This is a genomic window from Streptococcus peroris ATCC 700780, assembly GCF_000187585.1.
Taxonomy (GTDB): Bacteria; Bacillota; Bacilli; order Lactobacillales; family Streptococcaceae; genus Streptococcus; species Streptococcus peroris.
The window spans coordinates 1,010,088-1,125,430 of sequence record NZ_GL732463.1 but is presented as its reverse complement, the minus strand read 5'-3'; the positions used below and the strand labels follow the sequence as shown (position 1 = coordinate 1,125,430).

General features: G+C 39.3%; 110 protein-coding genes, 2 tRNA genes, 1 other RNA gene, 3 pseudogenes and 1 other annotated feature (1 of these 117 only partly in view). Of the genes and pseudogenes, 85 read left to right on the top strand and 31 right to left on the bottom strand.

Annotated features, from left to right (window positions below):
• The 10 genes from pnp to dtd all read left to right on the top strand — a co-directional run.
• Positions 1-406, top strand: the final stretch of a protein-coding gene (pnp, locus tag HMPREF9180_RS07530) for a polyribonucleotide nucleotidyltransferase (protein ID WP_025168726.1). It extends 1,799 nt beyond the left edge of the window; only the last 406 of its 2,205 coding nucleotides appear in the window; its start codon lies off the left edge, out of view; it ends in the stop codon at positions 404-406.
• A gap of 14 nt (positions 407-420) precedes the next feature.
• Complete coding sequence (gene cysE / locus HMPREF9180_RS07525) at positions 421-1,038, top strand: serine O-acetyltransferase (protein WP_006145928.1); 618 nt, start codon at positions 421-423, stop codon at positions 1,036-1,038.
• Positions 1,039-1,050: 12 nt separating this feature from the next.
• Positions 1,051-1,917: a GNAT family N-acetyltransferase gene (locus HMPREF9180_RS07520; RefSeq protein WP_006145927.1), complete on the top strand. Its 867-nt coding sequence runs from the start codon at positions 1,051-1,053 to the stop codon at positions 1,915-1,917.
• Between the two features lie 4 nt (positions 1,918-1,921).
• Positions 1,922-2,686 (top strand): nucleoside phosphorylase, encoded by a 765-nt coding sequence (locus HMPREF9180_RS07515; protein ID WP_006145926.1) that lies wholly within the window; start codon positions 1,922-1,924, stop codon positions 2,684-2,686.
• 41 nt (positions 2,687-2,727) lie between these two features.
• A complete protein-coding gene (gene cysS / locus HMPREF9180_RS07510; protein ID WP_006145925.1) occupies positions 2,728-4,071 on the top strand; it encodes a cysteine--tRNA ligase in 1,344 nt (447 codons plus the stop codon).
• On the top strand, positions 4,064-4,450 hold the full coding sequence (locus tag HMPREF9180_RS07505; protein WP_006145924.1) for a Mini-ribonuclease 3: 387 nt from the start codon (positions 4,064-4,066) through the stop codon (positions 4,448-4,450). Before cysS ends, HMPREF9180_RS07505 begins: the two co-directional genes overlap by 8 nt.
• A gap of 3 nt (positions 4,451-4,453) precedes the next feature.
• Positions 4,454-5,323 carry a helix-turn-helix domain-containing protein gene (locus tag HMPREF9180_RS07500; protein WP_006145923.1) on the top strand — a complete coding sequence of 290 codons (870 nt, stop codon included), beginning with the start codon at positions 4,454-4,456 and terminating at the stop codon, positions 5,321-5,323.
• 112 nt (positions 5,324-5,435) lie between these two features.
• Positions 5,436-6,566 (top strand): ABC transporter ATP-binding protein, encoded by a 1,131-nt coding sequence (locus HMPREF9180_RS07495; protein WP_006145922.1) that lies wholly within the window; start codon positions 5,436-5,438, stop codon positions 6,564-6,566.
• A gap of 142 nt (positions 6,567-6,708) precedes the next feature.
• Positions 6,709-8,925, top strand: a complete 2,217-nt coding sequence (locus HMPREF9180_RS07490) for a RelA/SpoT family protein (protein WP_006145921.1) — start codon at positions 6,709-6,711, stop codon at positions 8,923-8,925.
• A 30-nt stretch (positions 8,926-8,955) separates the two neighbouring features.
• A complete protein-coding gene (dtd, locus tag HMPREF9180_RS07485; protein ID WP_006145920.1) occupies positions 8,956-9,399 on the top strand; it encodes a D-aminoacyl-tRNA deacylase in 444 nt (147 codons plus the stop codon).
• A 117-nt stretch (positions 9,400-9,516) separates the two neighbouring features.
• On the opposite strand, the gene HMPREF9180_RS07480 is transcribed toward dtd, so the two are convergent.
• The 6 genes from HMPREF9180_RS07480 to HMPREF9180_RS07455 all read right to left on the bottom strand — a co-directional run bounded on the left by HMPREF9180_RS07480 (position 9,517) and on the right by HMPREF9180_RS07455 (position 14,234).
• Positions 9,517-10,218, bottom strand: coding sequence for a nicotinamide mononucleotide transporter (locus HMPREF9180_RS07480; protein WP_006145919.1), 702 nt, complete (start codon positions 10,216-10,218; stop codon positions 9,517-9,519).
• Between the two features lie 138 nt (positions 10,219-10,356).
• Positions 10,357-11,007 carry a metal-dependent transcriptional regulator gene (locus HMPREF9180_RS07475; RefSeq protein WP_006145918.1) on the bottom strand — a complete coding sequence of 217 codons (651 nt, stop codon included), beginning with the start codon at positions 11,005-11,007 and terminating at the stop codon, positions 10,357-10,359.
• Between the two features lie 81 nt (positions 11,008-11,088).
• Positions 11,089-11,583 (bottom strand): thiol peroxidase, encoded by a 495-nt coding sequence (tpx, locus tag HMPREF9180_RS07470; protein ID WP_006145917.1) that lies wholly within the window; start codon positions 11,581-11,583, stop codon positions 11,089-11,091.
• A 122-nt stretch (positions 11,584-11,705) separates the two neighbouring features.
• Positions 11,706-12,635 (bottom strand): metal ABC transporter substrate-binding protein, encoded by a 930-nt coding sequence (locus HMPREF9180_RS07465; RefSeq protein ID WP_006145916.1) that lies wholly within the window; start codon positions 12,633-12,635, stop codon positions 11,706-11,708.
• 31 nt (positions 12,636-12,666) lie between these two features.
• On the bottom strand, positions 12,667-13,515 hold the full coding sequence (locus tag HMPREF9180_RS07460) for a metal ABC transporter permease (protein WP_006145915.1): 849 nt from the start codon (positions 13,513-13,515) through the stop codon (positions 12,667-12,669).
• Entirely contained in the window at positions 13,512-14,234 is a 723-nt protein-coding gene (locus tag HMPREF9180_RS07455) for a metal ABC transporter ATP-binding protein (RefSeq protein WP_006145914.1), read from the bottom strand. Before HMPREF9180_RS07455 ends, HMPREF9180_RS07460 begins: the two co-directional genes overlap by 4 nt.
• Before the next feature lie 179 nt (positions 14,235-14,413).
• Here HMPREF9180_RS07455 and HMPREF9180_RS07450 point away from each other — a divergent pair, with 179 nt between their 5' ends.
• Entirely contained in the window at positions 14,414-16,306 is a 1,893-nt protein-coding gene (locus HMPREF9180_RS07450; RefSeq protein ID WP_006145913.1) for a M13 family metallopeptidase, read from the top strand.
• Positions 16,307-16,344: 38 nt separating this feature from the next.
• On the opposite strand, the gene HMPREF9180_RS07445 is transcribed toward HMPREF9180_RS07450, so the two are convergent.
• Both HMPREF9180_RS07445 and HMPREF9180_RS07440 read right to left on the bottom strand, forming a co-directional pair.
• Complete coding sequence (locus HMPREF9180_RS07445; RefSeq protein ID WP_006145912.1) at positions 16,345-16,974, bottom strand: MBL fold metallo-hydrolase; 630 nt, start codon at positions 16,972-16,974, stop codon at positions 16,345-16,347.
• A 106-nt stretch (positions 16,975-17,080) separates the two neighbouring features.
• Positions 17,081-18,157, bottom strand: a complete 1,077-nt coding sequence (locus HMPREF9180_RS07440; protein WP_025168725.1) for a DUF2974 domain-containing protein — start codon at positions 18,155-18,157, stop codon at positions 17,081-17,083.
• A gap of 95 nt (positions 18,158-18,252) precedes the next feature.
• Here HMPREF9180_RS07440 and HMPREF9180_RS07435 point away from each other — a divergent pair, with 95 nt between their 5' ends.
• The 3 genes from HMPREF9180_RS07435 to HMPREF9180_RS07425 all read left to right on the top strand — a co-directional run bounded on the left by HMPREF9180_RS07435 (position 18,253) and on the right by HMPREF9180_RS07425 (position 21,257).
• Positions 18,253-18,930, top strand: a complete 678-nt coding sequence (locus HMPREF9180_RS07435) for a response regulator transcription factor (protein ID WP_006145910.1) — start codon at positions 18,253-18,255, stop codon at positions 18,928-18,930.
• On the top strand, positions 18,923-19,897 hold the full coding sequence (locus HMPREF9180_RS07430; protein WP_006145909.1) for a sensor histidine kinase: 975 nt from the start codon (positions 18,923-18,925) through the stop codon (positions 19,895-19,897). Before HMPREF9180_RS07435 ends, HMPREF9180_RS07430 begins: the two co-directional genes overlap by 8 nt.
• A 310-nt stretch (positions 19,898-20,207) precedes the next feature.
• Entirely contained in the window at positions 20,208-21,257 is a 1,050-nt protein-coding gene (locus HMPREF9180_RS07425; protein WP_006145907.1) for a TIGR00341 family protein, read from the top strand.
• Positions 21,258-21,616: 359 nt separating this feature from the next.
• Here HMPREF9180_RS07425 and thrS read toward each other — a convergent pair whose 3' ends face one another.
• The 3 genes and pseudogenes from thrS to HMPREF9180_RS10535 form a co-directional block, all read right to left on the bottom strand.
• Positions 21,617-23,560, bottom strand: coding sequence for a threonine--tRNA ligase (gene thrS / locus HMPREF9180_RS07420; RefSeq protein ID WP_006145906.1), 1,944 nt, complete (start codon positions 23,558-23,560; stop codon positions 21,617-21,619).
• Between the two features lie 87 nt (positions 23,561-23,647).
• Positions 23,648-24,040: a hypothetical protein gene (locus HMPREF9180_RS07415; RefSeq protein WP_425274380.1), complete on the bottom strand. Its 393-nt coding sequence runs from the start codon at positions 24,038-24,040 to the stop codon at positions 23,648-23,650.
• Positions 24,041-24,072: 32 nt separating this feature from the next.
• Positions 24,073-24,197 (bottom strand): annotated as a pseudogene (locus HMPREF9180_RS10535) (AAA family ATPase); the annotation flags it as partial.
• 349 nt (positions 24,198-24,546) lie between these two features.
• Here HMPREF9180_RS10535 and rpsO point away from each other — a divergent pair.
• The 10 genes and pseudogenes from rpsO to HMPREF9180_RS10460 all read left to right on the top strand — a co-directional run bounded on the left by rpsO (position 24,547) and on the right by HMPREF9180_RS10460 (position 34,460).
• Positions 24,547-24,816 carry a 30S ribosomal protein S15 gene (gene rpsO / locus HMPREF9180_RS07410; RefSeq protein WP_001018251.1) on the top strand — a complete coding sequence of 90 codons (270 nt, stop codon included), beginning with the start codon at positions 24,547-24,549 and terminating at the stop codon, positions 24,814-24,816.
• A gap of 429 nt (positions 24,817-25,245) precedes the next feature.
• Positions 25,246-26,292, top strand: a complete 1,047-nt coding sequence (locus HMPREF9180_RS07405) for a FecCD family ABC transporter permease (RefSeq protein ID WP_006145903.1) — start codon at positions 25,246-25,248, stop codon at positions 26,290-26,292.
• Between the two features lies 1 nt (position 26,293).
• A complete protein-coding gene (locus HMPREF9180_RS07400) occupies positions 26,294-27,049 on the top strand; it encodes an ABC transporter ATP-binding protein (RefSeq protein WP_006145902.1) in 756 nt (251 codons plus the stop codon).
• 18 nt (positions 27,050-27,067) lie between these two features.
• Positions 27,068-28,078 (top strand): ABC transporter substrate-binding protein, encoded by a 1,011-nt coding sequence (locus HMPREF9180_RS07395; protein WP_006145901.1) that lies wholly within the window; start codon positions 27,068-27,070, stop codon positions 28,076-28,078.
• A complete protein-coding gene (locus HMPREF9180_RS07390; protein WP_006145900.1) occupies positions 28,059-28,754 on the top strand; it encodes an alpha/beta hydrolase-fold protein in 696 nt (231 codons plus the stop codon). The genes HMPREF9180_RS07395 and HMPREF9180_RS07390 overlap by 20 nt, the downstream gene beginning before the upstream one ends.
• A gap of 150 nt (positions 28,755-28,904) precedes the next feature.
• Positions 28,905-30,246, top strand: a pseudogene (locus HMPREF9180_RS10015) (DEAD/DEAH box helicase).
• A gap of 206 nt (positions 30,247-30,452) precedes the next feature.
• A pseudogene (locus HMPREF9180_RS10530) lies at positions 30,453-30,548 on the top strand (DNA recombinase); the annotation flags it as partial.
• 54 nt (positions 30,549-30,602) lie between these two features.
• A complete protein-coding gene (locus HMPREF9180_RS07380) occupies positions 30,603-32,318 on the top strand; it encodes an AAA family ATPase (RefSeq protein ID WP_425274382.1) in 1,716 nt (571 codons plus the stop codon).
• Between the two features lie 129 nt (positions 32,319-32,447).
• A complete protein-coding gene (locus HMPREF9180_RS07375) occupies positions 32,448-33,398 on the top strand; it encodes a helix-turn-helix transcriptional regulator (protein ID WP_006145896.1) in 951 nt (316 codons plus the stop codon).
• A 153-nt stretch (positions 33,399-33,551) separates the two neighbouring features.
• Positions 33,552-34,460, top strand: coding sequence for a hypothetical protein (locus HMPREF9180_RS10460; RefSeq protein WP_006145895.1), 909 nt, complete (start codon positions 33,552-33,554; stop codon positions 34,458-34,460).
• A 436-nt stretch (positions 34,461-34,896) separates the two neighbouring features.
• Here the strand turns inward: HMPREF9180_RS10460 and guaA are convergent, their stop codons facing one another.
• Positions 34,897-36,459 (bottom strand): glutamine-hydrolyzing GMP synthase, encoded by a 1,563-nt coding sequence (gene guaA / locus HMPREF9180_RS07365; protein WP_006145893.1) that lies wholly within the window; start codon positions 36,457-36,459, stop codon positions 34,897-34,899.
• Between the two features lie 140 nt (positions 36,460-36,599).
• Between guaA and HMPREF9180_RS07360 the strand changes: the two genes are divergently transcribed.
• Both HMPREF9180_RS07360 and metK read left to right on the top strand, forming a co-directional pair.
• Positions 36,600-37,298 (top strand): GntR family transcriptional regulator, encoded by a 699-nt coding sequence (locus tag HMPREF9180_RS07360; RefSeq protein WP_006145892.1) that lies wholly within the window; start codon positions 36,600-36,602, stop codon positions 37,296-37,298.
• 236 nt (positions 37,299-37,534) lie between these two features.
• A complete protein-coding gene (gene metK / locus HMPREF9180_RS07355) occupies positions 37,535-38,725 on the top strand; it encodes a methionine adenosyltransferase (protein ID WP_006145891.1) in 1,191 nt (396 codons plus the stop codon).
• A 43-nt stretch (positions 38,726-38,768) separates the two neighbouring features.
• Here metK and HMPREF9180_RS07350 read toward each other — a convergent pair whose 3' ends face one another.
• From HMPREF9180_RS07350 to HMPREF9180_RS07330, 5 genes are all read right to left on the bottom strand, one after another.
• Complete coding sequence (locus HMPREF9180_RS07350; RefSeq protein WP_025168722.1) at positions 38,769-39,401, bottom strand: GNAT family N-acetyltransferase; 633 nt, start codon at positions 39,399-39,401, stop codon at positions 38,769-38,771.
• Positions 39,402-39,586: 185 nt separating this feature from the next.
• Positions 39,587-39,886, bottom strand: a complete 300-nt coding sequence (locus tag HMPREF9180_RS07345) for a DUF1827 family protein (protein WP_006145889.1) — start codon at positions 39,884-39,886, stop codon at positions 39,587-39,589.
• A 62-nt stretch (positions 39,887-39,948) separates the two neighbouring features.
• Positions 39,949-40,398 (bottom strand): NUDIX hydrolase, encoded by a 450-nt coding sequence (locus tag HMPREF9180_RS07340; protein ID WP_006145888.1) that lies wholly within the window; start codon positions 40,396-40,398, stop codon positions 39,949-39,951.
• 89 nt (positions 40,399-40,487) lie between these two features.
• Positions 40,488-42,731, bottom strand: coding sequence for an ATP-dependent Clp protease ATP-binding subunit (locus HMPREF9180_RS07335; RefSeq protein ID WP_006145887.1), 2,244 nt, complete (start codon positions 42,729-42,731; stop codon positions 40,488-40,490).
• A gap of 241 nt (positions 42,732-42,972) precedes the next feature.
• On the bottom strand, positions 42,973-43,203 hold the full coding sequence (locus tag HMPREF9180_RS07330) for a DUF1797 family protein (RefSeq protein WP_004253825.1): 231 nt from the start codon (positions 43,201-43,203) through the stop codon (positions 42,973-42,975).
• 191 nt (positions 43,204-43,394) lie between these two features.
• Between HMPREF9180_RS07330 and HMPREF9180_RS07325 the strand changes: the two genes are divergently transcribed.
• The 4 genes from HMPREF9180_RS07325 to HMPREF9180_RS07310 all read left to right on the top strand — a co-directional run bounded on the left by HMPREF9180_RS07325 (position 43,395) and on the right by HMPREF9180_RS07310 (position 46,772).
• On the top strand, positions 43,395-44,078 hold the full coding sequence (locus HMPREF9180_RS07325; RefSeq protein WP_006145886.1) for an amino acid ABC transporter permease: 684 nt from the start codon (positions 43,395-43,397) through the stop codon (positions 44,076-44,078).
• The gene (locus HMPREF9180_RS07320; protein ID WP_006145885.1) at positions 44,078-44,812 is read left to right on the top strand and encodes an amino acid ABC transporter ATP-binding protein; all 735 of its coding nucleotides are present in this window, start codon (positions 44,078-44,080) and stop codon (positions 44,810-44,812) included. Before HMPREF9180_RS07325 ends, HMPREF9180_RS07320 begins: the two co-directional genes overlap by 1 nt.
• Positions 44,813-44,949: 137 nt before the next feature.
• Positions 44,950-45,807: a bifunctional methylenetetrahydrofolate dehydrogenase/methenyltetrahydrofolate cyclohydrolase gene (locus HMPREF9180_RS07315; RefSeq protein ID WP_025168721.1), complete on the top strand. Its 858-nt coding sequence runs from the start codon at positions 44,950-44,952 to the stop codon at positions 45,805-45,807.
• Between the two features lie 116 nt (positions 45,808-45,923).
• Entirely contained in the window at positions 45,924-46,772 is an 849-nt protein-coding gene (locus HMPREF9180_RS07310; protein WP_006145883.1) for an NAD(P)H-hydrate dehydratase, read from the top strand.
• 23 nt (positions 46,773-46,795) lie between these two features.
• Here the strand turns inward: HMPREF9180_RS07310 and HMPREF9180_RS07305 are convergent, their stop codons facing one another.
• Entirely contained in the window at positions 46,796-46,981 is a 186-nt protein-coding gene (locus HMPREF9180_RS07305; RefSeq protein WP_006145882.1) for a hypothetical protein, read from the bottom strand.
• A gap of 121 nt (positions 46,982-47,102) precedes the next feature.
• Here HMPREF9180_RS07305 and HMPREF9180_RS07300 point away from each other — a divergent pair, with 121 nt between their 5' ends.
• The 17 genes from HMPREF9180_RS07300 (at position 47,103) to pyk (ending at position 70,149) form a co-directional block, all read left to right on the top strand.
• The gene (locus HMPREF9180_RS07300; protein ID WP_006145881.1) at positions 47,103-49,574 is read left to right on the top strand and encodes a bifunctional DnaQ family exonuclease/ATP-dependent helicase; all 2,472 of its coding nucleotides are present in this window, start codon (positions 47,103-47,105) and stop codon (positions 49,572-49,574) included.
• Positions 49,575-49,585: 11 nt separating this feature from the next.
• Positions 49,586-50,809, top strand: a complete 1,224-nt coding sequence (locus tag HMPREF9180_RS07295; RefSeq protein ID WP_025168720.1) for an FtsW/RodA/SpoVE family cell cycle protein — start codon at positions 49,586-49,588, stop codon at positions 50,807-50,809.
• 10 nt (positions 50,810-50,819) lie between these two features.
• A complete protein-coding gene (locus HMPREF9180_RS07290; protein ID WP_006145879.1) occupies positions 50,820-51,368 on the top strand; it encodes a DJ-1 family glyoxalase III in 549 nt (182 codons plus the stop codon).
• A gap of 109 nt (positions 51,369-51,477) precedes the next feature.
• Positions 51,478-52,041 carry an HAD family hydrolase gene (locus HMPREF9180_RS07285; RefSeq protein ID WP_006145878.1) on the top strand — a complete coding sequence of 188 codons (564 nt, stop codon included), beginning with the start codon at positions 51,478-51,480 and terminating at the stop codon, positions 52,039-52,041.
• Between the two features lie 14 nt (positions 52,042-52,055).
• Complete coding sequence (gene gyrB / locus HMPREF9180_RS07280; RefSeq protein WP_006145877.1) at positions 52,056-54,002, top strand: DNA topoisomerase (ATP-hydrolyzing) subunit B; 1,947 nt, start codon at positions 52,056-52,058, stop codon at positions 54,000-54,002.
• Between the two features lie 79 nt (positions 54,003-54,081).
• Positions 54,082-55,809, top strand: coding sequence for a septation ring formation regulator EzrA (ezrA, locus tag HMPREF9180_RS07275; protein WP_006145876.1), 1,728 nt, complete (start codon positions 54,082-54,084; stop codon positions 55,807-55,809).
• 180 nt (positions 55,810-55,989) lie between these two features.
• Positions 55,990-57,318 (top strand): peptidoglycan-N-acetylglucosamine deacetylase PgdA, encoded by a 1,329-nt coding sequence (gene pgdA, locus HMPREF9180_RS07270; protein WP_006145875.1) that lies wholly within the window; start codon positions 55,990-55,992, stop codon positions 57,316-57,318.
• Between the two features lie 102 nt (positions 57,319-57,420).
• Positions 57,421-57,551, top strand: a sequence feature (ribosomal protein L20 leader region).
• A gap of 15 nt (positions 57,552-57,566) precedes the next feature.
• A complete protein-coding gene (gene infC, locus HMPREF9180_RS07265) occupies positions 57,567-58,097 on the top strand; it encodes a translation initiation factor IF-3 (RefSeq protein WP_025168719.1) in 531 nt (176 codons plus the stop codon).
• 32 nt (positions 58,098-58,129) lie between these two features.
• Positions 58,130-58,330, top strand: coding sequence for a 50S ribosomal protein L35 (gene rpmI, locus HMPREF9180_RS07260; RefSeq protein WP_003003453.1), 201 nt, complete (start codon positions 58,130-58,132; stop codon positions 58,328-58,330).
• A 49-nt stretch (positions 58,331-58,379) separates the two neighbouring features.
• Positions 58,380-58,739 carry a 50S ribosomal protein L20 gene (rplT, locus tag HMPREF9180_RS07255; protein ID WP_000124830.1) on the top strand — a complete coding sequence of 120 codons (360 nt, stop codon included), beginning with the start codon at positions 58,380-58,382 and terminating at the stop codon, positions 58,737-58,739.
• Between the two features lie 159 nt (positions 58,740-58,898).
• Entirely contained in the window at positions 58,899-60,563 is a 1,665-nt protein-coding gene (locus tag HMPREF9180_RS07250; protein ID WP_006145871.1) for a molecular chaperone HscC, read from the top strand.
• A gap of 11 nt (positions 60,564-60,574) precedes the next feature.
• Entirely contained in the window at positions 60,575-63,115 is a 2,541-nt protein-coding gene (locus HMPREF9180_RS07245; RefSeq protein ID WP_025168718.1) for a J domain-containing protein, read from the top strand.
• A gap of 90 nt (positions 63,116-63,205) precedes the next feature.
• Positions 63,206-63,586 carry a lactoylglutathione lyase gene (gene gloA / locus HMPREF9180_RS07240; protein ID WP_006145868.1) on the top strand — a complete coding sequence of 127 codons (381 nt, stop codon included), beginning with the start codon at positions 63,206-63,208 and terminating at the stop codon, positions 63,584-63,586.
• A 209-nt stretch (positions 63,587-63,795) separates the two neighbouring features.
• On the top strand, positions 63,796-64,230 hold the full coding sequence (locus tag HMPREF9180_RS07235) for a hypothetical protein (protein ID WP_006145867.1): 435 nt from the start codon (positions 63,796-63,798) through the stop codon (positions 64,228-64,230).
• Between the two features lie 158 nt (positions 64,231-64,388).
• Positions 64,389-67,490: a DNA polymerase III subunit alpha gene (locus tag HMPREF9180_RS07230; protein WP_006145865.1), complete on the top strand. Its 3,102-nt coding sequence runs from the start codon at positions 64,389-64,391 to the stop codon at positions 67,488-67,490.
• 81 nt (positions 67,491-67,571) lie between these two features.
• Positions 67,572-68,579, top strand: coding sequence for a 6-phosphofructokinase (gene pfkA, locus HMPREF9180_RS07225; protein WP_025168717.1), 1,008 nt, complete (start codon positions 67,572-67,574; stop codon positions 68,577-68,579).
• Between the two features lie 64 nt (positions 68,580-68,643).
• On the top strand, positions 68,644-70,149 hold the full coding sequence (gene pyk / locus HMPREF9180_RS07220; protein WP_006145862.1) for a pyruvate kinase: 1,506 nt from the start codon (positions 68,644-68,646) through the stop codon (positions 70,147-70,149).
• A 290-nt stretch (positions 70,150-70,439) separates the two neighbouring features.
• On the opposite strand, the gene HMPREF9180_RS07215 is transcribed toward pyk, so the two are convergent.
• Positions 70,440-70,512: transfer RNA gene (locus HMPREF9180_RS07215), tRNA-Thr, on the bottom strand.
• A 106-nt stretch (positions 70,513-70,618) separates the two neighbouring features.
• On the bottom strand, positions 70,619-71,368 hold the full coding sequence (locus HMPREF9180_RS07210) for a lysophospholipid acyltransferase family protein (RefSeq protein ID WP_025168716.1): 750 nt from the start codon (positions 71,366-71,368) through the stop codon (positions 70,619-70,621).
• Between the two features lie 132 nt (positions 71,369-71,500).
• Between HMPREF9180_RS07210 and HMPREF9180_RS07205 the strand changes: the two genes are divergently transcribed.
• The 5 genes from HMPREF9180_RS07205 to galE all read left to right on the top strand — a co-directional run bounded on the left by HMPREF9180_RS07205 (position 71,501) and on the right by galE (position 77,637).
• Positions 71,501-73,837: a cation-translocating P-type ATPase gene (locus HMPREF9180_RS07205; RefSeq protein ID WP_025168715.1), complete on the top strand. Its 2,337-nt coding sequence runs from the start codon at positions 71,501-71,503 to the stop codon at positions 73,835-73,837.
• Between the two features lie 101 nt (positions 73,838-73,938).
• Positions 73,939-74,616 (top strand): tRNA (adenine(22)-N(1))-methyltransferase, encoded by a 678-nt coding sequence (locus tag HMPREF9180_RS07200; RefSeq protein ID WP_006145859.1) that lies wholly within the window; start codon positions 73,939-73,941, stop codon positions 74,614-74,616.
• Positions 74,603-75,400, top strand: coding sequence for a Nif3-like dinuclear metal center hexameric protein (locus tag HMPREF9180_RS07195; protein ID WP_006145858.1), 798 nt, complete (start codon positions 74,603-74,605; stop codon positions 75,398-75,400). The genes HMPREF9180_RS07200 and HMPREF9180_RS07195 overlap by 14 nt, the downstream gene beginning before the upstream one ends.
• Positions 75,401-75,416: 16 nt before the next feature.
• Entirely contained in the window at positions 75,417-76,517 is a 1,101-nt protein-coding gene (locus tag HMPREF9180_RS07190) for an NAD(P)/FAD-dependent oxidoreductase (protein ID WP_006145857.1), read from the top strand.
• Positions 76,518-76,617: 100 nt separating this feature from the next.
• Positions 76,618-77,637 carry a UDP-glucose 4-epimerase GalE gene (gene galE / locus HMPREF9180_RS07185; RefSeq protein ID WP_006145856.1) on the top strand — a complete coding sequence of 340 codons (1,020 nt, stop codon included), beginning with the start codon at positions 76,618-76,620 and terminating at the stop codon, positions 77,635-77,637.
• A gap of 251 nt (positions 77,638-77,888) precedes the next feature.
• Here galE and HMPREF9180_RS10175 read toward each other — a convergent pair whose 3' ends face one another.
• Positions 77,889-78,092, bottom strand: coding sequence for a ferredoxin (locus tag HMPREF9180_RS10175; protein WP_006145854.1), 204 nt, complete (start codon positions 78,090-78,092; stop codon positions 77,889-77,891).
• 45 nt (positions 78,093-78,137) lie between these two features.
• Between HMPREF9180_RS10175 and HMPREF9180_RS07180 the strand changes: the two genes are divergently transcribed.
• From HMPREF9180_RS07180 to pdxT, 6 genes are all read left to right on the top strand, one after another.
• Positions 78,138-78,629: an SAG1386/EF1546 family surface-associated protein gene (locus HMPREF9180_RS07180; protein ID WP_006145853.1), complete on the top strand. Its 492-nt coding sequence runs from the start codon at positions 78,138-78,140 to the stop codon at positions 78,627-78,629.
• A gap of 8 nt (positions 78,630-78,637) precedes the next feature.
• Positions 78,638-79,309 (top strand): (d)CMP kinase, encoded by a 672-nt coding sequence (gene cmk / locus HMPREF9180_RS07175; RefSeq protein WP_006145852.1) that lies wholly within the window; start codon positions 78,638-78,640, stop codon positions 79,307-79,309.
• Between the two features lie 140 nt (positions 79,310-79,449).
• On the top strand, positions 79,450-79,788 hold the full coding sequence (locus tag HMPREF9180_RS07170; RefSeq protein ID WP_006145851.1) for a zinc ribbon domain-containing protein YjdM: 339 nt from the start codon (positions 79,450-79,452) through the stop codon (positions 79,786-79,788).
• Between the two features lie 2 nt (positions 79,789-79,790).
• Positions 79,791-80,423: a Pr6Pr family membrane protein gene (locus HMPREF9180_RS07165; RefSeq protein ID WP_006145849.1), complete on the top strand. Its 633-nt coding sequence runs from the start codon at positions 79,791-79,793 to the stop codon at positions 80,421-80,423.
• Between the two features lie 137 nt (positions 80,424-80,560).
• A complete protein-coding gene (gene pdxS / locus HMPREF9180_RS07160) occupies positions 80,561-81,436 on the top strand; it encodes a pyridoxal 5'-phosphate synthase lyase subunit PdxS (RefSeq protein WP_006145848.1) in 876 nt (291 codons plus the stop codon).
• Positions 81,437-82,009, top strand: coding sequence for a pyridoxal 5'-phosphate synthase glutaminase subunit PdxT (gene pdxT / locus HMPREF9180_RS07155; RefSeq protein ID WP_006145847.1), 573 nt, complete (start codon positions 81,437-81,439; stop codon positions 82,007-82,009).
• Between the two features lie 32 nt (positions 82,010-82,041).
• Here the strand turns inward: pdxT and trhA are convergent, their stop codons facing one another.
• Together trhA and HMPREF9180_RS07145 are read right to left on the bottom strand one after the other, a co-directional pair.
• Complete coding sequence (gene trhA / locus HMPREF9180_RS07150; protein ID WP_006145846.1) at positions 82,042-82,689, bottom strand: PAQR family membrane homeostasis protein TrhA; 648 nt, start codon at positions 82,687-82,689, stop codon at positions 82,042-82,044.
• A complete protein-coding gene (locus tag HMPREF9180_RS07145; RefSeq protein ID WP_006145845.1) occupies positions 82,686-83,135 on the bottom strand; it encodes a DUF1836 domain-containing protein in 450 nt (149 codons plus the stop codon). The genes trhA and HMPREF9180_RS07145 overlap by 4 nt, the downstream gene beginning before the upstream one ends.
• Positions 83,136-83,269: 134 nt before the next feature.
• On the opposite strand from HMPREF9180_RS07145, the gene HMPREF9180_RS07140 reads away from it, so the two are divergent.
• The 7 genes from HMPREF9180_RS07140 to trxB all read left to right on the top strand — a co-directional run bounded on the left by HMPREF9180_RS07140 (position 83,270) and on the right by trxB (position 87,624).
• Positions 83,270-83,770, top strand: a complete 501-nt coding sequence (locus HMPREF9180_RS07140; protein ID WP_025168714.1) for a GNAT family N-acetyltransferase — start codon at positions 83,270-83,272, stop codon at positions 83,768-83,770.
• Positions 83,763-84,275 (top strand): methylated-DNA--[protein]-cysteine S-methyltransferase, encoded by a 513-nt coding sequence (locus HMPREF9180_RS07135; protein ID WP_006145843.1) that lies wholly within the window; start codon positions 83,763-83,765, stop codon positions 84,273-84,275. Before HMPREF9180_RS07140 ends, HMPREF9180_RS07135 begins: the two co-directional genes overlap by 8 nt.
• 11 nt (positions 84,276-84,286) lie before the next feature.
• Entirely contained in the window at positions 84,287-84,643 is a 357-nt protein-coding gene (locus tag HMPREF9180_RS07130) for a Spx/MgsR family RNA polymerase-binding regulatory protein (RefSeq protein ID WP_006145842.1), read from the top strand.
• Positions 84,644-84,799: 156 nt separating this feature from the next.
• Entirely contained in the window at positions 84,800-85,600 is an 801-nt protein-coding gene (locus HMPREF9180_RS07125) for an amino acid ABC transporter permease (RefSeq protein ID WP_006145840.1), read from the top strand.
• Positions 85,600-86,343, top strand: coding sequence for an amino acid ABC transporter ATP-binding protein (locus HMPREF9180_RS07120; RefSeq protein WP_006145839.1), 744 nt, complete (start codon positions 85,600-85,602; stop codon positions 86,341-86,343). The genes HMPREF9180_RS07125 and HMPREF9180_RS07120 overlap by 1 nt, the downstream gene beginning before the upstream one ends.
• A gap of 79 nt (positions 86,344-86,422) precedes the next feature.
• A complete protein-coding gene (locus HMPREF9180_RS07115; protein ID WP_025168713.1) occupies positions 86,423-86,647 on the top strand; it encodes a DUF4059 family protein in 225 nt (74 codons plus the stop codon).
• A 65-nt stretch (positions 86,648-86,712) separates the two neighbouring features.
• Positions 86,713-87,624 carry a thioredoxin-disulfide reductase gene (gene trxB, locus HMPREF9180_RS07110; protein WP_006145837.1) on the top strand — a complete coding sequence of 304 codons (912 nt, stop codon included), beginning with the start codon at positions 86,713-86,715 and terminating at the stop codon, positions 87,622-87,624.
• Positions 87,625-87,727: 103 nt separating this feature from the next.
• On the opposite strand, the gene gap is transcribed toward trxB, so the two are convergent.
• From gap to HMPREF9180_RS07090, 4 genes are all read right to left on the bottom strand, one after another.
• Positions 87,728-88,744 carry a type I glyceraldehyde-3-phosphate dehydrogenase gene (gene gap, locus HMPREF9180_RS07105; protein WP_006145836.1) on the bottom strand — a complete coding sequence of 339 codons (1,017 nt, stop codon included), beginning with the start codon at positions 88,742-88,744 and terminating at the stop codon, positions 87,728-87,730.
• A 62-nt stretch (positions 88,745-88,806) separates the two neighbouring features.
• A complete protein-coding gene (gene lacB / locus HMPREF9180_RS07100) occupies positions 88,807-89,325 on the bottom strand; it encodes a galactose-6-phosphate isomerase subunit LacB (RefSeq protein ID WP_006145835.1) in 519 nt (172 codons plus the stop codon).
• An 11-nt stretch (positions 89,326-89,336) separates the two neighbouring features.
• Positions 89,337-89,765 carry a galactose-6-phosphate isomerase subunit LacA gene (lacA, locus tag HMPREF9180_RS07095; RefSeq protein WP_006145834.1) on the bottom strand — a complete coding sequence of 143 codons (429 nt, stop codon included), beginning with the start codon at positions 89,763-89,765 and terminating at the stop codon, positions 89,337-89,339.
• Positions 89,766-89,920: 155 nt separating this feature from the next.
• Positions 89,921-90,397 (bottom strand): RrF2 family transcriptional regulator, encoded by a 477-nt coding sequence (locus HMPREF9180_RS07090; protein WP_006145833.1) that lies wholly within the window; start codon positions 90,395-90,397, stop codon positions 89,921-89,923.
• A gap of 185 nt (positions 90,398-90,582) precedes the next feature.
• On the opposite strand from HMPREF9180_RS07090, the gene HMPREF9180_RS07085 reads away from it, so the two are divergent.
• Positions 90,583-91,485 (top strand): DMT family transporter, encoded by a 903-nt coding sequence (locus HMPREF9180_RS07085; RefSeq protein ID WP_006145832.1) that lies wholly within the window; start codon positions 90,583-90,585, stop codon positions 91,483-91,485.
• A 236-nt stretch (positions 91,486-91,721) separates the two neighbouring features.
• On the opposite strand, the gene rlmB is transcribed toward HMPREF9180_RS07085, so the two are convergent.
• The gene (rlmB, locus tag HMPREF9180_RS07080; protein ID WP_006145831.1) at positions 91,722-92,450 is read right to left on the bottom strand and encodes a 23S rRNA (guanosine(2251)-2'-O)-methyltransferase RlmB; all 729 of its coding nucleotides are present in this window, start codon (positions 92,448-92,450) and stop codon (positions 91,722-91,724) included.
• A 45-nt stretch (positions 92,451-92,495) separates the two neighbouring features.
• Complete coding sequence (def, locus tag HMPREF9180_RS07075) at positions 92,496-93,107, bottom strand: peptide deformylase (protein ID WP_006145830.1); 612 nt, start codon at positions 93,105-93,107, stop codon at positions 92,496-92,498.
• 156 nt (positions 93,108-93,263) lie between these two features.
• On the opposite strand from def, the gene HMPREF9180_RS07070 reads away from it, so the two are divergent.
• From HMPREF9180_RS07070 to HMPREF9180_RS07055, 5 genes are all read left to right on the top strand, one after another.
• Positions 93,264-94,583: a CapA family protein gene (locus HMPREF9180_RS07070; protein ID WP_006145829.1), complete on the top strand. Its 1,320-nt coding sequence runs from the start codon at positions 93,264-93,266 to the stop codon at positions 94,581-94,583.
• Positions 94,584-94,606: 23 nt separating this feature from the next.
• Positions 94,607-95,434, top strand: coding sequence for an HAD family hydrolase (locus tag HMPREF9180_RS07065; RefSeq protein WP_025168712.1), 828 nt, complete (start codon positions 94,607-94,609; stop codon positions 95,432-95,434).
• A 1-nt stretch (position 95,435) separates the two neighbouring features.
• Complete coding sequence (locus HMPREF9180_RS07060; protein WP_006145827.1) at positions 95,436-96,071, top strand: SGNH/GDSL hydrolase family protein; 636 nt, start codon at positions 95,436-95,438, stop codon at positions 96,069-96,071.
• Between the two features lie 60 nt (positions 96,072-96,131).
• Positions 96,132-96,479: a transfer-messenger RNA gene (gene ssrA, locus HMPREF9180_RS10170) on the top strand.
• Positions 96,480-96,788: 309 nt separating this feature from the next.
• Positions 96,789-98,123 carry an Nramp family divalent metal transporter gene (locus HMPREF9180_RS07055; protein ID WP_006145826.1) on the top strand — a complete coding sequence of 445 codons (1,335 nt, stop codon included), beginning with the start codon at positions 96,789-96,791 and terminating at the stop codon, positions 98,121-98,123.
• Between the two features lie 80 nt (positions 98,124-98,203).
• On the opposite strand, the gene HMPREF9180_RS07050 is transcribed toward HMPREF9180_RS07055, so the two are convergent.
• Positions 98,204-98,291 (bottom strand) — tRNA-Ser (locus tag HMPREF9180_RS07050).
• A gap of 161 nt (positions 98,292-98,452) precedes the next feature.
• Between HMPREF9180_RS07050 and HMPREF9180_RS07045 the strand changes: the two genes are divergently transcribed.
• From HMPREF9180_RS07045 to HMPREF9180_RS07030, 4 genes are all read left to right on the top strand, one after another.
• Positions 98,453-99,193 (top strand): DeoR/GlpR family DNA-binding transcription regulator, encoded by a 741-nt coding sequence (locus tag HMPREF9180_RS07045; RefSeq protein WP_006145825.1) that lies wholly within the window; start codon positions 98,453-98,455, stop codon positions 99,191-99,193.
• Entirely contained in the window at positions 99,190-100,101 is a 912-nt protein-coding gene (gene pfkB / locus HMPREF9180_RS07040; RefSeq protein ID WP_006145824.1) for a 1-phosphofructokinase, read from the top strand. Before HMPREF9180_RS07045 ends, pfkB begins: the two co-directional genes overlap by 4 nt.
• Positions 100,098-102,053, top strand: a complete 1,956-nt coding sequence (locus HMPREF9180_RS07035; protein ID WP_006145823.1) for a PTS fructose transporter subunit IIABC — start codon at positions 100,098-100,100, stop codon at positions 102,051-102,053. The genes pfkB and HMPREF9180_RS07035 overlap by 4 nt, the downstream gene beginning before the upstream one ends.
• Positions 102,054-102,143: 90 nt before the next feature.
• Positions 102,144-104,474: an FtsK/SpoIIIE family DNA translocase gene (locus HMPREF9180_RS07030; protein ID WP_006145822.1), complete on the top strand. Its 2,331-nt coding sequence runs from the start codon at positions 102,144-102,146 to the stop codon at positions 104,472-104,474.
• A 154-nt stretch (positions 104,475-104,628) separates the two neighbouring features.
• Here HMPREF9180_RS07030 and HMPREF9180_RS07025 read toward each other — a convergent pair whose 3' ends face one another.
• Positions 104,629-105,039 (bottom strand): DUF6556 family protein, encoded by a 411-nt coding sequence (locus tag HMPREF9180_RS07025; protein ID WP_006145821.1) that lies wholly within the window; start codon positions 105,037-105,039, stop codon positions 104,629-104,631.
• Positions 105,040-105,175: 136 nt separating this feature from the next.
• Here HMPREF9180_RS07025 and HMPREF9180_RS07020 point away from each other — a divergent pair, with 136 nt between their 5' ends.
• The 10 genes from HMPREF9180_RS07020 (at position 105,176) to abc-f (ending at position 115,326) form a co-directional block, all read left to right on the top strand.
• Positions 105,176-106,318 carry a cysteine desulfurase family protein gene (locus HMPREF9180_RS07020; RefSeq protein WP_006145820.1) on the top strand — a complete coding sequence of 381 codons (1,143 nt, stop codon included), beginning with the start codon at positions 105,176-105,178 and terminating at the stop codon, positions 106,316-106,318.
• Positions 106,319-106,326: 8 nt separating this feature from the next.
• Positions 106,327-107,541 (top strand): tRNA uracil 4-sulfurtransferase ThiI, encoded by a 1,215-nt coding sequence (thiI, locus tag HMPREF9180_RS07015; protein WP_006145819.1) that lies wholly within the window; start codon positions 106,327-106,329, stop codon positions 107,539-107,541.
• 134 nt (positions 107,542-107,675) lie between these two features.
• Positions 107,676-108,500 carry an alpha/beta hydrolase gene (locus HMPREF9180_RS07010; protein ID WP_006145818.1) on the top strand — a complete coding sequence of 275 codons (825 nt, stop codon included), beginning with the start codon at positions 107,676-107,678 and terminating at the stop codon, positions 108,498-108,500.
• A 21-nt stretch (positions 108,501-108,521) separates the two neighbouring features.
• The gene (locus HMPREF9180_RS07005; protein ID WP_006145817.1) at positions 108,522-109,262 is read left to right on the top strand and encodes an esterase family protein; all 741 of its coding nucleotides are present in this window, start codon (positions 108,522-108,524) and stop codon (positions 109,260-109,262) included.
• Positions 109,263-109,274: 12 nt separating this feature from the next.
• On the top strand, positions 109,275-110,441 hold the full coding sequence (locus HMPREF9180_RS07000; protein WP_006145816.1) for an ATP-grasp domain-containing protein: 1,167 nt from the start codon (positions 109,275-109,277) through the stop codon (positions 110,439-110,441).
• Positions 110,442-110,599: 158 nt separating this feature from the next.
• Positions 110,600-111,505 (top strand): aquaglyceroporin Gla, encoded by a 906-nt coding sequence (gene gla, locus HMPREF9180_RS06995; protein ID WP_006145815.1) that lies wholly within the window; start codon positions 110,600-110,602, stop codon positions 111,503-111,505.
• Between the two features lie 167 nt (positions 111,506-111,672).
• On the top strand, positions 111,673-112,206 hold the full coding sequence (locus HMPREF9180_RS06990) for a YutD family protein (RefSeq protein ID WP_006145814.1): 534 nt from the start codon (positions 111,673-111,675) through the stop codon (positions 112,204-112,206).
• A 16-nt stretch (positions 112,207-112,222) separates the two neighbouring features.
• Positions 112,223-113,308 (top strand): dual-specificity RNA methyltransferase RlmN, encoded by a 1,086-nt coding sequence (gene rlmN, locus HMPREF9180_RS06985; protein ID WP_006145813.1) that lies wholly within the window; start codon positions 112,223-112,225, stop codon positions 113,306-113,308.
• 1 nt (position 113,309) lies between these two features.
• Positions 113,310-113,783, top strand: coding sequence for a VanZ family protein (locus HMPREF9180_RS06980; RefSeq protein ID WP_006145812.1), 474 nt, complete (start codon positions 113,310-113,312; stop codon positions 113,781-113,783).
• Position 113,784: 1 nt separating this feature from the next.
• Entirely contained in the window at positions 113,785-115,326 is a 1,542-nt protein-coding gene (abc-f, locus tag HMPREF9180_RS06975) for a ribosomal protection-like ABC-F family protein (protein ID WP_006145811.1), read from the top strand.
• Positions 115,327-115,343 lie beyond the last annotated feature (17 nt).

The following is a 115,343-nucleotide window of genomic DNA, read 5'->3' as shown; positions in this document are numbered from 1 at the left end:
CTACTCGAGCGACCAAGATGCCATCAATCGTACCAAAGAAATCATTGCTGGTTTGGTTCGTGAAGCCAAAGTGGACGAAGTTTATCATGCCAAAGTTGTTCGTATCGAAAAATTCGGTGCCTTTGTCAACCTCTTTGATAAGACAGATGCCCTTGTTCATATCTCTGAAATGTCTTGGACACGTACCAATCGTGTCGAAGACGTTGTTGCCATTGGTGATGAAGTGGATGTCAAGATCATCAAGATTGATGAAAAAGGACGGATTGATGCTTCTATGAAAGCTCTCTTGCCACGTCCACCAAAACCTGAAAATGCAGAAGAAAAAGGGGAAAAGGGACCTCGTCATCATCATAAGGACCACAAACCTAAGAAAGAATTTACAAATACACCAAAAGACTCAGAATAAGAAAGGAGAAATGTATGGGATGGTGGCGTGAAACCATTGACATCGTAAAAGAAAATGATCCAGCGGCTCGCACCACTTTGGAGGTTTTGCTGACCTATCCAGGTGTGAAGGCTTTGGCTGCCCACCGTCTCTCTCATTTTCTCTGGAATCATGGTTTTAAAATATTGGCTCGGATGCACAGCCAATTTTGGCGCTTTTGGACGCAAATTGAGATTCACCCTGGAGCCCAGATAGACTCAGGGGTCTTTATCGACCACGGTTCCGGTCTAGTGATTGGAGAAACGGCCATTGTTGAAAAGGGAGTCCTTCTCTATCACGGGGTAACCCTTGGTGGGACAGGTAAGGATGTTGGGAAACGCCACCCAACTGTTCGTAAAGGAGCGCTTATATCTGCTCATGCCCAAGTTATCGGACCGGTGGAAATCGGTGAAAATGCCAAAGTCGGTGCTGCTGCGGTCGTTGTGGCAGATGTTCCTAGTGATGTGACGGTTGTCGGTATTCCTGCCAAGATTGTCCGTGTTCATGGACAAAAGGATGAACCAACCATTCATGAAGTCGAAGAAAAACGGGAATATTATGTCAATAAACTCGAGCAGGCTAGAGAAGCAAGTCATCGTTCATCCAGTTTGTAAGGAGATATTTACGTGATTCAATCAACCAATACATTGAATGACCACCAACTACTGGAAGCAAAGGCCCTTATTGCCGTTTGTCAGAACTATGACGGAACTTTTCGGGAGCCTTATCTCTCCAATATGCTCAATTTTGACCCCAACATGCCCGCCTTTTTTCTTTATTACGAAAAAGGTGAACTTGTTGGCCTATTAACCGTCTATGCAGATGACCAAGATGTGGAAGTAGCGATACTGGTCCATCCAAATCATCGCCGTCAGGGAATTGCACGTGCATTGTTTACGAGTTTTGAGAAAGAAACGGCTTCTTTCCCTATTCGTTCAGTGACTTTTCAGACAGAACGTATTTTTCTAGACCGTCATCCTGATTTTGTCAGCAATTGGGGACTGGTTGAGGATGAAGAGACAGAAACTTGGTTAGGTAAGGATAGAAGACCTTATCTGTTAGCAACTGTCTCTAATCTTGAAGTTTTGTTAGCAGATAGTTCGTATCAGGAGCAAATTAGTCAGTTAAAATTTCAGGCATTTTCAGAGGAACATGAATCGAGAGAAGTTGTGGATAGATATGTCGCTGAGGCTCTGAAAGATCCAGAAAGTCGCCTATATATTTTATTAAAAAATGGTCAGGTTATTGGGACTTGCACGGTTGATTTATCGAGTAATACCAATTACTTCTACGGTTTAGCAATATCTGAACTTGAACGTGGAAAAGGCTACGGAAGTTATTTAGCAAAATCCCTCGTCAACCAACTTATTGAGCAAAATGATAAGGAGTTCCAAATTGCAGTAGAAGATAGCAACGTAGGTGCCAAGCGATTGTATGAAAAAATTGGCTTTGTCAAACAGACTCAGGTGGTTTATTTAGACAGGAAAGAGTGAATAGATGTTACTAGAAGAATTTGAAAATGTACCTGCGGTTATAGAGCCAACTGATCGAAGCCTTCTTAGTGGTGGAGAGATTTGTCAGACGATTATTCTGTCTTTTAATGGAGAGATAGTGGAAAGAGTCAAGCAGATGGACGGAGTCTATGAAGGTGGCTACCTTACCAATCTAAATGGCAAATTTCCATGGTACATCTATGAAGTAGATGGACTTAAACTTGCAGTTACTATGGCTACTATTGGTGCTTCAATGGTTGTGGGTTTCTTAGAAGAACTCAAAGCGAGAGGTTTCAACAACTTTATCGTTTTAGGATCTTGTGGAGTTCTGGACCAGTCCATCCAAGCAGATAAGATTATCCTACCAAGTTCAGCTTTACGTGATGAAGGGACCAGTTACCATTATGCTCCAGCAAGTGATGAGATTTCTTATGATGAAACGCTTCTCTCAACTATAGAGAACGCTTTGAACAAAGCTGGTATTGAGCATATTCGAACAAAGTCTTGGACAACAGATGCCTTCTATCGTGAAACAGCAGCTAAGGTTAAACGAAGACTAGCAGCAGGAGCGACAGTTGTAGATATGGAAGCTTCAGCTATTATGGCTTGGGCCCAATATCGACAAGCCAAGGTTTATCAATTTTTCTACACGGCTGACTATGTGGATCATCACAATCACGAATGGGATGCTAGACGTGAGGATAGAAAAACGGATGCTATGACTTTCTTTGAGATTGCTGTCAGTATAGCGTTAGCATTGGAAAAATAAGGATATAGATTCAAAATCTAGAAACAGAAAGGAAATGAAGCGTGTTAAAAATTTATGATACCATGTCTCGTGATTTGCGAGAATTTATTCCCATCGAGGAAGGGAAGGTCCGCATGTATGTCTGTGGGCCGACGGTTTACAACTATATCCACGTAGGGAATGCTCGTTCAACGGTAGCTTTTGACACGATTCGTCGCTACTTTGAGTATCGTGGCTACGAGGTTGCCTACATTTCCAACTTTACAGACGTGGATGATAAGATCATTAACCGTGCCAAAGAAGAAGGCATTACTCCTCAGGAAGTGGCAGACAAGTACATCGCTGCATTTCGTGAGGATGTGACGGCTCTTGGCGTGAAACCTGCAACTCGTCATCCGCGTGTGGTTGAGTTTATGGATGACATTATTCGTTTTGTCGCTGACTTGATTGAAAAAGGATATGCCTATGAGAGCCAAGGAGATGTTTATTTTCGTGTAGAAAAATCCCACAACTATGCTAAGTTGGCTAACAAAACATTAGAAGACTTGGAGTTAGGTGCTTCAGGTCGTACAGATGAAGAAACAGCTCGCAAGGAAAATCCAGTAGATTTTGCCCTTTGGAAAGCTGCCAAACCAGGTGAGATTTCTTGGAACAGTCCTTGGGGCCCAGGTCGTCCAGGCTGGCACATCGAGTGTTCGGTCATGTCTACTGAGATTTTGGGTGCTACTATCGATATTCACGGTGGTGGAGCTGACCTTGAGTTTCCACACCACACCAACGAAATTGCCCAGTCTGAAGCTAAAACAGGTAAGACCTTTGCCAATTACTGGATGCACAACGGCTTTGTCAATATCGACAATGTTAAAATGTCCAAGTCCTTGGGGAACTTTATCACCGTACATGATGCCCTCAAAACGATTGACGGACAAGTGTTACGTTTCTTCTTTGCGACCCAGCACTACCGCAAGCCTATCAACTTTACGGAAAAGGCAGTGCGTGATGCAGAGACCAATCTCAAGTATCTAAAAAACACTTATGAGCAACCATTTACTGGAACTGTAGATGCGGGGGAGTTGCAAGCTTTTAAAGATAAGTTTGTAGCGGCCATGGATGAAGATTTCAATACAGCTAACGGAATCACAGTTGTTTTTGAAATGGCCAAATGGATCAACTCAGGAAACTATGATGCAGCTGTCAAGGAAACTCTTGCAGCTATGTTAGAAGTCTTTGGAGTGGTCTTTGTTGAGGAAGTTTTGGATGAAGAGATTGAAGCATTGATCCAAAAACGTCAAGAAGCACGTGCCAATCGTGACTTTGCGACAGCTGACCAAATCCGTGACCAACTAGCTGCACAAGGGATTAAATTGCTTGATACCAAGGATGGAGTGAGGTGGACACGTGATTGATGTCAATCTCATTAACGGGATTGCTCTAGCCTTTGAAGGAGATGCGGTTTATTCCATGTATATCCGTCGTCATCTGATTTTTAAAGGTATGACCAAGCCCAATAAACTCCATAAAGAAGCGACTAAGTATGTATCGGCCAAGGCTCAAGCACACTTGATTTCTCTCATGATTGAAGAAGAAGTCCTAACGGAAAAAGAGGAAGAAATCTACAAACGAGGTCGCAATACCAATAGCCATACCAAAGCTAAGAATGCGGATGTGGTGACCTACCGAATGTCTACAGGTTTTGAAGCGGTTATGGGTTATCTTCATATGACTGAAAATGTGGAACGCCTTGAAACCTTGATTTCTTGGTGTATCCAAAAAGTGGAGGGCTAGGAAATGATTGCAACAGAACTATTGGACTGGTTTCCGCAAGCACAAATTGTAGAACAGCCAGTCGATAAGGAAGGCTATCTAACACTTCCGGTTTCCTCTCAACAGTGGATGTTACTAGAAGAAGCAAGTCTTAGCGAACGTGAAAGACACTTGGTGGCACTCTTAACCCAGCAGGAGCAAAGAATTTCTTTAAATCCCTGGTATCATTACCTAATTGAAGGTAAGGGGCAAGCACCACAAAACTTTAAAAAGCTACAAGTTGTCTATTGTCACCTTTCTTATTACCAACGAGAAAACCTAGCTTCTTGGTTAGACATGATGAAAACACTCTTTCCTAACTGTGAAACAGTGTTGCAAGTTGGAGCTCAGGATTATCTTTTCCTTCTTCAACAGGACAAATATACTTCTGTTCGCTCTATCTTGATGGATACCTTGGAAGCAGTAGAGTATGATTTTGGGGTACGTCTGTCCATCATGCTTGGACAGAACTGGTCACAGTCAGGACATCAGGCTCTGCCAGATCTCATCAAAGAGGAACGGGATTTGTTTAAAAGCTGGTGGCGACAGGGTCATCAAGGTGTTCATACTTTTTCCCAACTCTATCTTTGGAGTACGGGAGAAAGAATGGTGAATCTCAACCTTATCAAGGAATATCTCCATCAACTAATCCTAGATCAGGATCAGATCCAGGAAATTATTCTCTCTCTTTGGGAAAATGGTGCAGTTCTTACCAAGACAGCCCAGAAGCTCTATTTGCACCGTAATTCTCTCCAGTACAAGATTGATAAGTGGGAAGAATTAACAGGGCTTCAGTTGAAGGAATTAACCGATCTTACCTTGTGTTATCAACTGATATTAGCAGATGTTTTATGAGTTTTGTGCAAGTTGCACAGAACTTTTTTATTTTTTTGGTCATCTTGCCATAGAAATATAAAGCGTTTTCATCTATAATAAAATTATCAAAAAACAAAAGGAGTTCACCGAAATGGTAGAATTAAATCTTAAAAATATTTACAAAAAATATCCAAACAGCGAACACTACTCAGTTGAAGACTTCAACTTAGATATCAAAGACAAAGAATTTATCGTTTTCGTAGGACCTTCAGGATGTGGTAAATCAACTACTCTTCGTATGATTGCAGGTCTTGAAGACATCACAGAAGGTGAATGTTCAATCGATGGCGTTGTTGTTAACGATGTAGCTCCAAAAGATCGTGATATTGCCATGGTATTCCAAAACTACGCTCTTTACCCACACATGACTGTATACGATAACATGGCTTTCGGTTTGAAATTGCGTAAATATAGCAAAGAAGACATTGATCAACGTGTACAAGAAGCAGCTGGAATCCTTGGATTGAAAGAATTCTTGGATCGTAAACCAGCTGACCTTTCAGGTGGTCAACGTCAACGTGTTGCCATGGGTCGTGCAATCGTCCGTGATGCAAAAGTATTCTTGATGGACGAACCTTTGTCAAACTTGGATGCAAAACTTCGTGTATCCATGCGTGCTGAAATCGCTAAAATCCACCGTCGTATCGGAGCTACAACTATCTACGTAACTCACGACCAAACAGAAGCGATGACACTTGCTGACCGTATCGTTATCATGTCAGCTACTAAAAACCCTGCTGGTACAGGTACTATCGGACGTGTAGAACAAATCGGTACTCCTCAAGAAGTTTACAAAAACCCAGTTAACAAATTTGTAGCAGGATTTATCGGAAGCCCAGCTATGAACTTCATCAACGTTACATTGAACGGTGACCACATCGTTGCTGACGGCTTGAACTTGAAAGTTCCAGAAGGTGCTTTGAAAGTTCTTCGTGAAAAAGGTTATGAAGGTAAAAAATTGATCTTCGGTATTCGTCCAGAAGATGTGAATTCTGAACCTGCTTTCCTTGAAACATTCCCAGAATCAGTTGTGAAAGCTACTATCTCTGTATCAGAATTGCTTGGTTCTGAGTCTCACCTATACTGCCAAGTTGGTAAAGATGAATTCGTTGCTAAAGTTGATGCACGTGATTACTTGCAAGCTGGTGCAACAGTGGAACTTGGATTTGACTTGAACAAAGCACACTTCTTTGATGTAGAAACTGAAAGAACAGTTTACTAAGATAGATTTTAATCAATCAACACTACTAGAGTTTCTCTAGTAGTGTTTTTTTAGAGTTCGGCAAAGTCTTACAGAATAGGCTTTTCTAGTTTTCATATCTACAAAAAAGTGTTAAAATGGTAGGAAGAACTGGAGAATATGCATGCCAAAAGAAGTAATTTATTCAGGCGATGAAGTCGTCGCTTTAACGCAAAAATATTTATCGAAGGAAGATGTGGCTTTTGTACATAAGGCTTTGGTTTATGCTGTAGAATGCCATAGTGGACAGTATCGTAAATCAGGCGAACACTACATTATCCACCCTATTCAGGTAGCAGGTATCTTGGCTAAGCTTAAGTTGGATGCTGTCTCTGTTGCCTGTGGTTTTTTGCATGACGTGGTCGAAGATACAGATGCTACCCTGGATGACTTAGAGCGTGAGTTTGGTCATGATGTTCGGGTGATTGTAGACGGCGTTACCAAGCTTGGTAAGGTTGAGTACAAGTCTTTTGAAAAACAGCTCGCTGAAAATCACCGTAAGATGTTGATGGCTATGTCTAAGGATATCCGTGTTATCTTGGTTAAATTGGCAGACCGCTTGCATAATATGCGTACCCTTAAGCATTTACGTAAAGACAAACAAGAGCGAATTTCACGAGAAACGATGGAAATCTACGCACCGCTTGCTCACCGACTAGGGATTTCGAGTGTGAAGTGGGAGTTAGAGGATCTGTCTTTCCGCTATCTCAATCCTACAGAATTTTATAAGATTACAACTCTTATGAAAGAAAAACGTCAAGAACGTGAAGCCTTGGTCGATGAAGTTGTGAAAAAACTTGAGGAATATTCATCTGAGCGTAACCTTACAGGGAAAATCTATGGTCGTCCAAAGCATATTTACTCTATCTATCGTAAGATGCAGGACAAGAAAAAACGTTTTGATGAAATCTACGATTTGATTGCCATTCGTTGCATTCTAGATACGCAGAGTGACGTTTATGCTATGCTTGGTTATGTTCATGAACTTTGGAAACCAATGCCAGGACGTTTCAAGGACTACATTGCCAATCGTAAGGCCAATGGTTACCAGTCTATCCATACGACTGTTTATGGACCGAAAGGGCCAATTGAGTTCCAGATTCGAACCAAGGAAATGCACGAGGTTGCTGAATACGGGGTTGCAGCTCACTGGGCCTACAAAAAAGGAATCAAGGGTCAAGTTAATAGCAAAGAATCTGCTATTGGAATGAACTGGATCAAGGAGATGATGGAGCTCCAAGACCAGTCTGATGATGCTAAGGAATTTGTGGATACTGTCAAAGAAAACTATCTGGCTGAGGAGATTTATGTCTTTACTCCAGATGGAGCGGTTCGTTCTCTTCCAAAGGATTCTGGACCGATTGACTTTGCCTATGAAATACATACAAAGATTGGTGAAAAAGCGACTGGTGCTAAGGTTAATGGTCGTATGGTTCCTTTGACGACTAAGCTTAAAACGGGAGACCAGGTTGAAATCATCACCAATCCAAACTCATTTGGGCCAAGCCGTGACTGGCTCAACATGGTTAAGACCAGCAAGGCTCGTAACAAAATTCGTCAATTCTTTAAAAACCAAGATAAGGAATTATCCATCAGTAAAGGCCGTGAATTGCTGATTAGTCAGCTCCAAGAGAACGGCTATGTGGCCAATAAATTTATGGACAAACGCCACATAGATGAAGTCCTTCAAAAAACCAGTTACAAGACTGAAGAAGCCCTCTATGCGGCGATTGGTTTTGGAGAAATCGGAGCTATTACCGTCTTTAACCGTTTGACGGAGAAAGAACGACGCGAAGAAGAGCGGGCCAAGGCCAAGGCAGAAGCCGAAGAATTGGTCAAGGGTGGCGAAGTCAAGGTTGAAAATAAGGAAACCCTCAAGGTTAAGCATGAAGGTGGTGTGGTCATCGAAGGCGCTTCTGGGCTTTTGGTCCGGATTGCTAAATGCTGTAACCCTGTTCCCGGTGATGATATCGTCGGTTATATTACCAAAGGCCGTGGAGTTGCCATCCATCGCGTGGACTGTATGAATCTACGCTCACAAGAAAACTACGAGCAACGTCTACTCGATGTTGAATGGGAAGACCAATTCTCAACTAAGGAGTATATGGCGCATATCGACATATACGGCCTCAATCGTTCTGGGCTATTGAATGATATTTTGCAAGTCTTATCAAATACAACTAAGAATATCTCAACTGTTAATGCACAACCAACCAAGGATATGAAATTTGCCAATATCCATGTATCTTTTGGAATTTCTAACCTCTCAACTCTGACTACAGTAGTTGATAAAATAAAGAGTGTACCAGAAGTCTACTCAGTTAAACGTACCAATGGTTAAGTTGACTTGCTATAGTCAGAAAGGATTTCTATGAGAATTATCGTTCAGCGCGTCAAGGAGGCTCACGTCACTATTGATGGGCAGATTCATGGTCAAATCAAGCAGGGGCTCTTGCTATTAGTAGGTGTGGGACCTGAAGATCAGCAAGAAGATGTGAATTATGCAGTCAGAAAGCTTGTCAATATGCGTATCTTCTCAGATACTGAAGGCAAGATGAATCTCTCTGTCAAGGATATCCAAGGAGAGATTCTGTCAGTATCCCAGTTTACACTTTTTGCCGATACCAAAAAAGGCAATCGCCCAGCCTTTACAGGTGCTGCTAAACCAGATATGGCTGAAGCTTTCTATCAAGAATTTAACAAGGAACTAGCCAAGGAAGTTTCTGTTGAGACAGGAGTCTTTGGAGCAGATATGCAGGTGGAACTGGTCAATGATGGCCCGGTAACCATCATCCTTGATACTAAAAATAGATAAAAAATAGGCTCTATCTTATATGCAATAAGCAGATGAGATAGAGCCTTTGTTTGTCAAATCTAGTTCTAACCATTAAATATGATAGTTGAGTAAGATACAGGTTAACGATTCATTATTTTATTCTTTATCATTCCATACGAATAGAGCACCTACAGCATTGATGATGTAAAAGATGTATTTACCAATATTGGCAAAATTTCCTTGGATACTAGCTTTTGTTAATTGAACGAAATTGTAAACCAACCAAAATTCCCATTGGGTCGTTAATTTAAGAGCGTTCAAGGCATTTGCAATCAATGAAAGTCCAAATGCAATCGTTGTGACGTATGCAAGAAGGTTCATCTTGCCCCCATAGCCAATATAGTTTGTTGCAAAGGCAAATAGGAAGGCTAGGACTGAAATAATGATGGCTGCCCATTTCAATTGTTTTTGGCTCATCTTGTTTGGTCTACCTTCTTGTGAAGCCTCCCATTTCTTAATGGCAAAGGTATAAATAAGAAAGGTGACGGGATAGGTGATAATCGCAGCCTTATTTCCGAGGATATAATCAATAGTACCAGATAAGATTGTATTGACAATTCCGTAATAATTCCCCCATTTACTCAATTTACCAGTAAAACGAGTGGACAACATTGAAATTCCAACATTAGTAACTGAAATGAGTCCAAATGGAACCAATTTAGTCCATTCTCCCCAATCAACAAACTTGTCTAATCGTGAATTAAGGTAGCCTGATGCAATCGCTATGCCGACAACTAAAGCCACACCAAACAGGTCAAACCATTTTGAGGTAGCGAAAATTTTGAGTGATTTTTTCATAAGATGGTCTCCCTCCTCTTAGTTGCGTTCATTCTACACCTAAAAAAAAGCAAAGTCAAGTCATATAGTAATATAAAACCCTGAAAATTCTATTTTCAGGGTTTTATGTTGATTCATTCGGAAATCAGTTCTAAAAACTTAGTTGATTCTTTCTACATAAAGTTGTTTAGCGATTTCTAGGCTAACTTGGAGTTCCTCATTTTTGTGAATCAAAGTATAGGTGTTAGAGAAGTTATCAAACTGTTTGACTTGGAGTTTGTCTCCAATATTGATGCCGTGTTTTTCAAGATATTTGAGGAGGTCAAAGTTATCATGAATCCGAGTCAGGAGATAGGTTCCAGTTTCTTTAGTATCTGCTAGAGGTAGGTGGTTGATTTCTACCAGTAACTCGCCCTTAGAGGGAATTGTTCCACCATGTGGGCACATTTTTGGGAAACCAAGCATACTTTCTAATCTCTCCACAAAAAGGTCTGAAACCGTATGTTCTAGAACTTCGGCTTCCTCATGAATTTGGTCACTAGTATAGTCTAGATGATGAACTAGGAAAACCTCAATTAAGCGGTGTTTACGGTATAATTCTGAGACTATCATTTGTCCAAAATCAGTCAGTGAATAACCATTTCCCTTGTCTTTAAAGATGAGATTTTCAGTTTGCATGCGCTTGATCATTTCGGTTACAGCTGGAGGTGATACCTGCATTCGCGCAGCTATTTCCTTATTAGTAACTTTAGGAAGTTCCATGCCAATTTCATAAATACATTTCAAATAGTCTTCTTTATTTGGTGTCATTCGTATTTCCTTGTCTATTATCTGTATCTAGTATACCAAAAAAAGCTAGATTTCTCTAGCTTATTGCTACAAGAGCTGAACTTAGTTGAGTTCTTTTACAGCTGCAATAGCTGCTTCAAAATCTGGCTCGCTATTAATATTGTCTACGTATTCAACGTAACGGATGATGTTGTCACTATCTAGCACCAACACTGCACGAGCGAGCAGGTGCCATTCTTTGATTAAGAGAGCATAATCGCGTCCAAAAGAGTGGTCGAAGTAGTCTGATAGCATGATGGCATTTTCAATTCCTTCTGCACCACACCAGCGCTTTTGAGCAAATGGAAGATCCATTGATACTGTTACGACTACAGTGTTGTCTAAACTGGCTAGCTCTTGGTTAAAGCGACGAGTCTGAAGTGAACAGATACCAGTGTCAATAGAAGGAATGACACTCAAAATCTTTATCTTACCTTCAAAGTCAGCTAGTGTTTTTTTTGAGAGATCAGTCGTAGTGAGAGAAAAGTCAAGTGCCTTGTCTCCAACTTGTAGTTGTTTTCCAGTAAAAGTCACAGGGTTTCCAAGGAATGTAGTCATAAGCTACTCCAATCTTTTTTTCTTTTATTTTACATTAAATGTTCAGACTCTTCCAATAATTTGACCGAAATTTAAATAGACAAAAAACGCCAATTCATGGTGACTGACGTTTTTTAAAATGATTATTTAGACAAACCTTCAGAAATCTTGTCAAGGTTGTATTTCATCATGTTGTAGTAGCTGTCACCTTCTTTACCTTCTTCAGCAATTGAGTCAGTAAAGATTTGTGCGTAAATTGGAATATTTGTGTCTTGTGAAACAGTCTTCATTGGACGGTCATCGACACTGGATTCGACAAAGAGAGATGGTACCTTTGTTTGGCGAAGTTTTTCAACCAGAGTCTTGATTTGGTCAGGTGTTCCTTCTTCTTCGGTGTTGATTTCCCAGATGTAGGCGCTTGGGACACCGTAAGCTTTAGAGAAGTATTTGAAACATCCTTCGCTGGTTACGATGAGTTTCTTGTCAGCAGGGATCGTGTTAAATTTCTCTTTGGCTTCCTTGTCAAGCTTGTCTAGTTTTTCAGTGTATTCTTTGAGATTTTTTTCGTAGAATTCCTTGTTGTTAGGATCTTTAGCGATGAGCTGTTTGGCAATGTTTTGAGCATAGATGATCCCGTTTTCGAGGTTGAGCCAAGCATGTGGGTCTTCTTTGCCTTTTTCGTTTTGGCCTTCAAGGTAGATAACATCAACGCCTTCGCTGACTGCAAAGTAGTCTTTGTTTTCAGTTTTCTTAGCATTTTCTACCAATTTTGTAAACCAGGCATTTCCACCTGTTTCAAGATTGATGCCATTGTAGAAGATCAAGTCAGCTTGTGAAGTTTTCTTGACGTCTTCTGGTAGTGGTTCGTACTCGTGTGGATCTTGTCCAACAGGCACGATACTGTGAAGATCAATCTTATCTCCTGCAATGTTTTTAGTAATATCAGCAATGATTGAGTTTGTAGCAACAACTTTTAGTTTTTGACCAGAAGCTGCATCTTTCTTTCCAGTAGAACATGCTACCAGAGCAATGACGGAAAGAAAGAGAATGACTAATGTACCTAATTTTTTCATTTGATCCTCCAATTTATTGGGGTTTTTCCCCTTATTTTAACAAATGTTTATTTTTCAGTTTCAAATATCGTTGTTTTGGAGCGATAAAGAAGCTAATGAGAAAGAAACTAGCGGCTGTAAGCACGATACTAGAACCTGCCGCAACGTTAAAGCTATAGCCGATAAAGAGTCCCAAAACTGAAGCTGTTGCTCCAAAGGTTGAGGAAAGAAAAATCATGCTTTTCAGGCTATTAGCATAGAGATAAGCAGTCGCAGCTGGGGTAATCAGCATGGCTACGATAAGTATGGTTCCGACACTTTGCATGGCTGTCACAGACACGAGAGTTAGGAGTACCATGAGTAAGTAGTGATAGAAATTGACAGGCATTCCCATGGCTTTAGCCAAGAGTTCATCAAAGGACGTTATCAAGAGTTGCTTGAAGAAAATCCAGATTAACAAGAGAATGGCTGCCCCTACACCCATAGTAATAAACATATCTGTATCTTGAACAGCAAGAATATTACCAAAAAGGATATGGAAAAGGTCAGTTGAACTTTTAGCGACACTAATCAAGATGATACCGAGGGCTAAGAAAGAAGAAAAGGTAATGCCGATGGCGGTATCGCTTTTGACAATCGAGTTTCCCTTGATGTAGGTAATGATGATAGCAGCTAGCAGTCCAAAGACAATGGCTCCGATAAAGAAGTCAACGCCTAAGATAAAGGAGAGGGCTACACCTGGCAAGACAGCATGTGAAATGGCATCTCCCATGAGTGACATCCCGCGTAGAATGATAAAGCATCCGACCGCTCCAGCCACAATACCGATGACAATGGCTGTTATCAAGGCATTTTGTAAGAAATGGAATTTTTGCAATCCATCGATAAATTCTGCAATCATAGGTCACCTCCATTGAAAAAGAGTCGATTACCGTAAGCTTCTTTGAGATTGGCTTCGGTAAAGGTTTCTTTGGTTGGACCAAAGGCAATCACTTCTCGATTGACAAGCAAGACTTGATCGAAGTAGTGGGGAACCTTGCTGAGGTCGTGGTGAACGATGAGAACCGCCTTCCCAGCCTTTTTAAGATCTCTCAGCGTATTCATGATGATTTCCTCACTGACAGAGTCAATCCCAACAAAGGGCTCGTCTAAGAGAATATAATCAGCATCTTGAACTAGACAGCGGGCAATCAAGACACGCTGGAATTGGCCACCAGAAAGTTGACTAATCTGACGATCTGCGTAGTCAGAAAGTCCAACAATTTCTAGTGCTTCAGCCACCTTTTCCCAGTGCTTTGCCTTCAAGGTATGAAAGAGTGGAATGGATGGATAGAGTCCCAGAGAGACACATTCTTTTACCTTGATAGGAAAGTTGTAGTCAATATGAATTTTTTGCTCGACATAGGCAACTTTCTTTAGAGATTTGTTCATTTCTTTATCATCGATAAAAGCATGTCCTTCATGTGGGATAATGCCCAACATCCCTTTTAATAAGGTTGATTTTCCAGCGCCGTTTGGACCAATAATCCCGGTAATCGTTGGTCCTTGGAGCACTAGTGAAATATCCTTTAGTGCCAACGTTTCTTTGTAGGAGACACTGAGGTTTTCGATACGTATCATACACTTGTATTCCTCCTGTTTTTTAATATACCTTAATTTTATTTTTAAGTCAAGTTAATTTTGGAAAAAATTTAAAATATTAATGATTAAAATAAGAAGGCAACTCGGCATTTTTAATTGCAATCCCTAGGGATTTTTGCTAAGCTAAGAATAAGTGAAAATAGGAAAGCGAGAACAAGATGACACGTTATCAAGATGATTTTTATGATGCCATAAATGGTGAGTGGGAAAAGACTGCTGTTATTCCAGCAGATAAATCGAGAACAGGTGGTTTTATCGACCTTGACGAAGAAATCGAAGAGTTGATGCTAACAACAACCGACAAATGGTTGGCAGGTGAAGATGTGCCAGAAGATGCTATCTTGGCAAACTTTGTTAAGTACCATCGTATGGTCAGAGATTTTGACAAACGAGAAGCAGATGGCATCAATCCAGTCCTTCCTTTGCTTAAGGAATACCATGATTTGGAGAGCTTCGCAGACTTTACAAGCAAGCTAGCAGAGTTTGAGCTAGCTGGGAAACCAAACTTCCTTCCATTTGGTGTATCACCAGACTTTATGGATGCTAGAATCAATGTTCTCTGGGCTAGTGCTCCAGGAACAATCTTGCCAGATACAACCTACTATGCCGAAAACCATCCTCAAGGGAAGGAATTGCTAGCTTTATGGAAAGAAAGTACTGCGAATCTTCTCAAAGCCTATAATTTCTCAGATGAAGAAATCGAAGACTTGCTAGAGAAACGATTGGAATTGGATCGCCGTATCGCAGCTGTCGTACTTTCAAACGAAGAGAGTTCAGAGTATGCCAAACTTTACCATCCATACTCTTATGAAGAATTCAAAAAGTTTGCGCCTGCCCTTCCATTGGATGACTTTTTCCAAGCTGTTCTTGGTCAAGTACCTGATAAGGTCATTGTAGATGAAGAACGTTTCTGGCAAGCAGCAGAGCAATTCTATAGTGAGGAAGCTTGGCCTTTGCTCAAGGCAAGCTTGATCTTGAGTGTGGTTAATCTTTCAACTAGTTATCTGACAGATGAGATTCGTATCTTGTCAGGTGCCTACGGACGAGCTCTTTCAGGAGTTCCAGAGGCTCAAGACAAACGCAAGGCTGCTTACCATTTAGCTCAAGGACCTTTTAAACAAGCTCTCGGCCTTTGGTATGCCCACGAAAAATTCTCTCCAGAAGCCAAGGCAGACGTAGAGAAAAAAGTAGCAACCATGATTGATGTTTATAAGGAGCGTTTGACTAAAAATGACTGGCTGACTCCTGAAACTCGAGAAAAAGCCATCGTCAAACTCAATGTCATCAAGCCTTATATCGGTTATCCAGAAGAACTGCCAGCTCGCTATAAGGACAAGGTAGTGGATGAATCTGCTAGCCTCTTTGAGAATGCCCTAGCCTTTGCGCGTGTGGAAATCAAGCACAGTTGGAGCAAGTGGAATCAGCCGGTTGATTACAAGGAGTGGGGAATGCCTGCTCATATGGTCAATGCCTACTACAATCCACAAAAGAACTTGATTGTCTTCCCAGCTGCTATCTTAAAGGCTCCATTCTATGACTTGCATCAGTCATCTTCTGCCAACTATGGTGGTATTGGTGCGGTTATTGCCCATGAAATTTCTCACGCCTTTGATACTAATGGAGCTTCCTTTGATGAAAATGGTAGCCTCAAGGACTGGTGGACAGAGAGCGATTATGCAGCCTTTAAAGAAAAAACACAGAAGGTTATCGACCAGTTTGATGGCCAAGAATCTTACGGTGCAAAAATCAATGGGAAATTAACTGTATCCGAAAACGTTGCCGACCTTGGAGGAATAGCTGCTGCCCTTGAAGCAGCTAAGAGAGAACCAGACTTTTCAGCTGAAGAATTCTTCCATAACTTTGCTCGTATCTGGCGTATGAAAGGTCGTCCAGAGTTGATGAAACTCATGGCTAGCGTCGACGTACACGCTCCAGCTAAACTCCGTGTCAACGTCCAAGTGCCAAACTTTGATGACTTCTTTACAACCTATGATGTCAAAAAAGGCGACGGCATGTGGCGCGCACCAGAAGACCGCGTGATTATTTGGTAATCAAAGAACCAAGGATGATTGTCCTTGGTTTTTATGTTTTAAAAAAATGGATTAAAATTTTTTTCGTGAGCGATGGTCGTAGCCGGACCATGTCCTGGATAGACATCGTAGTTTGGAAGGGTGAAGAGCTGGGTTTGGATACTATGAAGGAGTTGTTCCATGCTACCTGTAGGTAGATCTGTTCGTCCAATGGTTTCTCGGAAAAGGGCATCTCCCGTTAAGACCAAGTGTCCATCTGGGAAAACCAATGAAACTCCACCGATAGAGTGGCCTGGCGTTGGTAAGACTGTGAAGCGGAATTCTTCAATCTGGTATTCTTCATGAAAGACAAAGGTGTGTTCAGCTGGTTTGCAGATGACATCCGCCATATCATCGTGTCGAGGGAGACCTGAAAGGTTGTCAACAGGAGTATAGAGCCAAGAAGCTTCACTTTCTGCTACATAGACTGGAGGATTTCCAAAAGTATCTCTGACCAAGTCCAGACTCATAATATGGTCGTAGTGGGTGTGGGTCAGGAGAATGGCACAGACTGGTTTGTTAATATTTTCGATAGTTTTGCGAATAGCCTCCCAGTTGCTACCAGGGTCAACCACAACCAGATGTTGGTCTCCTTCAAGATAATAAGTGTTTTCATAGGCGACAGGATTCACAGTTTTATGGATTTTCATAGGATTTCCTCTTTCAAAGAATATACTACTATAAGTATAACACAGAAGAATAAAATAAGAAATCAACAAGAAAGTCCCTCCACAAAGGAAGGAACTTTCTAATCCATTAAAAATGATTTTTCCAAGCTTGAAAGCGAGCGTCTAGTAGGAGTTGTGTCAGATTTTTTAAGGTTTCAACTTGCTCAGGTTCCAGTGTTTGGGCTTGGGAAATTAGTTGGCGAATGTGCTCGATGGCATTGAAAGAGGACAAATCGTTGATAGAATGAATCCCTGATTCCATAATCGTGCCAAAGAAGAGGTCGAAATAGAGTTCTAATTCCTCATCGGGCACACTGTCCACCCATTCTTTAAGAGTGTCTTTGATTTGTAGACTTTCACTACTAATTTCTTCTAGTTGGACAAAGTGGTGTCCTTCTGTCAACCAACTAAAAGTATTGTGTTGAGCGATGCCACCAAGAGCTGTAGATTTTACGACGATAGGTGTATCGGGAACTTCTAGCATCATGCCGATAACAGAACCTTGTGGGACGTACCTGTGAATTTTTGGAATCACTTGCTGATAGCCAGTGGCTTCCGTTAGTTCAGCTTGGAGACCAGGGGCATCATAGGTATAAACTGCCGATATTTTTTCTTGCAATTCAGGCTGGATCTGACTAGCAGCAAAGACAGCTAGATTTCCACCTTTGGAATGACCGGCAATCATTACTTTTTGCTTTGGATGTTGTGTAAAGAAATCTTCCAAGTATTCAAGAGCATGCTTTTGGGCAGGGATTTCCTTCATATAGGTCAGATGGAAATCTTCCTTCCAGCCAATAATACTATCATCAGTTCCACGAAAGACAATGAGATAAGTATCTAGGTTCAGACGATAGGTCATAGCAGCGAACTGTTTTTGTAGCTCAGTGTCAATCTCGTTAATAAAGTTCGATAGCTTGCAATTTCTAAAACGTTTGTGTTGAGTCAGTTGGTCTAAAAGTTGCAGACGTTCTTTATTGGTCAGCATGGTGCTTTCTCGAGGGACTCGTGTGCCAAAATCCATCAAGCGATTATCAGATTCGTCTAGCAAGTGATCAAAAGAAAGATAAGTCAGCTCTGTAAAAGCAAGTATATCCAGTTCATTTAAGGGAAGGTCATAAAAAGAATCGTATTGAACATCAGTTAGGTAGTCAAAAATATTGGCCATGAGAATTCCTTTCTTGACTTTTATCATATCAGATTTACATCAATTTCGCTAGTAGTCAGGAGAATTTTGCTATAATATAGAAAAAGGAGGAGCAGATGCATAAGATTTTACTAGTAGAAGATGACCCAGTCATCCGTCAGCAAGTTGGGAAAATGCTCTCCGAATGGGGTTTTGAAGTAGTCATGGTAGAAGACTTTATGGAAGTTCTGACGCTATTTGTTCAGTCTGAGCCTCATCTGGTCCTGATGGATATTGGGTTGCCTCTCTTTAATGGTTATCATTGGTGTCAGGAAATTCGCAAGATTTCCAAAGTTCCTATTATGTTCCTGTCTTCTAGAGACCAGGCAATGGACATCGTGATGGCTATTAATATGGGAGCAGATGATTTTGTGACCAAGCCATTTGATCAGCAGGTCCTTTTAGCCAAGGTACAGGGTTTATTGCGTCGCTCTTATGAGTTTGGACGGGATGAAAGTCTCTTGGAATATGCAGGGGTTATCCTCAATACCAAGTCTATGGATCTGCATGTTGAGGGACAGGCAATTACGCTGACAAAGAATGAATTTCAAATTCTACGTGTTTTATTTGAACACGCAGGAAATATCGTAGCGCGTGATGATTTGATGAGAGAACTATGGAATAGTGACTTTTTCATCGACGATAATACTCTTTCTGTCAATGTTGCTCGCTTGCGTAAAAAATTGGAAGAACGAGGTTTGGTAGGATTTATTGAGACTAAGAAAGGGATAGGGTATGGATTGAAACATGCATGATATTAAAAGTTTTTTTCTAGCTTATATCCGTTCGCGTAGCCGTTTTTTTGCTTTTATTCTATCGCTTACAGGTTTGCTTTTTCTCTTTGAAAGCTTGTTTGATAACCAAGTGCCCTACTTTAACTATTTCTTCTTTTTATCTACATTTTTGATATTTTTGTTTTTGGTATTTGATTTCTTGATAGAATTGCAACGTTATCGTAAGGAATTGCTCTATGGCGAAAGAGAATCTAAGTCACCAATGGAAGTCCTTCTAACTGAAAAATTAGAAAAACGTGAAGAGGAACTCTATCAAAAGAAATCAGATGCTGAAAATCGCTATAATGATTTGGTGGACTACTATACACTCTGGGTTCATCAGATAAAAACACCAATTGCAGCCAGTAAACTCCTTGTAAGTGAGGTGACAGATCGCCAACTAAAACAACAGTTGGAGCAGGAAATTTTTAAGATTGATTCATATACCAATCTTGTACTCCAATATCTACGCTTAGAAAGCTTCCATGATGATTTGGTTTTGAAGAAAGAAAATATAGAAGATCTGGTCAAGGAAGTCATTCGCAAATATGCCATTTTCTTTATCCAGAAAGGTCTTAGTATCAATCTGCATGACTTGGACAGAAGCATTGTGACGGATAAGAAATGGCTGTTGGTAGTCATTGAACAAATCCTTTCAAATAGCCTCAAGTACACAAATGAAGGTGGGGTTGAAATCTACATGGAAGGTTCAGACCTTTGCATCAAAGATACTGGGATTGGTATCAAAAACAGTGATCGGTTGCGAGTCTTTGAACGTGGATTTTCAGGATATAATGGTCGAATAACCCAGCAATCATCTGGACTTGGGCTCTATCTAACCCAGAAAATCAGCCAAGAATTAGGTCATCAAATCCGTATCGAATCTGAACTTGGTCAAGGAACAACCGTGCGAATTAAGTTTGCGGAAGTGAACTTGATTGTTGAGTAAAAAGAAATGCTAAGAGCTTGAAAGAAACCTTTCAAGCTCTTCTTTAGATTTCTATATAGTGAGAAAAAAGGATAGAACAAAGAAAAAGGTAACAGGAATTTCTACCTTTCTCTGTCTTTTAAATTAATTGATTTCTTCAGGGAAAGACTGTAAGATTTTTGATATAATATCAGGGATGGACTGATGGATATTTAAAAGATAATGTTCAAAAAAATAACAGATGAGAATTAAAAATATGTAAGATTGGACAGAAGTCTCTCTACCATCATCCATGCAGAAACAAGATTATATGAAATAAAAGGAGTAACCAATGTCCGGAAACTATTCAACACGTGAATTCCGCGAAAAACTATATGATGACCTTCATGTTCGATTAAGAGATACAGTGATTTTGATGTGTGCGATTTTTATTGCCTCTATAGGTCTAAATATGAATTCAACAGCTGTCATTATTGGAGCTATGCTAATTTCCCCTCTTATGACACCGATTGTTGGACTGGGGTTTGGTTTAGCTATTTTTGATACGCGTTTAATCAAGCAATCTCTAGAGGTTTTATTTACTCAAGTATTGGTCAGTTTGCTTGTCTCGACTCTGTATTTCTGGATTTCTCCCTTATCTTATGCAAGTAGCGAGTTGATTGCACGAACCTCTCCAACCATTTGGGATGTTCTCATTGCTATTGCTGGTGGGATAGCAGGTGTCATTGGTTCAAGGAAAAAAGAAGCAAACAATATCGTGCCAGGAGTAGCCATTGCAACAGCTCTGATGCCACCTATCTGCACTGCAGGTTATGGTTTAGCTAATGGAAATGTACGATTTTTATTTGGGGCTCTTTATCTTTTCTTGATCAACTGTGTCTTTATCATGCTAAGCAACATTGTTGGAACAAGAATTATGATGAGAAAATCTCCCTTAAGTTCATTTAAAGAGCTAAACATTAAAATGAAAATTGGCTTGATCTCCTTGATTGTATTATTGGTTCTTCCAGCCAGCTATTCAGCAGTCACTCTGACGATGGATCAAGCGCGAAAAGAAGGGATCAAACAGTTTGTAGGAAAGGAGTTCGCCAATCATACGATCATTAATCAAGTCTACAAGTCAAGTAGCAATGAATTGGTCTTGACAGTTGTTGGAGATCCGATTTCAGAAGAAGAATTAGAAACCATTCGCCAAAAGCAGGCCTCTTACGGTATTCAATCTGTTCAATTGAAAGTCAATCAAGTCCATAATTCGACAAAATTAGATAGTGAGGCGACCAAGGAATTTTACGAAACCATTAACCAGTATATCGATCAAAAACTCTCTGAAAAAGATTCACAAAAAGACCTCGTAAAAGAAAATGAGGCAGACAAGGACTGAGGATAGTCAACTTATCTAACTCATGGAAGCAAATCTTGGGAGGATATTCTATATCCAAAAGTTAATGGATAGAAAGAATTGTTGATGAGGATACTATTTGTAGTGGTTTGACCAATCACTACTAACTCAGGTGAAACAAAATATAAAAAGGCGGTGGGACAGAAATCGATAGACAAAGTCTCGATTTCGTAGTCCCAGCCCCGCGAGGATGATTAGGAGCTTTTTGGAGTCTAAAAGACGAACAAAAAGTTCAATCAGCTACCGCGTCAAAGTTTGATTGCTAATAAAAAGAGAGGTCGGGATCTTTTGTCCCAACCTCTTTTTTAGGTAGCTGGAAATCTTAACCCAGCTTTTATTTCTTATTTTTCAACACGAGATTTATTTGCAATGTCTGCAAGAATCAATTCGACAAATGCATCTACTGGCATGGTTTCTGTTTCTTTTTGACCATAACGACGGACGTTTACAGCATTCTCGTCCATTTCCTTGTCCCCAACGATCAATTGGTAAGGAATCTTCTGAGTTTGAGAAGCACGGATCTTGAACTGCATTTTTTCATTGCGTTCATCGACATCGACACGGACACCACGGTCACGAAGTTTCTTCGCTACTTCCCAAGCGTAGTCCACATGTTTTTCGTTTGAAACAGGAATCACAGTTACTTGGTGAGGAGCAAGCCATGTAGGGAAGGCTCCCTTGTAGTTTTCAATGAGGATGGCTGTGAAGCGTTCCATGGTTGAGATAACTCCACGGTGAATCATAACTGGACGGTGTTCTTCGCCATCAGCTCCGATATAGTGGAGGTCAAAGCGTTCTGGTAACAAGAAGTCAAGCTGGATAGTAGAGAGGGTTTCTTCTTTCCCAAGAGCTGTCTTCATTTGGATATCTAATTTTGGTCCGTAGAAGGCTGCTTCCCCTTCCGCTTCGTAGTATTCAACTCCCATGTCGTCAACGGCTGCTTTCAACATGCGTTGAGCATTTTCCCACATTTCATCGTTGTCAAAGTATTTGTGCTTATCTGCAGGATCACGATAAGACAAACGGAAGCGGTAATCAGTTAAGTTGAAATCTTCATAGACATCGATGATCAATTGAAGAATTTTCTTAAATTCATCTTCAATTTGTTCTGGAGCAACGAAGGTATGTCCGTCGTTCAGTGACATTTCACGCACGCGTTGAAGACCTGTAAGGGCACCTGATTTTTCGTAACGGTGCATCATCCCAATTTCAGCGATACGGATTGGCAATTCACGATAAGAGTGAACATGGTGTTTGTAGACTTCGATGTGGTGTGGACAGTTCATTGGACGAAGGACAAATTCTTCCCCATCTCCCATATCCATTGGGGGGAACATATCTTCACGGTAGTGGTCCCAGTGACCTGAAGTCTTATACAGTTCAACAGAAGCGATTGGTGGAGTGTAAACGTGTTGGTAGCCCGCAGCCACTTCCTTGTCCACGATATAGCGTTCGAGGATCCGACGAATCGTTGCACCGTTTGGCAACCAGAATGGAAGACCTTGACCAACTTCTTGAGAAATCATGAACAAATCAAGTTCTTTCCCAAGTTTACGATGGTCACGTTCTTTGGCTTCTTCACGCATTTGAAGATAGTCCTTCAAATCTTTCTTGTCAAACCAAGCTGTACCGTAAATTCGTTGCATCATGGCATTGTCACTATTACCACGCCAGTAAGCACCCGCAACATTCAAGAGATGGAAGACCTGGATGCGACCTGTTGATGGGACGTGTGGGCCACGGCAAAGGTCTACGTATTCACCTTGACGGTAGATGGTCAAGCCACCTGCATCTTCAGAGTGTTCTTCAATCAATTCCAATTTGTAAGGATCGTTTTTGAAGATTTCACGCGCTTCATCCTTAGTCACTTCTTCACGAATAGATGGGAAGTTTTCTTTCACGATTTTCTTCATTTCTTCTTCGATACGAGGAAGATCTTCGTTTGAGATTTGACCGGCTGGATTATCCGTATCGTAGTAGAATCCATCTTCGATAGCTGGACCAACACCCAAATGAATGTCTGGGAAGAGGCGACGAGCTGCTTGGGCAAACAAGTGAGCCGCTGAGTGACGCAAGATTGGAAGAGCATCTTCATGATCAGGTGTCACGATTTCAATGCTTCCATCTTCAGTGATGTCACGAGTTGTGTCGATGAGTTTGCCGTTGAATTTACCAGCAAGAGCTTTTTTAGCTAGAGAATTGCTGATAGATTGGGCAATTTCAAAAGTAGTAACGCCAGATTCGAATTCACGAACAGCGCCATCAGGGAAAGTAATTTGAATCATGATTTTCTCCTTAAAAATTTATCATCATTTAAAATTGAGGTTTGAAGAAATAGCAAAGGGTTAGTTATAAAGAACAATAATATTTGCTTATCTAACTGAATGATGTTCTAACATTTTCATTCTATAAAAAAAACAAACTGTAGAAATAAGTAAATAACTTACTAAGGAAAGGATTAAAGACATATATTGTTCATCAGTCATTTCACCACTCATGTATATCCTTATCGGATAGCTTCTGAGTGCATTGAACAGATAAACACCGGCAGTAAGACTTAAAAGATATCCTGCTATCACAAGTTTCTTGTTGTTGAAAAACATTAAGATACCGAGAAAAGGAGCAAGAAATGGTATAAGAGGAATTAATAAAAAAAATGAAAAGACAACGATGTACTCTAAACCCCATAGACTAAGAGTTTTCATTAGCCATACATAGACTATAAGGTAAATACAGGCGATCACCCAGAACAATGTTTTCTTCATATCAATCTCCATCTTCACTTTTTTGCGATTAACTATTCTCCAAACAAAAAAGCGACATCCTCGAAAGGACGTCGCAACGTGGTTCCACCTTCATTTATGTTCCTCAAAAAAGAGGGACACCTCTGATTGGCTCTAACGTGGCCACCGTTTTATGTTTTCATAAAAATCAATAGAGTAGTATCGGTTTAGACTTCCTATGCGTTCTCAGCAACCACGCACTCTCTAAAAGAAAGATTCTAAGCGACTTGTCTCTATGCATTATTATAGCATGATTGCGAGATTTTTCAAGGATTTTGTGAAAGTTTTTTGTTTTTTCATGTTGTGGGAATTAACTAAACTCTAGAAGATAGGATTTTACTAGATCATTTAGTAAAGAATGGTAAATCAGTTGACAAAGGACCTAGTTCTTGGTAGAATAGGGATTGTCGTAAAGACAAATAACTTCTTCTTGGTTGCAGGCATGCCAACCTGTCACTCGGATGAAGCCAAATAAAAAGGAGAAAATCATGGCAATCTCAAAAGAGAAAAAAAATGAAATCATTGCACAATATGCACGTCACGAAGGTGATACAGGTTCAGTAGAGGTTCAAGTTGCTGTCCTTACTTGGGAAATCAACCACCTTAACGAACACATCAAACAGCACAAAAAAGACCACGCTACTTACCGTGGTTTGATGAAGAAAATCGGTCGTCGTCGTAACTTGCTTGCATACTTGCGTAAAAACGACGTTAACCGTTACCGTGAGTTGATCAACTCTCTAGGACTTCGTCGTTAATCTGCTTTATTTTCCACTTACATTGCGTTGTCACCTTACCTTGATATACTCAAGTATAATCTTCGGTTCCGGTTCCTAGCACTGTAAGGAAAAATAAACCAGATATGTCTCCCTTCGGGGAGATTTTTTTGTTTCTCAAAATTTTTGTACAATCTTCGGCTTGCCGTGTAGTCTATAAACGTTTTATCCAGTAAGAATCATGATGCCAAGGGCGATAAAAATCCGTATGAAAATAGGGAAAGGACACAGTGCTCGATGAACACAAGGAGTTTTATCTTTTTCACTAGGATTTTAGCCCTAGCTCAAATCGCTCTCTGATCTCAGAGGGCTTTTTTCTATATTTTTCTAGTCTTGTCCCTGCTTTGGAAATGTGGTATACTAATTATGAAAATTGTCTAAATTTTTAATATTTGATTAAGGGAGGGTTTCATGCTTTCCAAATTTTCTGGAAGTCATCAAAACCTGCGATATTTTTTTCTCCTTGCTATTTTGCTTGGAGTAATGGGAGTTTCTCTATTTTTAGCTGTTTCTATGGGTTCTGTTCAAATTAGTTTGACTGATACTTATCGGATTGTTTTGAATAGGATGGGAGCTCCGTTGGATATAGGAGACCTTTCAAAATCTACACTCGCTATTGTTTGGAATATGAGGTTGCCACGGGTTTTTCTTGGTTTGATTGTGGGTGCGGGTCTTTCCATGTGTGGTAGTGTCATGCAGTCAACGGTCAATAATCCCATCGCAGAACCCTATGTGTTAGGGATTTCTGCTGGGGCAACCTTTGGAGCAACGCTGAGCATTATTCTTGGTTTTAAGGTCATGATTGGTCTCGGCTCTTTCCTTGGAGCGATTCTAGCGACAGTTGCTGTCCTTCTCATTGCATCCATGCAAGGTAGAATGACAACTTCTAGACTGATTTTATCAGGGACGGTGGTCAATGCTCTCTTTTTGGCTTTTTCAAACTTTATTATCTCTATTGGTGCCAATGCTGATAGCGTCATGACGATCAAGTTTTGGACCATGGGTTCTTTAGCAGGAACCTCTTGGGCTCACTTAACCCTGCCAGCGGTAGTCGTGGGAATAGCCTTTTTATTTTTCACAACCCAATACCGTGTTTTTAATGCTATGATGATGGGAGATGAGGCAGCCTTGACCTTGGGAATTCCCCTACGTTTTTACTGGTATCTCTATGTGGCAATTGTTGCGGTCATGACTGCAGTTTTAGTATCAACTTGTGGAATTATCGGTTTTGTCGGTCTCATCACACCGCATTTGGCGAGAAGTTTGGTAGGTACAAACTACAGAAGGCTTTTTCCGATAGCAACCTTGCTCGGCGCCCTATTTGTTGTTTGGGCAGATGTCCTTGCTCGAGTTTTGATACAAAATGCTGAACTTCCGATTGGAATCTTCACGGCCCTAGTAGGTGCACCTTTCTTTATCTATATGGTTGCTAGTAGAAGAGGGGAGGTGAAGGTCTGATATGGACTTAATTTGCCAGGATATTCACTTCGAAATCGGAGAGAAAAAAATTCTCAAAGGAGTCTCACTGAAACTTGAGGGCAACCAATTTCATACCATTTTGGGACCCAATGGAAGTGGGAAGACGAGTCTATTAAAACTCATCTATCGTCAGGAAAAACCGAATCAGGGCTTGATTTCTCTAGACGGGAAACCGATAGAACAAATGAGCGTGAAGGAAACGGCGAGACAGATGGCAGTCATCACGCAGTTTAATCAACTCCAGTTTGATTGTACGGTTGAAGAAATCGTTCTGCTGGGCAGAACACCTCATCTCTCTTTCTTACAAAAGGAAAAAGAAAGTGATTTTGCTTTGGTTGAGGATGCTTTGGTCAAGGTAGACATGTTTGAAAAAAGAAATCGACTTTATTCTTCACTATCAGGTGGGGAGAAACAGCGAGTTTTGTTAGCACGCGCCTTAGCTCAAGAACCTTCACTCTTGCTCTTAGACGAGCCGACTAATCACTTGGATATCAAGTACCAGCTGGACTTGTTAACTATTGTCAAAAATCTCCATATCAATGTACTAGCTGTTTTGCATGATATTCAGCTGGCTTGTCGCTATTCAGACTATCTCTATCTGATGAAAGAAGGAGAGATTGTTTACCAAGGGACTCCAAAAGAGACCATCACACCTGAGTCTTTGCAGGCTGTCTATGGTGTCCAAAGTAAGGTAACTTGGACAGAAGATCAGCAAGCCATGATTCACTATTTATAAGATTTAAAGGAAATTAACATGAAAAAAACACTTAGTATTTTGCTCGTAACAGTGGCTGCCTTAACCTTGGCAGCTTGTAGTAACGCATCTAAAGAAACAGCAACGGCACCAGCTGCAACAGAAGCCAGTCAAAAAGCCAATACAGAAACCAGCTATCCTGTAACTATCAAAACATACGATGCCAAAGGAAATGAAGTCGAACAAGTCTTTGAAAAGGCTCCTGAAAAAGTTATCACAAACAACCTCTCAACAACTGAAATCCTACTTGAACTCGGTTTGCAAGATAAAATTGCTGGCATGCTCAATCCTGATAATGCTGTAACTGGTAAATACAAGGACGCTATTGAAGCCATCCCTCATATTGGTGATAAAAAGTCTGTCTCACAAGAAACGGTTCTTTCCTACGAACCAGATGCCTTGATGGGACGTAACATGATGTTCTCTGAAAAGTCAATGGGAACGATTAGCGCTTGGAATGAAAATAAAATCCCTGTTTATACGCAAAAAGCTTCACTTTCAAATATTCAACAGGATTTGGGAAATATTGTAGAAGACGTGAAGAATATTGGTACCATTTTCAATGTCCAAGACAAGGCTAATCAATACGCAGAGCAATTGCAAGCTAAAATCGATGCAGTTAAAAAAGCCAACCCAGAAACACAGGGTGAAAAGAAAAAAGCTTTGATTATGGTAGCTTACAACGATGAAACCTTTGGTGCTTATAAGTCAGCCCTTCAAGAAAGCTTACTTAACCAATTAGGTTATACCAATGTTGCAACAGGAACATCTGGCTTGACCTTGGAAAATCTAGTATCCATGAATCCAGAGTTGATTGTCTATGTAACTAGCGACCGCAATAAAAAGTTGGATGAAAAGGCAGTGGATTTGATGAAGGCAAATGCTATTTTGGGAAATGTACCCGCAATCAAGAACCAAAAAATTATGACCATCTCTTACTATGAGTTGATGGACTACGGTCCTGCAGTGATTGATTCCCTTGAAAAGATCAATGACTTTATCAAGAAATAAGGAGTTTAACTGGCAAGGAATTCGAGTTAGGGTCAGTCTGCCTTCAAACTATGACTCTAAACAAGCCTACCCACTTGTGCTCCTAAATGATGGAGAACTGGACTATCTATCAGATCTATCTCAATCAGTGATTTTGGTAGGTTTAATTCCAGAAAATCGTCTCGATGACTTTACACCTTGGAAAGCTAGTTCTTTGAAAAAAGGAGCACCAGAATTTGGTGGAAAGGTAGACCAATACCATCAAAAGCTCTTTCAAGGAATTCTAACCACTCTAAAAAAAGACTACTTGATAGATGAAAGTAAGATTGCCTATGGTGGCTATTCACTAGGCGGTCTTGCAGCTGTCTATAGTCTCTATAGTAGTTATCTTCCTGCGACCTGTATCTTTTCTATCTGTGGTTCCTTCTGGTATCCTGATTTTACAGAATTTTGCAGGGAACATGACTTGATACAGAGCCAAAGCCTGATTTATCTGCAGAATGGTCAGACAGAAGGTGCCAATCATTCCAATCGTCTGTCTAAGTCTCCTATTTATGCCAGAGATCTACATGATCTGATTTCAGAGAAAGTCCCTTCGACTTATTGCACATTTGATGCTTATGGGCATCATGAAGCTCTGAAGGAACGTTATCATCATTTTTGTGATTGGCTGAGAGACGAATGGAAGCTTAAGTAATCCTATAACACTCCTTGTTCATAGTAACTAGGAGTGTTTGTCTTGTATCCTGAGCCATTTGAATTTCATGGCGTTTATTTTGACCGAAAACCCTCCCTGTAATCAACTAAATTATGGTATAATGAAAAGATAGATAGAATTGAGGATACTATGTCATTTACACAATTTAAATTTAAGAAATATATAGAAGAAGCATTAGAGGAGTTGAAGTTTACCACTCCTACCGAGGTTCAGGAAAAGTTGATTCCTATTGTCCTAGCGGGTCGTGACTTGGTCGGTGAATCAAAAACTGGTTCTGGAAAGACTCATACTTTCTTGTTACCGATTTTTCAACAACTGGATGAAGAGAGTGATAGTGTACAAGTCGTTATCACAGCTCCTAGTCGTGAGTTGGCAACTCAGATTTATCAAGCGGCTCGTCAGATCGCAGGACACTCAGAAGTAGAGATTCGAGTTGCCAACTATGTAGGTGGAACAGACAAGGCTCGCCAAATTGACAAACTGGCAAGCAACCAGCCCCATATCGTCATCGGAACACCAGGTCGTATCTATGATCTGGTAAAATCTGGTGATCTTGCCATTCACAAGGCACAGACCTTTGTAGTAGATGAAGCTGATATGACCTTGGATATGGGATTCTTGGAGACGGTTGATAAGATTGCAGGAAGTCTTCCAAAAGACTTACAGTTTATGGTCTTTTCAGCGACTATTCCGCAAAAATTGCAACCATTCTTGAAAAAATACTTGTCAAATCCTGTCATGGAAAAAATCAAGACCAAGACAGTCATCTCTGATACCATTGACAACTGGTTGATTTCGACCAAGGGACGAGACAAGAATGCTCAGATTTATGAATTAACTCAAGTCATGCAACCATACTTAGCCATGATTTTTGTCAATACAAAAACTCGTGCGGATGAATTGCACAGCTACCTAACAGCTCAAGGCTTAAAGGTGGCTAAGATTCATGGAGATATTGCTCCTCGTGAACGCAAACGGATCATGAATCAGGTCAAGAACCTTGATTTTGAGTATATCGTTGCGACTGACTTAGCTGCGCGTGGGATTGATATCGAAGGTGTCAGCCATGTCATTAACGATGCCATTCCTCAAGACTTGTCCTTCTTTGTCCACCGTGTTGGACGAACTGGACGTAATGGTCTACCGGGAACAGCCATTACCCTTTACCAGCCTAGTGATGACTCTGATATCCGTGAGTTGGAGAAATTAGGTATCAAGTTTACTCCTAAAGTGGTTAAAGACGGAGAATTTCAAGATACTTATGACCGTGATCGCCGTGCCAATCGTGAGAAGAAGCAGGAAAAACTGGATATCGAAATGATTGGCTTGGTTAAAAAGAAAAGAAAAAATTAAACCAGGTTATAAGAAAAAAATCCAGTGGGCAGTGGATGAAAAACGTCGTAAAACCAAGCGAGCAGAAAGTCGTGCCCGTGGACGTGCAGAGCGCAAAGCTAAACGCCAAACATTTTAAAATTAGAACAGTAGAACCAAGAGGTTTTACTGTTTTTTTATAGTTCTATATCGAGATTGTCAGAATTCATAAGTAGATGATATTGAAAAAATTAAAATTAATCATAGGTTATTTCCATAAAATTCTATATTTTAATAATTGAGTGGACATAATTTGTCTACTCTTTTTTGTAAACTTAAATTATCAATAAAAAGAGGTGTACTTAAATGCATTATTATCAAGTCGAGTTTAAGAATCCGGATGATTTCTTAAAAACTCAATCAGAAGATTTTATTAAGACTAATCGTTTATTACTATTAAAAGAGGATGAAGATTATTACCTTATTTCTCAAGAAAATTACAATGATCAAGAAATTATGGGGAAAATAAAGGATTTTTTTGATCATGAGTTTACATTAAAAAAAGTTAAAACTCTAACAGAAAGTGATTTTATGAAGAAACTTGAAACAAGTGATAGAAGAGAACTAGTAAAATTCTTATTAAGTGCAAATAAAGAGACAACGTCTTATCATCTAAAGCCTAATTTGGAAAAGTTGGATGAATTGAAAAATATTTGTGGTCTCGCTGATTTTAAGAAGGCTGTTCAAGAACTAATTACATACCTTTCATTTCAAGAAAAAATAAATAATAATGAACAACAGCAACACTTTTATATTTTTAATGGTGAGAAGGGATCTGGCCGTAAGTTTGCTATCAAATTTCTGATGTCTCTTTTTGAAATGAATGCAATATTTGTAAATTGTAATAATTTTTCTATTCCTAAGATAGGCGAAAAAGATGTCCCAATATTAGTTGATTATCTTTCAGTAAGGCCAAAAACAAAATCAGATATTTACGATACATTTAGACAAAAGAAGGGGCATTCAATTAACATCATTATTGCGAGAACTATCCAAGAGGCAGAATCTATAAAAAGAGAGTTACTTGAAGATTTTAATAAGGTATCGATTGTTAATTTCCCGAATTATGATGAAGCAGAGCTTAAAAAAATCGGGCTTCAGATGCTAAACAAAAAAGGTGTTCAATTGAGTAATGAAGATTTTGAACGATTAATAGAAGATAATAAAGTACTAAAGGATGCTAAAGAAGTTCGTATTTTTGTTCAAGAGCTTGTTGAATTTGCAGTACAAAATGATTATGATCCTTCAGATAAAAACGAATTAAGTCTGGATGGATTTATTCTCCAAAATGAATCTTCAGTTGAAGACGAAGAAAATGCGGAGAAAAAGTTGAGTGAATTAATCGGTTTAGAAGAAGTGAAAATAGTTCTAAACCAGCAGTTAGCTTATAATCGAGTTTCTGCGTTGCGTCAGGCTCATGGATATAGTAATGAAATATTAAATCGTCATCTTGTTTTTTCTGGAAACCCAGGGACTGGTAAAACAGTAGTTGCTAGGCTTTTTTCAGAAATTTTATACAACAATAAGATAATTCAAGAGAATAAGTTAGTAGAAGTAGGTCGAACGGATCTTGTTGGTGAATATGTTGGCCAAACTGCTCCAAAAGTAAGAAAAGCTTTTGATGATGCAAGGGGAGGAGTGCTCTTTATAGATGAGGCTTATAGTCTTATCCCTAGTAGTGAGAGAGATTTTGGACATGAAGCTATTTCAGCGCTTATACAAGAAATGGAAAATCGTCGGGATGAGGTGTTGGTTATTTTTGCTGGGTATGAAGAATTGATGGCCCAATTCATTGAAACTAACCCGGGACTTTCCTCTAGAATTTCTAGAGAAATAAAATTTTTGGATTATACAATTGAACAACTAATTGCTATTTTAGAATTGATGATAAATAAGAGGCATTATCAATTAACCGATGATTGTAAGACGCTACTCCATCAGCATTTTTCAGAAGTTGTCAATTGTAGAAACTTTGGAAATGCTAGATACGTCCGTAAATTAGTAGATGAAATTGTCTTCAGTCAAGCACAACGAGTGATTGAAGGTGATAAGATTCAGTTAGAAAATGATACCTTTTTAAATCAAATTATATTGACAGATATCCATAAGGCTATTGTAGCTATTGAAGCAAAATCATCAAAATCAATATCGTTGATAGGATTCGGAAGGTAGAAGGAACCTATAATAGACTTTAAAGGAAGAAATAGGTACTAGTAGTATTGGTAGAAGATTTGAACTAGTAAATTGATTGAATCTAAGCCATTGGAAATGTTATACTATTGTTAAAGGATTTAGGATTATATGAACGACCAAGAACGCTTATTAACTATATTTTTACGATTACAGTCTGGTGCACATTTAGCTAAGGCTCAGCTTGCAGATGAATTTGGTGTTAGTGAAAAGACTATACAACGAGATTTTTCTCTCCTGTCTGGTTTCTTAGATACACAACCGATGGTTGCAGCAGAACTTGCTTACGATACGAGGCATCATACTAGGTATTTAAAAGGGAAATCTTTATTTAATAAAAAGGATATTCTTGTAATTTCAAAGATTTTACTAGAAAATCGTTCTTTGAATAAGGAAGAAAACAAGTCATTACTTGATAGTTTATTGGCACTTATTTCAAAAGATGAGCAAAAAGAAGTTTCTAGTATTATTGCAAGTGAGTTGCTAAATTATGCACCATTGTCAGACACACAAAACCGTATTGATAAGGTTTGGGAATGGTCTGAAATGATTCGTAAGGAGTTGGTCCTAGATATTGATTATCAATCTCCATATAATACTAAAAAGAAACATACAATTTTTCCAGTCTCTCTTTACTATGATGCTCATTATTTTTACATAGTAGCCTATAATTTATTATTTGATTCTTATATGACTTTAAAATTAGATAGAATACTTAGTTGGACAGAATCTAAAAAAGAAAAACCTTCTCTTTCATATGGAAGAAAATTTCGTGATGGTGAAATTCGTAATAAGCGTGTAGATCCATTCATAGGAAAAGAGTTAAACATCAGAGTCCTATTCGCGAATGACCCAGCAATTGTTGTTGATCAATTCCCAACAGCAGAAATTATTGAAAAAACATCAAATGGTAATATTATTGAATTTGTGAGTCAAGATACACCAGGACTGAAGAGGTGGCTGTTGAGTCAAGCGGAATCCCTAACGGTATTGTCTCCTCAATCGTTAATTGATGATGTGAAGATTCTTATTAAGAAAATGCAAGGAAATTATACTGACTAGATACTTGAGAGAGAATAAGAGAAATTTTTGTCTGTTAGAAAAGGATTCTATAATTCTCGCAAGCTAAAGGAATAGTATAGAACAAGAATTCGAAATATGTAGTCTAATATTTATGAGGCTAAAAAATAAGATAAAGTAATGGAGAACATTTAAATGGATTATGTTGCTAGAATACATTTAAAAACAAATACAAATTTTAGACAGGAAATGGTGGATTACTGTCTGAATAATTCAGAACAGTACATTGCTATTGGATGGAGTGGATTGACTGAAGATATTAAATCAGATGATTTTCGAGAATATTATAATCGTGTAAGAAAAGTAAAAGGTAAAGCCAATCCAGCAATAAATATATTTCAAAATGCTAAAGTTGACGATTTATTATGGACACGAGATTTAAATGGAAATTACTGGATTTGCAAAGTGAAATCACCGGCAGAAGTAGTTTGTGAAAAACGTATTGACATTGGAGCACAAATTCCAGTTGAAGCTTATAACTTTGGAATGCAAGTTCCTGGACAAATTAAAGCATCCTTCAATAGAGTTAACGGAGGTACAGCAGGATATATTCGTGATAAAATAATAATAGAATACTCAAAGTTAATCTTTAATCTACTATCAAAAAGTAATTATTATAAGGTGATTCCGTATAAAGGAGCTGTTTTAGATAATTTACCAGCTTTTGATTTAGAAGAACTTGTCATCTCATATCTTCAAATTAAGGAAAATTATTATGTCCTTTCCAATTCAATTGCAAAGAAGTCTACAACCATAAAAATCGAATGTGAGATGATCTCAAGAGACATCAATAATCCAAGAAAAGCAGTAGTTCAAGTGAAAGGCAAAAAGGCAAAGGAGCTTGACGCTTTAGAATTTAAACAATATGTAGATGAAGGTTATCTAGTATATTTATATGCTCCGAGAGTAATAAATTTAGATAAGATAGAAAATGTATTTAGGATAGGGGACAACGATTTATTAGATTTCTATGAGAAATATAAATTAATCCTACCAGCATCTATCACTCAGTGGGAAGATTTATTTACTAGTGAGAGTGATTAAGATGTAGAAATAGTAACTTTGATTGCTGAATTTCTTCTATTATTTTAGTCTATACCTTTTTTTCGCAGGCAGTTATAAAATCTATCAGAATGAGCTTTGTAAGAGTATAAGTTAATTTTACAGAACTAAACTATTCCTCTATTATAAAAATATTGATTCAAATTTTATAAAATTAATAAGTAAAATTAGTCCTTAGAAAATGTGGTTTTACTCTTTTTTTAAAACAACTGTAAACTATTTTTCAAAACCAGGTAATACGAAATCTTGTAAAGCATCAAATAATAGAAAAATAAAATTTAATATAAAAAAATCCCACCAGAAAAATTCTGGTGGGATCTTTGGTGGGGAACCAATCAATTTTGATTTATTTTTAACCTTTTATAATAACTGAAAATGCTGTTAAATCAACCATTTCACTTCAAATCATGTCTATAAATCATTCCCACTCAACGGTTGCAGGTGGTTTACTTGTGATATCGTAGACGATGCGGTTGACGTGATCCACTTCGTTTACGATACGAACTGAGATTTTTTGGAGGACTTCCCATGGAATTTTAGCGAAATCTGCTGTCATGCCATCGATAGAAGTGATAGCACGGATAGCGATGGTGTAGTCGTAAGTACGACCGTCACCCATAACACCGACTGAACGAACGCCAGTGTTAACAGTGAAATATTGCCAGATATCGCGGTCAAGACCTGCTTTAGCGATCTCTTCACGAAGAATAGCGTCTGATTCACGAACTGTTTCAAGTTTTTCTTCAGTAATTTCCCCCATGACACGGATGGCAAGACCTGGACCTGGGAATGGTTGGCGCCATACGATATTATCTGGCATACCAAGCTCTGTACCAAGGGCACGAACCTCATCCTTGTAAAGAGTGTTGAGTGGCTCGATCAGTTCAAACTGCATGTCTTCTGGGAGTCCACCAACGTTGTGGTGAGATTTGATGGTTTGTGCAGTATCCGTACCAGACTCAATCACGTCTGTGTAAAGAGTTCCTTGCGCCAAGAATTTCACATCTTTAAGCTTGCTTGCTTCATCATCAAAGACATAAACAAACTCGTTACCGATGATCTTACGTTTTTTCTCAGGGTCAGAAACGCCAGCAAGTTTATCCAAGAAACGTTTTGCAGCATCTGCTTTAACAATGTTGAGACCAAACTTACCACCGAGCATATCCATGACTTGGTCAGCTTCTCCTTTACGGAGAAGACCGTGGTCTACAAAGATACAGATCAATTGATCACCGATGGCTTTTTGGAGAAGAACCCCAACAACAGAAGAGTCAACACCACCAGAAAGTCCAAGAAGGACACGTTTGTCTCCAACGGTTTCGCGGATTTTCTTGATTTGCATATCAATGAAGTTGTCCATAGACCAATTGCCTTTGGCACCACAGATGTTTAAAGCGAAGTTTCGAAGGATATCATATCCATAGACAGAATGGCGAACTTCGGGGTGGAACTGGATACCGTATATTTTCTTTTCTGGATTTTCAATAGATGCATATGGACAGTCAGCAGAAGTACCAGTGCGAACGAAATCTCCTGGAATTTCAGTAACGGCATCTCCGTGACTCATCAATACCACTTGTTCTTCAGGAGTGCCTGCAAAAAGAGCAGACTCAGTATGAGTTAAAGTGGATTGACCATACTCACGATTTCCAGCGTTAGCAGCAGGAACAACTTTACCACCAAGCTTGTGAGTTAGTAATTGCATACCATAGCAAATTCCTAAAATCGGAATACCAAGTTCGAAAATCTCAGGATCAATATCGAATGATCCCTCTTCATAAACAGAGTTTGGGCCACCTGAGAGCACAATCCCAACAGGGTTGATTGCGCGGACTTCATCAGCTGAAATCTTGTGACTCTTTAGTTCCGAAAAGACACCAATCTCACGAATACGGCGTGAAATCAGTTGGTTATACTGGCTACCGTAGTCCAGTACGATGATCTTTTCGACATCTTGCAAATCAGTTGAAATGTTGGTCATCTTTTCCCTTCCTTAAAAGAAATATCTTTTTGAATATTCTATCATAAATGGGCTAGAATTACCAACTAAACAAGTGACGTTTGACTTTTGCACATGACTTACGGTACAATGGAAAAAATAAAGAAAAGAAGTGAGCCAGCATGTTACCAGCTTATGTTAAAATTCACGACCAGATTAAAAAGGATATCGATGAAGGACATTGGAAAATTGGAGAGAAGTTACCGAGTGAGCGCGACTTGGCTGAGGAGTTTCTAGTAAGTCGCATGACCTTGCGCCAAGCTATCTCCCTCTTGGTAGAAGAAGGAGTTTTGGAACGTCGCGTAGGTAGCGGGACCTTTGTTTCTAGCACTCGCGTTCAGGAAAAAATGCGTGGAACCACTAGTTTTACGGAGATTGTAAAGGCTCAAGGGAAAAGTCCCTCTAGTCACTTAATCTCCTATCGTAGAACCATTCCAAATGAGCAAGAAGTTGAAAAGTTAGGAATTGACGTAACTGAGAATATTATCCGAATGGAACGTGTTCGTTATGCAGATCAAGTTCCTGTGGTCTACGAAGTAGCTTCTATTCCTGAGAAATTTATTAAAAATTTCAAAAAAGAAGAAATAACCAAACACTTTTTCCAAACCTTACAGAAACATGGGTATCGAATTGGAAAATCTCACCAGACTATATATGCACGCCTAGCCAAGGAAAAAATTGCTCATTATCTGGAAGTAGAAAAGGGACATGCTATTTTAGGATTGACTCAAGTTTCTTACTTTGATGACGGCACAGCTTTTGAGTATGTAAAGAGCCAATACGTCGGAGAACGGTTTGAATTTTATCTAGAAAATAATTAGTTTATAACATCACTCTTAAAGTAGAAACTCATCTATTTTAAGAGTTTTTATTTAGTTATGATTAGAAAACATTTTCCTAGTAAGAAAAATAGTAATCATACGAGTTTTTTTAAAAGATTCGTGTTATAATAGTTAGGTTATATGGTCCCGATAAGGTGGTGGGATTGATTGTAAATATTTTTCCTACCAGTTCTTTGTAACTCTATAACGAATATTTTTTAAGGGGGGACATTTTTATGTCAGAACGTAAATTATTCACGTCTGAATCTGTATCTGAGGGGCACCCGGATAAGATCGCAGACCAAATTTCAGATGCGATTTTGGATGCTATTTTAGAGCAAGATCCAGAAGCACACGTTGCGGCTGAAACAGCTGTTTATACAGGTTCCGTACATGTTTTCGGTGAAATTTCAACCAATGCTTATGTCGATATTAACCGTGTGGTTCGTAACACCATTGCAGAAATCGGTTATACCAATACAGAGTATGGATTTTCTGCGGAAACGGTGGGAGTTCATCCTTCATTGGTTGAGCAGTCAGCAGATATCGCTCAAGGGGTTAATGAAGCCTTGGAAGTTCGTGGAAATGCAGATCAAGATCCACTTGATTTAATCGGAGCTGGAGACCAAGGTCTCATGTTTGGTTTTGCGGTGGATGAGACAGAAGAACTTATGCCATTGCCAATTTCACTCAGTCATAAGTTGGTTCGTCGTTTGGCAGAGCTTCGTAAGTCTGGTGAAATTAGCTACCTTCGTCCAGATGCTAAATCACAAGTTACTGTTGAGTATGATGAAAATGACCGCCCAGTGCGCGTGGATACGGTTGTTATTTCAACCCAGCATGACCCAGATGTCAGCAATGAACAAATCCATGAAGATGTGATTAACAAGGTTATCAAAGAAGTGATTCCAGCTTCTTACCTAGATGATGAGACAAAATTCTTTATCAACCCAACAGGTCGCTTTGTAATCGGTGGGCCTCAAGGGGACTCAGGTTTGACTGGTCGTAAAATCATTGTGGATACTTATGGTGGTTATTCACGTCACGGTGGTGGTGCCTTCTCTGGTAAGGACGCGACTAAGGTAGACCGTTCTGCTTCTTATGCCGCTCGCTACATTGCCAAAAACATCGTTGCTGCTGGTCTTGCTAAGAAAGCAGAAGTGCAATTAGCTTACGCGATTGGGGTAGCCCAACCTGTCTCTGTTCGTATCGATACCTTTGGTACTGGAACAGTCGCTGAGAGTAAATTAGAAGCAGCGGCGCGTCAAATCTTTGACCTTCGTCCTGCAGGAATTATTCAAATGCTGGACCTCAAACGCCCAATCTACCGTCAAACAGCGGCTTATGGACACATGGGACGTACAGATATTGATCTTCCATGGGAACGCTTGGATAAGGTAGAAGCCTTGAAAGAAGCAGTGAAATAATATAAAAAAGATTGGTGTAAGGACCAATCTTTTTTGTTTAAAATTAGTTATCTAGTATTTTTACAAAAGCCCAGTTTCCAATCGATTTTGTTCCATATTCTAACATCATGGAGTCAAGTAATTGATAGTTGTTTTTTTCATAGAAGCAAACATTTTTCTCGGTACTAGTAACCACTCCCAATTGTTTGCATCCCTTGGATTTAAGAAAAGGTTCAACGCCTTTTTGTAGGAAAGCACTGCCGATTCCTTGCCCTTGGACAGTAGCATTAACTCCAAGCATCATCAAATACCAATCAAAATTTCCTGATCTTTTTAAATGCTGTTCGGAACGTTCCACCAAATCAAGATATTTCAAGAGATTGCGTAATGTAATAAAACGAAAAAGCTTGACAATCCCATTTAATAGATAGGATAGGATAGTGAAATCCTTTTTTTGTAAAAGGGCGACAGCTAAAATTTCTCCGTCGCGTTCAGCAACTAGACAAGTCTCTCCTTTGATGTAGAGTCTAGTCAAAAGGCTATCCAACAATTCTAAGAATTCTGGGTAATATTCTGGTTTTTTTAAATCGTCTTTGATAAGAGACATGAAAGGATAGTCTAAAAAAGCACCCGCCAACACTTTTCCAATTTTTTGGTATTCATCAGGCTTGGCTTCTCTATAAATTATTTCTTTCATATCATACTCCTTCATTAAATCTCTTTTACTATTATAACTAAATTTCTTATTTTTTTCGATTTTAATGTGACATCTTCACGAATTGTAGAAGAAAAGTTAAGTATTTTTGAGTTTTGTGAGAAAAAGTATATGAAAAACCCCCTCAATATTTGATGTTGAAGGGTAAACTTAAAATCTAGTTAAATCTATTTTGTTGGGATTGAAATTTCAATCAATTTATCAGAATAGAGGGTTTTGATATTTGCTTCATCAATGACTTGTTTATCAATTTTACGATTTAAGAAGAATTCTTGGATTTTTTCGATTTCTTTTTCTCGGATTGCACGATGTTTGTTGGAAATAAGGATTTCATAATGAAGCGGTGCTTGAGTAAAAATAACGTCTGTATTGCCTGCAGAATAGACCTCTACAAGAGTTGCATCAGTGCTTTCTAACTGGTTTTTAACAAGATGCGAGTGTGAATTTGTAGTATTGATGAGCTTCATAAGGCTTCCTCCTGTATTCTATATCTATTATAGCACTTTTTAGGAAAATTGGGTAAGTTAGCTTAAATTTGATGCTGTTTTTTCCATGATTCGATGCCCCATTTATGACTGCCACGTTTTAAGTTAGCAATAGCCTCGTCAATTGGAAACCAAGCTAGATGATTGAAGTCTTCCAAAGGTTTTTGAATTTCTTGGTAAGAAGTGGCTTCGTAGAGATATGCTGGATTGTAGTAATAGGTATCACGATGACTAGAATAGAAGTATTCATCAGCTTGCCCGTAGTAGGTGCCGATTTCAGCTGTAAATCCTAATTCTTCAATCAGTTCTCGTTTGAGAGCTTCGAGGTGATTTTCACCTTCTTCAATTTCGCCCCCTGGTAAGAACCATGCACCATTTGGAGCTTGAACGAGAATAATCTTTTCATGGTTTTGGTCTGGAATGACTGCATAAACGCCATATCTATTTTTATAGGTTACTCCCTCTTTTTTTTCTCCAAATGTTGGATTTGCCATAAACTTCTCCTTTTTGAGTGCGCTTTCTTTCTATCATAGTAAAGAATGCCCTTGCTGTCAAGCAAGAACATTCTTTTGTATTTGAGGAACTAGTCGTTTGATTCGACCGTTTCCCCTTTATTTTTTGACTTAATGACAATTTTCCCCTTACTTGTCATGACTGCCTTGAGGTCTTTTTCACTTGGATTTTCAAGGTAGTAGTCTGTAATCGCATCTTCGATATAGTCTTGGATGGTACGACGGAGTGGACGAGCTCCCATTTTGGGATCGTAACCAAGGTCTACCAGTTTTTCCTTGACCTTTTCTGTGACATCAAGATGAATATTATTGCTTGAGAGTCGTTTATTGACATCATCCAGCATGAGGTCAACGATTTGAAGGAGATTTTCCTTACTGAGAGCCTTGAATTCGATAATGCCATCAAAACGGTTCATGAATTCTGGGCTAAAGAAGTTACCTAATTCTCCAAGAACAGAGTTTGTTCGACCTTCACGAGCAGCACCGAAACCAACGCTAGCTTCTGCCTTACCTGTACCCGCATTTGAGGTCATGATAATGATAGCGTCCTTAAAGCTTACAGTACGCCCTTGACCATCCGTTAAACGACCATCGTCCAAGACCTGAAGGAACATATGCATGACATCTGGATGGGCTTTTTCAACTTCATCCAAGAGGATCAGTGAGTAGGGGTTACGACGGACTTTCTCAGTCAATTGACCAGCTTCGTCATAGCCAACATAACCTGGAGGGGCACCGACAAGTTTTGCAACGCTGTGTTTTTCCATATATTCACTCATATCAAAGCGAATCATACTATCAGCAGAGCCAAAGAGTTCGATAGCTAGTTGTTTAGAGAGTTCCGTTTTACCGACTCCAGTAGGACCAACAAAGAGGAAACTACCGATTGGACGGTTTGGAGTACCTAGACCGACACGGTTACGACGGATAGCCTTGGCAATCTTATCAACAGCATCGTCTTGGCCGATAACATGAGCTTTGAGATCATCAGCTAGGTTGATGAGTTGAGACTGTTCTTTTTCTTTTAGATCACCAACTGGAATATTGGTCTTTTGTTCAATAATGTGTTCAATCGTCTTTTCGCTGATGATTGGAGTATCCTGATCCGTTACCTTGGTCTTTTGCATTTCCTTATATTTAGCAATCTGGTCACGGAAGTAGGCTGCTTTCTCAAAATCTTCATCTCGAGTTGCTTGGGCCTTAAGATTTTCTGCCTCGATTAAGCGTTGGTCGATAACCTTTGGATCCACAAAATTCAAGGTTAAGTTCATTTTTGAACCAGCCTCATCTAGGAGGTCAATAGCCTTGTCTGGCAAGAAACGATCTTGGATGTAGCGGTTAGAAAGAGTAGCAGCTGCTTCGATTGCTGCATCAGTATAATGAACGTGGTGGTAATCTTCGTATTTCTTTTGGATACCTTTAAGGATAATAATGGTTTCTTCAACTGTTGGTTCATCCACTTTGACTGGTTGCATACGGCGCTCAAGGGCTGCATCTTTTTCAATGATACGGTATTCATTGAGGGTAGTAGCACCAACTAACTGGAGTTCACCTCGAGCTAGGGCAGGTTTGAGGATATTTCCTGCATCCATATTCCCTTCTCCAGCAGAACCAGCTCCGACAATCTCATGGATTTCATCAATAAAGAGAATGACATCCTGGCGCTGACGAATTTCTTCCATGAGTTTTTGCATGCGTTCTTCAAACTGACCTCGGATACCTGTACCTTGGACAAGGCTTACAACATCAAGGCGAATGACTTCTTTTCCTTGAAGTTTATCAGGGACGTCTCCGTCCACAATTTTTTGAGCCAATCCTTCAACAACCGCCGTTTTACCAACACCCGGTTCTCCGATGAGGACGGGATTGTTCTTGGTTCTACGATTGAGGATTTCGATGACGCGGATGATTTCTTCATCACGTCCAATGACTGGGTCAACATTTCCGTGACGGGCAATTTCTGTGATATTGATTCCATATTCATCCAGAAGGCCCTTTTCCTGGATAGGAGGAGGTGTTTGAGCAGGCCCACGATTTTGAGAACCATAACCACCGTTTCCGCCATAACCACCACCAGATTGAGTTGGAGGAGTATTAGAAGATGGTTTAAAATTGTTCAAATCATGGAAAAAATCACCGAAAGGATCAAAATCACGATTGTTTAGGTCGGTCATTCCTTTAAATAAACTATTGTTGGGATCTGTTTTGATAATTTTGTAGCAATTTTGGCAAAGATCAATTTGCTTTTGTTGCCCGTTAAGATTAGTGTAAAGATGAATTGTTGAGTCATTGATTTTACAATTTTGACAGAGCATACCTCTACCTCGTTTCTTTTTTGACTTTGACTAAAATAGAAAGGTCAAAAATAGTCAAATTTCTTTAGTCCCATTATATCATGATTGAAGGGGAAAGCAAGTAAAAAGTTTGCTTGATAAAACTCAGGATGAGAGACTATTGTAGCTGAATCTATTGTGATAAAAAGAAAAATCCCATTTGTGATACAAAAAGGATTTTCATTGGTTAAAGCAGGACTATCTTCCAGCCTCTATTTAATTATTAGTATAAAAGTTCATAGATTTCCATCGCAATGAGATCGATGCTATCGAATGTATACGTTTCACGAGCCTCAACGTCACGAAGTGTGAAGAGTGGTCCGTTTTCTTCGTCGTGGTTAAAAGCAACTTCTGCGACAACAACTCCTTCGCGTTCAAAGTTACGTTTCAAGTTTCCACCATCTTTTGTCATTGCTTCTAAGCGATTGATGATTCTAACCAAATGTGATTCCATTTTGATTCTCCTCCATTTCTTATCGTTACTATTTTACCATAAACAGCCTCTACTTGACTAGAAAAAACTTAGATTAATTGCTATTTCTCTTGCCTTTAAAAAATTATAGAAAATATCAGGGGAAAAGGTTGAATTTTTATACAAAATATGTTATCCTTATACAAGTTTTATAAATAGAAAGTAGAGTATCCATGAATTTTTCTTTTTTACCGAAATACTTACCATATTTTAACTATGGTGCCATTGTAACAATTATCATTTCTATCTTAGTAGTCTTGCTGGGGACTATTTTAGGGGTACTGTTGGCCTTTGCACAACGTTCAAAGATTAAGCCCCTTGTCTGGTTTTCTAATCTTTATATCTGGATTTTCCGTGGGACTCCAATGATGGTTCAAATCATGATTGCCTATGCCTTGATGCATATTAGTGCTCCTATTATTCAGATTGGGATTTTAGATGTTGATCTTACTCGTTTGATTCCAGGGATTATCATTATCTCTATGAATAGTGGTGCCTATGTATCAGAAACTGTTCGTGCTGGAATTAATGCAGTGCCAAAAGGACAACTAGAAGCAGCTTATTCACTAGGTATTCGTCCTAAAAATGCTATGCGCTATGTTATTTTGCCACAGGCTATCAAGAATATTTTACCAGCCTTGGGGAATGAGTTTATTACCATTATCAAGGATAGCTCGCTCTTGTCAGCTATCGGGGTTATGGAATTGTGGAATGGAGCAACTACAGTGTCAACAACCACATATCTACCATTGACTCCACTTCTATTTGCAGCTTTTTACTACTTAATTATGACATCTATCTTGACAGTAGCCTTGAAAGCTTTTGAAAATCGTATGGGACAAGGAGATAAGAAATAATGACTGAAACGCTAATTAAAATTGAAAACCTTCATAAAAGCTTTGGAAAGAATGAAGTTTTAAAAGGGATTGATCTTGAAATCAAAAAAGGGGAAGTAGTGGTCATTATCGGCCCTTCTGGAAGCGGTAAGTCAACACTCCTTCGTTCCATGAATCTCCTCGAAGAGGCTACAAAAGGAAAGGTTATCTTTGAAGGTGTAGACATTACGGATAAGAAAAATGACCTCTTTGCTATGCGTGAAAAGATGGGAATGGTTTTCCAACAATTCAATCTCTTCCCAAATATGACAGTTATGGGAAACATTACACTTTCTCCAATTAAGACTAAGGGAGAAAATAAAGAAGTGGCTGAAAAGAGAGCGCATGAGCTCTTGGAGAAGGTTGGTTTGCCAGATAAGGCTGATGCCTATCCACAAAGTTTGTCTGGAGGTCAGCAACAGCGTATTGCTATCGCGCGTGGTCTTGCCATGGAACCAGATGTCCTACTTTTTGATGAACCGACTTCTGCCCTAGACCCAGAAATGGTAGGGGAAGTACTAGCAGTTATGCAAGAACTTGCCAAGTCAGGTATGACCATGGTCATCGTAACACATGAGATGGGTTTTGCGCGTGAAGTGGCAGACCGTGTTATTTTTATGGCTGACGGTGTAGTTGTCGAGGATGGAACACCTGAGCAAGTTTTTGACCAAACACAAGAACAAAGAACCAAGGATTTCTTGAGTAAGGTTTTGTAAAACATTGTTTATTAGAAAAGCTCCAAGGGGGCTTTTTCTTATAGTTTCAGACTATAGGGAATCTTAGGTAAGAAGTGTTAGAAGGTCGAGCGATTTTTTGTTATAATAGAGGATATTTGTTAGAAAAGAGAAAATACATGACACAGATTATTGATGGGAAGGCTTTAGCAGCCAAGCTACAAGGACAACTGGCTGAAAAAACAGCCAAACTAAAGGAAGAGACAGGCTTGGTTCCTGGTTTGGTGGTTATTTTGGTTGGGGGCAATCCTGCTAGCCAGGTTTACGTTCGTAACAAGGAACGTTCAGCAATCGCAGCGGGTTTCCATAGTGAAGTTGTACGTGTTCCGGAGACCATTACTCAAGATGAATTGTTGGAGTTGATTGCCAAATACAATCAAGATCCAGCATGGCATGGGATTTTGGTCCAGTTGCCATTGCCAAAACACATCGATGAAGAGGAAGTTTTATTGGCCATTGACCCTGAAAAGGATGTAGATGGTTTTCATCCGCTCAACATGGGGCGTCTTTGGTCTGGTCATCCAGTGATGATTCCTTCAACTCCAGCAGGAATTATGGAGATGTTTCATGAGTATGGGATTGATTTAGAAGGTAAAAATGCGGTCGTAATTGGTCGTTCAAATATTGTTGGCAAACCCATGGCTCAGTTGCTCTTGGCTAAAAATGCAACTGTCACCTTGACCCACTCTCGCACCCACAATCTAGCCCAAGTAGCATCTAAAGCCGACATTCTTGTAGTAGCAATCGGCCGTGCTAAGTTCGTGACTGCTGATTTTGTCAAAGCTGGTGCAGTTGTCATTGATGTGGGAATGAACCGAGATGAAAATGGCAAGCTCTGTGGAGATGTTGACTACGATGCTGTTGCACCAGTCGCTAGCCATATCACACCTGTACCTGGTGGAGTTGGGCCTATGACGATTACCATGCTGATGGAGCAAACTTATCAGGCTGCTTTAAGAACGCTGGATAAAGACTAAGTTTACTATGAAAAATAGTTGAGATAGTAATATCTCGACTTTTTATTTTCAGTAATGATACTTCTATCTATTATTTTGTAGTATAATGAGAGACAAGAAGTAGTAAGGAAGTAATAATGAAGGATATTAAGAAAGCTTTACTAAAAAAAGTGATCATCGAGCGTCCTCGTTCTAGTCATAAGGGAGACTACAGTCGTCTTCTCTTGATTGGTGGAACGTATCCTTATGGTGGAGCGATTATTATGGCTGCCTTAGGGGCTGTTAGAAGTGGTGCAGGCTTAGTGACAGTAGCTACGGATAAAGAGAATATTCCAGCGCTACATAGCCATGTTCCAGAGGCTATGGCTTTTGCTCTTGACGATAAGCAATTACTTGAGCAACAGTTGCAGAAGGCTAACATTGTCTTGGTTGGACCTGGACTAGTGGATGATGGGCGTGGAGAAGAGCTTCTCCAAACAGTTTTTGATCATTTAGACCAAGACCAGACTCTCATACTGGATGGTGGTGCCCTATCTATTTTTGCTAAGTCGGGGTTGAAATTTCCTAAAGCCCACCTTGTTTTAACTCCACATCAAAGGGAATGGCAAGTCTTATCAGGCTTAGATTTGACTTCTCAAGGAGCTGAGGAAACAGGAGAGGCTTTGAAGAGTTTTCCTTCAGGGACGATTCTAGTTCAAAAAGGTCCTGCGACTCGAATCTGGCAAGCTGGTCAAGATGATTTTTATCAGTTAGAGGTTGGGGGTCCTTATCAGGCGACTGGGGGTATGGGGGATACTCTGGCTGGGATGATCGCTGGCTTTGTAGGTCAATTTCACCAAGTTAGTCTCTATGAAAGAGTGACAGTAGCGACATATCTGCATTCAGCAATTGCCCAAGAACTAGCTGAGGACAATTATGTAGTTCTGCCAACCACGATTAGTCAACATATTCCTGCATTCATGAAGAAAATACAAAAAGACACCTGAATTTTTCAGGTGTCTTTTGACTATTAGAAGAGGCCTTTGACCTTATCTACAAGACCGTCAAGCCCTTCTGAGCCTGAAACCAATGCTTGCGCTTGGCTAAGGTAGTCCCCTAGTTGATCCTTGTTTTCTTCAACAAATGTTTTTGCTGCAGAAAAATTTTTTTTCTCGACGAGTTCTTTTACTTGATTAAACAAATCCAATGGGTTCATGAATTTCCTCCTTTTCTACCATTTTATTCAATCATTTTTGTTTAAATCTTGCAAGAAACTTGACTCTTCAAATAAAGTTCATGGGTGTCAAATGGTGTAAATTTTGATATAATTTTTAGTGATGAATTTTAGAAATGATCGGTATGTGGTTGTAGATTTAGAAGCAACAAGTACCGGAAGCAAGGCAAAAATCATCCAAGTGGGAATTGTAGTCATTGAAGATGGTGAGATTGTTGAGCAATATGCCACTGATGTCAATCCGCATGAACACTTGGATTCTCATATCAAAGAATTAACGGGTTTGACTGATAAGCGTTTAGCAAAGGCTCCAGAGTTTTCCCAGGTAGCTGGAAAGATTTTTGAACTGGTCAAAGACGGTATTTTTGTTGCGCACAATGTTCAGTTCGATGCCAATTTGTTGGCAGAATTCCTATTTTTTGAAGGTTATGAATTACGCACCCCTCGTATCGATACGGTTGAGTTGGCTCAAGTCTTTTATCCTCAGCTTGAAAAGTATAATCTTGGAATTCTCTGCCAAGAGTTGGGAATTCCCTTGGAGCAAGCTCACACAGCCTTATCAGATGCCCAAGCAACGGCAGAACTCTTTCTTTGTATGAGACAAAAGATGTTTCAACTTCCAAAAGGTTTGTTGGAGCGCTTATTAAGTCTGGCTGATAGCTTATTGTACGAATCATACATGGTCATCGAGGAAGTTTATCAGAAACAGTCTCTCTTAGTAGAACATGACTTGGTCGAGGTGCAAGGTCTATTCTTAAGAAAAGAGAAGCCAGTCCTTTCTCCACGCAAACTCTCAAAAGATTTCGAGACCAATATTTCCTTGTTGGGTTTGGAAGAGAGAAAACTGCAAAAATGTTTCGCTCAAAAGGTTCAAGAGTGCTTGCAAGAGGAAGCCATTTCCTTTATTCAGGCTCAAACCGGGATTGGAAAAACCTATGGTTATCTCCTACCGGCCTTGTCACTTGAACATGAAGAGGGCATCCTGCTCAGTGTTCCAACTAAAATCCTTCAAAATCAAGTGATGCAAGAGGAGGCAAAAAGACTAGAGGAGATTTTTCATATCTCTATCCACAGTCTCAAAGGGCCACAGAATTACTTGAAACTAGATGCTTTTTATGAGGTGTTGGAGGAAGAAGAATCCAATCGTTTGTATACGCGTTTCAAGATGCAACTCCTAGTTTGGTTGACTGAAACAGATACTGGGGATTTAGACGAAATTGGGCAGCTTTATCGCTATCAGCAATTTTTGCCGAACTTGGTACACGATGGCAACCTTCACAAAGACTCTCTCTTTTGGCTAGAGGATTTTTGGAGACGTGGTCAGGGAAAAGCGCGTTCTTGTAAGTTGCTAGTGACCAATCATGCTTACCTCGTTACCCGACTTGAAGATGATCCGAGTCTTTTAGAAGGGCGTCTCTTGATTTTAGATGAAGCCCAGAAAATCTTGCTGACCTTGGAAAATCTTTCTCGAAAATCTTATTTGCTAACAGATTTGGTGGACCAACTAGACCAAGCTCTATCTACTGAAGAAGGTATGCTTCAAAGACGTCTGCTAGAGAGCATTCGTTTTGAGCTTTCTTATCTGCTGGAGCAGTTTCTATCTGGTAAACGTAAGATGTGCCCAGCTAGTAGCATTGATAAGCTTCGACAGGATTTCTCAGAGTTGAGTCTCGCTGAGTTTAAAGACTATCAGAGATTTTTCTCGTCTGAAGGAGAATTTTGGTTATCAGTTTCAGAACTTTCGAGTAAAAAAATCGAGATTACCTCTAGTCGCAATCAGCGTTTACTATTTTCTCAGATATTTCCAGAATCCTGTCAGCTTCTCGGAATCTCTGCAACCCTAGAAATTAGTAGTAGAGTTTCCTTGCCAGAATTGTTAGGTTTTCCTCAAGCCAGCTTTTACTACCTTGACGAACAGTTTCAAGAAAATCAAGAAATTTTCTTGGTAAATGATTTTCCATTGGTGACTGAGGTTTCGAATGACGAGTATGCTCAAGCAATTGTGGAAGTTCTAGAAGATTTGTCCTACCTCGAAGAACCGATTTTAGTCTTATTTACTGCAAAAGATCTATTGTTGCAGGTATCAGATAGTTTGAGGATTTCCCATCTAGCCCAGTATAAGCACGGGGAACCAGCCCAATTGAAAAAACGCTTTGAAAAAGGAGAGCGTGAGCTCTTACTTGGAGCTGGAAGTTTCTGGGAAGGTGTTGATTTTTCGAGACATCCTCGGGTTATTGAAGTGGTGACACGTTTGCCCTTTCAAAATCCAGAGGATTCCTTCACCAAAAAGATGAATCAAGAACTCCGTTTGGAAGGGAAGAATCCTTTTTATGATTACCAACTTCCTATGGCAATTATTCGTCTCAAGCAAGCAATTGGAAGAACCATGCGTCGAGTGGGGCAACGCTCTGCAGTTCTGATTCTAGATAGCCGCATGGCAAGTAAACGATATGGCAAACAAATCAGCAAGGCCTTGTCTCGCACTAGTCGAGTAAGGAATATTAGTCGAGAGCAAGTATTTGTCAACGTTCAAGATTTTTTAAATAAACAACGAAATGAATACCAGAAAGAATGAAGGAGGCCGTTATGAAGCGTTCATTCGACTCTAGGGTCGATTATAGTTTAATATTACCAGTATTTTGTTTGTTGGTAATCGGAGTTGTAGCGATTTATATAGCAGTAAGTCATGACTACCCAAACAATGTTTGGCCTATACTTGGGCAACAACTGGCATGGATAGCCCTAGGGATTATCTTTAGTTTTGTAGTCATGTTTTTTAACACAAAATTTTTATGGCAGTCCACTCCCTATTTATACGGTCTAGGTCTTGCCTTGATGATCTTGCCTTTGGTTTTTTATAATCCAAGTTTAGTGGCTGCAACAGGTGCTAAAAACTGGGTGTCATTTAGTGGGTATACGCTTTTTCAACCTTCCGAATTCATGAAGATATCTTATATCTTGATGCTGGCTTATGTGATTGTAATGTTCACAAAAAAATATAAGGATAAAGAACGAACGATTGGTTTAGATTTCCTTTTGATTTTTTGGATGATTATTTTTACGATTCCAGTTTTAGTGTTACTGGCTTTGCAAAGTGACCTTGGGACGGCAATGGTTTTTGTTGCAATCTTTTCAGGTCTTGTCTTATTATCAGGTGTTTCGTGGAAGATTATCATCCCAGTCCTTGTATCGGTTGTATCAGCAATTGCGGGATTTTTAGCTATCTTCATCACAAAAGATGGCCGTACCTTTATGCACCAGCTTGGGATGCCGACTTATCAGATTAACCGTATCTTAGCTTGGCTCAATCCCTTTGATTATGCTCAGACAACTACCTATCAACAGGCACAGGGGCAAATTGCAATCGGTAGTGGTGGTGTATTTGGTCAAGGCTATAACGTGTCCAATCTCCTCATTCCAGTTCGAGAGAGTGATATGATTTTCACAGTTATCGCTGAAGATTTCGGTTTTATTGGGTCAGTTGTAGTGATTGCACTCTATCTGCTCCTCATCTATCGCATGTTAAAGATTACCCTTCAATCTAACAATCAATTTTATACCTACATATCAACTGGATTTATCATGATGCTCTTATTCCACATCTTTGAAAATATTGGTGCGGTAACAGGACTCCTTCCTCTGACGGGGATCCCCTTGCCATTCATTTCTCAAGGGGGGTCGGCTATTATCAGTAATCTCATCGGTGTTGGTCTGCTATTATCTATGAGTTATCAAACACACCTAGCTGACGAAAAGAGTGGTCGAACAAGATTTAAACGTAAAAAAGTTGTGTTGAAAAAAGTGAAATAAGGAGGTTGCTATGCCCAAAGTTGCAGTTATCCTAGCAAACGGATTTGAAGAAATCGAAGCCTTGACGGTCGTAGATGTTTTGCGTCGTGCAAATATTACCTGTCATATGGTTGGATTTAAAGATAAGGTGACAGGATCCCATGCTATTCAGGTTCAAGCTGATTTTGTATTTGACGGTGATTTGTCAGGCTATGATATGATTGTCCTTCCAGGAGGTATGCCTGGCGCTGCCCACTTGCGGGACAATGAACAATTAATCACTGAACTCCAAAAATTTGAGAAAGTTGGTAAAAAGGTGGCGGCCATTTGTGCAGCTCCAATTGCTTTAAATCGAGCAGGTCTTCTAGAGGGAAGAAACTTTACCTGCTACGATGGCGTCCAAGATCAAATTGCTGACGGTCACTACCATAAAGAAACAGTAGTCGTAGATGGCAACATCATTACGAGCCGTGGACCAGCAACAGCTTTAGCTTTTGCTTACCACTTGGTTGAGACACTGGGTGGAGATGCTGAGTCACTAAGAAATGGCATGCTCTACACAGACGTTTTTGAGAAATAAAATGGAAACTGAGAAGGATCTTTCTTACTTGAGGAGATTCTTCTCTTTTTTAAGGTCAAAATCAAGCTAAACATCGCTTTTTTCATAAAAAAATGATATAATAAAGGGTATGAAATATCACGATTATATCTGGGATTTAGGTGGGACTCTGCTTGATAATTATGAAACATCTACAGCTGCTTTTGTGGAGACATTAGCAGAGTTTGGAATTGAGCAGGAACACGACTGTGTCTACGAAGCTTTGAAGGTTTCGACTGCCTTTGCCATCGAAAAGTATGCTCCAGAAATTGAAAACTTTCTTGAGAAATATAAAGAAAACGAAGCTCGTGAGCTTGAACACCCAGTATTATTTGAAGGAATTCCTGCTCTCTTGGAAAAGATTTTAGACCAAGGTGGTCGTAATTTCTTAGTTTCTCATCGAGATAATCAAGTGTTGGAGATTCTCTCAAAAACCAAAATAGCCACCTATTTTACAGAAGTAGTGACAGCTAGTTCAGGATTTAAACGTAAGCCAGATCCTGAATCTATGATTTATTTACGTGATAAGTACCATATAACATCAGGTCTAGTCGTTGGTGACCGTGCCATTGATGTAGAAGCAGGACATGCTGCAGGCTTAGATGCCTATCTCTTTGAGAACGTTGTGGCCTTAAAACAAGCAATAGACATGTAAGAAAAAGGAGAAAAATGACAGAAGATATTAAAAACCAACAGGCACAAGATTATGATGCCAGCCAAATTCAAGTTTTGGAAGGTCTGGAAGCTGTTCGTATGCGTCCAGGAATGTACATTGGTTCAACTGCCAAAGAAGGTCTTCACCACCTAGTGTGGGAAATTGTAGATAACTCTATCGATGAGGCTTTGGCAGGATTCGCTAGTCATATCGAGGTTTTTATTGAACCGGATGATTCGATTACAGTTATTGATGATGGTCGTGGAATTCCAGTTGATATCCAAGAAAAAACAGGGCGTCCTGCCGTTGAAACAGTCTTTACTGTTCTTCATGCTGGAGGTAAATTTGGCGGTGGCGGTTACAAGGTTTCGGGTGGACTCCACGGTGTAGGTTCGTCCGTTGTAAATGCCCTTTCAACCCAGTTGGATGTTCGTGTTCACAAAAACGGAAAGATTCATTACCAAGAATACCGTCGTGGACATGTTGTTGCTGATCTCAAGGTGATTGGAGATACAGATAAAACGGGAACAATCGTACACTTTACACCAGACCCAGAAATTTTTACTGAAACAACGACATTTGACTTTGACAAATTAAATAAACGTATTCAAGAGTTAGCCTTCTTGAACCGTGGCCTTCAAATCTCAATTACTGACAAACGTGAAGGACTTGAACAAACCAAACATTATCACTATGAAGGTGGTATTGCGAGTTACGTTAAATATATTAACGAAAACAAGGATGTTATCTTTGATACACCAATCTACACAGATGGTGAAATGGATGATATCACAGTCGAAGTTGCTATGCAGTACACAACTGGTTACCATGAAAATGTCATGAGCTTCGCTAACAATATTCATACCCATGAAGGTGGAACGCATGAACAAGGTTTCCGTACAGCCTTAACTCGTGTCATTAACGACTATGCTCGTAAAAATAAACTTCTAAAAGATAACGAAGATAACCTAACAGGTGAGGATGTCCGTGAAGGTTTGACTGCTGTCATCTCTGTGAAACATCCAAATCCACAGTTTGAAGGTCAAACCAAGACGAAACTTGGAAATAGTGAAGTTGTGAAGATTACCAATCGCCTCTTCAGCGATGCATTTTCTGACTTCTTGTTGGAAAATCCACAGATTGCTAAGCGTATCGTTGAAAAAGGGATTTTGGCTGCCAAAGCGCGTGTTGCTGCCAAACGTGCGCGTGAGGTTACACGTAAGAAATCTGGTTTAGAAATCTCAAATCTTCCAGGAAAATTGGCGGATTGCTCATCAAACAATCCAGCTGAAACGGAACTCTTCATCGTCGAAGGGGACTCTGCAGGAGGTTCAGCAAAATCAGGACGTAATCGTGAGTTCCAAGCCATCTTACCAATTCGTGGTAAAATCCTTAACGTTGAAAAAGCGAGCATGGATAAGATTTTAGCTAATGAGGAGATTCGCAGTCTTTTCACAGCTATGGGAACAGGATTTGGCGCTGAGTTCGATGTTAGCAAAGCCCGCTATCAAAAACTGGTTATCATGACAGATGCCGATGTTGATGGAGCTCACATTCGTACCCTCTTGTTAACTCTGATTTATCGTTATATGAAACCTGTTTTAGAAGCGGGTTATGTTTATATTGCACAGCCACCAATCTACGGTGTTAAAGTTGGTAGTGAAATTAAAGAATATATTCAACCAGGATCAGAACAAGAAACCCGCTTGCAAGAAGCGTTGGCTCGCTACAGCGAAGGTCGTTCTAAACCAACCATTCAACGTTATAAAGGACTTGGTGAGATGGATGACCACCAACTTTGGGAAACTACGATGAATCCTGAACATCGTCTCATGGCCCGTGTATCAGTAGATGATGCAGCCGAAGCAGATAGAATTTTTGATATGCTTATGGGAGATCGGGTAGAACCACGTCGGGAATTTATTGAAGAAAATGCGGTGTACAGTACCCTTGACGTTTAAAAAATTGGAAAATAGTTCCCAAGGCTTGAAAAATATGATATAATCAATACAATTGTGTCAAGTATAAAAGGAGTTTGATATGTCAGATAATCAGTTGATTATTACCTTGATTGGAATCGCAGTTCTGCTTCTTATTGCTTTTGCTGTAGCAATTTTGCTTCGTAAACGTAATGAGAGTAGACTTACAGCTTTAGAAGAAAAAAAAGAAGAACTATATAACCTTCCTGTTAATGATGAGGTAGAGGTTGTTAAAAATATGCATCTGATTGGTCAAAGTCAGGTTGCCTTTAGAGAATGGAACCAAAAATGGGTTGATTTGTCTCTTAACTCTTTTGCAGACATCGAGAACAACCTCTTTGAAGCTGAAGGATTCAACAACTCATTCCGTTTCTTGAAAGCTAAGCACCAAATTGATCAAATTGAAAGTCAAATCGAACTTGTTGAAGAGGATATCGCTGCAATTCGAAATGCTTTGTCTGATCTAGAAAAACAAGAATCAAAAAATAGTGGACGTGTATTACATGCCCTAGACTTATTCGAAAAACTACAAAATACTGTAGCTGAAGATTCAGAAAAATATGGTCAAGCTCTTCCAGAAATTGAAAAACAATTGGAAAATATCCAATCCGAGTTTTCTCAATTTGTAACCTTGAATTCATCAGGGGATCCGGTTGAAGCAGCAGGAATTTTGGATAACGTAGAAAATCATATTTTAGCTTTGACACATATCGTTGAAAGAGTTCCGGCAATCGTGACCAAGCTGTCTACTGAATTACCGGATCAACTTGACGATTTAGAAGCAGGTTATCGTAAGCTCTTAGATGATAATTATCATTTTACTGAAACAGATATTGAATCTCGCCTTCAACTACTATATGAAAACTTGAAAAACAATCAAGAGAATATTCGTAAGTTAGAATTAGATAACGCTGAGTATGAAAATACCCAGACTCAAGAAGAGATCAATTCGCTTTATGATATTTTTACACGTGAAATTACTGCTCATAAAGCTTTCGAAAAATTGGTGGCTACCCTTCCTACATATCTACAACACTTGAAAGAAAACAATCAGGTATTGGTAAAGGATATCGAACGTCTTGGAAAAACCTACTTGATTTCTGAAAGTGATGTGAATAAAGTTCGTCGCCTTCAAACAGATATCTCGACCTTGAATACAACGATTGAAGAAGCGACTAACAATCAAACTGAAGTTACAGAAGCATATTCTGTCTTGCAAGAACGTTTCGAAAATCTCCAATCTACATTGAAGGATATTGAAGATAATCAAATCGCTGTTAGCGAACGTTTAGTCAAGATTGAAAAAGATGACATCAATGCTCGTCAAAAAGCAAATGTATATGTTAACCGTCTTCATACTATCAAGCGCTATATGGAAAAGAGAAACCTTCCAGGAATTCCACAGAATTTCTTGAAGCTCTTCTTTGATGCAAGTCATAGTACAGAAGACTTGATGGCTGAGTTGGATCAAGCGAAAGTGAATATTGAATCTGTCAATCGTATCCTTGAGGTTGCTACAAATGATATGAACATATTGGAAGAAGAAACCTACAGTATTGTCCAAAATGCAACACTAACAGAACAATTGCTTCAATATTCTAACCGTTACAGATCATTTGATGACCGTATTCAACAAGCTTTCCAAGAAGCCTTGAATATCTTTGAAACAACCTTTGATTATCAAGAATCTTTTGAAAAAATCTCTCAAGCATTAGAAGTTGCTGAACCTGGAGTAACGAGCCGTTTTGTTACTTCTTATGAGAAAACAAGAGAAAGTATTCGTTTCTAGTCTCTAAAAGAACTCTAGAATTAGCTAGGGTTCTTTTACTTAACTTTTTATATTAAACATGAATTTATTCCATGTTTTCATTGAAATTATAGCACTGATTTGATATGATAAAACTATGACAAACAAGAGATCACCCCAAAAGACAGTTAAGAAAAAAATAATAAAAAGCTAGGAAATCTTGTGTTGATTTTGTTCTTCATAATGTTAGCACTTGGTAGTATGATTACTTATAAAGTGTTGAGCAAGCAAGCCTTTGAACAGAAAATTGAAAGTCTCAAGAAGGAAAAAGAAGATGCATATGCACAAGGTAGCCAAAAGGAGCATTTTCGCAAGGAAAAATCAGAGATTATTACTTATTATCCACAGGTAGGAGATAGTATTATTTCTTCTGCCAAGGATGCGATTGTAAAGGATATCACCGACAAGGTCGAAGGAAAAGACCAGTTGATTTTTTATTACTCAGAAAAAGGAGATTCTTCTCTAAATGGTATTGAAAATCGCCTGATTAAAAAACAAGCTTATGATTTAGCTCATTCAAAAGTCGTTGAGCTCGAAAATACCACTCTCGATCAGGTATATCTAAAAGAAGATGGTTCAATCTTTACGCTGGACCAACTCTTTACAGATACAAAAAAAGCAAAGGAAAAATTACTAGAAGATCTTAAGACTACTCTCCAAGATAAAAAGGTAGATCAATCATTGGTTGATCAAGTTTCAGCTGATTTATCAGCTGCAGAATTGTCAAGCTGGAGATTTGCTTACAAAGATAGTCAATTAGTTCTTTATCCTGTTAAATCAACTGATAATGTGGAAGAAATAGCGATGCCTATTTCAGATTTCTTTGATTTTATTCAAACTTCTTATCTATCAGATAAGGATGCTGAACTTTATAAAAAAGTTCAAGCAGAAAAACATAAAAAAGTTGTTGCCTTGACCTTCGATGATGGTCCAAATGCAACTACAACACCACAGGCACTAGATATATTAGCTAAATATAAAATCAAAGCAACTTTCTTTGTACAAGGGAAAAATGTCGCTGGTAACGAAGCAATTCTTAAGAGAATGAAGGCTGAAGGTCATGAAGTGGGTAATCACAGCTGGGATCACCCAGTCTTAACAAAACTTTCCTTGGAAGATGCTAAGAAACAACTTACGGATACAGAATCAGCAATTACCAGTGTGCTTGGAACAAGTTCAAAATTGATGCGTCCTCCTTATGGTGCCATTTCAGATGATATCCGCAATAGTCTTGATTTAAGCTTTATCTTGTGGGATGTTGATAGTCTGGACTGGAAGAGTAAAAATGAAGCTGCAATTTTGGCAGAGATTCAGCGTCAGGCAAGTAATGGTTCGATTATTTTAATGCATGACATTCATCAAACGTCAGTCAACTCATTACCGAAAGTCATTGAGTATTTACAAGGGGAAGGTTATAGCTTTGTCACAGTCTCTGAATTGTTGGGTAACCATGTGAAACCACATGAAATTTACTATTCACGTAATCAATAAAGTCAATTCTTAGGTGATGGATTCAATTCTTTTACCTTGATAAAGTAAAAAGATAATTTTTTATCTTGACAAGTAGGGAAAAACTTGGTATCATATAAAAGTTGAGAAAAGCAGAAGTGAGAACTTCTCGCCTTGCGACTAACGTTGTCTGGCCCCTACGGATCAAGTTTCAGAAATGAACGATAATCATGTAGTGCGGATTTGCGTTAGCAAGTCCGCTCTTGTTTTTCTCTAAATTAAAAAAAGAGGTGAAAACCATAGCAAAGCAAGACTTATTCATCAATGATGAAATTCGTGTACGTGAAGTTCGCTTAATCGGTCTTGAAGGTGAGCAATTGGGTATCAAACCACTAAGCGAAGCGCAAGCACTTGCGGATGAAGCTAATGTGGACTTGGTTCTCATTCAACCTCAAGCTAAACCTCCTGTAGCGAAAATTATGGATTACGGTAAGTTCAAATTTGAGTACCAGAAGAAGCAAAAAGAACAGCGCAAAAAACAAAGCGTTGTGACCGTGAAAGAAGTTCGTTTGAGCCCAGTAATTGACAAGGGTGATTTCGATACCAAACTTCGCAATGCTCGCAAGTTCCTTGAAAAAGGAAACAAAGTAAAGGTATCTATTCGCTTTAAGGGACGTATGATTACCCATAAAGAAATTGGTGCAAAAGTTTTAGCCGACTTCGCTGAAGCAACTCAAGATATTGCTATCATCGAACAACGTGCTAAAATGGATGGACGTCAAATGTTTATGCAATTGGCGCCAGCAACTGACAAAAAATAATTGTCAGAAAGTTAAATAAAGGAGAAAAAATCATGCCAAAACAAAAAACACACCGCGCATCAGCTAAACGTTTCAAACGTACAGGTTCTGGTGGACTTAAACGTTTCCGTGCTTATACATCTCACCGTTTCCACGGAAAAACTAAAAAACAACGTCGTCATCTTCGTAAAGCATCTATGGTGCATGCAGGAGATTTCAAACGTATCAAAGCAATGCTTACTCGCTTGAAATAATCGCGTATTCGTAAGTAAAGAATTCTAGGAAATATTGGAGGAAATATAAATGGCACGTGTTAAAGGTGGCGTTGTATCACGCAAACGTCGTAAACGTATTCTTAAATTAGCAAAAGGTTACTATGGAGCTAAACACATCTTGTTCCGTACTGCAAAAGAACAAGTAATGAACTCTTACTACTATGCATACCGTGACCGTCGTCAAAAGAAACGTGACTTCCGCAAATTGTGGATTACACGTATCAATGCGGCAGCTCGTTTGAACGGACTTTCATACTCACAATTGATGCATGGTTTGAAATTGGCTGAGATCGAAGTTAACCGTAAAATGCTTGCTGACTTGGCTGTTAACGATGCAGCAGCTTTCACAGCTCTTGCAGATGCAGCTAAAGCAAAACTTGGTAAATAATGTATAAAAGTTTCATTTCTACTCTTGTGGTTTAAGCTACGGGGGGGAAATGAAGCTTTTTTTATTTTCATGAAATGGACAGTGAATGGCATCTTTTGTTTAAGGAAATAGGACTTTTCCTGTATAATAGTAGTATGTTTATAAAGATGGAGTTAGAAGATGATAGTAGGTATTGATCTAGGAACGACGAATTCATTGGTAGGTGTTTATCAAGATGGTCAAGTAAAACTGATTCCAAATGCTTTTGGAGAATATTTAACGCCATCAGTTGTGGCTTTGGACGATAATGACCAAATCATTGTAGGAAAAATTGCAAAGGAACGCTTGGTGACACATCCAGATAAAACCGTAGCCCAATTCAAACGATTTATGGGGACTAAACATGAATTAGTTCTAGGGGATAGAACTTATAAAGCAGAGGAGCTGAGCTCTTTTGTCATTCGAAAATTAGTGGATGATGCAGAGACTTTTCTTGGTGAAAAGGTTGACGAGGTTATCATCAGTGTACCAGCATATTTTAATGATGCGCAACGCTATGCTACAAAACTAGCAGGACAATTTGCAGGAGTTAAGATAGAGCGTATCATTAACGAACCTTCCGCAGCCGCTCTTGCTAAAAAATTGATGAGCAATCAAGAAGACCAGTCATTTGTGGTCGTCGATTTTGGTGGGGGTACGCTAGATATCTCGGTTGTTGAGTTGTTTGATAACGTTGTAGAGATTGTGTCTATCGCAGGTGATAATCGCTTGGGAGGAGAAGATTTTACTGCAGCTATTGCGGAGGAATTTTTAGCATCTAATCAATTGTCTAAGGAATCTATTTCTCGTGAATTTTACAGTAAAATATTGGTCCAAGCTGAGAAGGTAAAGCTGAATCTGAATACCAATGAAGAAGTGAAGATGGTAGTGATGGATCAAGAGAAAGAATACTCTTTAAACCTGACTTATCAGCGTTTTTATGAGCTGTGCCAGCCTTTGCTTGCCCGTCTTAAGTCAGTACTAGATAGAGCACTGATGGATGCGCGCTATAGTTATGTATCCTCTGAAAACTTTGTCCTTGTTGGTGGTACTTCAAAACTTCGCTTGGTACAAGATTTCTTGTCTTACTGTATTGACCAAGCAGTACAAGTGGCTGATGATCCTGATAAAATGATTGCAAAAGGCTGTGCTCTTCTCGCAGGAATAAAGGAGCGTCAGGGAGAGGTTCGTGATTTACTGTTATCGGATATTTGTCCTTTCACACTTGGAACTGCAGTTGTTGGTGATCGTTTTTCTCCGATTATCGAGCGTAATTCTCCTCTACCTGCTTCACGAACGGAACAGTATTACACCGCAGAATTAGGACAAAGCCAAGTGAAGGTAGAAGTCTACCAAGGAGAAATGATGAAGGCTTCCCAAAACTTATTCCTCGGGGAGTTGGAAGTGCCAGTTCCTGTTAATAAACGGGCTCATGAAGGCTTTACTATTCGATTCACCTATGACCTAAATGGAATTTTGGATGTAGAAGTAACCATTGATTCAACAAAGAAAGTATTTAATCATGTTATTCTCCAAGAGAGTATCACCTTGACTGAAGATGAAATCAAGAAAAAACAAGCAGAGTTAACTCGTTATAAGATTAATGCTCAAGAAACAGAGGTTTACCGTTTCTTGCTTGAAAAGGCCAATCGTGTATACAGCATGCTCTTAGGGAGAAGAAGAGATGAGTTGATGGCAGAGACTCGACGTTTTGAAGAAGAAGTTAGACAGGCATCTATGTATCATTTACCAAAACTTTATCAATCATTTTCTAACTATCTAGAGTTTCTAGAGCGTGGCTTATGAGAGGGGATTCTATGAACAAATGGGAAATCTTAGGGATTAAGCCAACTCATGATGTTAAGACTATTCGAAAACGATATTCTGAGTTAGTGAAACTTTACCATCCTGAGGACCAACCAGAAATCTATCAACAAATTGTAGAAGCCTACCAGTCGGCTTTAAGAGAAGCACGGTCTAATAGTACGAGACAAGAAACTGTTGGAAGTGAAGCTAGTTCCTATCAGCATTTCAGTAATCAAGAAGAGAAAATAGTTGCTTCTCCGTTTAATTTTGAAACTTTAAGTGAAGAGCCAACTGCTCACGAGTCGAACGATTCTAGTCATGTCTTAGATTTTAGTGATTATCTAGAGTCAGAGTATCTGATTCGAAACGCGATTGAAAGTATTGTAGGAAATCCTGACTATACCGTAGAAGAACAAGAACATCTTTGGAGACAATTTTTTAATCAGTATCGATATGATATGAGTGTTGTTCAGTCTGTTTTAGAAGAAATGGATGTTTATATTTTTAACAAACCTGAGCAATTCTCTATCATCATTCCCTTGCTGGAAGACTATATTCCTGACTTTAAGTACTGGGGATATTACTATAAACTGAAGCATTGGAAGGTTAAAAGAGCTACTGCCTACAAAAATGGAGAGTCTCTTGAGGATGCGAAAAAAGAAACTGCGAAATTGTATGCTTCTTATCGTTTATGCCAAGCCCTTCTAGAGGACTCCCAAAAAGCCAATCAAATTGGAGTTTGGATAACTTTTTTCAAACAATCTTTTTCTCCTGGTACGGTCCTTTTTCTCTTGAATAGCAGTAAACAAATGATTACTAGCATTCCAGTTTTGGCTTATATTTTGGAGAAGATTAAACCAGAGGTGGGAGAAGAAGACCAAAAAGCCTATGACGAGCTTGTGGCTTACTTTAAAGAATTAAAAGCAGATTCAGAAGAACTATTCGATATCCATTCTTATAATTTGCTAAATTCTTCAGAGGTTGAGGAAGCTCTATATCTCTTAGCCTATAGTACATATCAAGACGATGCTAGACTTGTACAGGATTGGACCTATCTCCTTGAGAATGTTCAGGATGAATCTCTCTTGCTTCAATTATTGGAGGACATCGATGTTTATCCTTTTACAAATGACAAGGTTCTGAATCTTGTTTTTGGATTTGTAAGAAATCATATTCAGGATGAAGAAAATCCTTATCTGAAGAAATTCAGTTTCTGGAAGGATACTCATTCTTATCCTTGGGTTGTTGAAAAGTTTTCATTAGATAAAAAAGAAAATTTTGATTACTGGTATCATCAAGGCTATCTCTATATTGATAAGATTACGAAGAGTGATGAAGATATCAATGATTGGGAGAAGTGGAGAACTTACTTTAAAAGTAAACCGCGCATTCTTGCGATTTTGCTTCAACAAATCTATAAGGAGTATCATCGTTTTAAAGACGGAGAATTGTTGCTTTATGTTTTAGGTCCTTTTTCTACCTCTAAAATGGTTCCCATGATGATGACGGAGGAGACAGACCAGAAACTAGAAGAGATGACCAGCTATGCTTATCAACTCTGTCATCCGAATTCTAAAATATCTTATTTGGTTTGGAAAAAAAGACAGGTCTTTAAAAATAAGTTTCTTCAGTTTGTGTTTGGTCTATTTACGATTTTTAGTTTAATATTCAGTGTTTTAGAGCAATATGCTATGAATTCCTGGGTTCATGCCGGTATGGTATCACTATTCTACGTTTATATGCTAAAATTGAGACAAACACTGATTGAAGAAGGTGTAGCTGCTAGAGGATTAAAACAAAAATTCTACTACAATCTCAAACCATGGATTCTATTAATATTGTTAATGGTCTTTATCTTACCAACCTTACCGTTAGGTCTCATTGGGGCTCTTGTTTTCATTACTTTTTTCTGTTTTATTGATGGATTCAAGATAAGTGAAGGGTTTAAGTGGGATTATTCTTTAGACAAGTTAGTTCCGCTGGGACTGTTTCTATCTTCAGGTTTTCTAGTTGCTCTGGCAAACCGAAGCGAAATGATTTCATATGTTGCGATGTGTTACATCTTTATTGTTATGATAGTGGTTGGTGTCTTATACTTTACAAGATATAAAGTAGGATTACCACCTTCATTGAAGGGAATTTTCTTTCCAATTTTAATGGGTATTATATTTTTTCAATTATTACCGTTAACTCACAGTCGCTTAAGTCTTTTTAATCCAGTTGTTCTAAGAAATGAAACTCTGAGCTTAACGTTCATACTCTTATTAAATGGAATCGTATTGGCTTATTTTACAAAAGAACAGCGTTTAGCAATTGGTGTTAAAAAGACCTTTATGATTTATGGATTGCAAATTTTTATTTTCCTAAGACGTTTATTTAGAATCCTATTCGCACCTATACAAGATTTTAGTAAAGTCTTTTTTGAAAAAGACTTACTAATTATGAATAGTGAGTTTGCTTTCTACTTCCTAGAAGGGCTCTTTATTCTTATCTTACTTTTACTTGTGCGGAATATTCGTAAGGAAAATCGAGAGGTTCTTGAATTGCGTTAAAGCATTGAGTAGGGGGTTACAGTTTAAGTTCCTAGTAAATTTTACTAATTCAGGGTATAATGGAACTATCGAAATGAAAGAGGAGATAATATGGCTTCAAAAATGTTACATACCTGCTTACGCGTAGAAAATCTTGAAAAATCAATTGCTTTTTATCAAGATGCTTTTGGATTTAAGGAATTGCGCCGTAAGGACTTTCCAGATTATGCTTTCACCATTGTTTATTTAGGTCTTGACGGTGATGATTATGAATTGGAATTGACTTATAACTATGACCATGGGCCTTATGTTGTGGGTGACGGATTTGCACACATTGCCCTTAGTACGCTTGACCTTGAAGCTCTGCATAAAGAGCATAGTGAAAAAGGTTATGAAGTAACAGAACCTAAAGGACTGCCAGGAACTCAGCCAAACTATTACTTTATCAAAGATCCAGATGGATATAAGGTAGAAGTGATTCGTGAAAAATAATAAAAACTCCTCATTTGTCAAATTGAGTTAGACTATTTCACCTGACTCAGAAAAACTTGATACGGAGTAGTGTAGGTCATTTATGTTAGTTTCTTTCAGACAAATGTGAGCGTTTATCTGGGACTAACATAGATGGCTTTTTCTATCTAGCTTAATGTGACAAATTGGGATATAATAAAAATAATTAAACAAATTAGTGGGAGAAAAAAATGTCAGACCAAAATCCAAATGTAGAACTAAACAAAGAAGAAGATAAACTAATTGTAGAGAATAATTCAGTTGAAAATACGGAGAATGGTCCAAAAGTAGTCAAGAAACCTTCGGCTCTTCTATCTTTCTCATTTTATTTGGCACTTACCTATATTCTTATATTTATACATTTTGCTTTAGCTGCTGGTAAATGGGGAATTGTATTCTTGATTTTTCTAGGTCCTAATTTAATTCCTTACGCTATAGCAACTGTCTTAACACAGATAGGAATCAAGAAAGTAAATAGAAATTTCTTGTATGCGAGTGCAGGATTTTATTTGCTTTCAGGACTCTTTGCATTCGACCCGGATTGGCAGATTTTTAGGATTTTTCCTTTTCTCTCCCTAGTTCTAGTTTTAATCGGGATATTTTTAACGAAAGATACAAGTAACTAAGTTAAAAAAAGCTAGGCGCAACTCTTCTTCGAACTTATTTCATATCATAAAACCATAGCCTTTAAGGCTGTGGTTTTTTAGTTTAATGATTAGAAAGAAATTGTGTTTCTATTTTTTAAAATGGTATAATAGAAAAAGAAAAAGGGAGGTGAGAAAGAATGATTGCCCAACTGGATACGAAAACTGTCTATAGTTTCATGGAGAGTATGATTTCAATCAAGAGATATGTCAGCCTAGGGAAGGAATATGGCTATTCATCACTTGGAATCATGGATGAAGATAATCTCTATGGAGCCTATTATTTTATCAAAGAATGCCAAAAACAGGGGATTCAGCCTTTATTAGGTCTTGAAATGACTGTTCATCATAAAGATGAATGGCTCAATCTACGTTTGCTAGCCCTGTCAAATCGTGGTTATCAAAATCTTATGAAGCTTTCGACTTTAAAGATGACGGGTAAAAAAGAGTGGACTGATTTTTCTTCTTACCTAGAGGATATTTGCGTTATTGTTCCCTATTATTCTGGAATTGCTGACTTAGATTTGGGATATGACTACTATATCGGAGTTTATCCAGATACACTTCAATCGAATTTTTCTCAACCCATCCTCCCGCTTTATCGAGTTAATTCTTTCGAACCTGAGGATTTAGAAGCCTTACAGATGCTTAAAGCGATTAAGGAAAACGTGACCTTGCGAGAGGTTGATGTTCAATCTCAACAGGGCTTGTTGTTACCAGTTGAGCGTCTAGAACAGCCTTTTTTGGAAAAGTTTCCACAAGCACTCGAAAACCTCGAAAGAGTGACCAAGAAGACTTCCTATGAGATTGATAGTAGTCTCAAACTTCCACGTTTCAATCCAGAAAGACCTGCTGTTGAAGAACTCCGAGAACGAGCCATTCAGGGTCTGAAGCAGAAAGGGTTATGGAATCAAGATTATCAGGCTCGTTTAGAAGATGAGTTATCAGTGATTCATGAAATGGGATTCGATGACTATTTCTTGGTTGTCTGGGATCTCTTACGTTTCGGTCGTTCTCAAGGGTATTACATGGGAATGGGACGTGGTTCTGCAGTTGGAAGTTTAGTAGCCTACGCTCTAGATATTACAGGAATTGATCCTGTAGCAAAAAATCTTATTTTTGAACGATTCTTGAATCGTGAACGCTATACCATGCCTGATATCGATATTGATATTCCTGATATCTATCGTCCAGAGTTTATTCGCTATGTTCGTGACCGCTATGGTAGTATCCATGCTGCGCAGATTGTTACTTACTCGACCTTTGGTGCCAAGCAGGCTATCCGAGATGTTTTTAAACGGTATGGTGTTCCAGAATATGAGTTAACAGCCATAACAAAAAAAATCGGTTTCAAAGATACCTTAACGACAGCCTATGAAGGCAATCTAGGATTTAGACAACTGATTCAAGGTAAGATTGAGTACCAAAAGGCTTTTGAAATTGCCAAAAAGATAGAAGGCTATCCTCGGCAAACTTCCATCCACGCTGCTGGTGTCGTGATTAGTGATAAAAATCTAACGGACTATATTCCTCTTAAGTATGGTGAGGATATGCTGATTACCCAGTATGATGCGCATGGAGTTGAAGGAAATGGCTTGCTCAAGATGGACTTCTTGGGTCTTCGAAACCTAACCTTCGCTCAAAAAATGCAGGAGCTCCTATTTGAAACTCAAGGAATTCCATTAAGAATTGAGGATATAGACCTTGAGGATAAAGAAACTTTAGCCCTGTTTGCAGCTGGGAAGACCAAGGGAATCTTTCAGTTTGAACAACCTGGAGCTATTCGCTTGTTGAAGCGCGTGAAACCAGAAAGCTTTGAAGATGTAGTGGCAACCACTTCCCTCAACAGACCAGGAGCGAGTGACTATATTGATAACTTTGTAGCCAGAAAACATGGCAAAGAAAAAGTTACGGTTCTGGACCCTGTGCTAGAAGATATCTTAGCTCCAACCTATGGCATCATGCTTTACCAAGAACAGGTCATGCAAGTAGCTCAACGCTATGCTGGTTTTAGTCTTGGAAAAGCCGATATCTTGCGTCGTGCTATGGGAAAAAAGAATGCTGCTGAGATGCACCGAATGGAGGAGAGTTTTATCCAAGGTGCACTTGAAAATGGCCATAGCAAAGAACAGGCTCAAGAAGTTTTTGCTGTCATGGAAAAATTTGCTGGATACGGTTTTAACCGTTCCCACGCCTACGCTTATGCAGCTTTAGCCTTTCAACTTGCCTACTTTAAAACACATTACCCAGCTATCTTTTATCAGGTCATGCTCAACTATGCGAGTGGAGATTATATTCTCGATGCGCTTGAAATGGGCTTTAAACTGACTCCGTTTTCGATTAATACGGTTCCATATCAGGATAAATTGACGGATAAGACGGTGTATTTAGGGCTTAAAAGTATTAAGGGAATGTCTCGTGATTTTTCTTATTGGATTATAGAGAATCGTCCTTTTAGTAGTGTAGAAGATTTTATCACACGACTCCCCAAAAATTATCAGAAGCTTAGCCTCCTGACTCCCTTAGTAGAAGTTGGTCTCTTTGATGGATTTGATAAAAATCGTCAGAAGATTTTAGCGAATCTACCAACTTTGTTTATCTTTGTGGATGAGTTAGGTAGTCTCTTTGCAGATTCTAGCTATAGCTGGACAGACACAGAAGACTTCTCGAATATCGAGAAATTCAAAAAGGAGCAAGAATGGTTAGGAGTGGGTATCAGTCAACACCCATTGCTGATTTTAGCAAAGAACCCATTATATCCAATTGTTAGTTTGTCTGAACTGTCCGAAGGTCAGACAGCAACTGTGCTCGTAGAGATTCAATCTATCCGTGTAATCCGAACAAAAAAAGGTGAAAACATGGCCTTTTTGAAAGTTAGTGATAGTAAGACAAATTTGGAAGTCACTGTTTTTTCTGACCAGTATCGCCAATTTAAAAACATCCTACATGAAGGGAAATTTTACTATCTAAATGGAAAAGTACAGTCCAGAGATGGTCGCCTGCAATTAGTGTTAAATACTCTAAAAGAAGCAGTAAGTGAACGTTTTTGGATTCAGGTGGCTGATCATGACTACGATTCTGAGATTTATCATATTTTAGAGCAACATAAGGGCCAAATTCCTGTTGTCATTCGCTATGAGGATGAACAAAAAAATGTTCTTTTACCAGGTTATTTTGTAGCAAAAGACGCGAGTCTCCAAGAATCTTTGAGACAAATAACTATGAAAACGATTTATCGTTAAAAATCAATGAAAATAAAAGAATTTTAACTTTAATTGTGGTATAATCAGTTAGAATGTAAAAAGAAAAAGGAGCAAAACCAAATGAAACGTATTGCTGTTTTGACTAGCGGTGGAGACGCCCCTGGTATGAATGCTGCTATCCGTGCAGTTGTTCGTCAAGCAATCTCGGAAGGAATGGAAGTATTTGGTATCTATGATGGATATGCTGGTATGGTTGCTGGTGAGATTTATCCACTTGATGCTGCTTCTGTAGGAGACATCATTTCACGTGGTGGTACTTTCCTTCACTCTGCTCGTTATCCTGAGTTCGCACAACTTGAAGGCCAACTTAAAGGAATTGAGCAGTTGAAAAAACACGGTATCGAAGGTGTCGTAGTTATTGGTGGTGATGGTTCTTATCATGGAGCTATGCGCTTGACTGAGCATGGATTCCCTGCTATTGGACTTCCAGGTACAATTGATAACGATATTGTGGGAACTGATTTCACTATCGGATTTGACACCGCAGTAACAACTGCAATGGATGCCATTGATAAGATTCGTGATACATCTTCAAGTCACCGTCGTACTTTCGTCGTTGAAGTTATGGGACGTAATGCCGGGGATATCGCTCTTTGGGCTGGTATCGCAACTGGAGCTGATGAAATCATCATCCCTGAAGAAGGCTTCAAAATGGAAGACATCGTAGCAAGCATCAAGGCGGGCTACGAACATGGTAAAAAACACAATATCATCGTCTTAGCTGAAGGTGTCATGTCAGCAGCTGAATTCGGTCAAAAGCTGAAAGAAGCAGGAGATACAAGTGATCTTCGTGTAACAGAACTCGGTCATATCCAACGTGGTGGATCACCAACTGCTCGTGACCGTGTATTAGCGTCACGTATGGGAGCACACGCTGTTAAACTTCTTAAACAAGGAATCGGTGGTGTTGCTGTTGGTATTCGTAATGAAAAAATGGTTGAAAATCCAATTCTGGGAACAGCAGAAGAGGGGGCTTTATTTAGCCTAACAGCCGATGGTAAGATTGTTGTAAACAACCCTCACAAGGCTGACTTAGAACTAGCCAAATTGAATAAGAGCTTGTCCTAATTTACTTTCATTAACTTAGTTAATCAGACCAAAAAGGTCTAAAAAATAAAGGAGTTTCATAATCATGAATAAACGTGTAAAAATCGTTGCAACTTTAGGTCCTGCGGTAGAAATCCGTGGTGGAAAAAAATTTGGTGATGACGGATATTGGGGTGAAAAGCTTGATGTTGAAGCATCAGCAAAGAACATTGCTAAATTGATTGAAGCAGGAGCTAACGCTTTCCGTTTCAACTTCTCACACGGTGACCACCAAGAACAAGGTGAACGTATGGCAACTGTAAAACTTGCTGAAAAACTTGCAGGTAAAAAAGTTGGTTTCCTTCTTGATACAAAGGGACCAGAAATCCGTACTGAATTGTTTGAAGGTGAAGCTAAAGAATACTCATACAAGACTGGTGAAACAATCCGTGTTGCAACAAAACAAGGTATCAAATCAACTCGTGACGTGATTGCTTTGAACGTAGCTGGTGCACTTGATATTTTTGATGATGTTGAAGTTGGTCACCAAGTATTGGTTGATGATGGTAAACTTGGTCTTCGCGTTGTAGAAAAAGATGTTGCTAAACGTGAATTTGTTGTTAAAGTTGAAAATGATGGTATCATTGCTAAACAAAAAGGTGTTAACATTCCTAACACTAAAATTCCTTTCCCAGCCCTTGCTGATCGCGACAATGCTGATATTCGTTTCGGTCTTGAACAAGGTATCAACTTTATCGCAATCTCATTCGTACGTACTGCAAAAGACGTAAACGAAGTTCGTGCAATCTGTGAAGAAACAGGTAATGGTCACGTTCAATTGTTTGCAAAAATCGAAAACCAACAAGGTATCGAAAACTTGGATGAAATCATTGAAGCTGCTGACGGTATCATGATTGCTCGTGGTGATATGGGTATTGAAGTACCATTTGAAATGGTTCCAGTTTACCAAAAAATGATTATCACTAAAGTGAATGCTGCTGGTAAAGTTGTTATCACTGCAACTAACATGCTTGAAACAATGACTGAAAAACCACGTGCAACTCGTTCAGAAGTATCAGACGTATTTAACGCTGTTATTGACGGAACTGATGCTACTATGCTTTCAGGTGAATCTGCAAATGGTAAATACCCACTTGAATCAGTTGCAACAATGGCTACAATCGACAAGAATGCTCAAACTCTTCTTAACGAGTACGGTCGTTTGAACTCAGATTCATTTGAACGTAATTCTAAGACAGAAGTTATGGCATCAGCAGTTAAAGATGCAGCAAGCTCAATGGATATCAAATTGATTGTGACTCTTACTAAGACTGGTCATACAGCTCGTTTGATTTCTAAATATCGTCCTAACGCTGATATCTTGGCATTGACATTTGACGAATTGACAGAACGTGGATTGATGTTGAACTGGGGTGTTATCCCAATGTTGACAGAAGCTCCATCATCAACTGATGACATGTTTGAAATTGCTGAACGTAAAGCAGTTGAAGCAGGTCTTGTACAATCTGGTGACGATATCGTTATCGTAGCAGGTGTGCCACTTGGTGAAGCAGTTCGTACAAACACAATGCGTATCCGCACAGTACGTTAATCAAAAAATAAAAACCTATCACTTCAAGCGTTCGAGCTTGGGTGATAGGCTTTTTTGTTGTAGAATATAAAAGAATTAAAAAAAGCTTTCTGGAAAACCAGAAAGCATGAGAGGCATCTCCATGTGAGAAACCGGTTCACACAATTTCTCAAGGTCCGCTCCTGCGTTAATGACCTCCTTTGCGCAATTGTAGCTCTCGCTACATATCGACTCATCGCAGACTTTATTGTACTATAGGGGCAATAGTTTGTCAAGAAAAAAATAGTTCCTAAAAAGGAACTGACGAATAATGCTAATTGCCGGGATCGAACCGGCGACCTCATCCTTACCATGGATGCGCTCTGCCTACTGAGCTAAATCAGCTTACTTTGAAAGTATACTATAGTTTTAGCCTTTTGTCAATAAGCGAATGGGCACCGGAGCAACTAGAAAAAACCCAAGTACTCAACTTAGGCTTGTGAAGATTAGATTATTGTAATCGCTCTCTCTTTTTATCTGGGTCCCAAACAAAGCTTGCTACGAAGGTAAAGAGGATTGTCAGGATTCCGACAATAATTGCTAGAAGCAAGGCAGGGATACGGATGAACCACCAGAGTGGATTTGGTTTTTTGTTATTGTGCCACTGTTTTGTTTCCTCATCCAGGCGTTGAAATTCAGATTGGATGCGGTCTGCAACCATCTCAATGCCTTCATCATTCATCTTTTTAATATCTGAGATATCAATCGGATTTCCAAAGTTCATATCGATACGTTCACGACTGATGAGCCCTTTTAGAGTCATTGGGCCAGTATAGGTAACGGGCATGATACAAACCTTAGCCATCTTTGCAATGAGGGCTACACCACCCTTAACATCGTTAGAATGACGACTACCGCTTGGAAACATAATCAGTGAACGATTACTCTTTTTAAGAACATTGATTGGATACTTGATAGCAGATGAACCTGGGTTTTCACGGTCAATAGGGAAGGCACCACACATGCGAATCCACCAACCAAAGATGCGATTTAAAAAGAGTTCTTTTTTAGCCATAAAGACAAATTGCTTTGGTTTTGTTGCAAAAGCCATATAGACTGGATCCCACCATGTACGGTGCGGGGCAACAAGGATATAGTTTTCATCTAAACTTGGAATTTTTTCAGTATTGTGAAAGTGAGCATTTCCGTTGATTGACCAGAGAATCAACATAACCAGCCCACGTAGATAAGTATAAAACATTGTGTCTCCTTCAGTTTTCTTTCTTTTATTATACCTTATCATACTAGGACAGGCAAATGTTTTTTGCAGAAGCAGGATATGCATTTAATAAGAAATTAGAAATATTCAAAAAAAAATGATATGATAGAATTTATGGATAAAAATAAAATTATGGGCTTAAGCCAATCAGAAGTCAAAGAACGTCAAAAACAGGGACAGGTCAATGATTTCCAAGCTTCAGCTAGTACTAGTACATGGCAGATTGTGAAGAGAAATGTCTTTACTTTATTCAATGCTTTAAACTTTGCCATTGCCCTAGCGCTCGCCTTTGTTAAAGCCTGGAGCAACCTAGTTTTCTTTGCGGTTATCTGCTTTAATGCATTTTCTGGGATTGTAACTGAGCTACGAGCTAAACATATGGTTGATAAACTCAACCTTTTGAATAAGGAAAAAATCACGACCATTCGTGATGGGCAAGAGATAGCTTTGGATCCTGAAGAGCTTGTTTTGGATGATGTGATTCGCTTGTCTGCAGGGGATCAAATTCCAAGTGATGCGATTGTATTAGAAGGTTTTGCAGAAGTCAATGAAGCCATGTTAACGGGTGAGAGTGACTTGGTGCAAAAAGAAGCAGGGACCTTAATGCTGTCCGGTAGTTTTCTTGCAAGTGGTTCTGTGCTCGCTCAGGTACATCATGTCGGGGTAGATAATTATGCTGCTAAACTCATGCTTGAAGCCAAGACAGTGAAGCCGATTAATTCTCGTATCATGAAATCACTTGATCAGCTTGCAGGCTTTACTGGTAAAATCATTATCCCATTTGGTATAGCGCTATTGCTTGAAGCTTTGGTCTTAAAAGGTTTACCACTAAATTCTTCTGTAGTGAATTCATCTACAGCCCTTTTGGGGATGTTGCCTAAGGGAATCGCACTCTTGACCATTACCTCTCTCTTAACTGCTGTTATTAAACTAGGTTTGAAGAAGGTTTTGGTGCAGGAGATGTACTCAGTTGAGACCTTGGCGCGTGTGGATATGCTCTGTTTGGATAAGACAGGAACTATCACTCAAGGGAAAATGCAGGTTGAAACTGTCCTTCCTCTGACTCAAGCTTACGACAAAGATGCTATTTCTAAAATTTTAACTAGCTATATGGCACACAGTGAGGATAAAAATCCAACAGCTCAAGCTATTCGAAAGCGTTTTGCAGGAGAAGTGGTTTATCCGATGATTTCTAGTCTTCCATTTTCTAGTGATCGTAAATGGGGAGCAGTGGAATTGGAAGGTCTTGGGACGGTTTTTTTAGGTGCACCAGAAATGTTATTGGATGCTGAAGTTCCTGAAGCTAGAGAAGCTCTTGAACGAGGATCTCGTGTCTTGGTTCTTGCCCTCAGTCAAGAAAACCTTGATCACCAAAAGCCACAAAAACCATCTGATATTCAGGCTTTGGCTCTGCTTGAGATTCTAGATCCAATCCGAGAAGGGGCAGCTGAAACTCTAGATTATCTTCGTTCTCAGGAAGTTGGCTTGAAAATTATTTCTGGTGATAATCCAGTTACCGTTTCAAGTATTGCCCAAAAAGCAGGTTTTGCAGACTACCACAGCTACGTAGATTGCTCGAAAATTACCGATGAAGAATTGATAGCTATGGCTGAAGAAACAGCCATTTTCGGACGTGTCTCGCCTCACCAAAAGAAACTAATTATCCAAACTCTGAAAAAAGCAGGACATACGACAGCTATGACAGGAGATGGTGTCAATGATATCCTAGCTCTACGTGAAGCAGACTGTTCCATTGTTATGGCTGAAGGAGACCCAGCGACTCGTCAGATCGCAAATCTGGTCCTCTTGAATTCAGATTTTAATGATGTTCCTGAGATTCTCTTTGAAGGTCGTCGTGTGGTCAATAATATTGCCCACATTGCTCCGATTTTCTTGATTAAGACAATCTATTCCTTCTTGCTAGCAGTTATCTGTATTGCCAGTGCTTTGTTGGGACGTACTGAATGGATTTTGATTTTCCCATTCATTCCGATTCAGATTACCATGATTGATCAGTTTGTGGAAGGATTCCCACCGTTCGTATTGACCTTTGAACGAAATATCAAACCTGTAGAACAAAACTTCCTCAGAAAATCCATGCTCCGTGCTTTACCAAGTGCCTTGATGGTAGTCTTTAGCGTTCTATTTATTAAAATATTTGGAACAAGTCAAGGCTGGTCGGCCATTGAAATTTCGACACTCTTGTATTATCTACTGGCATCGATTGGTTTCATGTCTGTAGTTAGAGCTTGCTTGCCATTTAGTCTGTGGCGTATTCTCTTGATTATTTGGTCAGTTGGAGGTTTCCTTGGAACAGCTCTATTTCCAAGAATCCAAAAATTACTTGAAATTTCAACACTGACAGGACAAACATTACCTGTCTATGGCATCATGATGGCCATCTTTGCTGTCATTTTCATCCTGACAAGTCGTTATCAAGCTAAAAAATAAAGAAAGGCTGCAATCCTTGATTGTGGTCTTTTTTGGGTGCAGGATTGCTAGATAAAATATGGTATAATAAAGGGAAATAGAGTTTTTGAAAGTGAGAGAAGATGATTTCAAAGAGATTAGAAACGGTAGCTTCTTTTGTTCCCCAGGGAGCCGTTTTATTGGATGTTGGAAGTGACCATGCCTATTTACCGATTGAATTAGTTGAAAAAGATCACATCAATCATGCCATTGCAGGAGAAGTAGTGGTAGGTCCTTATCAATCTGCTATAAAAAATGTTGAGAGTCATGGTTTGACTGAAAAAATCCAGGTCCGTTTAGCTAATGGTTTGGCAGCTTTCGAAGAAAGTGACCAGGTTTCTGTTATCACTATTGCAGGAATGGGTGGTCACTTGATTGCTACGATATTAGAAGAAGGATTGGACAAATTAGCGAAAGTTGAGCGTTTGATTCTTCAACCCAATAATCGAGAAGACGAGTTGCGTAGCTGGTTACAAGAGCATGGATTTCAGATTGTAGCTGAAAGTATCTTAGAAGAAGCTGGAAAATTCTACGAGATTCTAGTAGTGGAAGCTGGGAAAATGAATTTATCAGCTGGCGATATCCGTTTTGGTCCTTTTCTATCTAAAGAACTTAGCCCCGTATTTGTCCAAAAGTGGCAAAAAGAAGCAAGTAAGTTCGAATTTGCCCTTAGTCAAATCCCAGAAAAAAATCATGAAGAACGTCAAGTTTTAGTAGATAAAATTCAAGCCATCAAGGAGGTACTCCATGAAAGCAAGTGAAGTGATAAACCGTTATGAAGCCTATTGCCCTCAAGAATTTTCTATGGAGGGTGATAGCCGTGGTTTGCAGATTGGTACCTTAGACAAAGAAATACAAAAGGTGATGGTTGCTCTTGATATACGTGAAGAAACGGTTGCAGAAGCCATTGAAAAGGGTGTTGCTCTGATTATTGTCAAGCACGCGCCTATCTTCCGTCCGATAAAGGACTTGGTAGCTAGTCGCCCTCAAAATCAGATTTATATTGATCTTATCAAGCATGATATTGCAGTCTACGTTAGCCATACTAATATTGATATTGTTGAAAACGGCCTTAATGACTGGTTCTGCCAACTATTGGGTATTAAGGATACAACTTTTCTACAGGAAACAGGTCCTGAACGTGGCATCGGGCGTATTGGAACTATTAGACCTCAAACATTTAAGGAATTTGCTGACCATGTTAAGGACGTCTTCCATCTAGATAGCCTTCGTATGGTGTATTATAAAGAGACTGATTTACAGAAGTCCATTTCAAGAGTAGCTATCTGTGGTGGCAGTGGGCAGTCTTTTTACTCTGATGCTTTAGCAAAAGGAGCGGATGTATACATTACTGGTGACATCTATTACCACACTGCCCAAGATATGTTGTCAGACGGCTTGTTGGCTCTTGACCCAGGACACTATATTGAAGTTCTCTTTGTTGAAAAAATTGTAGCGTTCCTGAATGAATGGAAGGAGGAGAATGCTTGGCCGCTAGAAGTTATTGCAAGCCAAGCATCCACTAATCCATTCCACCATATCTAGTTAGAAGGTAAAGACAATGAAAAAAGTTGCTATTGTAGGTGCAGGAATTATAGGGGCAACAGCTACCTACTATCTTTCTAAGGAAGCTGATATCGAAGTAACTGTTTTTGATAATGGAAACGGCCAAGCAACCAAGGCAGCAGCAGGGATTATTAGCCCTTGGTTCTCTAAACGACGTAATAAAGCTTGGTACAAGATGGCTCGCCTAGGAGCAGACTTTTATGTAGATTTATTAACTGACTTAGAAAAATCGGGTCAAAAAATCGATTTTTACCAGCGTTCTGGTGTTTTTCTTCTTAAAAAAGATGACTCCAAACTAGATGAACTCTATGACTTAGCCTTGCAACGAAGAGAAGAATCTCCCTTAATAGGAGAATTAGCCATTCTGGACCAAAGGTCTGCAAGTGAGTTATTCCCTGGTTTAAAGGGATTTGAGAGATTGCTCTATGCTTCTGGAGGAGCCCGAGTAGATGGGCAACTTTTAGTCAGTCGCTTACTGGAAGCCAGTCAAGTAAAGGTTGTAAAGAAAGAGGTCAGTCTAACTCCTCTATCATCGGGTTACCAGATAGACGATCAAATATTTGATCAAGTTATCTTGTCCACAGGAGCTTGGCTTGGTAACATTTTGGAACCTTTAGGCTATGAAGTTGATGTTCGTCCTCAAAAGGGGCAACTCCGAGATTACCAAGTGCCACAAGACATGGGAGCTTTTCCTGTAGTTATGCCTGAAGGGGAGTGGGATTTGATTCCATTTTCAGGTGGGAAGTTGTCTCTAGGGGCTACTCATGAAAATGATATGGGCTTTGACCTAACAGTTGATGAAAATTTGCTCCGACAAATGGCTGAGGTAGCGAGTCCATTTTATCCAAGTTTGAAGGAAGCAGTGGTTAGTGGGGAACGTGTGGGTATTCGGGCCTACACGAGTGATTTTTCTCCGTTTTTTGGTCAAGTCCCAGATTTATCTAATGTCTATGCAGCAAGCGGACTAGGATCTTCAGGATTAACAACTGGTCCTAATATCGGTTATCATCTAGCCCAAATGCTCCAGGGGAGAAGTGGAGTATTAGATCCGGCAGATTATCCGACTGAAAGATATATTAAAAAGAAACAATCGTAAATCTTTTACCTAGTTTTTACGGTAGTATTAGGAAAGTAAATGACTTTCCCTATCAAAAATGGTAAAATGAAAAAAATAATCCAAGAATTGAGGAAATAAAATGCAAGAAAAAATTCTGGTAACAGGTGGAGCAGGGTTCATCGGAACTCATACGGTTATTGAATTGGTCCAAGCCGGACACCAAGTAGTTGTCGTCGATAATTTGGTCAATAGTAGTCGTAAAAGTCTTGAAGTAGTTGAAAGAATCACAGGCGTAGAAATTCCTTTCTACGAAGCAGATATCCGTGATACGGAAACTCTTCGCGATATTTTCAAACACGAAGAACCAACTGGTGTGATTCATTTTGCTGGTTTGAAAGCTGTTGGTGAATCTACACGTATCCCACTTGCTTACTATGATAACAATATTGCAGGTACTGTTAGCCTCTTGAAAGTTATGGAAGAGACTAACTGTAAAAACATCATCTTTAGTTCATCAGCAACTGTTTATGGAGATCCTCATACAGTTCCAATCTTAGAAGATTTCCCACTTTCAGTAACCAATCCTTATGGTCGTACAAAACTAATGTTGGAAGAAATCTTGACCGATATTTATAAATCTGACTCAGAGTGGAACGTTGTTTTACTTCGTTATTTCAATCCAATTGGTGCCCATAAGAGTGGGGATTTGGGTGAGAATCCAAACGGTATTCCAAACAACCTTCTACCGTATGTTACACAAGTAGCTGTTGGAAAATTAAAAGAGGTGCAAGTTTTCGGAGATGATTATCCAACACCAGATGGTACAGGTGTGCGTGACTATATTCACGTGGTTGACCTTGCAAAAGGCCACGTAGCAGCTCTTAAGAAGATTCAAAAAGGTTCAGGACTTAATATTTATAACCTTGGAACAGGAAAAGGTTATTCTGTCCTAGAAATTATCCATAATATGGAAAAAGCAGTTGGACGCCCAATTCCTTATCGTATCGTTGACCGTCGCCCAGGGGATATCGCTGCCTGCTATTCAGATCCTGCAAAAGCCAAAAAAGAACTTGGCTGGGAAGCAGAACTTGACATCAATCAAATGTGTGAAGATGCGTGGCGTTGGCAAAGCAAGCATCCAAATGGGTTTGATGATTAATCTGTTGTATTCACAAAAAAAGAGGAAGTACTTCCTCTTTTTTCTAGCTCTATATGAGATTGATAAGAAACAATCAATTAGAATTTATGTAATCGATAAACGACCTAAGAAAGCAGTTAAGGTGGTATTGAGATTTTTGAACAAATGATTGTAAAATTGTATAAAATTAGTCTAGCAAAAGACTATAATTTTCTAGAAAAATATGCTAAACTAGAGAGAGTGGAAAATAGAAAACTATCCTCCATTAAATCTTAAGATTTCTCGTTGATTAGAGCACGAGTAGGACAATTCTTAACAGCTTCTAAAATGTCGTCGCTACAAGGAGTTTCTCTCTCTAATTGCTTAGGATCATCGAAAAAACGAACGATACCATTATCATGGTAATCAAATAATTCTGAATAGGTTTGGCAGAGCCCACAGGCAATGCAACGTTCAGGTATTAGTCTAATCTTCATATTTATATTGTAATAAGAAAATAAAAAAAACTCAAGGAGTAAGGTATGGAAAAGGAACCGTGGCAAGAAGATATTTATGAGAACCAGGAAGAAGAAACAAGAACAGAACGTCGCCAACGCAATCAATATGATTCAGGGTTCTCAGCTAATCGTATTTTGACGATATTAGCGATTCTTTTCTTCACAATAATTATCGGAATGATAGTGATATTAATCTACTTGTCATCTGGTGGAAGCAATCGTACTTCTTCATTAAAAGATTTCTATGATTCCTCTGCGCCTAAGGTAGAAGAGGTTACAACTGTAACTGCTACTACTGCGGTAACAGAGCAAACTAAAACAGAGACAACCCAACAAGAACATACAGAAACACATGCTAATGCTGAAGGAACCATTACAGTTCTTGCAGGAGAAGGTGAAGCTGCAATTGCAGCTCGAGCAGGGATTTCTATTGCTCAACTTGAAGCTCTAAACCCTGGTCATATGTCTACAGGAACTTGGTTTGCAAATCCTGGTGATGTCCTTAAGACAAGATAGGAGTAACGATGAAAACAATTCAGATTGCCATTGATGGACCAGCTTCCAGTGGTAAAAGTACAGTCGCTAAGATTATCGCTAAGGACTTTGGCTATACGTATTTGGATACAGGTGCTATGTATCGAGCTGCGACCTACATTGCTTTGAATAACCAAGTAAGCGCAGAGGAATCTTCTCAACTGCTTGAATTATTGGAACAATATCCAATTAGCTTTGGGCGTGCTGAAAATGGAGACCAGCTTGTTTTTGTTGGAGATGTTGACGTGACAGATCCAATACGAGAAAATGAAGTAACCAATGCTGTTTCTGCCTTTGCTGCTATTCCAGCTGTTCGTGAAAAGCTGGTAGCCCTCCAACAAGAGATTGCCCAACAAGGTGGTATTGTCATGGATGGTCGCGATATTGGTACAGTGGTCTTGCCTAAGGCTGAATTGAAGATTTTTCTAGTAGCATCTGTAGATGAGCGTGCAGAACGTCGTTACAAGGAAAATCTTTCAAAAGGAATCGAAACAGATTTGGAAACTTTGAAAGAAGAGATTGCTGCGCGTGATTATAAAGATAGTCATCGTGAAACTTCGCCTCTTAAACAGGCTGAGGATGCAATCTATTTGGATACAACTGGACTCTCTATTTTAGAAGTTGTTGAAAAAATTAAATCAGAAGCACAAGAACATTTATAAGAAACTAAAAAAACGATGAACCGGGTTTCGGTTGATCGTTTTTTTATCATGATTTGTAAAATAGTCTCTTTTAAGGTATAATAGTTGCTGTTGAAGAAAATTTGACATTCAAATAATCATAAATTTTTTAAGGAGATAACATGAGTCAATTACCAAATTGTCCAAAATGTAATTCAGAATATGTGTATGAAGATGGTACACTTCTTGTTTGCCCAGAATGTGCTTACGAGTGGAATCCTGCTGAGCAAGTAGAAGTGGAGGAAGGCCCTGTTGCCATCGATGCAAATGGAAACAAACTAGCTGATGGAGATACAGTAACCTTGATTAAAGATTTGAAGGTCAAAGGTGCTCCTAAAGACCTCAAACAAGGAACTCGTGTGAAAAACATCCGTATTGTTGAAGGTGACCACAACATCGATTGTAAGATTGATGGTTTTGGCGCTATGAAATTGAAATCAGAATTTGTGAAGAAGATTTAACCATGATTAAAAATGAAAAAGTAATATTTTATAGTCGTATCTTTTTATTTATAGCAGCCTTTACTGGTGTATACTTAGAGATTACCAAACGGGGTGGTTTAGGGATGTTGCTCTATTATACAGTCCTTTCTAACCTTTTGGTTGTACTCTTTACAGGTTATCTTTTGTTAAAGATGCGTAGTGGCGGTGATAGTTGGCAGAGTTCTGGTATTCTACGTCTCAAAGGTGGTGTCACTATGAGTATCATGATTACCTGTGTCATCTATCATTTTATGCTAGCTCCCTTGACGACAGATTTTTACCGTTTGGAAAATTTCCTTTGCCATTATATAGTCCCTCTTTGGTTTTTAGCAGATACAATTATTTTTGACAAGAGTCGTCAATATAAGTGGTTTGACCCTATGTTATGGACTAGTCTTCCCTTACTTTATATGGGATTTGCAATCTTAAACGGTTTTGTTCTAAAGATGGATGTCCCTAACGCTAAGGATAGTCCCTTCCCTTATTTCTTTTTGAATGCTACCAAACATGGTTGGGGCTTTGTCTTTAAATGGGCAGCCACTATCTTTGTTGCTTATATGGTTTCAGGATATCTGTTTTATCTTGTGAAAAGTATTAAAAAATCTAAGAAATAAAAGTGCCCCATTGTGGGTACTTTTTTATGATATAGAAAATTGCACCCGGACAGTTATCGTTTTTTTATCTTGTCCTTAAGTCATTTCTGCCTTAAAATAAACATGTAGCTACCAATACAAGAAATGAGGAAGAAGAAATGACTGAAAATCGTTATGAATTAAATAAGAATTTGGCACAGATGCTTAAGGGTGGCGTCATCATGGATGTTCAAAACCCTGAACAAGCTCGTATTGCGGAGGCTGCTGGTGCAGCAGCTGTTATGGCTTTGGAGCGAATCCCAGCTGATATTCGTGCTGCTGGTGGTGTTTCCCGTATGAGTGATCCTAAGATGATCAAGGAAATCCAAGAAGCAGTTAGTATTCCAGTTATGGCAAAGGTTCGAATTGGGCATTTTGTCGAAGCCCAAATTTTAGAAGCCATCGAGATTGACTATATCGATGAAAGCGAAGTCTTGTCTCCAGCTGACGATCGTTTCCATGTGAACAAGAAAGAATTCCAAGTTCCTTTCGTTTGTGGTGCTAAAGACCTAGGAGAAGCCTTGCGTCGTATCGCTGAAGGGGCTTCTATGATCCGTACAAAAGGGGAACCAGGAACAGGAGATATCGTTCAGGCGGTTCGTCATATGCGCATGATGAATCAGGAAATCCGCCGCATTCAAAACTTACGTGAGGATGAGCTCTATGTCGCAGCAAAAGAATTACAGGTTCCTGTGGAATTAGTTCAATATGTTTATGAACATGGAAAATTGCCAGTCGTGAACTTTGCAGCAGGAGGTGTGGCAACACCAGCAGACGCTGCTCTTATGATGCAGCTAGGTGCAGAAGGTGTGTTTGTTGGCTCAGGGATTTTCAAGTCAGGTGATCCTGTCAAACGCGCAGCAGCCATTGTCAAAGCTGTCACCAATTATCAAAATCCTCACATTTTAGCTGAAATCTCAGAAGATTTAGGAGAAGCCATGGTTGGTATCAATGAGAATGAAATCCAAATTCTCATGGCTGAGAGAGGAAAATAGATGAAAATCGGAATATTGGCCTTACAAGGTGCCTTTGTGGAACATGAGAAAGTTCTTGCCAAACTAGGTGTCGAAAGTGTTGAACTGCGAAATCTAGAAGATTTTCAGCAATATAGAAGTAGTTTGTCTGGTCTTATCTTGCCCGGTGGGGAATCTACCACCATGGGCAAGCTTTTACGAGACCAGGATATGCTACTTCCCATTCGAGAAGCGATTCTATCTGGACTCCCTGTTTTTGGGACTTGCGCAGGTTTGATTTTGTTAGCAAAAGAGATTACCTCTCAGGAAGAGAGTCATATAGCGACTATGGACATAGTAGTCGAGCGCAATGCTTATGGGCGTCAGTTAGGAAGCTTTTATACGGAAGCAGATTGTAAAGGAGTCGGTAAGATTCCAATGACCTTTATCCGTGGTCCGATTATCAGTAGTGTTGGTGAGGATGTTGAAGTTCTAGCAATCGTGAACAATCAAATCGTTGCAGCACAGGAAAAGAATATGCTAGTGACTTCCTTTCATCCTGAATTGACTGATGATATTCGACTGCATGAGTATTTTATCAATATGTGTAACTAAAAAAAGAGGTTGGGGTTTTTCCCAACTTCTTTTTACATGTAATAAACAATAGCGATATATTGCAAAGCTGAAGCTGCTAGGATGAAGAGATGCCAAATCATGTGGAAGTATGGTTTCTTTTTAGCGTAAAATCCAGCACCAACTGTATAGCAAAGACCGCCTGACACCATAAGACTCCAGAACAATGGAGTTGTTTGACTGATGATTGCAGGTAAAATAGCTAAGACAAGCCATCCCATGATGAGGTAGAGGATGAGACTAAATTTTTCGTTTACCTTCTTGGCAAAGATTTTATAAAGAATACCGAAAATGGTCGTACCCCACTGGATGGCGATAATGAGATAACCAAACCAGTTATTCATCAAAGTCAATACAACAGGAGTATAAGATCCAGCAATGGCAACATAAATCATGGAATGGTCGATGATACGCAAAACGTATTTATGGGTTGAACCATAGGCCATAGAATGGTAAATAGTTGATGAAAGGAACATGAGAAAGAGGCTAATAACGAAAATCGAAACACCAATAGACGATAAGAAACCATGTGCCTCATAACTATAGGTTGATGAAATAGGAAGTAAGATGAGCATGATAACTGCTCCTACAGCGTGGGTGACACTGTTTGCAATTTCTTCCCCAAAACTAAGACGTTTACTAAGTTTTAAACTGGTATTCATGAGAGTTCCTCCTCTTGTACATTGGTCTCGATGAGTGATAAGGTTCGATGATAAAGTTTGACCGTTTGACAGCTCGTCAAAATGATGGGGCTGTTAGGGTCAATTTCTGCATTCATATAGTTTACAAAAGCATCATAGAGTGTTTCTGAGCTAGCTTCAACTTGAAGAGTGTTCAATGTTTGTGCAATCTCTTGAATTGAAAAAACTGATTTTAAGGTTGTAATAGCAATCAATCGAGCAATTTGCTGACGCTGGTATTTTTTCTTCTCGGGTTTTGTCAGATAACCATGTTTGACATAGTTATTGACCATAGATGCTGTTAGCCCTTTCTCTTTTTGAGAAAAGCTAGGAGCACAGACCTGATTAACATAAAGTAAGACTTGATCTAGATAGAGATCGATATTCGGTAGTTCTTCCCATTTGGGATAGGAAAAGGTTAAATTCATTTCTAACTCCCTTTCATCTAGTTTTAATAACTAGATTATAAAATATTAGAAATAATAAGTCAAGTTTCAAGTGCTTGTAGAAAGAACTAAATTGTGCTATGATGAGAGAAAATAGTATGAAATGAGGATAAATGATGGAGATTCGCTTAGCCTTTCCAAACGAAGTTGATGCAATTATGCAAGTGATTGAGGGAGCCAAGAAATGTTTGGCAGAAGCTGGTAGCACTCAGTGGCAAAACGGCTACCCAGATGCAGATACCATTATTGAAGATATCATCTCTGGTCAAGCTTATGTAGCCCTAGACGAAGGGGACCTCTTAGCCTATGCAGCAGTGACTAAGAGCCCAGAAAAAGCTTATGAAGCAATTTATGATGGCAACTGGGAGGGAAATGAAGCAGAATACTTAGTATTTCACCGTATTGCAGTTGCTAAAGATGCGCAAGGTCAAGGTGTTGCTCAGACCTTTTTAGAAGGCTTGATTGAAGGCTTCGATTACCTAGATTTTCGTTCAGATACGCACGCTAAAAACATAGCCATGCAGCATATCTTTGAAAAGCTTGGTTTTAAACAAGTTGGTAAAGTTCCAGTAGACGGGGAACGCTTGGCCTATCAAAAATTAAAATCAAATGTCTAAGAAGTATGCAAAGATGCTGTACAAGTCTCCGATTGGCCCACTATCTCTGGTAGCAGATGACCACTATTTGTTTGGGATATGGATTGAAGAAAAGAGCGATTTTGAGAAGGGATTATCTGAAAATGATGTAACTGTTGTTGAAAGTCATCCCATTTTAAATCAAATTACTTCCTATTTAGAGACTTATTTTAAGGAGCAAGATCAAGACTTATCTGGATTACCTTTAGCTCCTGTCGGTAGTGACTTTGAAAAAAGAGTCTGGAACTACTTGCGAGGAATTCCTTTTGGCCAGACTGTTACTTATGGGCAAATAGCTAAGGACTTGCAGGTGGCTTCTGCTCAAGCAGTCGGAGGAGCAGTAGGTCGCAATCCCTGGTCTATCCTTGTACCTTGTCACCGTGTGCTAGGTGCTGGAGGATGTCTGACAGGCTATGCTTGGGGACTCGAAAAGAAGGCTTGGCTCTTGAGGCATGAAGGTGCAAGTTATCAAGAAAATAAAAAATAGAAAGAGAAAAAATGTTAGAATTTATCGAATATCCAAAATGTACAACTTGTAAGAAAGCAAAAAAGGAACTTGATCAACTCGGACTAGAATACAAAGATGTTCATATCGTTGAAGAAACTCCAAGTGAAAAGATCATTTTAACCTGGCTCGAAACTTCGGGATTCGAATTGAAGCAATTTTTCAATACTAGTGGAATCAAATATCGTGAACTCGGATTGAAAGATAAGATTGGAACATTGTCAAACAAAGAAGCAGCCAAACTTTTGGCCAGTGATGGTATGCTGTTAAAACGTCCAATACTAGTTGAAAATGGTCTTGTAAAACAAATTGGTTACCGTCAAACTTACGATAAGTTGGACTTGAATTAGTTTTTCTCTATCTCTTCGATAGGTAAAATATATGACCTCTCACTTTTAAAGTATGATAAACTAGTAGGTAGACAAAGTCTCTTCTGCCCGTAGTAAATATTTTTAATTAGGGGCGAAGTATGATAGAATGAATCATTATCTTGAGAGGATGTTTCTATGAATGTTACAACGATTTTAGCATCTGATTGGTATCAAAATTTGATGCAATATATTCCAGATGGCAAACTTTTTAGTTGGCGTTCTGTCTTTGATGGGATTCCAAGAATTGTACAGCAATTACCTACAACATTGATGCTAACGGTATTTGGTGCCTTTTTTGGTATCATGCTAGCCCTAATCTTTGCTATCGTGAAAATCAACCGAGTTAGATTTATTTACCCATTACAAGCCTTTTTTGTAAGTTTCTTAAAGGGTACTCCAATTCTAGTTCAACTCATGTTGACCTATTATGGAATTCCACTAGCTTTGAAAGCATTAAATCAACAATGGGGGACTGCTTTAAACATTAATGCCATTCCAGCAGCAACGTTTGCAATTGTGGCATTTGCCTTTAACGAAGCAGCCTATGCCAGTGAAACTCTTCGTGCAGCTATCCTTTCTGTAAATCCTGGGGAGATAGAGGCTGCCCGTAGTCTTGGTATGACACGTGCACAAGTTTACCGTCGTGTGATTATTCCAAATGCAGCAGTAGTTGCAACACCAACCTTGATTAACTCCCTCATTGGCTTGACCAAGGGAACTTCCCTAGCCTTTAGTGCAGGGGTTGTAGAAGTCTTTGCCCAAGCTCAGATATTGGGTGGTGCGGACTATCGTTACTTTGAACGTTTTATCTCAGTTGCCCTTGTCTACTGGGTGGTAAATATCGTTATTGAAAATCTTGGCCGTTTCATTGAAAGAAAAATGGCTATTACAGCACCAGATAATGTTGAGACAGATGTGAAAGGAGAGCTTCGCTAATGATTAAAATTTCAAATTTAAGCAAATCCTTTTCAGGTCAAACTGTTTTAGATCATCTGAATTTAGATATTCAAAAGGGAGAGGTTGTTGCCTTAATTGGTTCGTCAGGGGCTGGGAAATCAACTTTTCTTCGTAGCCTAAACTATCTAGAAACTCCTGATAGTGGAAGTATTCAGATTGATGATTTCAAAGTTGATTTTTCTCAAATTACGCAAGACGAAATTCTAACTCTTCGTCGCAAACTATCGATGGTTTTCCAACAGTTTAATTTATTTGAGCGTAGAACAGCGCTAGACAATGTTAAAGAAGGCTTGGTGGTAGTTAAAAAACTATCAGACGAAGAAGCGACTAAGATTGCCAAAGTAGAGTTGGCTAAGGTTGGGCTTTCTGATCGTGAACAGCATTATCCGCGTCACTTGTCAGGAGGACAAAAACAACGGGTCGCAATAGCGCGTGCTCTAGCCATGAAACCAGACGTCTTACTCTTGGATGAACCAACTTCAGCACTTGATCCAGAATTGGTTGGTGAGGTAGAAAGATCGATTGCAAATGCTGCAAAATCAGGTCAAACCATGGTTTTGGTTAGTCACGATATGTCATTTGTTGCTCAAGTTGCGGATAAGGTTTTATTTTTGGATAAAGGAAAGATTATTGAATCTGGAACACCGGATGAGATCATCAACCATCCAAAAGAAGAACGAACAAAAGAGTTCTTTGCTAGTTACAAACGGACCTATATTTGATATAATAGAAGATAAGAAAAACTCAGTTGGCTAAGCTAACTGGGTTTGCTCTTTAAAAATAATAGAAATGAGAGAGATCATGCTAGTTCAGCTATTTGCTTTGTATTTAGAGAGTTTGGTTTTGACGATTTTACTAGTCTTGGTTGTCTTAGGGATTTGGATTGGTTTTAGAGCCCTGTCAGGTGTCGATAAAACTGCCAAGGAGCGTCAGGCTCATCTCTATGATATGATTATGATCGGAGTCTTAATAATTCCAGTATTGTCTTTTGCGACCATGAGCATCTTGTTGGTTCTCAAGGCATAATAGTTGTCAAATAGGATTTTATCCGTTAGAATAAAAATAGTTACAACAAGAAAGAAGGAAATAGAATGTACGATACGATTATTATCGGTGCAGGTCCTGCTGGGATGACTGCAGCCTTGTATGCAGCTCGCAGCAATCTCAAAGTAGCTTTGATTGAAGGTGGTCTTCCTGGCGGTCAGATGAACAACACTTCTGACATTGAAAACTATCCAGGTTATGCTAACATTAGTGGACCTGAATTAGCAGAAAAGATGTTTGAACCCCTTGAAAATCTTGGTGTTGAGCACCTTTATGGTTTTGTTGAAAATGTTGAAGACCATGGTGATGTTAAAAAAGTCATCACAGCTGATGAAGAATTTGAAACGCGCACAGTTATCGTGGCGACTGGTTCTAAACATCGTCTCTTGGGAGTTCCAGGTGAAGAAGAACTCAATAGCCGTGGTGTTTCTTACTGTGCGGTTTGTGACGGAGCCTTTTTCCGTGACCAAGATTTGTTGGTTGTAGGTGGAGGAGATTCGGCTGTTGAAGAAGCAATCTTCTTAACACAGTTCGCCAAATCTGTAACCATCGTTCACCGTCGTGATGAACTTCGTGCCCAAAAAGTCTTGCAAGACCGCGCCTTTGCCAATGATAAAATCAACTTCATTTGGGATTCTGTAGTTAGAGAAATCAAGGGTGAAAATCGTGTCGAGTCAGTTGTCATTGAAAATGTCAAGTCTGGTCAAGTGACAGAACAAGCCTTTGGTGGTGTCTTCATCTATGTTGGTTTAGATCCAGTTAGTGACTTCGTTCAAGAGTTGCACATTCAAGACCATGCTGGTTGGATTGTGACAGATGATCACATGAAGACAAGTGTTGCAGGTGTCTTTGCAGTTGGAGATGTTCGTCAAAAAGACCTTCGCCAAGTCACAACTGCAGTTGGAGATGGCGCTATTGCAGGTCAAGAAGCTTATAAATATATTACTGAACATTTTTAAAGGTAATCTAGCTTTAACATAAAAAAGTAGTAGAGATTTCGAAGAATTTCTCTACTACTTTTTTTATAGACTTTTACAAGTTGGATCATTGGATAAATTGATTTTATGACTTAGCAATATTAGAAAAATATTCTAGGGTGCGGATTAATTGGGCTGTGAAACTCATTTCATTATCGTACCAAGCTACCGTCTTCACAAGATAATTTTGTCCATCTGTAGTGACTTCTGTTTGCGTTGCATCGAAGATTGAACCATGGGTATCACCGATAATATCACTAGAGACAATGAAATCTTCATTATAGGCAAAACTTTCATTTTGTGCAGCTTTCATTGCTGCATTTACCTCTTCGACAGTAACGGGTGTTTTTACGAGACTAACTAGTTCTGTAAGAGAACCAGTAGGAGTTGCCACACGTTGTGCATGGCCTTTTAGCAAACCATCTAATTCCGGAATAACAAGCCCAATAGCTTTGGCAGCACCAGATGAAGTTGGAACAGTATTTACTGCGGCTGCTCTCGCACGTCGTAAATCTCCTTTGCGATGAGGAGCATCAAGCGTCATTTGATCTCCAGTATAGCTATGAATTGTTGTCATAGTACCAACTAGAATTCCGAATTTCTTATTTAAAGTGTCAGCCATAGGAGCTAGACAATTTGTTGTACATGAACCTGGTGAAATGACTGTTTCTTCACCAGTCAAGGTTTCATGGTTTACATTGAATACGACCGTTTTGACATCATTTCCACCTGGTGCTGTGATGATTACCTTCTTTGCCCCACCATTTTTATGGAGATGTTTTTCTGCTTTTTCTTTCGTTGCAAAGAAACCTGTTGCTTCCAGCACAATATCTACACCAGATGAAGCCCAATCAATTTTTTCAGGATCAGGCTCACTTGTGACTTTGATAAACTTGTTGTTAATGACGAAACCATCTTCTTTAACATCAATTGTTCCCTTAAATTTCCCTTGGGTACTATCATATTTTAAAAGATGAGCTAACATTTTTGAATCAGTTAAGTCATTGACGTGAGTAACTTCTATATTATCAAGTGTTTGGATTCGACGCAAAGCTAAGCGACCAATACGACCGAATCCATTTATTCCAACTTTAACAACCATTTTATTCTCCTCCTTTATCCTATTTCAACATCTAAGTAAATTGTTGAAAATGGTTGAGAACACTAATCGTGATATTCTCCACGAGCCCATTTTGCATTTTCTTCATCAAAGATATGATCATTAGCAGCTACCTCTGGACTTACTTCAGAAAGTTTATCGATTTTGGTAATCAACTTTTCTTTTTCAGGATTTGGATTATATTTCGTATTGATAAATTCATCTACAATGTTATTAATAAAATTAATACCAAGAATGGCTCCACCAAAGGCTACAATGTTTGCATTGAGATTTTCACGTGCAGCACGAGCTGTTACTACGTCTCCAACAAGGGTTACTCGAGTACCAGGGACTTTATCAGCAGCAACTGCAATCCCGACACCTGTACCACAAAGGGCAACACCAAAGTCGGCATTTCCCTTTACAACTTCTTCAGCAATCAAGCGGCCGTAAATAGGGTAGTGGGTGCGGACAAAGTCGTAAGTACCGACGTCAATAACTTCATGTCCTTGTTTTTTGAGGTGTTTAGAAATCTTCATTTTTACATCTGTTACAATATGGTCACAACCGAGTGCAATTTTCATAGTATTACCTCCTAGCAGAGTTTGTTTAGCATATCAATGCGAACTTGGTGACGTCCAGCGTCATAATCATGTTCCAAAAAAGTTTTTACAATTTCAACCGCAAGAATATCTCCAGTAATTCCAGAACCGAGATTAATAATTGGAGTGGAATTGTGTCGAATGGTCATCATGGATGAGTGTTCATCGGAAACAGCTGCACAGATAATCCCCTTAAACTTATTGGCAGGCATAAAGGAATGACCATACTTATCGAAAAGAATTGCACGAGCATGTTTATGTTTGCGAAATTCTTGAACGGCATTGACAGTAGAGTCTACAAAATCCTCTGAACCGTGGGTAGAGTTGAGATCAATAACTTCATAACCGGAATGAAGCAAAAAGTTTTTGATAGTTTCTTTTAATTGGAAACCATCTCGGTCAGTAGCTAAAATGACTTTCATAAGAACCTTCTTTCTTTACTTTAGCTATAGGAAAGGATGCGATAAGCATCTTTTTAACGATATAGAAGATATTCTTTATCTTCAATTAAAGTATAAACCCTCTGAAAATATTTGTCAAGAAATTATATAAAAAAGTTGAGGAAAAAAATCCCCAACTATTTTTTATGATGATTGATCCAGTCTCGGACGTCGGTTAAATCATAGTTCATTTCAGCCTGAAAAGCAACTTGGCTGAGCGTGATAGAAGTGAGAGTAGAGACCAGCGTATTTTCAATCATATCCAGTGAATTGGTGACAACGCATCTTTTGGCTTTTTTTCCTTCTTCCTCTCCCAAGAATCTTTTTAGAAGATTTTGACTTTCAAAAATACGATTTTTCCCTTCTATAGCAACAAAGACATCATAAAAACTAATCTGGCTCAGAGGTCTTGAAAGAGCAATACCTCCATTTTTTCCTCGAACGGATTTTACTAGTCCCTCATTATCTAGCAGTTTAATAATTTTTTTTAAATAGGAATCTGAAACCCCTAATCGTTCACTCAAGAAAATCGAATTGATATATTCTCCTTCTGGTAGTTGATCAAGCATGAGTAGAACGTAGATAGACTGTTCCCATCCAGATGATAAATGCATCTGTGCACCTCCGTATATAAAGATAATTCATATCCATACTACCAGTATAGACTTTTTTTAATGATTTCTCAATATACAGGAGGATAAAAGATTTTTGCAATTGTTTGGAGATCTATTGACATTTAGTTTAAAACGAGTAAAATAAGAGACAAATATTATCTTTAATATCTCATAAAGGAGCAGCCATGAAAAATAAATCGAATCTTATCTTTTTGTCAGCTATATTATTGACAACGATTTTTATGGGATCCTCTTTCCCAACTGGGAAGTACTTAATTGCCGTTGAACAGACGCCCCCTCTATTAATTGGAGGTGTGCGATTCATGATTGCGGGAGCACTGATGTTAGCTTTAAAGTGTTTACATGGGAACTGGTCGTCTATTATTCCTAAGAGTGGGGCAAAAAAAGGTAAGGGATTTGTTCTTGTAATGATGATTGGTCTCTTGCAAACAGCTGGAACGATGGGATTCCTTAATCTTGCTTTAGCTTATGGTCTGTCGTCCTCTATGTCATCGATTATCCTCTTTACCAATCCTCTTTGGTTAGCTTTGTTAGCTCATTTTCTTCTAAAGGATAAACTGACTTTCAAAAAAATTAGCGCTCTACTATTAGGAATTGCAGGAGTTGTGACGTGCATTGGATGGGACGGTTCTGCTTTTAGTTTAGGAGCCTTGTTTGCCTTACTCGGTTCTTTTTGTTGGTCTGTTAATACGATTATCACTAAAAAAGTCCCATTTGATAATGGACCTTGGATTTTTACCGGTTGGCAATTATTGCTTGGAGGTATTTTCCTCTATCTATTTTCATTGCCCTTACATGAAAGTTATAATTTTGTACATCTAGGATTTTGGGGCTGGATTTGGTTTGTTTGGTTAATTATACCTGCTTCTGTGGGCTCTTTTGGATTGTGGTTCTTTAGTCTAGGTCAAAAAGGAGCAACGACAGCTAGTAGTTTCTTATTCTTAGTTCCGGTGTTTTCTACGCTCTTTTCAATTGTAGGTTTGCATGAAGCCTTTACGTTAAACTTGTTGGTTGGTGGTGCAATGGTAGTATTTGCTTTAATTTTGGTCAATTGGAAGCAGCAGTGATGTCTAAAGAAGATCATAAAAATCGATGATACTATTTCGTTTAAGGAAGGTTTGAAGAGAGTGAAAACGAGGCAGGAACAAAAAATTCCAACCTCGTTTTTTTTATTAGCAATGAGTCTTCCCTTGACAGGGTAGACACTTGAAATTTACAACTTTCAACAATTCATCGGATTATTGAATTCTATTGGGACTATGACATCCAAACTTAGTTTACTAAATTCTATATCATCACATTTTTATAATCGATTTCGAAAAACTTCATACATAAGGATAGCAGCGGCGACACTGGCATTGAGACTTTGTACGTGTCCATCCATGGGAATGGTGATCATCTCATCCACTTGCTTCTTGATATTGCTAGAAATTCCTCTGCCTTCATTTCCGATAATGAGAGCGATTTTGCCACTCGTGTTCCATTTATGGCAAGGAGTTCCGTTCATGTCGGTCCCAAAAATCCAGAAACCTTCATCCTTAAGTTTGTCCAAGGTTTGGCTTAGATTGGTTACGCGGGCAATGGGAACGTGCTCGATAGCACCTGTTGCAGTTTTAGCAACTACGGGTGTTACCCCAACAGAACGATGTTTGGGAATGATGACACCTGAAACATTAGTTGCATCTGCTGTTCTCAAGATAGAACCAAGATTATGAGGGTCTGTCAAACCATCAAGAATCAGTAGTAGTGGGTTTTCTTCTTGACGTGTCTTTGCAAGGATTTGATCCAGTTCACTGTAGGCAAATTCAGAAACGCGCAAGACGAAACCTTGGTGGACAGCACCATCAGTCATTTCAGAGAGAGATTTTTTGGAAGTCCAAGAGATAGATACTTTCTTTTCAGTAGCTAGTTCTTTCACTTTTTCTACATTTTTTCCTCGTAAATCATCTTGGAGATAAAGTTTGTTTCCAGTATTTGCTAAAAGGGCTTCTGTAACGGCATGGACACCGTAGACAATATCGTTAGTTTTCATGCATTTATTATAACATAAAAATCCCGTCATTTAACGGGATTTTCTTTATTCTAGGATGAGGAGACCATCTTTTATTTCAAATGGATCTTTCTCATTGATACGATCGTAAAACATAACGCCATTTGTATGGTCGATTTCATGTTGGACGACGATAGAATTATAACCTTTTAGTTTGATACGGTGCTTTTCTCCATCCTTGTCAAAATATTCGACTGTCACGCGGGCATGGCGGATAACATAGCCTGGAACTTCTCGGTCAACGGATAAGCAACCTTCACCCTCTGCAAGAGCAGCATCTTGAACAGAATGCGATACGATTTTTGGATTATACATCACGGCCTGCATGCTATATGCTTCTGTAGGTGTTTCTCCCTCTTCTACAATATTGGGTACTAGGACAGCAATGATTCGTTTTGAGATATCAAGTTGTGGTGCTGCAAGACCAACCCCTCCGCGAAGGCCCATTTTTTCAGCTGTAACCGGGTCTTGAGAATTTTTAAGAAATTGCAACATCTTTTCACCCAAGATAATCTCTTGATCACTCAAAGGGAAACTGACTTCTTCAGCAAGTGCACGTAAAGTAGGATTTCCTTCTCGAATAATATCCTTCATATCAATTAAATGTGCAGGTTTTGTAATACGTTCTATAGCAGACATGTTCTCACTCCTTTTCTTACTCCTACATGATAACACAAAACAGATGAGAAAGAAAGTCACAGAAGTTGATAAAAATAATATAATAAAAGGAAATAACCTTTTGTCTGTGGTATAATAGGGTAAAGAAGTTTACTTGAAAAAACAAGGAGAAAAGGGATGGAAAAGCGTAGTATTCGAAATCAAAATAGTTCTTTATTACGAGTTGTTAGAAAAACGGTCCGATTTTTCAGAAACTATCGTCATTGGAATAATAGAACCTTTATTGTGGTTTTATTAGCTTCGGTGGCTATTTCGATTTCATTTACTTTATTAGTGGAAAGTGCTAGAGGGATTGCTTTAAACAGTAGAGATACGAGTGCTAATCATCAACAGTTAAATTCTCAAGAAAAGAATGCTGGGTCGGAGCAAGAAACAAGTGCTCGAATTATGGCAAATGGCGATTTGCTTTATCATGATATCGTCTACATTTCTGCTAAAAAGGCAGATGGGACTTATGATTTCCATGAAAATTTTGAATATGTGAAACCTTGGCTTAAGCAAGCGGACCTAGTGCTTGGTGATTTTGAAGGAACCGTAAATAAAGACCACTATCTTGCAGGATATCCTTTGTTTAATGCCCCAGGTGAAGTTATGGATGCTATAAAAGATGCAGGTTACCAAGTATTAGACTTGGCTCACAACCATATCTTGGATTCTCAGATCGAAGGTGTGGTTTCAACAGCTGATGCTATTGAAAAAGCAGGAATGACACCTGTTGGAGTCTATACTCACGAACCACGAGATAAAGCACCTATCGTCATCAAGGAAGTCAATGGTATTAAAGTTGCTATTTTAGCCTATTCCTATGGTTTTAACGGCATTGAACAAAACATTTCTAAAGAGGATTATAATCGTTATCTTTCAGACTTGGATGAAGATAAAATGAAGGCTGAAATCGAGAGGGCTGAAAAAGAAGCAGATATCACTGTCATTATGCCTCAGATGGGAGTTGAGTATCAAATTGAGCCTACTGAGGAGCAAAAGAAACTTTACCATAAGATGATCGATTGGGGAGCAGATATTATCTTTGGAGGTCACCCTCATGTTGTTGAGCCTGCTGAAACGGTTGAAAAAGACGGTGATAAAAAGCTTATTATTTACTCTATGGGAAATTTCATCTCAAATCAACGGATTGAAACCATGCAGGATGTTGAAACTGCTAAGTGGACGGAACGTGGAGTTCTCATGGATGTGACCATTAAGAAGAAATCTGGTAAAACGACTATCGAAACTGCCAAAGCTCATCCTACCTGGGTTAGTCGTACTCCAAAGGGAGGCTATTCTCCAGAAGGTTATCCACTCTACCTATACCAAACTTATATTTTGGAAGACTTTATAGAAGGCGGGAAATATCGCAGTCAACTTGAGGAGGCTACCAAGGAACGAATTGATACAGCTTATAAAGAAATGAATGAGCATGTAGGTTTGAATTGGTAGTGACTGAAAGCGAGAAGGAAGTTATGGATATTAAAGTCATTGCGACGGATATGGATGGCACCTTGTTAGATTCGAGAGGTCAACTAGATCTTCCACGACTAGAAAAAATTTTAAATCGGCTCGATCAACGTGGTGTTCGTTTTGTCATTGCAACTGGAAATGAAGTTCATCGTATGCGTCAATTATTGGGTCATTTAGCAGAGAGAGTCGTTTTGGTAGTTGCTAATGGTGCTCGTATATTTGAACACAATAAATTGCTTCAAGCACAAACTTGGGATGATGCCATGGTTGATAGGGTTTTGGGACATTTTAAAGGAAGAGAATGCCAGGACCAGTTTGTCGTAACGGGCATGAATGGTGGCTTTGTTAAGAAAGGTACTATTTTTACAGAACTAGATAAATTTATGACTTCAGAGATGATTGAAAAGCTCTATCAACGAATGCACTTTGTTGATGAATTTGACTCCAGCCTTTTTGGTGGGGTTCTCAAGATGAGTATGGTTGTTGGTGAAGAACGATCAGATGCAGTTTTACAGGAAATCAATGACTTGTTTGATGGTCAAATTCGAGCCGTTTCTAGTGGATATGGCTGTATTGATATCTTACAAACTGGGATTCATAAGGCATGGGGACTAGAGAAATTGCTTAAACGATGGAGCTTGAAATCTGAACAAATCATGGCCTTTGGTGACAGTGAAAATGACATCGAAATGTTGAAGCTTGCAGGAATTTCTTATGCCATGGAAAATGCAGAAGAGAGTGTTAAGGAAGTTGCGACAGGAGTAGCACCAGCTAATAGTCAGGCAGGAGTTTATCAAGTTTTAGAAAACTGGCTAGAAAAAGGAGAGTAACTTGGCAGTACAGCTTTTAGAAAACTGGCTCTTGAAAGAGCAAGAAAAAATTCAAACCAAGTATCGTGAACTCAATCAAATCTCAGTAATCGAACCCAATATCATTTTTATCGGGGATTCGATTATTGAGTATTATCCCTTGCAGGAATTGCTAGGGACAGCCAAGACCATTGTAAATCGAGGTATTCGAGGCTATCAGACTGGTTTATTACGAGATGATCTTGATGCTCATCTCTATGGTGATGCGGTAGATCAGATTGTTCTTTTGATTGGGACAAATGATATTGGAAAAGATGTTCCAATGAATGAAGCGCTAAATAATCTAGAAAGCGTGATTCAAACTATTTCCCGCGACTATCCGTTGTCACAGATTAAATTAGTCTCTATCTTACCTATCAATGAGAGTGAGAACTTCAAACAGACGGTATATATTCGTACCAATGAGAAAATCAAGAAGTGGAATCAAGCCTATCAAGATCTGGCATCGGCCTATATGCAGGTAGAATACGTGCCTGTTTTCGAGCATTTACTCGATCAGGAAGGACAGCTCAAGGAGGGTTACACAACAGACGGCCTTCACCTCAGTATCTCTGGTTATCATATTCTATCAGAAGCCTTGAAAGATTACATTTTCTAAGCGTCTACTTGTTTTTTTGATTTTTTAGCTTAGATAAGGTATAATATCTTTATTGTCTTTGGGGTCGTTACGGATTCGACAGGCATTATGAGGCATATTTTGCGACTCGTGTGGCGACGTAAACGCTCAGTTAAATATAACTGCAAAAAATAACACTTCTTACGCTTTAGCTGCCTAAACACCAGCAGGCGTGACCCAATTCGGATTGCTCGTGTCTGATGATGGGTTTTATTATTAGCGAGATACGATTAAACTTTGTCTAGCAGTTTGATAAGAGATTTATAGACTCGCAGTTCCTGGGCTTGAGTTATGTGTCGAGAAGCTGTTAAAACAATACATAACCTATGGTTGTAGACAAATATGTTGGCAGGTGTTTGGACGTGGGTTCGACTCCCACCGGCTCCATTATTCTTTTACATTCTTTTGCATTCCTTTCTAAAACGTTGTAATTACAGCGTTTTTTATTTTGTTCTTTTAGATTACTTGGTATTCTTTTTTATAGAAAGGATACAACATTTCGATGTATCTTAAAAATTTGATAAAATCCTACATTTTTTCAGTTTTTCTCTGATTTTGTGTTATAATTAAGGTGGCTTAAGAAAATTGATGAAAGTAATAGAAATTGTTTCATACTTATTTTCAGTTTCTTATGAGTTCATATTATCTTTCAGTAATTGCAAGTAATGAAAAGGTAGTTTTAGAAAGAGGTAAAGAGAAATGTCTTCTCATAAAAAGGTTTCACTTTCTGAGATCAATCAGTCTATCGAGACTCCAAATAATAATCGTTTCTGGCAAAATTTAAAGGCCTTTTTAGGTCCGGGTGCTCTTGTGGCAGTCGGTTATATGGATCCAGGAAATTGGATTACGAGTGTAGTCGGAGGGGCTTCCTATAAGTATAGTCTTTTGTTTGTCATCCTCATTTCGTCTCTTATTGCGATGCAACTTCAACAGATGGCAGGAAAACTCGGGATTGTAACCCAGATGGACTTAGCTCAAGCAACAGCTCATCATTCACCAAAATGGCTTCGATATAGTCTATGGGTGATTTTGGAATTGGCCTTGATGGCGACAGACTTAGCAGAAGTTCTAGGTTCCGCGATTGCTCTCAATCTTCTTTTTAAGATTCCGATTATGATTGCAATTCTGTTGACGGTTCTGGATGTCTTTCTTTTATTGCTCTTAATGAAATTTGGCTTTAAGAAGATAGAAGCTATTGTTACAACACTGATTTTAACGATTCTGGTAATCTTTGGTTATCTGGTAGCAATATCACATCCAAGCTTTCAAGGAATTGCTGAAGGTTATTTACCAACATCTACTTTATTTGAAAGTCCAACACCTGGACATGAAAGTCAGTTGACTTTAGCGCTAGGAATTGTTGGTGCGACGGTTATGCCACATAACCTCTATTTGCATTCTTCCTTGTCTCAGACTCGCAAAATCAATCACAAGGATAAGAATGATGTTCGTAAAGGTGTTCGCTTTATGACTTGGGATTCAAATCTTCAGTTATCTTTGGCATTTGTTGTCAACTCCCTTCTGTTGATTTTAGGAGCAGCACTCTTTTTTGGCCATGCATCTGATATTTCTGCTTTTTCTCAAATGTATAATGCATTGAAGGATTCTACCATTGCTGGAGCCATAGCTAGTTCAACTTTGTCTACTTTGTTTGCTTTGGCCTTATTAGCTAGCGGTCAAAATTCTACTATCACAGGTACCTTGACAGGACAAATCGTTATGGAAGGTTTCTTACATATGAGATTGCCACAGTGGTTTATTCGCTTGGCGACTCGTCTCTTTGCCTTGCTACCTGTCATAATAGTGGCAATTCTGTTTGGTCATCAGGAAAAAACTTTGGATCAGTTATTGGTTTATTCACAGGTATTTCTCTCTATAGCTCTTCCATTTTCAATATTCCCTCTGATTTATCTAACCTCAAAAAAATCACTAATGGGAGAATTTACCAATGCTAAGTGGAATACAGTCATTGGTTATATCGTTTCAATTATCTTAACCATCCTCAATGTGAAATTGCTATTTGATATGTTTTAAGAAGTGCATTCTAGTTCTATTACTAACATATAAGAAAACAGATACCCAAGATTTCTTGGGTATCTGTTTTTGAATATAAACGGAAGACATGGGATTCGAACCCACGCACGCTGTTACACGCCTACCGCGTTTCCAACACGGCCTCTTAAGCCTCTTGAGTAATCTTCCAATGGTTACTAACCTAGTCTACCATAAAGCCTTCTTTCTTGCAAATATATTTGAAGATAAAGGAATTTTGATAGAAAATGAAAGAAAATGACAAAAAATGCTTGACTTTGATTTTGTTTGTGATAAAATAATTAATGTAATCGCTAACAGGAGGTAGGATAGTGCTAAAAAGCGAAAGAAAAAAGCTGATTTTAGAAGAATTGAAACAGCACAAAGTCGTTTCTCTAGAGAGATTAGTAGGCTTGTTAAACACTTCTGAGTCAACGGTTAGACGAGATTTAGACGAATTGGAATCTAAAAATAAACTTCGACGAGTACACGGAGGAGCTGAGTTGCCATACTCCCTACAAGAAGAAGAAACCATTCAAGAAAAATCTGTCAAAAACCTTCAAGAGAAAAGGTTGATTGCTCAAAAAGCTGCCTCCCTCATCAAAGAAAAGAATGTTATCTTTGTGGATGCAGGAAGTACGACAGCTTTTCTCATTAAGGAATTAGACCGAAAAGACATTACAGTGGTAACCAACTCCATTCACCATGCTGTTCAATTAGTGGATAAGCAAATCCCTACAGTCATCATTGGTGGTGGTGTTAAGATGACAACGGATGCCAGTATAGGAGGAGTAGCGCTCAACCAAATTAACCAACTGCACTTTGATCGTGCCTTTATTGGAATGAATGGTGTAGATGAAGGTTATTATACAACTCCGGATATGGAGGAAGGAGCGGTCAAGCGAGCTATTTTAGAGAATGCTAAACAAGCCTATGTCTTGGTAGATTCATCCAAGATCGGTCAGTCTTGTTTTGCTAAGGTAGCTCCTATAAAACGTGCTATTGTCATTACAAGCAAGGGTCACGAGCTCCTGTCAGCTATCAAAGAGAAAACGGAGGTAATAGAAGTATGATTTATACAGTCACACTCAATCCATCTATAGACTACATTGTCCGTTTGGACAAAGTTGAAGTTGGTAGTGTCAATCGTATGGATAGTGATGATAAGTTTGCTGGTGGTAAAGGTATCAATGTTAGCCGTGTCTTAAAGCGTTTGGATATTCCAAATACAGCGACAGGTTTCATCGGTGGTTTTACTGGAAAATTTATCACAGATACTTTAGCTGAAGAACAAATTGAAACGCAATTTGTCCAAGTGGCAGAAGATACGCGTATCAATGTTAAGATTAAAGCCGACCAAGAAACTGAAATCAATGGGACAGGCCCTAATGTTGAGCCCGAACAACTTGAAGAGTTAAAAGCCATTCTTTCAAGTCTGACAGCAGAAGATACAGTAGTATTTGCTGGATCAAGTGCTAAAAACTTGGGTAATGTTATTTACAAAGAATTAATTGCTTTAACGCGTCAGACAGGCGCTCAAGTAGTCTGTGACTTTGAAGGTCAGACCTTGATCGATAGTTTGGATTATCAACCACTTTTGGTCAAACCAAATAATCATGAATTGGGAGCTATCTTTGGAGTCAAGCTTGAAAGCCTTGATGAAATAGAAAAATACGCTCGAGAATTACTGGCTAAGGGTGCTCAAAACGTGATTATCTCTATGGCTGGTGATGGTGCCCTTTTAGTAACAACCGAGGGAACATACTTTGCTAATCCTATCAAGGGAACAGTGAAAAACTCAGTGGGGGCTGGTGACTCTATGGTTGCTGGATTTACTGGTGAGTTTGTCAAATCAAAAGACGCAGTAGAAGCCTTCAAATGGGGAGTAGCTTGCGGAACAGCAACCACTTTCTCTGATGACTTGGCATCTGCAGCATTTATTAAAGAAACTTATGAAAAAGTTGAGGTAGAAAAAAGATGAAAATTCAAGATTTATTGAGAAAAGATGTCATGTTGCTTGATTTGCAAGCAACTGAAAAAACAGCAGCTATTGAAGAAATGATTCATAGTCTAGTAGAGCATGGATATGTGACGGATTTTGAAACCTTTAAAGAAGGAATCTTAGCGCGTGAAGCTTTGACTTCTACAGGCTTGGGCGACGGTATCGCTATGCCACACAGCAAAAATGCTGCTGTTAAGGAAGCAACAGTTCTCTTTGCTAAGTCAAACAAGGGTGTTGATTACGAAAGTTTAGACGGACAAGCAACTGACCTCTTCTTTATGATTGCGGCTCCAGAAGGTGCTAATGATACCCACTTGGCTGCCTTGGCAGAATTGTCACAATATTTGATGAAAGACGGATTTGCTGATAAACTTCGTCAAGTAACATCAGCTGATCAAGTCATTGAACTCTTTGACCAAGCTTCAGAAAAAGCTCAAGAGCCAGTTCAAACACCTGCAAATAGTTCTGATGACTTTATCGTTGCTGTAACTGCTTGTACAACAGGGATTGCCCACACTTATATGGCTCAAGAAGCTCTTCAAAAAGTGGCAGCTGAAATGGGTGTTGGTATTAAGGTTGAAACCAACGGTGCTAGTGGTGTTGGCAACCAATTGACAGCAGAAGATATCCGAAATGCTAAAGCGGTAATCATTGCTGCAGACAAGGCAGTTGAGATGGATCGCTTTGACGGTAAACCGTTGGTGAATCGTCCAGTAGCAGACGGTATTCGTAAGACTGAAGAGTTGATTAACTTGGCCCTTTCTGGGAATGCTGAAGTTTATCATGCTGCTAATGGAGCAAAAGCTTCAACTGCATCTAACGAAAAACAAAGTGTCGGTGGTGCTTTCTACAAACACTTGATGAGTGGTGTATCTCAAATGTTGCCATTCGTTATCGGTGGTGGTATCATGATTGCCCTTGCCTTCTTGATTGATGGGGCTATGGGTGTACCAAATGATAGCCTTGGAAATCTTGGATCTTACCATGAACTAGCTTCTATGTTCATGAAAATTGGTGGGGCAGCCTTTGGTTTGATGTTGCCAGTGTTTGCAGGATATGTTGCTTACTCAATCGCTGAAAAACCAGGCTTGGTAGCAGGTTTCGTAGCTGGAGTTATTGCCAAAGAAGGTTTTGCCTTTGGTAAAATCCCTTATGCTCAAGGTGGTGAAGCAACTTCAGCTCTTGCAGGTGTATCATCAGGTTTCCTTGGAGCTCTTGTTGGTGGATTTATCGCTGGTGCTTTAGTTCTCTTGGTTAAGAAATATGTGAAGGTTCCTCGCTCACTTGAAGGTGCTAAATCAATCCTTCTCTTACCACTACTTGGAACAATCTTGACAGGATTTGTTATGCTGGCTGTAAATATCCCAATGGCTTCAATCAATACTGGTATGAATAACTTCCTTGGTGGTCTTGGTGGAGGTTCCGCTGTTCTTCTGGGTCTTGTTCTTGGAGGAATGATGGCGGTCGATATGGGTGGTCCTGTCAATAAAGCAGCATATGTCTTTGGTACTGGTACTCTTGCCGCAACAGTGTCAACAGGTGGTTCAGTAGCCATGGCAGCAGTAATGGCTGGAGGAATGGTTCCACCACTTGCAATCTTTGTTGCTACTCTTCTCTTTAAAAATAAATTCACAAAAGAAGAACGTAACTCTGGTTTGACGAACATCGTTATGGGCTTGTCATTCATCACTGAAGGAGCGATTCCATTTGGTGCAGCAGACCCAGCTCGTGCTATCCCAAGTTTTATCCTTGGTTCAGCAATTACAGGTGGACTCGTTGGTCTTGCAAATATCAAACTCATGGCTCCTCACGGAGGAATCTTCGTTATCGCCCTTACTTCAAATGCCCTTCTTTACCTTGCCTCTGTCTTGGTAGGAGCACTTGTTAGTGGTGTAGTTTATGGTTACCTTCGTAAACCATTAGACAAATAATCTCAAAAACATTCAAATGACTGAACACGAAAGTGGACAGTCATTTTTTTAACCTCTCGAAAAGTTCATGAAATATGGTATAATAGAAGCATGGCAAACAAGAATACAAATAAATCAAGACGAAGACCGTCTAAAGCAGAATTAGAAAGAAAGCAAGCGATTCAACGAATGTTGATTTCCTTAGCTTTGGCTATCTGTTTAATTTTTGCAGCTCTCAAATGGGGAGTTGTTGGAATTACTGTTTATAACCTGATTCGCTTACTCGTGGGGAGTTTAGCTTATTTGACTATTTTCTCTCTTTTAATCTATCTATTTTTATTTAAATGGATTCATAAGCAAGAAGGCTTGTTAGCAGGTTTCTTCTTTATTTTTGCAGGCTTGCTCCTCATCTTTCAAGCTTATCTGGTCTGCAAGTTTAGTATGGCAAACGCTGTTTTACAAGGGACAGCCGGACAAATCGTTAAAGATTTAACCAGCTTTCAAGTGACTAGCTTTGCTGGTGGAGGTTTGATAGGGGTTATACTCTACATTCCAGTAGCATTTCTGTTCTCAAACATCGGTACCTATTTCATCGGGGTAATCTTAATCCTAATCGGAGCCCTTTTAATGAGTCCATGGTCAATCTACGATATCGCTGATTTTATTTCTGCTCGATTTGCAATTTGGATGGAACGACACGAACAGAAAAAACAAGAACGTTTTATCAAACGTGAAGAAGAAAAGGCAAGAAGAGAATCTGAAGAACAAGCAAGGCTTGAGAAAGAAAAAGAAGAACAGGCTTTGCTTGACATAACGCCTGTAGATATGGAAACTGGAGAAATTTTATCAGACGAACCTTTGCAAGAATTTCCTCCGCTTCCAGAAGAAGAATGGGTAGAACCTGAGATTATTCTCCCTCAAGCCGATTTTGATTATCCTGAAGAAGGGGATTATCCAGAGGAAGAAGTTTTTCCAGAAGAAGAAGATGAAGAGGTAGAGGTTGATTTTTCTGCTAAAAAAGCCTTAGAGTATAAGCTTCCAAGCTTGCAACTCTTTGCACCTGATAAACCAAAAGATCAGTCTAAAGAAAAGAAAATCGTTCGGGAGAATATCAAGATTTTGGAAGAAACCTTCGCAAGTTTTGGTATTAAAGTGACTGTAGAAAGAGCAGAAATCGGTCCGTCGGTGACCAAGTATGAGGTTAAACCTGCAGTTGGTGTCCGTGTCAACCGTATTTCAAACCTAGCAGACGATTTAGCTTTGGCTTTGGCTGCTAAAGATGTACGTATCGAAGCACCGATTCCTGGGAAATCCTTGGTCGGTATTGAAGTTCCTAACTCAGAAATTGCAACTGTATCCTTCCGCGAACTTTGGGAACAGTCGCAAACAAAACCTGAAAATCTTTTAGAAATTCCTCTAGGTAAAGCTGTAAATGGTACAGCAAGAACCTTTGACCTTTCTAAAATGCCTCACTTGCTAGTGGCTGGATCTACTGGTTCTGGTAAATCTGTTGCGGTTAACGGAATCATCGCAAGTATTCTCATGAAGGCTCGCCCTGACCAGGTCAAGTTTATGATGGTGGATCCTAAGATGGTTGAGCTTTCAGTATACAACGATATCCCTCATCTCTTGATTCCAGTTGTGACTAACCCTCGTAAGGCCAGTAAGGCCCTTCAAAAAGTCGTTGATGAGATGGAAAACCGCTATGAACTTTTCGCCAAAGTCGGAGTTCGAAATATTGCTGGTTTTAACGCTAAGGTTGAAGAATTTAACGCTCAATCAGAATACAAGCAAGTTCCGCTTCCATTTATCGTTGTGATTGTGGATGAGTTGGCTGACCTCATGATGGTTGCTAGTAAGGAGGTAGAAGATGCTATTATTCGTCTCGGACAAAAGGCGCGTGCAGCTGGTATCCATATGATTCTTGCAACCCAGCGTCCATCAGTCGATGTTATTTCTGGTTTGATCAAGGCAAATGTGCCTTCTCGTGTAGCCTTTGCTGTATCTTCTGGAACGGACTCACGTACGATATTGGATGAAAATGGTGCTGAGAAATTACTCGGTCGAGGAGATATGCTCTTTAAGCCAATTGATGAAAATCATCCTGTTCGTCTCCAAGGTTCCTTTATTTCAGATGATGATGTTGAACGTATCGTAAACTTCATCAAGGCTCAAGCAGACGCTGATTATGATGAAAGCTTTGACCCAGGAGAAGTGTCTGAGACAGAAGGTGATTTTGGTTCTAGCGATGATGCCGGAGATCCACTTTTTGAAGAAGCGAAAGCTCTTGTCATCGAGACACAAAAAGCAAGTGCATCCATGATTCAACGCCGACTATCAGTCGGATTTAATCGAGCAACTCGCCTGATGGAAGAATTAGAGATGGCTGGAGTTATTGGTCCTGCTGAAGGAACAAAACCTCGAAAAGTCTTGCAACAGTAAATCAATACAAATAACTTATGTCAAAATGAGTCAGTTATTTAATAAACATATAAAAAAAAGCAAACAAGTGAATTTCTCGCTAGTTTGCTTTTTATGATTTTTTAGCTTGTTTTGGTATGTTCCTAATCTTTGTAATTGTTAGGACTTTTAAAAATTAAGGATTCTTGTTATTTGAAGCTGCGGTAGTCGGTGTTGTATCTGTTTTAGGGGCTTGGTTATTTGAAGATGAGGTGACAGGCTGTTCAGACTTGTTATTGTTGTCCTCTTTTTTATTGTCTTCTTGATTGTTAGCAGGTTGAGTATCTTCTTTAGCTTTGACAGGATTTTCTTCGTTATTTACCCTTGTGTCTGTTCGAGATTCATTTTTTCCCTCTCTAATGATGGTTGTTTGCTGAGTATTAGGAGTTGGTTCCTTTTTATTTTTATCCATAGCACTCATAATAGTGATACTGGCAGTGATTAAGCCTAAAATACTCCCTAGAGTTGCAATGGTTTTTTGAAAAACAGTGAATCCTTTTTTGATGTGTTCGGTTTTGGGTTTTGAACTTCTTCGATAGTTAGACATAATTTCTCTCCTTTGTCATGATAGATTATACTAAAAATCTTTAAAAAAAACTTAAATGAACCTGAATTGCCTTTCTTGTCGCCTGAACTGTTTCGTGTTACAATAGAAGAAGTGATTTTAGAAAGCGTGAGAAACCATGATTTACTTTGATAATTCGGCTACGACCAAACCTTATCCAGAAGCACTTGAAACCTATATGCAGGTGTCTGCAAAAATTATTGGAAATCCTTCTAGCCTTCACCGTTTGGGAGACCAGTCTACCAGAATCTTAGAGGCATCTCGTCATCAGATAGCAGATTTGATTGGTAAGAAAAGTGAAGAAATCTTCTTTACTTCTGGTGGAACTGAAGGAGATAACTGGGTTATCAAAGGGGTTGCATTTGAAAAAGCACAATTTGGGAAACACATTATTGTGTCTGCTATTGAGCATCCAGCAGTCAAGGAATCAGCCCTTTGGTTGAAGACTCAAGGGTTTGAAGTGGATTTTGCACCAGTAGATGAGCAAGGTTTTGTGGATTTGGAGGTATTAAAAAGTCTAATACGACCTGATACCACACTTATTTCTATCATGGCTGTTAACAATGAAATTGGCTCAATTCAACCTATTCAAGCTATTTCAGAACTTTTGGCAGATAAGCCAACGATTTCCTTCCATGTTGATGCAGTTCAAGCTTTAGCTAAGATTCCGACAGAATCCTTCCTAACTGACCGAGTGGATTTTGCGACCTTCTCGAGTCATAAGTTTCACGGAGTTCGTGGTGTTGGCTTTGTCTATATCAAGTCTGGAAAGAAAATTACACCGCTTTTAACTGGTGGTGGCCAAGAGCGTGACTATCGTTCAACAACTGAGAATGTAGCAGGTATTGCTGCGACAGCCAAGGCTCTGCGTTTGGCTATGGAGAGACTCGACTTGTTTGCTAGCAAAACGAGTCAGATGAAAGAAATCATCCGTCAAGCCCTTCTTGATTATCCTGATATTTTTGTCTTTTCAGGTGAAGAGGACTTTGCGCCTCATATTTTAACCTTTGGGATTAAGGGAGTTCGTGGGGAAGTCATTGTTCACGCATTTGAAGACTATGATATTTTTATCTCCACAACCTCTGCTTGCTCGTCCAAGGCAGGAAAACCTGCTGGTACCTTGATTGCTATGGGAATCGAAAAGGATAAAGCCCAGTCAGCAGTTCGACTTAGTATGGATCTAGAAAATGACATGAGCCAGGTTGAGCAATTTTTGACCAAGTTGAAATTAATTTACAATCAAACTAGAAAAGTAAGATAGGAGTATTCATGCAATATTCAGAAATTATGATTCGCTACGGGGAACTTTCAACCAAAGGTAAAAACCGTATGCGTTTCATCAATAAACTTCGTAATAATATCTCAGACGTTTTATCTATCTATCCTCAAGTCAAAGTGACTGCGGACCGTGACCGTGCTCACGCTTATCTGAATGGGGCAAATTATGAGCCGGTGGCAGAGTCTCTCAAGCAAGTTTTCGGGATTCAAAACTTTTCTCCAGTATACAAGGTTGAAAAATCCGTAGAAGTTCTTAAATCTGCTGTCCAAGAGATTATGCTGGACATCTATAAGGAAGGCATGACCTTTAAAATCTCAAGCAAACGTAGTGATCACAACTTTGAACTTGATAGTCGTGAACTCAATCAAACGCTTGGTGGAGCAGTTTTTGAAGTTATTCCGACCATTCAAGCCCAAATGAAAAATCCTGATATCAATCTTCAAGTGGAGATTCGTGAGGAAGCAGCCTACCTTTCCTATGAAACTATTCGTGGTGCGGGTGGTTTACCAGTTGGAACTTCTGGGAAAGGTATGCTCATGTTATCAGGTGGGATTGACTCACCAGTAGCTGGATATCTAGCTCTAAAACGTGGTGTAGATATTGAGGCTGTTCACTTTGCGAGTCCTCCTTACACCAGTCCAGGTGCCCTTAAAAAAGCCCAAGATTTAACTCGCAAATTGACTAAGTTTGGGGGCAATATCCAGTTTATCGAAGTGCCATTTACTGAGATTCAAGAAGAGATCAAGGCTAAGGCTCCAGAAGCCTATCTCATGACCTTGACCCGTCGTTTTATGATGCGGATTACAGACCGTATTCGCGAGGTACGAAATGGTTTGGTCATCATCAATGGGGAAAGCCTTGGACAAGTAGCCAGCCAAACTCTTGAAAGTATGCAGGCAATCAATGCTGTGACCAATACGCCAATTATCCGTCCAGTTGTAACTATGGATAAGCTAGAAATTATTGACATTGCGCAAGAAATTGATACCTTTGAAATTTCTATCCAGCCATTTGAAGACTGTTGTACGATTTTTGCACCCGATCGTCCCAAAACAAATCCTAAAATTAAAAATGCAGAGCAGTATGAAGCCCGTATGGATGTTGAAGGATTGGTAGAGCGTGCAGTAGCAGGAATTATGATTACTGAAATTACGCCTCAAGCTGAGAAGGACGCAGTCGATGAGTTAATTGACAATCTCCTCTAATCAGACAAACCAGAGGAAAAGATAAAATAAGTAAAAAAGTTAGTTTATTGTCCTAAAGTTGGACGGAAACTGACTTTTTTTCTATTTTTATGATATAATTAGGTAAAATTTTGAATATAGAGAGTTTTCTGACAATGAATCAATCTTATTTTTACCTGAAAATGCGAGAACATAAATTAGTGGTTCCCTACACAGGTAAGGAGCGACGAGTCCGTGTTCTTCTTCCAAAAAACTATGAAAAAGACACGGATAGAAGTTACCCAGTTGTGTATTTCCATGATGGACAAAACGTTTTTTATAGTAAGGAATCCTATGTTGGTCATTCCTGGAAGATTATCCCGACTATCAAGCGAAATCCGGATATCAGTCGCATGATTATCGTAGCGATTGACAATGATGGCCTTGGACGTATGAATGAGTATGCGGCTTGGAAATTTCAAGAGTCCAACATTCCCGGCCAACAATTTGGTGGTAAGGGTGTCGAGTACGCAGAATTTGTCATGGAAGTGGTTAAGCCCTTTATCGATGAAACCTATCGTACAAAATCAGACCGTAAACACACTGCCATGATTGGATCTTCTTTGGGTGGTAATATTACCCAGTTTATTGGCTTAGAATATCAAGATCAAATTGGTTGCTTGGGAGTTTTCTCATCAGCTAACTGGCTTCACCAAGAGGCTTTTGATCGCTATATTGAGCGTAAAAAACTGTTACCTGACCAACGAGTCTTTATCTACGTTGGAACTGAAGAAGCAGATGATACAGATAAGACGCTCATGGCTGGTAACATTAAGCAGGCCTATATCGACTCTTCCCTTCGCTATTATCATGATTTGATAGCAGGAGGAGTGCAGTTGGAAAATCTCTCACTCAAAGTTCAGGCTGGAGCTATTCATCATGAAGTACCATGGTCAGAAAATCTTCCACCTTGCCTACGCTTTTTTGCAGAAAATTGGTAAATAGTATAAAGGAGACAGGATATGAATATTGAACATCTTAGCCATTGGAGTGGAAATCTAAATCGTGAAATGTATGTCAATCGATACGGACATGCGGGTATCCCAGTTGTTGTCTTTGCTTCCTCAGGTGGAAGCCACAATGAATACTATGATTTTGGCATGATTGATGCTTGTGCGTCCTTCATCGAGGAAGGTCGTGTCCAGTTCTTTACGCTTTCAAGTGTCGATAGCGAGAGCTGGCTTGCAACATGGAAAAACGGTCATGACCAGGCTGAAATGCACCGTGCTTATGAACGATATGTGATTGAAGAAGCCATTCCTTTTATCAAACATAAGACGGGCTGGTTTGATGGTATGATGACAACAGGTTGCTCCATGGGAGCTTACCATGCCCTTAACTTCTTCCTGCAACATCCAGATGTCTTCACGAAAGTCATTGCCCTTAGTGGTGTCTACGATGCACGTTTCTTTGTCGGTGATTACTACAATGACGACGCCATCTATCAAAATTCGCCAGTAGATTATATCTGGAATCAAAATGATGGCTGGTTTATCGACCGTTACCGTCAGGCTGAGATTGTCATCTGTACAGGTCTCGGTGCTTGGGAACATGATGGGCTACCTTCTTACTACAAGCTCAAAGAAGCCTTTGATCAAAAACAAATCCCTGCTTGGTTTGCAGAGTGGGGATACGATGTCGCTCACGACTGGGAATGGTGGCGCAAACAAATGCCTTATTTCCTTGGTCACATGAGTCTATAAAAGGAGTTGCTTATGAATTATCTTGTAATTTCCCCCTATTATCCACAAAATTTCCAACAATTTAGCATTGAACTAGCTAATAAAGGAATCACAGTTCTAGGGATTGGTCAAGAACCCTATGAACAACTAGATGAACCATTGCGCAATTGTTTGACTGAATATTTCCGAGTTGATAATCTTGAAAATATCGATGAGGTTAAACGTGCAGTTGCCTTTCTTTTCTATAAACATGGACCAATTGACCGCATTGAATCACACAATGAATACTGGCTAGAGTTGGATGCTGCCCTTCGTGAACAGTTCAATGTTTTTGGTGCTAAACCAGAAGACCTCAAGAAGACTAAGTTCAAGTCCGAAATGAAGAAACTCTTCCAAAAAGCTGGAGTTCCAGTTGTACCAGGTGCGGTAATTGAAACAGAAGCAGATGTTGATAAAGCTGTGAAAGAAATTGGACTTCCCATGATTGCCAAACCTGACAATGGAGTTGGAGCAGCGGCAACCTTCAAGCTTGAAACAGAAGATGATGTGAATCACTTTAAGACTGAATGGGACCACTCAACCGTTTATTTCTTTGAAAAATTTGTCACATCTAGTGAAATCTGTACCTTCGATGGTTTGGTAGATAGAGATGGGAATATCGTCTTTTCTACGACCTTTGACTATGCTCATACACCCCTCGATCTCATGATCTACAAGATGGACAATTCTTATTACGTTCTCAAAGAGATGGATCCAAAATTGCGTAAGTATGGTGAGGCTATTGTCAAAGAGTTTGGTATGAGAGAACGTTTCTTCCATATCGAGTTCTTCCGTGAAGGCGGTGATTACATCGCCATTGAATACAATAATCGTCCAGCTGGTGGCTTTACCATTGATGTTTATAACTACGCCCACTCTTTCGACTTGTACAAGGGATATGCAGCGATCGTTGCTGGTGAGCCATTCCCAGCTTCTCACTTTGAGCCACTTTATTGTTTAGCAACATCACGCCGTGCCAATGCCAACTATGTTTATTCAGAAGAGGACTTGCTTGCCAAATACAGCCAGCAGTTCAAGGTAAAGAAAATCATGCCAGCAGCCTTTGCTGAATTGCAAGGAGACTATCTTTATATGCTAACGACACCAAGTCGTGAAGAAATGGATCAGATGATTCATGACTTTGCTCTTCGTAAAGAATAATAAGAATTAGGACTTAACAAACTTACTTTGTTAAGTCTTTTTTTAGTAGTTGAAATAAAAACGTTTTCTCCTTAGATTCTTTTAGAAAATCTGTTGCTAAAAGCTCTAAAAATTGATAGAATAAGGATTGTCTAAAAAATATTAAGGAGAATCTATCAATGGATTTCACATGGGCAGTCAAATATGCCACTGAATTTTTGGGAACAGCCATCTTGATCATTTTAGGGAATGGTGCTGTTGCTAACGTTGAACTTAAAGGTACGAAAGGTCACCAAAGTGGCTGGCTCGTTATCGCTGTTGGTTACGGTATGGGGGTTATGATCCCTGCCTTGATGTTTGGGAATGTTTCTGGTAACCACATCAACCCAGCCTTCACTCTTGGTCTAGCAGTTAGCGGACTTTTCCCTTGGGCTCAAGTAGTACCATACATTATCGCACAAGTTTTGGGAGCAATATTTGGACAAGCTTTGGTTGTTGCAGCTCATCGTCCTTACTACTTGAAAACAGAAAACCCAAATAATATCTTGGGAACTTTCTCAACTATTTCAAATGTTGATCAAGGAACAAAAGAATCCCGCTTTGCAGCATCTGTCAATGGTTTCGTCAATGAGTTTATCGGTTCTTTCGTTCTCTTCTTTGCAGCTATGGCAATGACGAAGAACTACTTTGGTGCTGAATTAGTTGCTAAATCTCAGGCATTGATTAACAATCAAGTGGCACAAGCAACTGCTCAAGGTCAAACAATTCCTCAAGAACAAGTCACAGCAGCACTTGAGCAAGCAAAAACTCAAGTAGCTCCGTTCTTATCACCAGGACTTGCTGTTGCTCACTTGGCTCTTGGTTTCCTAGTAATGGCCTTAGTTACTTCATTAGGTGGACCTACAGGACCAGGTTTGAACCCAGCTCGTGACCTTGGACCACGTCTCCTTCATGCTGTTCTTCCAAAGTCAATCCTTGGTGAACACAAAGGAGATTCAAAATGGTGGTATGCTTGGGTACCAGTAGTTGCACCGATTGCAGCTGGTATTGCAGCAGTAATACTCTTCAAGTTCCTTTATATGTAATTATTAAAAAACTGGGAATTCCCAGTTTTTTTCTTGAATTAAAATGGAATAATCTTCAACGAATCACTGCTTAAATCGCCAGACTTTTTTCGTTTTGAAATAAAAGGTGAAAATATGGCAAAAATATGGTAAAATAGAGTATTAAGTAAACGTTAAAAAGGAATAGTATGCGTAAAGAGATTGCACCTGAATTATATAATTACAATAAATTCCCTGGTCCTGAATTTCATTTGTCTGGAGATAAAGTAGAAGCGGAAGGCTTTACTTTTAACTTAGTTGAAAATAGCAAGGAAGCCTTTGATGCAACGGCATTTACTCAACGATTTTCAGAAGTTTTAACTAAGTTCGATTATATTGTAGGAGACTGGAGTAATGAACAGTTACGCTTACGTGGTTTCTACAAAAATGAGAGAGCTGAAGAATCTCTCGAGGAAATCAGTCGTTTACAAGATTATCTCCTCGAGTATTGTAGCTATGGATGTGCCTATTTTGTCCTAGAAAATGAAGCTCCTAAACGAGCACCGTTTGATCAAAAAATGAGAAAAACAGAGGAAGAAAAGGATACTCGAAGAGGAAAGAAAATTCCTCAAAACAAGAAACGGAATAACACAGATATGAGAAATAGACGTCGTCGTAAAGAACAGAAATCTCAGAGTGAAGAAAAAGAACAACGTCATTTCGTCATCCGTAAGAAAGATTAGAGTTTAAGGAGAAACCATGAAACCGTCTATTTATAGTTTAACACGTCAAGGAATGCAAGAATGGATCTTGGAACAGGGAGAAAAGAAATTCCGTGCTGACCAAATCTGGGAGTGGCTTTACCGTAAACGTGTTCAGTCCTTTGAAGAAATGACTAACTTGTCTAAGGATTTGATTGCAAAGCTCAATGACCAATTTGTAGTCAATCCTTTGAAACAACGCATCGTTCAAGAGTCAGCAGATGGTACTGTGAAGTATCTTTTTGAGTTGCCAGATGGGATGCTGATTGAGACAGTATTGATGCGTCAACACTACGGTTTGTCCGTCTGTGTAACAACTCAGGTAGGATGCAATATCGGTTGTACCTTCTGTGCATCAGGTTTGATCAAGAAACAACGTGACCTTAATAATGGGGAAATCGTTGCACAGATTATGTTGGTACAGAAATATTTTGACGAACGTGGTCAAGATGAGCGTGTTAGCCATATCGTTGTTATGGGTATTGGAGAACCATTTGATAACTACAATAACGTTTTGAACTTTATTCGTACTATTAACGACGATAAGGGAATGGCTATCGGTGCTCGTCATATCACCGTATCAACTTCTGGTTTGGCTCATAAGATTCGTGCCTTTGCCAATGAAGGTGTACAAGTTAACCTTGCTGTTTCTCTTCATGCGCCAAACAATGAACTTCGTTCAAGCATTATGAAGATTAACCGTGCCTTTCCAATTGAAAAACTCTTTGCAGCGATTGAGTATTACATCGAAACAACCAACCGTCGTGTGACTTTTGAGTACATTATGCTCAATGAGGTCAATGATGGAGTTGAACAAGCGCTTGAGTTGGCTGAATTGCTTAAAAACATCAAGAAATTATCTTATGTCAACTTGATTCCTTATAATCCAGTTACTGAACATGACCAATACAGTCGTAGTCCAAAAGAGCGTGTGATGGCCTTCTATGATACCTTGAAAAAACATGGTGTCAACTGTGTAGTCCGTCAGGAACACGGCACTGATATCGATGCAGCTTGTGGTCAATTGCGTTCAAACACCATGAAACGTGATCGCCAAAAAGCAGTAGCAGAACTAAATCCATAATATGAAACGAAAAACATTACTAAGCTTGGGAGTGCTATTTTACAGTCTTTGTATCATCTGTTTTTGTTTTACTCCCCAGCATCAACTTCCTACAGGAGTGGAAACTCCAGGTATTCAAACTTTTGGACGCCTGGTTTTTCTTTTGACGCCTTTTAACTCTTTTTGGAAACTGGGTGAAGTGACCAGTCTTTTACAGCTATTCTGGATTTTTTTGCAAAACGCCTTAAATATTCTCTTACTTTTCCCATTGATGTTCCAACTTCTCTATCTGACACCTAGTTTAAGAAAAACGAAAAAAGTGATTCTGTTTAGTTTTTTACTGAGCCTTGGAATCGAATGTACACAGCTGGTCTTAGACTTTTTCTTTGATTTTAACCGGGTATTTGAGATTGATGATTTATGGACCAATACTTTGGGTGGCTACCTGGCTTGGGTCCTTTATAAACTACTACATAGAAACAAGATAAGGAATTAGAATGAGTATCTTAGAAGTTAAAAATTTGAGTCACGGTTTTGGAGACCGTGCGATTTTTGAAGACGTGTCTTTCCGTCTTTTAAAAGGTGAACATATCGGTCTGGTCGGTGCCAATGGTGAAGGGAAATCAACCTTCATGAGCATCGTGACTGGTAAAATGCTACCTGATGAAGGTAAGGTGGAATGGTCTAAATACGTGACAGCAGGTTACCTGGACCAGCATGCTGTGCTCAAAGAAGGTCAAACCGTGCGTGATGTTTTGCGTACAGCCTTTGACGAATTATTCAAAGCCGAAGCTCGGATCAATGACCTTTATATGGAAATGGCAGAAGAGGGCGCTGATATTGATGCATTGATGGAAGAAGTTGGAGAACTTCAGGACCGTTTAGAAAGTCGTGATTTCTATACATTAGATGCTAAGATTGATGAAGTGGCGCGTGCCCTTGGTGTCATGGACTTTGGGATGGACACGGATGTAACAGCTTTGTCTGGTGGGCAAAGAACCAAGGTGCTTTTAGCCAAATTGCTTCTTGAAAAGCCTGATATCTTGCTGCTTGACGAGCCTACTAACTATCTAGATGCCGAACATATCGACTGGCTCAAACGCTATCTCCAGAACTATGAAAATGCCTTTGTTCTTATTTCTCACGATATTCCTTTCCTAAACGATGTAATCAATATCGTATATCACGTTGAAAATCAACAGTTGACTCGTTATTCAGGCGATTACTACCAGTTCCAAGAAGTCTATGCCATGAAGAAATCACAACTGGAAGCAGCCTATGAGCGTCAACAGAAAGAAATTGCGGATCTCAAGGACTTTGTAGCTCGAAACAAAGCACGTGTCGCAACGCGTAATATGGCCATGTCTCGTCAGAAAAAATTGGACAAGATGGACATTATTGAGCTTCAAAGTGAGAAACCAAAGCCGTCCTTTGAATTCAAAATGGCTCGTACACCTGGACGATTTATTTTTCAAGCTAAGGACTTGCAGATTGGGTATGACCGTCCCCTTACTAAACCATTAAATCTTACCTTTGAACGCAATCAAAAGGTTGCCATCATCGGTGCTAACGGTATCGGGAAAACAACCCTCTTGAAGAGTCTCTTGGGCATCATTCCTCCAATTGCTGGGGAGGTTGAACGTGGAGACTATCTAGAACTCGGATACTTTGAGCAGGAAGTAGAAGGAGGCAATCGTCAGACGCCACTGGAAGCAGTTTGGAATGCCTTTCCAGCTCTTAACCAAGCAGAAGTCCGTGCTGCTCTTGCCCGTTGTGGTTTGACTACTAAACACATTGAAAGCCAGATTCAAGTCTTGTCAGGTGGAGAGCAAGCCAAGGTGCGTTTCTGTCTCTTGATGAATCGTGAAAACAATGTCCTTGTTCTTGACGAACCTACCAACCACTTGGATGTGGATGCCAAGGACGAACTCAAACGAGCTCTGAAAGAATACAAGGGTTCTATCCTCATGGTTTGCCATGAACCAGACTTCTATGAAGGATGGATGGATCAAATCTGGGATTTCAATGAGTTAACATAAATAGCCATAAAAAAGCC

Coding starts and splice junctions, on each gene's coding strand:
- cysE (WP_006145928.1), top strand. CDS start 421: ATGGGATGGTGGCGTGAAACCATTGACATCGTAAAAGAAAATGATCCA.
- HMPREF9180_RS07515 (WP_006145926.1), top strand. CDS start 1,922: ATGTTACTAGAAGAATTTGAAAATGTACCTGCGGTTATAGAGCCAACT.
- HMPREF9180_RS07500 (WP_006145923.1), top strand. CDS start 4,454: ATGATTGCAACAGAACTATTGGACTGGTTTCCGCAAGCACAAATTGTA.
- HMPREF9180_RS07495 (WP_006145922.1), top strand. CDS start 5,436: ATGGTAGAATTAAATCTTAAAAATATTTACAAAAAATATCCAAACAGC.
- HMPREF9180_RS07490 (WP_006145921.1), top strand. CDS start 6,709: ATGCCAAAAGAAGTAATTTATTCAGGCGATGAAGTCGTCGCTTTAACG.
- dtd (WP_006145920.1), top strand. CDS start 8,956: ATGAGAATTATCGTTCAGCGCGTCAAGGAGGCTCACGTCACTATTGAT.
- HMPREF9180_RS07480 (WP_006145919.1), bottom strand. CDS start 10,218: ATGAAAAAATCACTCAAAATTTTCGCTACCTCAAAATGGTTTGACCTG.
- HMPREF9180_RS07475 (WP_006145918.1), bottom strand. CDS start 11,007: ATGACACCAAATAAAGAAGACTATTTGAAATGTATTTATGAAATTGGC.
- tpx (WP_006145917.1), bottom strand. CDS start 11,583: ATGACTACATTCCTTGGAAACCCTGTGACTTTTACTGGAAAACAACTA.
- HMPREF9180_RS07465 (WP_006145916.1), bottom strand. CDS start 12,635: ATGAAAAAATTAGGTACATTAGTCATTCTCTTTCTTTCCGTCATTGCT.
- HMPREF9180_RS07460 (WP_006145915.1), bottom strand. CDS start 13,515: ATGATTGCAGAATTTATCGATGGATTGCAAAAATTCCATTTCTTACAA.
- HMPREF9180_RS07455 (WP_006145914.1), bottom strand. CDS start 14,234: ATGATACGTATCGAAAACCTCAGTGTCTCCTACAAAGAAACGTTGGCA.
- HMPREF9180_RS07450 (WP_006145913.1), top strand. CDS start 14,414: ATGACACGTTATCAAGATGATTTTTATGATGCCATAAATGGTGAGTGG.
- HMPREF9180_RS07445 (WP_006145912.1), bottom strand. CDS start 16,974: ATGAAAATCCATAAAACTGTGAATCCTGTCGCCTATGAAAACACTTAT.
- HMPREF9180_RS07440 (WP_025168725.1), bottom strand. CDS start 18,157: ATGGCCAATATTTTTGACTACCTAACTGATGTTCAATACGATTCTTTT.
- HMPREF9180_RS07435 (WP_006145910.1), top strand. CDS start 18,253: ATGCATAAGATTTTACTAGTAGAAGATGACCCAGTCATCCGTCAGCAA.
- HMPREF9180_RS07430 (WP_006145909.1), top strand. CDS start 18,923: ATGCATGATATTAAAAGTTTTTTTCTAGCTTATATCCGTTCGCGTAGC.
- HMPREF9180_RS07425 (WP_006145907.1), top strand. CDS start 20,208: ATGTCCGGAAACTATTCAACACGTGAATTCCGCGAAAAACTATATGAT.
- thrS (WP_006145906.1), bottom strand. CDS start 23,560: ATGATTCAAATTACTTTCCCTGATGGCGCTGTTCGTGAATTCGAATCT.
- HMPREF9180_RS07415 (WP_425274380.1), bottom strand. CDS start 24,040: ATGAAGAAAACATTGTTCTGGGTGATCGCCTGTATTTACCTTATAGTC.
- rpsO (WP_001018251.1), top strand. CDS start 24,547: ATGGCAATCTCAAAAGAGAAAAAAAATGAAATCATTGCACAATATGCA.
- HMPREF9180_RS07405 (WP_006145903.1), top strand. CDS start 25,246: ATGCTTTCCAAATTTTCTGGAAGTCATCAAAACCTGCGATATTTTTTT.
- HMPREF9180_RS07400 (WP_006145902.1), top strand. CDS start 26,294: ATGGACTTAATTTGCCAGGATATTCACTTCGAAATCGGAGAGAAAAAA.
- HMPREF9180_RS07395 (WP_006145901.1), top strand. CDS start 27,068: ATGAAAAAAACACTTAGTATTTTGCTCGTAACAGTGGCTGCCTTAACC.
- HMPREF9180_RS07390 (WP_006145900.1), top strand. CDS start 28,059: ATGACTTTATCAAGAAATAAGGAGTTTAACTGGCAAGGAATTCGAGTT.
- HMPREF9180_RS07380 (WP_425274382.1), top strand. CDS start 30,603: ATGGGGAAAATAAAGGATTTTTTTGATCATGAGTTTACATTAAAAAAA.
- HMPREF9180_RS07375 (WP_006145896.1), top strand. CDS start 32,448: ATGAACGACCAAGAACGCTTATTAACTATATTTTTACGATTACAGTCT.
- HMPREF9180_RS10460 (WP_006145895.1), top strand. CDS start 33,552: ATGGATTATGTTGCTAGAATACATTTAAAAACAAATACAAATTTTAGA.
- guaA (WP_006145893.1), bottom strand. CDS start 36,459: ATGACCAACATTTCAACTGATTTGCAAGATGTCGAAAAGATCATCGTA.
- HMPREF9180_RS07360 (WP_006145892.1), top strand. CDS start 36,600: ATGTTACCAGCTTATGTTAAAATTCACGACCAGATTAAAAAGGATATC.
- metK (WP_006145891.1), top strand. CDS start 37,535: ATGTCAGAACGTAAATTATTCACGTCTGAATCTGTATCTGAGGGGCAC.
- HMPREF9180_RS07350 (WP_025168722.1), bottom strand. CDS start 39,401: ATGAAAGAAATAATTTATAGAGAAGCCAAGCCTGATGAATACCAAAAA.
- HMPREF9180_RS07345 (WP_006145889.1), bottom strand. CDS start 39,886: ATGAAGCTCATCAATACTACAAATTCACACTCGCATCTTGTTAAAAAC.
- HMPREF9180_RS07340 (WP_006145888.1), bottom strand. CDS start 40,398: ATGGCAAATCCAACATTTGGAGAAAAAAAAGAGGGAGTAACCTATAAA.
- HMPREF9180_RS07335 (WP_006145887.1), bottom strand. CDS start 42,731: ATGCTCTGTCAAAATTGTAAAATCAATGACTCAACAATTCATCTTTAC.
- HMPREF9180_RS07330 (WP_004253825.1), bottom strand. CDS start 43,203: ATGGAATCACATTTGGTTAGAATCATCAATCGCTTAGAAGCAATGACA.
- HMPREF9180_RS07325 (WP_006145886.1), top strand. CDS start 43,395: ATGAATTTTTCTTTTTTACCGAAATACTTACCATATTTTAACTATGGT.
- HMPREF9180_RS07320 (WP_006145885.1), top strand. CDS start 44,078: ATGACTGAAACGCTAATTAAAATTGAAAACCTTCATAAAAGCTTTGGA.
- HMPREF9180_RS07315 (WP_025168721.1), top strand. CDS start 44,950: ATGACACAGATTATTGATGGGAAGGCTTTAGCAGCCAAGCTACAAGGA.
- HMPREF9180_RS07310 (WP_006145883.1), top strand. CDS start 45,924: ATGAAGGATATTAAGAAAGCTTTACTAAAAAAAGTGATCATCGAGCGT.
- HMPREF9180_RS07305 (WP_006145882.1), bottom strand. CDS start 46,981: ATGAACCCATTGGATTTGTTTAATCAAGTAAAAGAACTCGTCGAGAAA.
- HMPREF9180_RS07300 (WP_006145881.1), top strand. CDS start 47,103: ATGAATTTTAGAAATGATCGGTATGTGGTTGTAGATTTAGAAGCAACA.
- HMPREF9180_RS07295 (WP_025168720.1), top strand. CDS start 49,586: ATGAAGCGTTCATTCGACTCTAGGGTCGATTATAGTTTAATATTACCA.
- HMPREF9180_RS07290 (WP_006145879.1), top strand. CDS start 50,820: ATGCCCAAAGTTGCAGTTATCCTAGCAAACGGATTTGAAGAAATCGAA.
- HMPREF9180_RS07285 (WP_006145878.1), top strand. CDS start 51,478: ATGAAATATCACGATTATATCTGGGATTTAGGTGGGACTCTGCTTGAT.
- gyrB (WP_006145877.1), top strand. CDS start 52,056: ATGACAGAAGATATTAAAAACCAACAGGCACAAGATTATGATGCCAGC.
- ezrA (WP_006145876.1), top strand. CDS start 54,082: ATGTCAGATAATCAGTTGATTATTACCTTGATTGGAATCGCAGTTCTG.
- rpmI (WP_003003453.1), top strand. CDS start 58,130: ATGCCAAAACAAAAAACACACCGCGCATCAGCTAAACGTTTCAAACGT.
- rplT (WP_000124830.1), top strand. CDS start 58,380: ATGGCACGTGTTAAAGGTGGCGTTGTATCACGCAAACGTCGTAAACGT.
- HMPREF9180_RS07250 (WP_006145871.1), top strand. CDS start 58,899: ATGATAGTAGGTATTGATCTAGGAACGACGAATTCATTGGTAGGTGTT.
- HMPREF9180_RS07245 (WP_025168718.1), top strand. CDS start 60,575: ATGAACAAATGGGAAATCTTAGGGATTAAGCCAACTCATGATGTTAAG.
- gloA (WP_006145868.1), top strand. CDS start 63,206: ATGGCTTCAAAAATGTTACATACCTGCTTACGCGTAGAAAATCTTGAA.
- HMPREF9180_RS07235 (WP_006145867.1), top strand. CDS start 63,796: ATGTCAGACCAAAATCCAAATGTAGAACTAAACAAAGAAGAAGATAAA.
- HMPREF9180_RS07230 (WP_006145865.1), top strand. CDS start 64,389: ATGATTGCCCAACTGGATACGAAAACTGTCTATAGTTTCATGGAGAGT.
- pfkA (WP_025168717.1), top strand. CDS start 67,572: ATGAAACGTATTGCTGTTTTGACTAGCGGTGGAGACGCCCCTGGTATG.
- pyk (WP_006145862.1), top strand. CDS start 68,644: ATGAATAAACGTGTAAAAATCGTTGCAACTTTAGGTCCTGCGGTAGAA.
- HMPREF9180_RS07210 (WP_025168716.1), bottom strand. CDS start 71,368: ATGTTTTATACTTATCTACGTGGGCTGGTTATGTTGATTCTCTGGTCA.
- HMPREF9180_RS07205 (WP_025168715.1), top strand. CDS start 71,501: ATGGATAAAAATAAAATTATGGGCTTAAGCCAATCAGAAGTCAAAGAA.
- HMPREF9180_RS07200 (WP_006145859.1), top strand. CDS start 73,939: ATGATTTCAAAGAGATTAGAAACGGTAGCTTCTTTTGTTCCCCAGGGA.
- HMPREF9180_RS07195 (WP_006145858.1), top strand. CDS start 74,603: ATGAAAGCAAGTGAAGTGATAAACCGTTATGAAGCCTATTGCCCTCAA.
- HMPREF9180_RS07190 (WP_006145857.1), top strand. CDS start 75,417: ATGAAAAAAGTTGCTATTGTAGGTGCAGGAATTATAGGGGCAACAGCT.
- galE (WP_006145856.1), top strand. CDS start 76,618: ATGCAAGAAAAAATTCTGGTAACAGGTGGAGCAGGGTTCATCGGAACT.
- HMPREF9180_RS10175 (WP_006145854.1), bottom strand. CDS start 78,092: ATGAAGATTAGACTAATACCTGAACGTTGCATTGCCTGTGGGCTCTGC.
- HMPREF9180_RS07180 (WP_006145853.1), top strand. CDS start 78,138: ATGGAAAAGGAACCGTGGCAAGAAGATATTTATGAGAACCAGGAAGAA.
- cmk (WP_006145852.1), top strand. CDS start 78,638: ATGAAAACAATTCAGATTGCCATTGATGGACCAGCTTCCAGTGGTAAA.
- HMPREF9180_RS07170 (WP_006145851.1), top strand. CDS start 79,450: ATGAGTCAATTACCAAATTGTCCAAAATGTAATTCAGAATATGTGTAT.
- HMPREF9180_RS07165 (WP_006145849.1), top strand. CDS start 79,791: ATGATTAAAAATGAAAAAGTAATATTTTATAGTCGTATCTTTTTATTT.
- pdxS (WP_006145848.1), top strand. CDS start 80,561: ATGACTGAAAATCGTTATGAATTAAATAAGAATTTGGCACAGATGCTT.
- pdxT (WP_006145847.1), top strand. CDS start 81,437: ATGAAAATCGGAATATTGGCCTTACAAGGTGCCTTTGTGGAACATGAG.
- trhA (WP_006145846.1), bottom strand. CDS start 82,689: ATGAATACCAGTTTAAAACTTAGTAAACGTCTTAGTTTTGGGGAAGAA.
- HMPREF9180_RS07145 (WP_006145845.1), bottom strand. CDS start 83,135: ATGAATTTAACCTTTTCCTATCCCAAATGGGAAGAACTACCGAATATC.
- HMPREF9180_RS07140 (WP_025168714.1), top strand. CDS start 83,270: ATGGAGATTCGCTTAGCCTTTCCAAACGAAGTTGATGCAATTATGCAA.
- HMPREF9180_RS07135 (WP_006145843.1), top strand. CDS start 83,763: ATGTCTAAGAAGTATGCAAAGATGCTGTACAAGTCTCCGATTGGCCCA.
- HMPREF9180_RS07130 (WP_006145842.1), top strand. CDS start 84,287: ATGTTAGAATTTATCGAATATCCAAAATGTACAACTTGTAAGAAAGCA.
- HMPREF9180_RS07125 (WP_006145840.1), top strand. CDS start 84,800: ATGAATGTTACAACGATTTTAGCATCTGATTGGTATCAAAATTTGATG.
- HMPREF9180_RS07120 (WP_006145839.1), top strand. CDS start 85,600: ATGATTAAAATTTCAAATTTAAGCAAATCCTTTTCAGGTCAAACTGTT.
- HMPREF9180_RS07115 (WP_025168713.1), top strand. CDS start 86,423: ATGCTAGTTCAGCTATTTGCTTTGTATTTAGAGAGTTTGGTTTTGACG.
- trxB (WP_006145837.1), top strand. CDS start 86,713: ATGTACGATACGATTATTATCGGTGCAGGTCCTGCTGGGATGACTGCA.
- gap (WP_006145836.1), bottom strand. CDS start 88,744: ATGGTTGTTAAAGTTGGAATAAATGGATTCGGTCGTATTGGTCGCTTA.
- lacB (WP_006145835.1), bottom strand. CDS start 89,325: ATGAAAATTGCACTCGGTTGTGACCATATTGTAACAGATGTAAAAATG.
- lacA (WP_006145834.1), bottom strand. CDS start 89,765: ATGAAAGTCATTTTAGCTACTGACCGAGATGGTTTCCAATTAAAAGAA.
- HMPREF9180_RS07090 (WP_006145833.1), bottom strand. CDS start 90,397: ATGCATTTATCATCTGGATGGGAACAGTCTATCTACGTTCTACTCATG.
- HMPREF9180_RS07085 (WP_006145832.1), top strand. CDS start 90,583: ATGAAAAATAAATCGAATCTTATCTTTTTGTCAGCTATATTATTGACA.
- rlmB (WP_006145831.1), bottom strand. CDS start 92,450: ATGAAAACTAACGATATTGTCTACGGTGTCCATGCCGTTACAGAAGCC.
- def (WP_006145830.1), bottom strand. CDS start 93,107: ATGTCTGCTATAGAACGTATTACAAAACCTGCACATTTAATTGATATG.
- HMPREF9180_RS07070 (WP_006145829.1), top strand. CDS start 93,264: ATGGAAAAGCGTAGTATTCGAAATCAAAATAGTTCTTTATTACGAGTT.
- HMPREF9180_RS07065 (WP_025168712.1), top strand. CDS start 94,607: ATGGATATTAAAGTCATTGCGACGGATATGGATGGCACCTTGTTAGAT.
- HMPREF9180_RS07055 (WP_006145826.1), top strand. CDS start 96,789: ATGTCTTCTCATAAAAAGGTTTCACTTTCTGAGATCAATCAGTCTATC.
- pfkB (WP_006145824.1), top strand. CDS start 99,190: ATGATTTATACAGTCACACTCAATCCATCTATAGACTACATTGTCCGT.
- HMPREF9180_RS07035 (WP_006145823.1), top strand. CDS start 100,098: ATGAAAATTCAAGATTTATTGAGAAAAGATGTCATGTTGCTTGATTTG.
- HMPREF9180_RS07030 (WP_006145822.1), top strand. CDS start 102,144: ATGGCAAACAAGAATACAAATAAATCAAGACGAAGACCGTCTAAAGCA.
- HMPREF9180_RS07025 (WP_006145821.1), bottom strand. CDS start 105,039: ATGTCTAACTATCGAAGAAGTTCAAAACCCAAAACCGAACACATCAAA.
- HMPREF9180_RS07020 (WP_006145820.1), top strand. CDS start 105,176: ATGATTTACTTTGATAATTCGGCTACGACCAAACCTTATCCAGAAGCA.
- thiI (WP_006145819.1), top strand. CDS start 106,327: ATGCAATATTCAGAAATTATGATTCGCTACGGGGAACTTTCAACCAAA.
- HMPREF9180_RS07010 (WP_006145818.1), top strand. CDS start 107,676: ATGAATCAATCTTATTTTTACCTGAAAATGCGAGAACATAAATTAGTG.
- HMPREF9180_RS07005 (WP_006145817.1), top strand. CDS start 108,522: ATGAATATTGAACATCTTAGCCATTGGAGTGGAAATCTAAATCGTGAA.
- HMPREF9180_RS07000 (WP_006145816.1), top strand. CDS start 109,275: ATGAATTATCTTGTAATTTCCCCCTATTATCCACAAAATTTCCAACAA.
- gla (WP_006145815.1), top strand. CDS start 110,600: ATGGATTTCACATGGGCAGTCAAATATGCCACTGAATTTTTGGGAACA.
- HMPREF9180_RS06990 (WP_006145814.1), top strand. CDS start 111,673: ATGCGTAAAGAGATTGCACCTGAATTATATAATTACAATAAATTCCCT.
- rlmN (WP_006145813.1), top strand. CDS start 112,223: ATGAAACCGTCTATTTATAGTTTAACACGTCAAGGAATGCAAGAATGG.
- HMPREF9180_RS06980 (WP_006145812.1), top strand. CDS start 113,310: ATGAAACGAAAAACATTACTAAGCTTGGGAGTGCTATTTTACAGTCTT.
- abc-f (WP_006145811.1), top strand. CDS start 113,785: ATGAGTATCTTAGAAGTTAAAAATTTGAGTCACGGTTTTGGAGACCGT.